At 60.8% G+C, this 115,343-nt stretch carries 103 protein-coding genes, 1 tRNA gene and 1 pseudogene (1 of these 105 running past the window's edge); 36 read left to right on the forward strand and 69 right to left on the reverse strand.

Annotated features, from left to right (window positions below; genetic code table 11):
- Positions 1 to 95: 95 nt before the first annotated feature.
- From ACQKEN_RS12365 to trmJ, 19 genes and pseudogenes are all read right to left on the reverse strand, one after another.
- Positions 96 to 177: pseudogene (locus ACQKEN_RS12365) on the reverse strand (GTPase); the annotation flags it as partial.
- A 149-nt stretch (positions 178 to 326) separates the two neighbouring features.
- Complete coding sequence (bamB, locus tag ACQKEN_RS12370; RefSeq protein ID WP_427685786.1) at positions 327 to 1,478, reverse strand: outer membrane protein assembly factor BamB; 1,152 nt, start codon at positions 1,476 to 1,478, stop codon at positions 327 to 329.
- Positions 1,471 to 2,112, reverse strand: a complete 642-nt coding sequence (locus ACQKEN_RS12375; protein WP_427685788.1) for a tetratricopeptide repeat protein — start codon at positions 2,110 to 2,112, stop codon at positions 1,471 to 1,473. Before ACQKEN_RS12375 ends, bamB begins: the two co-directional genes overlap by 8 nt.
- A gap of 38 nt (positions 2,113 to 2,150) precedes the next feature.
- On the reverse strand, positions 2,151 to 3,440 hold the full coding sequence (gene hisS / locus ACQKEN_RS12380) for a histidine--tRNA ligase (protein WP_427685790.1): 1,290 nt from the start codon (positions 3,438 to 3,440) through the stop codon (positions 2,151 to 2,153).
- Between the two features lie 21 nt (positions 3,441 to 3,461).
- Complete coding sequence (gene ispG, locus ACQKEN_RS12385) at positions 3,462 to 4,571, reverse strand: flavodoxin-dependent (E)-4-hydroxy-3-methylbut-2-enyl-diphosphate synthase (protein ID WP_133776197.1); 1,110 nt, start codon at positions 4,569 to 4,571, stop codon at positions 3,462 to 3,464.
- Between the two features lie 3 nt (positions 4,572 to 4,574).
- On the reverse strand, positions 4,575 to 5,609 hold the full coding sequence (locus tag ACQKEN_RS12390; RefSeq protein WP_427685792.1) for a RodZ domain-containing protein: 1,035 nt from the start codon (positions 5,607 to 5,609) through the stop codon (positions 4,575 to 4,577).
- Positions 5,609 to 6,367, reverse strand: a complete 759-nt coding sequence (gene pilW / locus ACQKEN_RS12395) for a type IV pilus biogenesis/stability protein PilW (RefSeq protein ID WP_427685794.1) — start codon at positions 6,365 to 6,367, stop codon at positions 5,609 to 5,611. Before pilW ends, ACQKEN_RS12390 begins: the two co-directional genes overlap by 1 nt.
- Before the next feature lie 26 nt (positions 6,368 to 6,393).
- Complete coding sequence (gene rlmN / locus ACQKEN_RS12400; protein ID WP_192170740.1) at positions 6,394 to 7,542, reverse strand: 23S rRNA (adenine(2503)-C(2))-methyltransferase RlmN; 1,149 nt, start codon at positions 7,540 to 7,542, stop codon at positions 6,394 to 6,396.
- 27 nt (positions 7,543 to 7,569) lie between these two features.
- Positions 7,570 to 7,995 (reverse strand): nucleoside-diphosphate kinase, encoded by a 426-nt coding sequence (gene ndk, locus ACQKEN_RS12405; RefSeq protein ID WP_007916882.1) that lies wholly within the window; start codon positions 7,993 to 7,995, stop codon positions 7,570 to 7,572.
- 90 nt (positions 7,996 to 8,085) lie between these two features.
- Positions 8,086 to 8,286 (reverse strand): Fe-S cluster assembly protein IscX, encoded by a 201-nt coding sequence (gene iscX, locus ACQKEN_RS12410; protein WP_427685796.1) that lies wholly within the window; start codon positions 8,284 to 8,286, stop codon positions 8,086 to 8,088.
- 13 nt (positions 8,287 to 8,299) lie between these two features.
- Entirely contained in the window at positions 8,300 to 8,641 is a 342-nt protein-coding gene (gene fdx, locus ACQKEN_RS12415; RefSeq protein WP_427685798.1) for an ISC system 2Fe-2S type ferredoxin, read from the reverse strand.
- A gap of 3 nt (positions 8,642 to 8,644) precedes the next feature.
- Positions 8,645 to 10,507: a Fe-S protein assembly chaperone HscA gene (hscA, locus tag ACQKEN_RS12420; RefSeq protein WP_427685800.1), complete on the reverse strand. Its 1,863-nt coding sequence runs from the start codon at positions 10,505 to 10,507 to the stop codon at positions 8,645 to 8,647.
- A gap of 48 nt (positions 10,508 to 10,555) precedes the next feature.
- Positions 10,556 to 11,074, reverse strand: a complete 519-nt coding sequence (gene hscB / locus ACQKEN_RS12425) for a co-chaperone HscB (RefSeq protein WP_427685802.1) — start codon at positions 11,072 to 11,074, stop codon at positions 10,556 to 10,558.
- An 8-nt stretch (positions 11,075 to 11,082) separates the two neighbouring features.
- On the reverse strand, positions 11,083 to 11,406 hold the full coding sequence (iscA, locus tag ACQKEN_RS12430) for an iron-sulfur cluster assembly protein IscA (RefSeq protein ID WP_065990022.1): 324 nt from the start codon (positions 11,404 to 11,406) through the stop codon (positions 11,083 to 11,085).
- Positions 11,407 to 11,457: 51 nt separating this feature from the next.
- Positions 11,458 to 11,844, reverse strand: coding sequence for a Fe-S cluster assembly scaffold IscU (iscU, locus tag ACQKEN_RS12435; protein ID WP_062383507.1), 387 nt, complete (start codon positions 11,842 to 11,844; stop codon positions 11,458 to 11,460).
- An 88-nt stretch (positions 11,845 to 11,932) separates the two neighbouring features.
- Positions 11,933 to 13,147, reverse strand: a complete 1,215-nt coding sequence (locus ACQKEN_RS12440; RefSeq protein ID WP_133776204.1) for an IscS subfamily cysteine desulfurase — start codon at positions 13,145 to 13,147, stop codon at positions 11,933 to 11,935.
- A 44-nt stretch (positions 13,148 to 13,191) separates the two neighbouring features.
- Positions 13,192 to 13,683, reverse strand: a complete 492-nt coding sequence (gene iscR, locus ACQKEN_RS12445; protein ID WP_427685805.1) for a Fe-S cluster assembly transcription factor — start codon at positions 13,681 to 13,683, stop codon at positions 13,192 to 13,194.
- A gap of 167 nt (positions 13,684 to 13,850) precedes the next feature.
- The gene (cysE, locus tag ACQKEN_RS12450; protein ID WP_427685807.1) at positions 13,851 to 14,633 is read right to left on the reverse strand and encodes a serine O-acetyltransferase; all 783 of its coding nucleotides are present in this window, start codon (positions 14,631 to 14,633) and stop codon (positions 13,851 to 13,853) included.
- On the reverse strand, positions 14,633 to 15,406 hold the full coding sequence (gene trmJ, locus ACQKEN_RS12455; RefSeq protein ID WP_074886355.1) for a tRNA (cytosine(32)/uridine(32)-2'-O)-methyltransferase TrmJ: 774 nt from the start codon (positions 15,404 to 15,406) through the stop codon (positions 14,633 to 14,635). The genes cysE and trmJ overlap by 1 nt, the downstream gene beginning before the upstream one ends.
- A 235-nt stretch (positions 15,407 to 15,641) precedes the next feature.
- On the opposite strand from trmJ, the gene suhB reads away from it, so the two are divergent.
- Positions 15,642 to 16,457 (forward strand): inositol-phosphate phosphatase, encoded by an 816-nt coding sequence (gene suhB / locus ACQKEN_RS12460; protein WP_074886357.1) that lies wholly within the window; start codon positions 15,642 to 15,644, stop codon positions 16,455 to 16,457.
- Between the two features lie 115 nt (positions 16,458 to 16,572).
- Here the strand turns inward: suhB and ACQKEN_RS12465 are convergent, their stop codons facing one another.
- The 6 genes from ACQKEN_RS12465 to queA all read right to left on the reverse strand — a co-directional run bounded on the left by ACQKEN_RS12465 (position 16,573) and on the right by queA (position 22,690).
- Complete coding sequence (locus ACQKEN_RS12465) at positions 16,573 to 17,118, reverse strand: glycine zipper 2TM domain-containing protein (protein WP_427685810.1); 546 nt, start codon at positions 17,116 to 17,118, stop codon at positions 16,573 to 16,575.
- Positions 17,119 to 17,236: 118 nt separating this feature from the next.
- Positions 17,237 to 18,148, reverse strand: a complete 912-nt coding sequence (gene secF / locus ACQKEN_RS12470) for a protein translocase subunit SecF (RefSeq protein WP_265387020.1) — start codon at positions 18,146 to 18,148, stop codon at positions 17,237 to 17,239.
- Between the two features lie 9 nt (positions 18,149 to 18,157).
- Positions 18,158 to 20,026: a protein translocase subunit SecD gene (gene secD, locus ACQKEN_RS12475; protein ID WP_065990037.1), complete on the reverse strand. Its 1,869-nt coding sequence runs from the start codon at positions 20,024 to 20,026 to the stop codon at positions 18,158 to 18,160.
- Between the two features lie 62 nt (positions 20,027 to 20,088).
- Complete coding sequence (yajC, locus tag ACQKEN_RS12480) at positions 20,089 to 20,427, reverse strand: preprotein translocase subunit YajC (RefSeq protein WP_037012510.1); 339 nt, start codon at positions 20,425 to 20,427, stop codon at positions 20,089 to 20,091.
- Positions 20,428 to 20,480: 53 nt separating this feature from the next.
- Complete coding sequence (gene tgt, locus ACQKEN_RS12485; RefSeq protein WP_192171046.1) at positions 20,481 to 21,596, reverse strand: tRNA guanosine(34) transglycosylase Tgt; 1,116 nt, start codon at positions 21,594 to 21,596, stop codon at positions 20,481 to 20,483.
- 14 nt (positions 21,597 to 21,610) lie between these two features.
- Complete coding sequence (queA, locus tag ACQKEN_RS12490; protein WP_427685813.1) at positions 21,611 to 22,690, reverse strand: tRNA preQ1(34) S-adenosylmethionine ribosyltransferase-isomerase QueA; 1,080 nt, start codon at positions 22,688 to 22,690, stop codon at positions 21,611 to 21,613.
- 108 nt (positions 22,691 to 22,798) lie between these two features.
- Between queA and ACQKEN_RS12495 the strand changes: the two genes are divergently transcribed.
- Positions 22,799 to 22,883, forward strand: a tRNA-Leu gene (locus ACQKEN_RS12495).
- A gap of 400 nt (positions 22,884 to 23,283) precedes the next feature.
- On the opposite strand, the gene ACQKEN_RS12500 is transcribed toward ACQKEN_RS12495, so the two are convergent.
- Positions 23,284 to 24,027, reverse strand: coding sequence for an SDR family oxidoreductase (locus tag ACQKEN_RS12500; RefSeq protein WP_427685815.1), 744 nt, complete (start codon positions 24,025 to 24,027; stop codon positions 23,284 to 23,286).
- Positions 24,028 to 24,155: 128 nt separating this feature from the next.
- Here ACQKEN_RS12500 and ACQKEN_RS12505 point away from each other — a divergent pair, with 128 nt between their 5' ends.
- From ACQKEN_RS12505 to ACQKEN_RS12520, 4 genes are all read left to right on the forward strand, one after another.
- Positions 24,156 to 25,049, forward strand: a complete 894-nt coding sequence (locus tag ACQKEN_RS12505) for a LysR family transcriptional regulator (protein WP_427685817.1) — start codon at positions 24,156 to 24,158, stop codon at positions 25,047 to 25,049.
- A gap of 143 nt (positions 25,050 to 25,192) precedes the next feature.
- Complete coding sequence (locus ACQKEN_RS12510; RefSeq protein ID WP_427685819.1) at positions 25,193 to 25,816, forward strand: DedA family protein; 624 nt, start codon at positions 25,193 to 25,195, stop codon at positions 25,814 to 25,816.
- A gap of 67 nt (positions 25,817 to 25,883) precedes the next feature.
- Positions 25,884 to 26,669: a transporter substrate-binding domain-containing protein gene (locus ACQKEN_RS12515; RefSeq protein WP_427685821.1), complete on the forward strand. Its 786-nt coding sequence runs from the start codon at positions 25,884 to 25,886 to the stop codon at positions 26,667 to 26,669.
- Between the two features lie 49 nt (positions 26,670 to 26,718).
- The gene (locus tag ACQKEN_RS12520) at positions 26,719 to 27,696 is read left to right on the forward strand and encodes an ATPase (protein WP_427685823.1); all 978 of its coding nucleotides are present in this window, start codon (positions 26,719 to 26,721) and stop codon (positions 27,694 to 27,696) included.
- Positions 27,697 to 27,782: 86 nt separating this feature from the next.
- Here the strand turns inward: ACQKEN_RS12520 and cyoE are convergent, their stop codons facing one another.
- From cyoE to hmpA, 7 genes are all read right to left on the reverse strand, one after another.
- Positions 27,783 to 28,673: a heme o synthase gene (gene cyoE / locus ACQKEN_RS12525; RefSeq protein WP_427685824.1), complete on the reverse strand. Its 891-nt coding sequence runs from the start codon at positions 28,671 to 28,673 to the stop codon at positions 27,783 to 27,785.
- 10 nt (positions 28,674 to 28,683) lie between these two features.
- Positions 28,684 to 29,031, reverse strand: coding sequence for a cytochrome o ubiquinol oxidase subunit IV (gene cyoD / locus ACQKEN_RS12530; RefSeq protein ID WP_427685826.1), 348 nt, complete (start codon positions 29,029 to 29,031; stop codon positions 28,684 to 28,686).
- Positions 29,032 to 29,670, reverse strand: coding sequence for a cytochrome o ubiquinol oxidase subunit III (locus ACQKEN_RS12535; RefSeq protein ID WP_427685828.1), 639 nt, complete (start codon positions 29,668 to 29,670; stop codon positions 29,032 to 29,034).
- Between the two features lie 3 nt (positions 29,671 to 29,673).
- Complete coding sequence (gene cyoB, locus ACQKEN_RS12540) at positions 29,674 to 31,692, reverse strand: cytochrome o ubiquinol oxidase subunit I (RefSeq protein WP_065990059.1); 2,019 nt, start codon at positions 31,690 to 31,692, stop codon at positions 29,674 to 29,676.
- Between the two features lie 3 nt (positions 31,693 to 31,695).
- A complete protein-coding gene (gene cyoA, locus ACQKEN_RS12545; protein WP_427685831.1) occupies positions 31,696 to 32,631 on the reverse strand; it encodes a ubiquinol oxidase subunit II in 936 nt (311 codons plus the stop codon).
- Between the two features lie 470 nt (positions 32,632 to 33,101).
- The gene (locus ACQKEN_RS12550; protein WP_427685833.1) at positions 33,102 to 33,611 is read right to left on the reverse strand and encodes a disulfide bond formation protein B; all 510 of its coding nucleotides are present in this window, start codon (positions 33,609 to 33,611) and stop codon (positions 33,102 to 33,104) included.
- Between the two features lie 336 nt (positions 33,612 to 33,947).
- Complete coding sequence (gene hmpA, locus ACQKEN_RS12555) at positions 33,948 to 35,129, reverse strand: NO-inducible flavohemoprotein (RefSeq protein ID WP_427685835.1); 1,182 nt, start codon at positions 35,127 to 35,129, stop codon at positions 33,948 to 33,950.
- A gap of 287 nt (positions 35,130 to 35,416) precedes the next feature.
- Between hmpA and ACQKEN_RS12560 the strand changes: the two genes are divergently transcribed.
- From ACQKEN_RS12560 to ACQKEN_RS12575, 4 genes are all read left to right on the forward strand, one after another.
- Positions 35,417 to 36,313, forward strand: a complete 897-nt coding sequence (locus ACQKEN_RS12560) for a chemotaxis protein CheV (protein WP_265387033.1) — start codon at positions 35,417 to 35,419, stop codon at positions 36,311 to 36,313.
- Between the two features lie 41 nt (positions 36,314 to 36,354).
- Positions 36,355 to 36,816 (forward strand): GNAT family N-acetyltransferase, encoded by a 462-nt coding sequence (locus tag ACQKEN_RS12565; RefSeq protein WP_427685838.1) that lies wholly within the window; start codon positions 36,355 to 36,357, stop codon positions 36,814 to 36,816.
- 48 nt (positions 36,817 to 36,864) lie between these two features.
- On the forward strand, positions 36,865 to 37,191 hold the full coding sequence (locus ACQKEN_RS12570) for a hypothetical protein (RefSeq protein ID WP_427685840.1): 327 nt from the start codon (positions 36,865 to 36,867) through the stop codon (positions 37,189 to 37,191).
- Positions 37,192 to 37,297: 106 nt separating this feature from the next.
- Positions 37,298 to 38,260 (forward strand): GlxA family transcriptional regulator, encoded by a 963-nt coding sequence (locus ACQKEN_RS12575; RefSeq protein WP_427685842.1) that lies wholly within the window; start codon positions 37,298 to 37,300, stop codon positions 38,258 to 38,260.
- 49 nt (positions 38,261 to 38,309) lie between these two features.
- On the opposite strand, the gene ACQKEN_RS12580 is transcribed toward ACQKEN_RS12575, so the two are convergent.
- The 7 genes from ACQKEN_RS12580 to ACQKEN_RS12610 all read right to left on the reverse strand — a co-directional run bounded on the left by ACQKEN_RS12580 (position 38,310) and on the right by ACQKEN_RS12610 (position 45,324).
- Positions 38,310 to 38,552 carry a hypothetical protein gene (locus ACQKEN_RS12580; RefSeq protein WP_427685844.1) on the reverse strand — a complete coding sequence of 81 codons (243 nt, stop codon included), beginning with the start codon at positions 38,550 to 38,552 and terminating at the stop codon, positions 38,310 to 38,312.
- Positions 38,553 to 38,661: 109 nt separating this feature from the next.
- The gene (locus ACQKEN_RS12585) at positions 38,662 to 39,654 is read right to left on the reverse strand and encodes a fimbrial protein (protein ID WP_427685846.1); all 993 of its coding nucleotides are present in this window, start codon (positions 39,652 to 39,654) and stop codon (positions 38,662 to 38,664) included.
- Between the two features lies 1 nt (position 39,655).
- Positions 39,656 to 40,429, reverse strand: a complete 774-nt coding sequence (locus tag ACQKEN_RS12590) for a fimbrial biogenesis chaperone (protein WP_427685848.1) — start codon at positions 40,427 to 40,429, stop codon at positions 39,656 to 39,658.
- Complete coding sequence (locus ACQKEN_RS12595) at positions 40,426 to 42,930, reverse strand: fimbria/pilus outer membrane usher protein (protein ID WP_427685849.1); 2,505 nt, start codon at positions 42,928 to 42,930, stop codon at positions 40,426 to 40,428. Before ACQKEN_RS12595 ends, ACQKEN_RS12590 begins: the two co-directional genes overlap by 4 nt.
- A 208-nt stretch (positions 42,931 to 43,138) precedes the next feature.
- Positions 43,139 to 43,882 (reverse strand): fimbrial biogenesis chaperone, encoded by a 744-nt coding sequence (locus tag ACQKEN_RS12600; RefSeq protein WP_427685851.1) that lies wholly within the window; start codon positions 43,880 to 43,882, stop codon positions 43,139 to 43,141.
- 73 nt (positions 43,883 to 43,955) lie between these two features.
- A complete protein-coding gene (locus ACQKEN_RS12605; RefSeq protein WP_427685853.1) occupies positions 43,956 to 44,540 on the reverse strand; it encodes a fimbrial protein in 585 nt (194 codons plus the stop codon).
- 337 nt (positions 44,541 to 44,877) lie between these two features.
- Positions 44,878 to 45,324 (reverse strand): hypothetical protein, encoded by a 447-nt coding sequence (locus ACQKEN_RS12610; protein ID WP_427685855.1) that lies wholly within the window; start codon positions 45,322 to 45,324, stop codon positions 44,878 to 44,880.
- 180 nt (positions 45,325 to 45,504) lie between these two features.
- Here ACQKEN_RS12610 and ACQKEN_RS12615 point away from each other — a divergent pair, with 180 nt between their 5' ends.
- The 4 genes from ACQKEN_RS12615 to ACQKEN_RS12630 are packed head-to-tail and all read left to right on the forward strand — an operon-like array spanning position 45,505 to position 51,885.
- A complete protein-coding gene (locus ACQKEN_RS12615; protein WP_427685857.1) occupies positions 45,505 to 46,665 on the forward strand; it encodes an efflux RND transporter periplasmic adaptor subunit in 1,161 nt (386 codons plus the stop codon).
- Positions 46,662 to 49,829, forward strand: coding sequence for a multidrug efflux RND transporter permease subunit (locus ACQKEN_RS12620; protein WP_427685859.1), 3,168 nt, complete (start codon positions 46,662 to 46,664; stop codon positions 49,827 to 49,829). The genes ACQKEN_RS12615 and ACQKEN_RS12620 overlap by 4 nt, the downstream gene beginning before the upstream one ends.
- Before the next feature lie 24 nt (positions 49,830 to 49,853).
- Positions 49,854 to 50,531: a heavy metal response regulator transcription factor gene (locus ACQKEN_RS12625; protein ID WP_122534987.1), complete on the forward strand. Its 678-nt coding sequence runs from the start codon at positions 49,854 to 49,856 to the stop codon at positions 50,529 to 50,531.
- Entirely contained in the window at positions 50,521 to 51,885 is a 1,365-nt protein-coding gene (locus ACQKEN_RS12630; protein WP_427685862.1) for a heavy metal sensor histidine kinase, read from the forward strand. Before ACQKEN_RS12625 ends, ACQKEN_RS12630 begins: the two co-directional genes overlap by 11 nt.
- A gap of 225 nt (positions 51,886 to 52,110) precedes the next feature.
- Here the strand turns inward: ACQKEN_RS12630 and ACQKEN_RS12635 are convergent, their stop codons facing one another.
- From ACQKEN_RS12635 to ACQKEN_RS12645, 3 genes are all read right to left on the reverse strand, one after another.
- Positions 52,111 to 52,284: a hypothetical protein gene (locus ACQKEN_RS12635; protein ID WP_427685863.1), complete on the reverse strand. Its 174-nt coding sequence runs from the start codon at positions 52,282 to 52,284 to the stop codon at positions 52,111 to 52,113.
- A complete protein-coding gene (locus ACQKEN_RS12640; protein WP_427685865.1) occupies positions 52,281 to 52,706 on the reverse strand; it encodes a hypothetical protein in 426 nt (141 codons plus the stop codon). Before ACQKEN_RS12640 ends, ACQKEN_RS12635 begins: the two co-directional genes overlap by 4 nt.
- Before the next feature lie 266 nt (positions 52,707 to 52,972).
- Positions 52,973 to 53,314: a zinc ribbon domain-containing protein YjdM gene (locus ACQKEN_RS12645; RefSeq protein WP_065990097.1), complete on the reverse strand. Its 342-nt coding sequence runs from the start codon at positions 53,312 to 53,314 to the stop codon at positions 52,973 to 52,975.
- A gap of 152 nt (positions 53,315 to 53,466) precedes the next feature.
- Here ACQKEN_RS12645 and ACQKEN_RS12650 point away from each other — a divergent pair, with 152 nt between their 5' ends.
- On the forward strand, positions 53,467 to 53,889 hold the full coding sequence (locus ACQKEN_RS12650) for a DUF1810 domain-containing protein (RefSeq protein ID WP_427685868.1): 423 nt from the start codon (positions 53,467 to 53,469) through the stop codon (positions 53,887 to 53,889).
- 224 nt (positions 53,890 to 54,113) lie between these two features.
- Here ACQKEN_RS12650 and ACQKEN_RS12655 read toward each other — a convergent pair whose 3' ends face one another.
- The 5 genes from ACQKEN_RS12655 to pmbA form a co-directional block, all read right to left on the reverse strand.
- Entirely contained in the window at positions 54,114 to 55,001 is an 888-nt protein-coding gene (locus tag ACQKEN_RS12655; protein WP_427685870.1) for a ZIP family metal transporter, read from the reverse strand.
- A gap of 29 nt (positions 55,002 to 55,030) precedes the next feature.
- Positions 55,031 to 55,642, reverse strand: coding sequence for a superoxide dismutase (locus ACQKEN_RS12660; RefSeq protein WP_427685872.1), 612 nt, complete (start codon positions 55,640 to 55,642; stop codon positions 55,031 to 55,033).
- A 1-nt stretch (position 55,643) separates the two neighbouring features.
- Complete coding sequence (locus ACQKEN_RS12665; RefSeq protein ID WP_427685874.1) at positions 55,644 to 56,105, reverse strand: hypothetical protein; 462 nt, start codon at positions 56,103 to 56,105, stop codon at positions 55,644 to 55,646.
- A gap of 11 nt (positions 56,106 to 56,116) precedes the next feature.
- Positions 56,117 to 56,548: a FagA protein gene (locus ACQKEN_RS12670; RefSeq protein ID WP_427685876.1), complete on the reverse strand. Its 432-nt coding sequence runs from the start codon at positions 56,546 to 56,548 to the stop codon at positions 56,117 to 56,119.
- Positions 56,549 to 56,845: 297 nt separating this feature from the next.
- Positions 56,846 to 58,192, reverse strand: coding sequence for a metalloprotease PmbA (gene pmbA / locus ACQKEN_RS12675; RefSeq protein WP_427685878.1), 1,347 nt, complete (start codon positions 58,190 to 58,192; stop codon positions 56,846 to 56,848).
- A gap of 93 nt (positions 58,193 to 58,285) precedes the next feature.
- On the opposite strand from pmbA, the gene yjgA reads away from it, so the two are divergent.
- On the forward strand, positions 58,286 to 58,807 hold the full coding sequence (gene yjgA, locus ACQKEN_RS12680; RefSeq protein ID WP_133776245.1) for a ribosome biogenesis factor YjgA: 522 nt from the start codon (positions 58,286 to 58,288) through the stop codon (positions 58,805 to 58,807).
- A gap of 48 nt (positions 58,808 to 58,855) precedes the next feature.
- On the opposite strand, the gene tldD is transcribed toward yjgA, so the two are convergent.
- The 8 genes from tldD to mreB all read right to left on the reverse strand — a co-directional run bounded on the left by tldD (position 58,856) and on the right by mreB (position 70,830).
- The gene (gene tldD / locus ACQKEN_RS12685) at positions 58,856 to 60,298 is read right to left on the reverse strand and encodes a metalloprotease TldD (protein WP_237251253.1); all 1,443 of its coding nucleotides are present in this window, start codon (positions 60,296 to 60,298) and stop codon (positions 58,856 to 58,858) included.
- A gap of 2 nt (positions 60,299 to 60,300) precedes the next feature.
- Positions 60,301 to 61,152, reverse strand: a complete 852-nt coding sequence (locus tag ACQKEN_RS12690; RefSeq protein WP_427685881.1) for a carbon-nitrogen hydrolase family protein — start codon at positions 61,150 to 61,152, stop codon at positions 60,301 to 60,303.
- Positions 61,153 to 61,605: 453 nt separating this feature from the next.
- Positions 61,606 to 65,421 (reverse strand): YhdP family protein, encoded by a 3,816-nt coding sequence (locus ACQKEN_RS12695; protein ID WP_427685883.1) that lies wholly within the window; start codon positions 65,419 to 65,421, stop codon positions 61,606 to 61,608.
- Positions 65,422 to 65,611: 190 nt separating this feature from the next.
- Positions 65,612 to 67,069, reverse strand: a complete 1,458-nt coding sequence (gene rng / locus ACQKEN_RS12700; RefSeq protein WP_037012596.1) for a ribonuclease G — start codon at positions 67,067 to 67,069, stop codon at positions 65,612 to 65,614.
- Positions 67,066 to 67,677 (reverse strand): Maf family protein, encoded by a 612-nt coding sequence (locus ACQKEN_RS12705; RefSeq protein ID WP_427685886.1) that lies wholly within the window; start codon positions 67,675 to 67,677, stop codon positions 67,066 to 67,068. Before ACQKEN_RS12705 ends, rng begins: the two co-directional genes overlap by 4 nt.
- A 260-nt stretch (positions 67,678 to 67,937) precedes the next feature.
- Positions 67,938 to 68,429, reverse strand: coding sequence for a rod shape-determining protein MreD (mreD, locus tag ACQKEN_RS12710; RefSeq protein ID WP_065990112.1), 492 nt, complete (start codon positions 68,427 to 68,429; stop codon positions 67,938 to 67,940).
- The gene (mreC, locus tag ACQKEN_RS12715) at positions 68,429 to 69,571 is read right to left on the reverse strand and encodes a rod shape-determining protein MreC (RefSeq protein ID WP_427685980.1); all 1,143 of its coding nucleotides are present in this window, start codon (positions 69,569 to 69,571) and stop codon (positions 68,429 to 68,431) included. The genes mreD and mreC overlap by 1 nt, the downstream gene beginning before the upstream one ends.
- A gap of 221 nt (positions 69,572 to 69,792) precedes the next feature.
- Positions 69,793 to 70,830 (reverse strand): rod shape-determining protein MreB, encoded by a 1,038-nt coding sequence (gene mreB / locus ACQKEN_RS12720; protein WP_020292894.1) that lies wholly within the window; start codon positions 70,828 to 70,830, stop codon positions 69,793 to 69,795.
- 207 nt (positions 70,831 to 71,037) lie between these two features.
- On the opposite strand from mreB, the gene gatC reads away from it, so the two are divergent.
- From gatC to ACQKEN_RS12745, 5 genes are all read left to right on the forward strand, one after another.
- Positions 71,038 to 71,325 (forward strand): Asp-tRNA(Asn)/Glu-tRNA(Gln) amidotransferase subunit GatC, encoded by a 288-nt coding sequence (gene gatC, locus ACQKEN_RS12725; RefSeq protein ID WP_065990114.1) that lies wholly within the window; start codon positions 71,038 to 71,040, stop codon positions 71,323 to 71,325.
- A 15-nt stretch (positions 71,326 to 71,340) separates the two neighbouring features.
- On the forward strand, positions 71,341 to 72,792 hold the full coding sequence (gene gatA, locus ACQKEN_RS12730) for an Asp-tRNA(Asn)/Glu-tRNA(Gln) amidotransferase subunit GatA (protein WP_427685889.1): 1,452 nt from the start codon (positions 71,341 to 71,343) through the stop codon (positions 72,790 to 72,792).
- A gap of 11 nt (positions 72,793 to 72,803) precedes the next feature.
- Positions 72,804 to 74,249, forward strand: a complete 1,446-nt coding sequence (gatB, locus tag ACQKEN_RS12735) for an Asp-tRNA(Asn)/Glu-tRNA(Gln) amidotransferase subunit GatB (protein ID WP_065990118.1) — start codon at positions 72,804 to 72,806, stop codon at positions 74,247 to 74,249.
- Between the two features lie 178 nt (positions 74,250 to 74,427).
- Positions 74,428 to 74,802: a septal ring lytic transglycosylase RlpA family protein gene (locus tag ACQKEN_RS12740; protein ID WP_074886484.1), complete on the forward strand. Its 375-nt coding sequence runs from the start codon at positions 74,428 to 74,430 to the stop codon at positions 74,800 to 74,802.
- Between the two features lie 45 nt (positions 74,803 to 74,847).
- Positions 74,848 to 75,900: a calcium/sodium antiporter gene (locus ACQKEN_RS12745; RefSeq protein ID WP_427685982.1), complete on the forward strand. Its 1,053-nt coding sequence runs from the start codon at positions 74,848 to 74,850 to the stop codon at positions 75,898 to 75,900.
- Positions 75,901 to 76,069: 169 nt separating this feature from the next.
- Here the strand turns inward: ACQKEN_RS12745 and ACQKEN_RS12750 are convergent, their stop codons facing one another.
- The 5 genes from ACQKEN_RS12750 to ptsP form a co-directional block, all read right to left on the reverse strand.
- Positions 76,070 to 77,011, reverse strand: coding sequence for an AEC family transporter (locus tag ACQKEN_RS12750; RefSeq protein ID WP_122623279.1), 942 nt, complete (start codon positions 77,009 to 77,011; stop codon positions 76,070 to 76,072).
- 262 nt (positions 77,012 to 77,273) lie between these two features.
- On the reverse strand, positions 77,274 to 78,836 hold the full coding sequence (locus tag ACQKEN_RS12755) for an alkaline phosphatase D family protein (RefSeq protein WP_427685892.1): 1,563 nt from the start codon (positions 78,834 to 78,836) through the stop codon (positions 77,274 to 77,276).
- Between the two features lie 412 nt (positions 78,837 to 79,248).
- Positions 79,249 to 80,979, reverse strand: a complete 1,731-nt coding sequence (locus tag ACQKEN_RS12760) for a PTS fructose-like transporter subunit IIB (RefSeq protein ID WP_427685894.1) — start codon at positions 80,977 to 80,979, stop codon at positions 79,249 to 79,251.
- Between the two features lie 16 nt (positions 80,980 to 80,995).
- Entirely contained in the window at positions 80,996 to 81,934 is a 939-nt protein-coding gene (gene pfkB, locus ACQKEN_RS12765; RefSeq protein ID WP_427685896.1) for a 1-phosphofructokinase, read from the reverse strand.
- The gene (ptsP, locus tag ACQKEN_RS12770; RefSeq protein ID WP_427685898.1) at positions 81,934 to 84,795 is read right to left on the reverse strand and encodes a phosphoenolpyruvate--protein phosphotransferase; all 2,862 of its coding nucleotides are present in this window, start codon (positions 84,793 to 84,795) and stop codon (positions 81,934 to 81,936) included. The genes pfkB and ptsP overlap by 1 nt, the downstream gene beginning before the upstream one ends.
- A gap of 352 nt (positions 84,796 to 85,147) precedes the next feature.
- Here ptsP and cra point away from each other — a divergent pair, with 352 nt between their 5' ends.
- The 3 genes from cra to ACQKEN_RS12785 all read left to right on the forward strand — a co-directional run bounded on the left by cra (position 85,148) and on the right by ACQKEN_RS12785 (position 87,450).
- A complete protein-coding gene (gene cra / locus ACQKEN_RS12775) occupies positions 85,148 to 86,143 on the forward strand; it encodes a catabolite repressor/activator (RefSeq protein ID WP_427685900.1) in 996 nt (331 codons plus the stop codon).
- A 5-nt stretch (positions 86,144 to 86,148) separates the two neighbouring features.
- A complete protein-coding gene (locus tag ACQKEN_RS12780; protein WP_427685902.1) occupies positions 86,149 to 86,928 on the forward strand; it encodes a TatD family hydrolase in 780 nt (259 codons plus the stop codon).
- Between the two features lie 93 nt (positions 86,929 to 87,021).
- A complete protein-coding gene (locus tag ACQKEN_RS12785) occupies positions 87,022 to 87,450 on the forward strand; it encodes a low affinity iron permease family protein (RefSeq protein ID WP_427685904.1) in 429 nt (142 codons plus the stop codon).
- Between the two features lie 429 nt (positions 87,451 to 87,879).
- On the opposite strand, the gene garD is transcribed toward ACQKEN_RS12785, so the two are convergent.
- The 3 genes from garD to kdgD form a co-directional block, all read right to left on the reverse strand.
- Positions 87,880 to 89,433, reverse strand: a complete 1,554-nt coding sequence (gene garD, locus ACQKEN_RS12790; protein WP_237254212.1) for a galactarate dehydratase — start codon at positions 89,431 to 89,433, stop codon at positions 87,880 to 87,882.
- A 12-nt stretch (positions 89,434 to 89,445) separates the two neighbouring features.
- The gene (locus tag ACQKEN_RS12795; RefSeq protein ID WP_427685907.1) at positions 89,446 to 90,816 is read right to left on the reverse strand and encodes an MFS transporter; all 1,371 of its coding nucleotides are present in this window, start codon (positions 90,814 to 90,816) and stop codon (positions 89,446 to 89,448) included.
- Between the two features lie 174 nt (positions 90,817 to 90,990).
- On the reverse strand, positions 90,991 to 91,902 hold the full coding sequence (gene kdgD / locus ACQKEN_RS12800) for a 5-dehydro-4-deoxyglucarate dehydratase (RefSeq protein ID WP_133776263.1): 912 nt from the start codon (positions 91,900 to 91,902) through the stop codon (positions 90,991 to 90,993).
- Between the two features lie 782 nt (positions 91,903 to 92,684).
- On the opposite strand from kdgD, the gene ACQKEN_RS12805 reads away from it, so the two are divergent.
- Entirely contained in the window at positions 92,685 to 92,996 is a 312-nt protein-coding gene (locus tag ACQKEN_RS12805) for a hypothetical protein (protein ID WP_427685909.1), read from the forward strand.
- 65 nt (positions 92,997 to 93,061) lie between these two features.
- On the opposite strand, the gene ACQKEN_RS12810 is transcribed toward ACQKEN_RS12805, so the two are convergent.
- The 4 genes from ACQKEN_RS12810 to ACQKEN_RS12825 all read right to left on the reverse strand — a co-directional run bounded on the left by ACQKEN_RS12810 (position 93,062) and on the right by ACQKEN_RS12825 (position 97,570).
- Positions 93,062 to 93,811 carry a FadR/GntR family transcriptional regulator gene (locus ACQKEN_RS12810; RefSeq protein ID WP_133776307.1) on the reverse strand — a complete coding sequence of 250 codons (750 nt, stop codon included), beginning with the start codon at positions 93,809 to 93,811 and terminating at the stop codon, positions 93,062 to 93,064.
- A 107-nt stretch (positions 93,812 to 93,918) separates the two neighbouring features.
- Entirely contained in the window at positions 93,919 to 95,655 is a 1,737-nt protein-coding gene (locus ACQKEN_RS12815) for an ABC transporter ATP-binding protein/permease (protein ID WP_427685911.1), read from the reverse strand.
- Between the two features lie 101 nt (positions 95,656 to 95,756).
- Complete coding sequence (locus ACQKEN_RS12820; RefSeq protein WP_427685913.1) at positions 95,757 to 96,317, reverse strand: response regulator transcription factor; 561 nt, start codon at positions 96,315 to 96,317, stop codon at positions 95,757 to 95,759.
- On the reverse strand, positions 96,314 to 97,570 hold the full coding sequence (locus tag ACQKEN_RS12825; protein ID WP_427685915.1) for an ATP-binding protein: 1,257 nt from the start codon (positions 97,568 to 97,570) through the stop codon (positions 96,314 to 96,316). Before ACQKEN_RS12825 ends, ACQKEN_RS12820 begins: the two co-directional genes overlap by 4 nt.
- Before the next feature lie 208 nt (positions 97,571 to 97,778).
- Between ACQKEN_RS12825 and ACQKEN_RS12830 the strand changes: the two genes are divergently transcribed.
- From ACQKEN_RS12830 to ACQKEN_RS12880, 11 genes are all read left to right on the forward strand, one after another.
- Positions 97,779 to 98,495, forward strand: coding sequence for an SIMPL domain-containing protein (locus ACQKEN_RS12830; RefSeq protein WP_427685917.1), 717 nt, complete (start codon positions 97,779 to 97,781; stop codon positions 98,493 to 98,495).
- A gap of 248 nt (positions 98,496 to 98,743) precedes the next feature.
- On the forward strand, positions 98,744 to 100,912 hold the full coding sequence (locus tag ACQKEN_RS12835; protein WP_427685918.1) for an HET-C-related protein: 2,169 nt from the start codon (positions 98,744 to 98,746) through the stop codon (positions 100,910 to 100,912).
- Positions 100,913 to 101,024: 112 nt separating this feature from the next.
- Positions 101,025 to 102,623, forward strand: a complete 1,599-nt coding sequence (locus ACQKEN_RS12840; protein WP_427685984.1) for an ABC transporter substrate-binding protein — start codon at positions 101,025 to 101,027, stop codon at positions 102,621 to 102,623.
- A gap of 283 nt (positions 102,624 to 102,906) precedes the next feature.
- On the forward strand, positions 102,907 to 104,535 hold the full coding sequence (locus ACQKEN_RS12845) for an ABC transporter substrate-binding protein (RefSeq protein ID WP_427685919.1): 1,629 nt from the start codon (positions 102,907 to 102,909) through the stop codon (positions 104,533 to 104,535).
- Between the two features lie 338 nt (positions 104,536 to 104,873).
- Positions 104,874 to 106,475, forward strand: coding sequence for an ABC transporter substrate-binding protein (locus ACQKEN_RS12850; RefSeq protein WP_427685921.1), 1,602 nt, complete (start codon positions 104,874 to 104,876; stop codon positions 106,473 to 106,475).
- Between the two features lie 157 nt (positions 106,476 to 106,632).
- Entirely contained in the window at positions 106,633 to 108,012 is a 1,380-nt protein-coding gene (locus ACQKEN_RS12855) for an OprD family porin (protein ID WP_427685923.1), read from the forward strand.
- A 95-nt stretch (positions 108,013 to 108,107) separates the two neighbouring features.
- Entirely contained in the window at positions 108,108 to 109,715 is a 1,608-nt protein-coding gene (locus ACQKEN_RS12860) for an ABC transporter substrate-binding protein (protein ID WP_427685925.1), read from the forward strand.
- Between the two features lie 73 nt (positions 109,716 to 109,788).
- The gene (locus ACQKEN_RS12865; RefSeq protein WP_065990182.1) at positions 109,789 to 110,799 is read left to right on the forward strand and encodes an ABC transporter permease subunit; all 1,011 of its coding nucleotides are present in this window, start codon (positions 109,789 to 109,791) and stop codon (positions 110,797 to 110,799) included.
- Between the two features lie 11 nt (positions 110,800 to 110,810).
- Positions 110,811 to 111,722, forward strand: a complete 912-nt coding sequence (locus ACQKEN_RS12870; RefSeq protein ID WP_427685928.1) for an ABC transporter permease subunit — start codon at positions 110,811 to 110,813, stop codon at positions 111,720 to 111,722.
- 10 nt (positions 111,723 to 111,732) lie between these two features.
- Complete coding sequence (locus ACQKEN_RS12875) at positions 111,733 to 112,701, forward strand: ABC transporter ATP-binding protein (protein ID WP_427685930.1); 969 nt, start codon at positions 111,733 to 111,735, stop codon at positions 112,699 to 112,701.
- Positions 112,701 to 113,675, forward strand: coding sequence for a peptide ABC transporter ATP-binding protein (locus ACQKEN_RS12880; protein WP_108120822.1), 975 nt, complete (start codon positions 112,701 to 112,703; stop codon positions 113,673 to 113,675). The genes ACQKEN_RS12875 and ACQKEN_RS12880 overlap by 1 nt, the downstream gene beginning before the upstream one ends.
- 319 nt (positions 113,676 to 113,994) lie before the next feature.
- Here the strand turns inward: ACQKEN_RS12880 and ACQKEN_RS12885 are convergent, their stop codons facing one another.
- On the reverse strand, positions 113,995 to 115,343 hold the 3' portion of the coding sequence (locus tag ACQKEN_RS12885; protein WP_427685986.1) for a PepSY domain-containing protein. Its footprint extends 1,204 nt past the window's final position; 1,349 of the gene's 2,553 nt are visible here — the last part of the coding sequence; its start codon lies off the right edge, out of view — the gene reads right to left on this strand; the stop codon is at positions 113,995 to 113,997.

Consider the following 115,343-nt stretch of genomic DNA (forward strand, 5'->3'; position numbering starts at 1 on the left):
ACCGGCCCGGAAGACACGGCCATCCACCTGAACATCGGCACCACGCTGGTCGATAACGACGGTTCCGAGAGCCTGAGCCACCTGACCGTTTCCGGAGTCGCGAGTCCTGGTCAGGCGGTTGAACAAGGTGGACTTGCCGACGTTCGGTCGACCCACCAGGGCGATTACGGGAACCATGCGGCTCTCCACTTCGTTATTTCAGAAAATACAAAAGCCGCTGCAAGGCAGCGGCCGGAGTTCGGAGCGACGCCGAAACGTCGCAGGCCCCATAAAAGCGGGGCCGCCCGGGGAAGCCGAAACACGACCTCCCCAAGCATAGACAGCCACTACTTGATCGTCAGCGCTTCCAGCTTGCCGCTGTTGCCAAAGACGTAAATGGTGCTGCCGGAGACCAGCGGGCGAGCCCGCAGGCCATCGCTGTCAATCTTTTCACGGGCGACGAAATGGCCATCGACCTGGCTCAGCAGGTGCAGATAGCCTTCCATGTCACCGACCGCGACGTAGCTGGAGAACACTTCCGGCGCGCCGAGTTGGCGACGGGCCAGCGAGTCGTTGCTCCACAGACCGGTGGAAGAGCGCTCATCGATGCCTTCCACGGTGCCGTTGGCCAGCGAGACGTAAACGCTGCCAAACCCTTGCGCCACACCCGAGTAGCTCGAGGCATCACGCTGCCACAGCACGCGACCGCTCTGCAGTTCCAGACCGGCTACACGACCCTGGTAGGTCGCGACATACAGCGTGTTGCCGGACAGCAGCAAGCCGCCGTCGATATCGACCACCCGATCCAGCTCGGAGCGACCAGTCGGAACGGCAACGCGCTGCTCCCAGGCCGGCACGCCGTTGTTGATGTCCAGCGCCACGACCTTGCCGGTCGACAGACCTGCGATCGCCAGCGATGGGGTGGCGATCGGCGCACCGGTGCCACGCAATGTCAGAACCGCAGGGCTACTTTCGTAGATCCAGCGCTGATCGCCAGTGATGGCGTCATAACCGATAACCCGGTCGTCCTGAGTCTGGGCAACCACGACACTGCCGTTGGTGGCCGGTGCGGACAGCACTTCGCTGGTCGCCTTGGCTTTCCACTTCTGCTCGCCGGTGGCTTCATCGAGGACGATGACTTCGCCGCGCAACGTGCCGAGCATGACCAGACCGAAACCTACGCCGACGGCGCCGGAGACGGGTTGCTCAAGCTCTTTTTTCCAGACCACATCGCCGTTGCTGCGATTGATCGCCATGACCAGCCCGTTCGCATCGGCAGCGTAGATGTTCTCGCCGTCGATCGCCGGAACCAGCATGTTGTAGATGTCGCCCTGACCGTCACCGACAGAACGGCTCCACAACTTCTGAAGGGTCACTTCCTGTTTGAAGTCGACGAGCTCTGCCGGAGGCAGCTCTTTTTTGCTGTTGCTGCTGCAACCCGCGGCCAGAATGGCCAGAGCCAGCAATGCTGCATGTTTCCAACGAATCACGTCACGCATCCCCTTTCGCCAGATCGTCGAGCTTCATTTGCAGACCGCCAACAGCCGCTTCTTCGGAAAGCGCCGCCTTGGCCTTTTTGTATGCAGCATAGGCATCATCGGTGCGACCCAGCTGAACCAGCAGGTCACCGCGCAGCTCTTCACGGCTGGCCGCGAACGACTGGTCGGCCTGACCGTCGAGCAGCTTCAGCGCGTCTTCGGCCTTGTTCTGTGCAGCAAGCACGCGAGCCAGACGCTGACGGGCGATTTCACCCAGGGTCGCGTTGGCCGGCTTGTCGGTCACGGATTTCAGTTCGTTCGCAGCATCATCCAGCTTGCCCGTGTCCACGGCCACCTTGGCCACGAACAGGCTGCCGTACTGAGCATAAGCAGTGCCACCGAATTCGCTCTTCAGCTTGCCGGCGATCTCGGCCACACGGCCTGCATCGGCCTGGCCGCTGGGCGTCAGTGCGGTTTCCAGCAATTGCTGATAAAGCGCCGAAGCACCTTGCGCCTGGTTGTTCTGATAGCGCTGCCAGCCTTGCCAGCCCAACACCACGATCACCGCCAGCAGGCCGCCGGTCACCAAAGGCTTGCCGTTACGCTGCCACCAGTCCTTTACGGCAACCAGCTCATCATCATCGGTACTCGACACCCCAATACTCCTATTCGCTAAATCGGCTTTTATCTGCTTCAACCCTGCGAAATGCAGGTGGCCAGGTACTCGGACAGAGCATCCCAGGCAATATTCTGTTGCTCGCCCTGACCGCGCAGCGGCTTGACGCCCACTTCCTTGCGCGCCAGTTCTTCGTCACCAAGGATAAGCGCGTACAGCGCGCCGCTCTTGTCGGCCTTCTTGAACTGGCTCTTGAAGCTGCCAGCCCCGGCATTGACTTGCAGACGCAGGTTCGGCGCCTGATCGCGCAAGCGCTCTGACAGCGTCAGTGCTGCCAGTTCGGCGGCCTCGCCAAAAGCGCAGACGTAAACGTCGACCGTACGGGCGATCTCTTCGGGAATCTGCTCGAGGGTTTCCAGCAACAGCACCAGACGTTCGATGCCCATGGCAAAGCCCACGCCCGATGTCGGCTTGCCGCCCATCTGCTCGACCAGACCGTCGTAGCGGCCGCCCGCGCAGACAGTGCCCTGGGCGCCGAGCTGGTCAGTGACCCACTCGAATACAGTCTTGCTGTAGTAATCCAGGCCGCGAACCAGCTTCGGGTTGATCACGTACGGAATGCCCGCCGCGTCGAGACGCGCCTTCAGGCCTTCGAAGTGGACCCGGGATTCGTCGTCCAGGTAATCCGCCAGCTTGGGTGCATCGACCAGCACGGCCTGGGTTTCAGGGTGTTTGGTATCGAGCACACGCAGCGGGTTGGTTTTCAGACGGCGTTGGCTGTCTTCGTCCAGTTGCTCGTGACGCGCCGAGAGATACTCGACCAGCGCCTCACGATAACGGCCGCGGGCTTCACTGGTGCCCAGGCTGTTGAGTTCCAGTTTGACCGCATTGCGGATACCCAGCAGGCCCCACAGGCGCCAGGTCAGGACGATCAGCTCGGCGTCGATGTCCGGACCATCGAGGTTGAACACCTCGACGCCGATCTGGTGAAACTGACGGTAACGGCCTTTTTGCGGACGCTCGTGGCGGAACATCGGGCCGATGTACCAGAGTTTCTGCACCTGACCGCCGCCGGTGATGCCGTGTTCAAGGACCGCACGCACGCAGGCCGCTGTGCCTTCAGGGCGCAGGGTCAGCGAATCGCCATTGCGGTCGGCGAAGGTGTACATCTCTTTCTCGACGATGTCGGTGACTTCGCCGATGGAGCGCTTGAACAGGTCGGTGAACTCGACGATCGGCATGCGAATCTGGCGATAACCGTAGTTATCCAGCAAACGCGATACGGTGCCTTCGAAGTAGCGCCACAGCGGCGTCTGATCCGGCAGGATGTCGTTCATGCCACGAATGGCTTGCAGAGACTTACTCACAAATATTCCTTGGAAACTGGGTTAGCCGCGCGCGATCAACGCTGCGTCGGCCTCGACCTTTTCGGCCGCTCTCTGACGGATCAAGCGTTCAAGCTGATCCACCAGATTGTCATTTGTCAGCTTTTGCGCCGGCTTGCCGTCGATGTAGATCAGGTTCGGTGTGCCTCCGGTCAGACCGACGTGGGCTTCTTTCGCCTCGCCGGGACCGTTCACGACGCAACCGATCACCGCAACATCCAGCGGGACCAGCAAATCTTCAAGGCGCCCTTCCAGCTCGTTCATGGTTTTGACCACATCGAAATTCTGCCGCGAGCAGCTCGGGCAGGCGATGAAGTTGATGCCACGGGAACGCAGGCGCAGCGACTTGAGGATGTCGTAACCGACCTTCACTTCTTCAACCGGATCGGCAGCCAGCGAAATACGAATGGTATCGCCGATCCCTTCGGCCAGCAGCATACCTAGGCCGACGGCCGATTTCACTGTGCCCGAGCGCAAACCGCCTGCTTCAGTGATACCCAGGTGCAACGGCTGGATGATTTGCTTGGCAAGGAGACGATAAGCCTCAACCGCCATGAACACATCAGAGGCCTTGACGCTGACCTTGAAGTCCTGGAAATCCAGACGATCCAGATGCTCGACGTGACGCAGCGCGGACTCGACCAATGCAGCGGGCGTTGGCTCGCCGTACTTTTTCTGCAGATCTTTTTCCAGCGAACCGGCGTTGACGCCGATGCGGATCGGAATGCCGCGATCACGGGCCGCCTCGACCACCGCGCGGACGCGGTCTTCACGGCCAATATTACCCGGGTTGATGCGCAGGCAATCGACGCCCAACTCGGCCACGCGCAGGGCGATTTTATAGTCGAAGTGAATGTCAGCGACCAACGGGACCTTGACCAACTGTTTTATACGGCCAAAGGCCTCGGCAGCGTCCATGTCCGGCACCGATACGCGGACGATGTCCACGCCCGCGGCTTCCAGACGGTTGATCTGCGCCACGGTGGCCGCGACATCATTGGTGTCGCTGTTGGTCATGCTCTGCACTGCGATCGGGGCATCGCCACCGACCGGCACCGAGCCGACCCAGATTTTACGAGATTCGCGACGTTTGATCGGAGATTCGCCGTGCATGACTTATTGCCCTAGCTTCAGGCGAGCAGTTTCGCCACTGGTGAAAGGTGCCACATCAACCGGCTGACCGTTGTAGCTGACCTGCGCGCCGCGAGCGAAGCCCAGGCGCAACGTCAGCGGCGGCTTGCCATTGACGTCGAGGCTGTCGCCTTTTTTCTTGAGGCCGCTCATCAGCACCTTGCCGTTGCCATCGGTGACCTGGGTCCAGCAATCGTTCACAAACTGAACCTGCACGCGTCCGGCACCTGCCGGTACGGGTGCGGTGTCGGCCGTTGCACTTGGCGCGGTATTGACGGGTGCGGTGGTCGCAGGCGTTGGCGCAACGGTGGTGACCGGCGCGGTTGGAGTCGACGCGGTATGCGCAGGTGTCACCGGTGCGGTGGTGGATGTGCTGTGGGGTACAACAGCGCCCGCAACGGTGCCCGTGCTGCCGGGTGCACTGCTGGATGAAGCAGGAGCTTCAGGCGCGGACGCAGGCTCGGCGTTGTTCAACGGCAGCGCGGTCTGGCCTTGAGCGACAGCTTGATCTTCCGGCTCGTCGAGCGGATGGATCTGGGTGGTGCCGTCGGCGCTTTCGACTTCGACGTGCTCCATGCCCAGATTGGTCGGTTCCTTGCCGCGCAGCGTGGCTTGATCCTGCCACCACACGAAGCCGCCGCCGATCAGTGCGATGAGCAGCAAGAGGCTGACGATGCGCAGAATGTTGTGAGACAGGCGTACTGGCTCTTCGATTCGGCCCAGCGCATGAACGCTGCTGCCCTTGCCGTCGGTGCCGGTGTACTGGTCGAACGCACTGACCAATGCAGCTTGATCAAGGTCCAGCAGCTTGGCGTAGGCACGGACATAGCCGCGGGCAAAGGTATGACCGGGGAGCTTGTCAAAATCGCCGGCTTCCAGATGAGTCAAGGACGTCACAGTGAGGTTAAGCCTCAACGCCACATCTGGCAGCGACCAGTTCTTGCTCTCGCGGGCCTGTCGCAATGTTTCGCCTGGGTTCGTGCGAGTGGCTGCTACAACTTCGGGATGCGCCGCTTTCATCATTGCTCCGACAGGTATTGCTGATATTCCGGCGTACCGGGATAGAGTCTTTTTAGAAGCAGCCCGTAACTGGCTGCCTTGTTGCGATCATCAAACACCTTCGCCAGCCGCGTGCCGAGCAACAGGCTCCGCGCATTCTGCTCGCTTAACTGGCTGAAACGCTCGTAGTAATCGCGCGCCGGCACATAATGCCTATCTTCGTACGACAACTCAGCCATTTCCAGCAACGCGCGTGGCTGTTGACGATCGAGGCGCAGCGCTTTGTCAAAATGCTCACGGGCGGTGTCGCGATCGCCGAGCATCACAGCCGTCATACCGAGGTTCTCGAACACCCGGGCGCGCTCGGCGTAGAGGTTAACCTCGGCGGCCTGCTCGAAGCGCTCGTAGGCTTCCTTGTAACGCTTCTGCTGGTAGAGAAAGCTGCCGTAATTGTTGAGGATACGCGCGTCCTTGGAACGTGCCGACAACGCTTTTTCGTAATACTGGTTCGCCAGCTCGGGCTCCATCTCGGCCTGAAACACCAGGGCCAGCGCGGCATTGGCGTCCGCATCGGAGCCATTCAGCTCGAGTGCCTTTTTCAGAGGCGCCTTCGCACGCTCCATCTGGCCTTGCTGAAGATAACCCAACCCCAATTGCACGTAAGCCTGACGAGCTTCCTCACGCCCCTTGCTGGTACTCAGCGGATCGACGTTGCCGGTGGACACACAACCGACCAGCAGCGTGGCAAAACAGAGCAGCAGCGCAACGCGCAGGGACATAGAGATCCTCTCAGTCAAGTTCGCATTCAATTGCGAGCGGAAGCGACCTGCACCACGTCGGCATCGGCACTCAGCTCCCGAACAGCGATATAGCGCTCGCTGCGACGGGTGCGGTCCATTACCTGCCCGACCAGCTGGCCGCAGGCAGCATCGATGTCTTCACCGCGCGTGGTACGCACGGTGACGTTGAAGCCGGCTTGATGCAGCAGATCCTGGAAACGACGGATCGCGTTGTTGCTGGGGCGTTCATAGCCCGAATGCGGAAACGGATTGAACGGGATCAGGTTGACCTTGCACGGCGTGTCCTTGAGCAGCTCGATCATCTCGATGGCGTGCTCAGGCTTGTCGTTGATGTCCTTGAGCAGCGTGTACTCGATGGTCAACACGCGCTTCTCGCCCAACGCAGACATGTAGTTGCGGCAGGACTCAAGGAGCATCTTCAGGGGGTACTTTTTGTTGATCGGCACCAGCTGGTTGCGCAGCGCGTCGTTGGGCGCGTGCAGCGAAAGGGCCAGCGAGACGTCGATGTGTTTGGACAGCTCATCGATCATCGGCACCACGCCGGAGGTGGACAACGTCACCCGGCGCTTGGAAATGCCATACCCCAGGTCATCCATCATCAGATGCATGGCGGCAACGACATTGTCGAAGTTCAGCAATGGCTCACCCATGCCCATCATCACCACGTTGGTGATGGCACGGTCGACGGTAGCCGGGACACTGCCGAAAGATTTGTTGGCAATCCACACCTGGCCGATGACTTCGGCGGCGGTGAGGTTGCTGTTGAAGCCTTGTTTGCCGGTTGAGCAGAAACTGCAATCCAGCGCACAACCCGCCTGGGACGAGACACACAGGGTGCCGCGCTTGCCTTGCGGAATGTAAACGGTCTCGACGCAGCTGCCGGACTCGACACGGACGACCCACTTGCGGGTACCGTCGGTGGAGATGTCCTCGCTGACGACTTCAGGACCCCGAATTTCGGCACGGCTCTGCAGCTTTTCGCGCAGGGCCTTGCCGACGTTCGTCATGGCGTCGAAGTTATCGACGCCAAAGTGGTGAATCCACTTCATGACCTGACCGGCGCGGAAGCGTTTCTCCCCGATAGACTCGAAGAATTTTTCCATTTCCAGCCGGGTCAGACCCAACAGGTTGATTTTGCCAGTTGATTCAGTCATGGATTCACCCTCACTCGCAGCAATAGCTTAGCGAGTGGTTACCTCGGTAGCAGCGAAGAAGTACGAGATTTCACGAGCAGCAGCGGCTTCGGAGTCGGAGCCGTGAACAGCGTTGGCGTCGATGGAATCAGCGAAGTCAGCACGGATGGTGCCGGCAGCGGCTTCTTTAGGGTTGGTAGCACCCATCAGCTCGCGGTTCAGAGCGATAGCGTTTTCGCCTTCCAGAACCTGAACAACAACCGGGCCGGAGATCATGAATGCAACCAGATCACCGAAGAAGCCACGGGCGCTGTGCTCAGCGTAGAAACCTTCTGCTTCAGCTTTGGACAGTTGCTTCAGTTTCGAAGCGACAACGCGCAGACCGGCTTTTTCGAAACGGGTGGTGATCTCGCCGATGACGTTTTTGGCAACAGCATCAGGCTTGATGATCGAGAAAGTACGTTGAACAGCCATGGTGTAACTCCAGAAGCAGTGATTATTGCGAAAAATTAAACCCGCGAATTATACGCGGGTTTGATGTTATTGCCTAACGTGCAAATCTGATCAGTCGATTTCGTCGGCCCAGAGCGTCTGGACCGCTTCGAGCACCTTCTCACCGACGCGGCCAGAGGTGTCGTCGAAATCCGGCAGTTCCTTGATCATCTGTTGCAGCTTGGTAAACCCGACTGAATATGGGTCAACGCCGGGATGAGTCTCGGCGAGTTCTTCAGCGATGCGTTGTACGTCATTCCAACCGTAACTCATGACAGCTTCTCGATCAGTGCGGCGCTTCGGCAGCGTGGTTAAGCGAATATTTCGGAATCTCGACAGTCAGGTCTTCCGTACCGACCCTGGCCTGGCACGCCAGGCGGGACTGCGCTTCCAGACCCCACGCACGATCAAGATAGTCCTCTTCCAGCTCGTCCGCTTCTTCGAGGGAATTAAACCCCTTGCGAATGATGCAATGGCAGGTGGTGCAGGCGCAGACGCCGCCGCATGCGCTTTCTATCTCGATGTGGTGATCGTGGGCGAGTTCCAGAATCGACTTGCCGACTTCGGCCTCGACAACCATCCCGTCCGGGCAATGCTCGGCGTGTGGCAGAAATGTGACCTGCGGCATCAGTTATTCCTCAATCTCATTCAGGTTGCGCCCTGACAGCGCGGCTTTCACCGTCGAGTCCAGGCGGCGGGCGGCGAACGCATCGGTCACCTGCGACAGACGCTTGGTCTGCAGCTCGATGGCCGGACCGTCATCGCCCTTCATCAATTCACGAAGTTCTTCCATCTGCATGTCGATCACCATGCGCTCTTCGGCATCGAGCAAGCGCTCGCCATCGGCCTGCAACGCACCTTCGACCGCTTCGAGCAAACGCTGGGCGTCGACCTGCTGTTCACGCAGCGCACGAGCTACCATGTCATCGCTGGCGTACTGGAACGAATCCTTGAGCATGCGGGTGATTTCGCCGTCAGTCAGGCCATACGAAGGCTTGACCTGAATGCTCGATTCCACGCCCGACGCCAGCTCGCGGGCGGAAACGCTGAGCAGGCCATCGGCGTCGACCTGGAAGGTCACGCGAATTTTCGCAGCGCCGGCGACCATCGCGGGAATGCCGCGCAGATCGAAGCGCGCCAGTGAACGGCAGTCGCTGATCAGCTCACGCTCGCCTTGCAGCACGTGGATCATCATGGCCGACTGACCGTCTTTGTAAGTGGTGAATTCCTGGGCGCGGGCCACCGGGATCGTGGTGTTGCGCGGAATAACCTTCTCCATCAAGCCGCCCATGGTCTCCAACCCCAGGGACAACGGGATGACGTCGAGCAGCAACAGCTCGCCACCGTCGCGCTTGTTGCCTGCCAAGGTATCGGCCTGGATGGCAGCGCCGATGGCGACTACCTGATCCGGGTCGATCTCGGTCAACGGCTGGCGGCCGAATAGCTCGGCAACGGCTTCGCGAACTCGCGGAACACGGGTGGAACCGCCCACCATGACCACGGCTTCGACTTCATCCAGCTCGATGCCGCAATCACGAACGGCACGACGGCAGGCTTTAAGGCTGCGGGCGATCATGGGCTCGACAAGGGCATCGAATGCGGCGCGGGTCAGCACTCCCTGCCAGTCGCCATGGACGACGTCGACCGAATCGGCGTCAGTCAGGGATTCTTTCGCCGAGCACGCCGTCTGCATCAGGCGGCGCTGGGCAGCCGGATCAAGGTCATCGGAAAGACCGGCTTCAGCAATGATCCAGGTCGCGATGGCGTGGTCGAAATCATCGCCGCCCAGCGCGCTGTCGCCGCCGGTGGCCATCACTTCAAACACGCCACCGGTCAGGCGCAGGATCGAGATGTCGAAAGTGCCGCCGCCCAGATCGTAAATGGCGACCACGCCTTCCGCGTTCTGATCCAGCCCATACGCCACGGCAGCCGCAGTGGGCTCGTTGAGCAGGCGAAGTACGGTGAGGCCTGCCAGCTTCGCGGCGTCTTTGGTGGCCTGGCGCTGGGCATCGTCGAAATAAGCAGGAACGGTGATGACCGCGCCGACCAGTTCGCCACCCAGGGTTTCTTCAGCGCGCTGGCGCAGCACCTTGAGAATGTCGGCCGACACTTCGACCGGACTCTTCGGGCCCTGCACGGTTTCAATGAACGGCATGTGGGACTCGCCACCGGTGAAGCGGTAAGGCAACTGCCCACCCAAGTGCTTCACATCGGAGATCCCGCGGCCCATCAGGCGCTTGACGGAAATGATGGTGTTCAGCGGATCTGTCGCCGCGGCGTCCTTGGCCGGCTGGCCCACTTCGACGCGATCGGCGTGGTAGCGAACGGCAGACGGCAGGATGACCTGACCGTGTGCGTCGGGAAGCGGCTCGCTGATTCCGCTGCGCAGGGCAGCCACCAACGAATTGGTAGTGCCGAGGTCAATCCCGACAGCCAGGCGACGTTGATGAGGTTTTGGAGCTTGGCCGGGTTCGGCGATCTGCAGTAGAGCCATTGCTTTTCTGATATCACTGGCGAGCCGCCCCAGAAGGACGGCGCGGGGTTAATCGTCGAGGCGCTCTTCGAGCTGGCGCACTTCGTAGGAGAGCTTGTCGAGGAACTGCATGCGGCGCATCAGCCTTTCGGCCTGCTCACGCTGTGCAGCATCGTCCCAACAGGCCGCGAAGCTTTCGTTCAGTTCTTCCTGGGCAACCTTCAGCCGGCGCTTGAATACCGCGACACCGGCCAGATCCGCTTCGCCCTGCAGATCTTCGAGTTCTTCGCGCCACTGCATCTGCTGCATCAGAAAGTCGGGATCCTGCACAGTGACTTCCAGCGGAACTTCGCCCTTCAACGCCAACAGATAACGCGCCCTTTTGGGCGCGTTCTTCAGCGTTTGGTAGGCGTCGTTCAGCGTGGCGGAGCGCTCCAGCGCAACCCGTTGCTCAGCCTCGGGGGCGTCGGCAAAACGGTCGGGGTGCACGCTCCGGGCAAGCTCGCGGTAACGCGTCGCCAGTAGGTCAAGATCCAGACTGAAGCCCGGCTGCAGGTCGAATAAAGCAAAGTGACAAGGAGTACCCACAATAAGCCTCAGACGTTGAAGCTTTCGCCGCAGCCACACTCACCGCGCGAGTTGGGATTGTTGAACTTGAAGCCTTCGTTCAACCCTTCCTTCACGAAATCGAGCTCGGTGCCGTCGAGATAAACCAGGCTCTTGGGATCGATGATCACCTTGACGCCGTGATACTCGAACACCGTGTCTTCGCTTTCCGGCTCATCGACAAACTCGAGCACGTAAGCAAGGCCTGAACAACCGGTCGTGCGAACGCCCAGACGAATGCCGTCACCCTTGCCACGCCCATCGAGGGAGCGGCGTACATGGTTGGCGGCCGCTTCGGTCATGCTGATAGCCATCGGAACTCCTTACCTCACGCAAGTTACTTAACGCAGCGGAACAGGCGCTGCTTAGAGCAGACCTTTCTTCTGCTTGTAGTCGCGAACGGCCGCCTTGATGGCGTCTTCAGCGAGTACGGAGCAGTGGATCTTCACTGGCGGCAGGGCCAGTTCTTCAGCCAGCTGAGTGTTCTTGATGGTCTCTGCTTCATCCAGAGTCTTGCCCTTCATCCACTCGGTGGCCAGGGAGCTAGACGCGATGGCAGAACCGCAACCGTAGGTTTTGAACTTGGCGTCTTCGATGATGCCTTGCTCGTTAACCTTGATCTGCAGACGCATGACGTCGCCGCATGCCGGCGCGCCGACCATGCCGGTGCCGACATCAGGATCTTCCGCGTTCATCTTGCCGACGTTGCGGGGGTTCTCGTAGTGGTCAATGACCTTTTCGCTGTAAGCCATGGTGCAATCCTCATCAGGTACAACACGTCGCTCGTGGAGCGCTTCGAACAAATCTGTTGTCAAAGCGCCCCTGTGTGGCGACTTCGAATTAGTGCGCCGCCCACTCGATTTTGGAGATGTCGACGCCGTCTTGGAACATGTCCCACAGCGGCGACAAGGCGCGCAGCTTGGTGACTGCCTCGCAGACTTTCTGCGCGGCGTAGTCGATCTCTTCTTCAGTGGTGAAGCGACCGAAGGTGAAACGGATCGAGCTGTGTGCCAACTCGTCGTTACGGCCCAGGGCGCGCAACACGTAAGAAGGCTCAAGCGAAGCCGAGGTGCACGCGGAGCCGGACGATACCGCCAGATCCTTGAGCGCCATGATCAGCGACTCGCCTTCTACATAGTTGAAGCTCAGGTTGAGGTTGTGAGGCACACGGGCAGTCATGCTGCCGTTGACGTACAACTCTTCCAGGTGCGCAACCTGCTGATAGAAGCGATCGCTCAAGGCTTTGATGCGAACGTTCTCGGCAGCCATGTCTTCCTTGGCCACGCGGAACGCTTCGCCCATGCCGACGATCTGGTGCGTCGCCAGCGTGCCGGAACGCATACCACGCTCGTGACCGCCACCGTGCATTTCGGCTTCGATGCGGACACGTGGCTTGCGGCTGACCCACAGTGCGCCAATGCCTTTAGGACCGTAGGTCTTGTGGGCCGAGAACGACATCAAGTCAACTTTGAGGTTGGCCAGGTCAATTTCAACCTTGCCGGTGGCCTGCGCTGCGTCGACGTGGAAAAGCACACCGCGTGAACGGGTCATTTCGCCAATGGCAGCGATGTCGTTCACCGTACCGATCTCGTTGTTGACGTGCATGATCGAGACCAAAACGGTGTCGTCGCGCATGACCGCTTCGATCATGGCCGGAGTGATCAGGCCATCTTCGGTCGGTTCGAGGTAGGTGACTTCAAAGCCTTCACGCTCAAGCTGACGCATGGTGTCGAGCACGGCTTTGTGTTCGATTTTGCTGGTGATCAGGTGCTTGCCTTTGGAGGCATAGAAATGCGCAGCGCCCTTGATCGCGAGGTTGTTGGACTCGGTAGCACCGGAAGTCCAGACGATTTCGCGCGGATCGGCGTTGACCAGATCGGCGACCTGACGACGCGCGTTCTCGACCGCTTCTTCAGCCTTCCAGCCAAAGACGTGGGAGCGCGACGCCGGGTTACCGAAGTTGCCATCCACCAGCAAGCAATCGCTCATTTTTTGCGCAACACGCGGATCGACCGGGGTCGTTGCGGAATAATCGAGGTAAATTGGCAATCTCATTGAATATCTCCTATCGGGCAGGCGCGCCGCGCGTTCATCTGCGTTCACTCAACGGCGGATGTTTCAATCTTGTCCAGTGTCTGCGTCTTGCTACCGCAACGGCGCAGATCCTGACGTTGGGCGACTTCTTGCACTTCACGGCGAGTGACGAGGTCGGCCAGGCTGATACCGCTTAGAAATTCGTGAATCTGCTGGCTGAGGTCGCACCACAAGTGGTGGGTCAGACAGGTGTCGCCAGCATGACAATCACCGAGCCCTTGGCAACGCGTCGCATCAACCGATTCGTTGACGGCGTCGATTACCTGCGCTACCTGAATGCCCTGCATGTCGCGGGACAACTGATAACCACCGCCGGGACCGCGTACGCTGGAAACCAGATTCCCGCGGCGCAGCTTGGCGAACAGTTGCTCAAGGTAGGAAAGGGAAATCCCTTGCCGCTCGGAGATATCGGCCAGGGACACTGGCCCATGCTGCGCATGCAATGCCAGGTCGAGCATGGCAGTGACAGCGTATCGGCCTTTTGTAGTCAGTCGCATGGCGTTTACCGCGGAGGTTCGGAATGAGCGCGAGTATGCTATTCCCGAGTATTTAAGTCAACTATAAGACCTAGTGGAGCAGTCGGGATTACCCGCAAAAGCGCGGCCGCATCATAGCAAAACGCGCCAGCGATTGGCACTTGTGCCGCCTGCAGACGCGCGCTGTGTTATTTGCGGGCAGCATCAACCTCGGAACGTTCTTTCATGCAGTCGAACACGTCCTGGCGCAGCTCGGGCAGCTCTTTCTCGCGGTATTCGCCGCCCAGGCTTTTCAACGCCTTGCCCATGTCTTCAACGCGAACGTCCATCGCCTGCAGGTGATCGAGCAACTGCCCGATCGCGCGCGCTACCGGATCAGGCATATCCTCGCTGACGCCATAAGCATCGAAGCCGAGCTTCTCGGCGATCGCCTTGCGCTTGGCTTCGGCCTCGTCGTCCGACTTGACGATGATGCGCCCCGGAATGCCCACCACCGTTGCGCCCGCCGGCACAGGTTTGGTCACCACCGCGTTGGAGCCGACCTTTGCTCCGGCGCCCACCGTGAACGGGCCGAGCACCTTGGCGCCCGCGCCAACAACCACGCCGGACTCCAGCGTCGGATGGCGCTTGCCCTTGTTCCAACTGGTGCCGCCCAGTGTCACGCCCTGGTACAGGGTCACGTCGTCGCCAATCTCGGCTGTTTCGCCGATGACGATGCCCATTCCGTGATCGATGAAAAAGCGCCGACCTACTGTGGCGCCCGGATGAATCTCGATCCCCGTCAACCAGCGACCGAAATTGGAAACCATGCGCGCCGGCCATTTCAGATCATTGCGCCACAGCCAGCCAGAGAGCCGATGCAGCCAGATCGCGTGCATGCCGGGGTAGCAGGTCAGCACTTCAAAGGCATTTCGAGCCGCCGGGTCACGATGAAACACGCTTTGAATGTCTTCCCGCAAACGCTCGAACATTACTGATCCTTCCGCTTATAGGGTTCGCCATTTGCCGCTTTCTGGGTCTCGGTGAGAATGCCGCGCAAGATGCTCATCTCGGATCGATTCACCGCAGAGCGCCCGTACAGACGACGCAGACGCGCCATCAGATGACGCGGCTTCTCGGGATCGAGGAAGCCAATGGTGACCAGCGTGGACTGGAGGTGCTCATAGAATTTCTCCATCTCATCCATGGTCGCCAGCTCGGTACTGCGTACGGAGTTGACTTCGAACTTCTCCACCTTGCTCGCCTGCCCATCGGCCGCAAGCCAGGCCATGCGGGTTTCGTAACTCAAGACCTGCACGGCGGCGGCCAGATTCAACGAGCTGAATTCCGGGTCCGAAGGAATATGCACGTGGTAATGGCAGCGCTGCAGCTCTTCATTGGTCAGGCCGGCGTATTCACGACCGAACACCAGTGCGATCTCTTCGCCCAGCGCGGCGTGCTCGACGGTCTTGACACCCGCTTCGCGAGGGTCGAGCAGCGGCCAGGGAATGCGGCGGTCCCGGGCGCTGGTGCCCAACACCAGGTTGCAGCCTGCCAACGCATCTTCCAGCGTCGCCACCACCTGCGCGCCTTCCAGAATGTCGCCCGCGCCAGACGCCCGCGCATCGGCTTCATGGTGGGGAAACATGGCAGGATCAACCAGCACCAGACGCGAAAGGCCCATGTTTTTCATGGCACGTGCGGCGCCACCGATATTCCCGGGATGACTGGTACCGACAAGGACGACACGAATATTTTGCAGCACTGGTGAAGTCTCGCTAGCAGGTGAAAAGGGGGACGAATGTTACAGAAGCGCTTGCTTCAACGCCACGAACCTTGCGCCTCACGCACGGGATACGCCACTAAAAGCAGACACGGCGCAGGCGAAATGCTCACGCCAAGCCGACCGGACGCGCGGCAAAGTCTGCACTCGCGCTGGAAATCATCCAAGAGAACCAATAGAATGGCCGGCTCTCTTTAACGACCTAGGTGATCCATCCATGCAGCCCATGCTGAATATCGCGCTGCGCGCCGCCCGCAGCGCCAGCGAATTGATTTTCCGCTCCATCGAGCGCCTGGATACCATCAAGGTCGACGAAAAAGACGCGAAAGATTACGTAACCGAAATCGATCGCGCCGCCGAGCAGAGCATCATCACTGCACTGCGCAAGGCGTATCCCACCCACGGCATCCTTGGCGAAGAAAGCGGCCTGCATGAAGGCAGCGGCGAAGGCACCGACTACCTCTGGATCATCGATCCGCTCGACGGCACCACCAACTTCGTGCGTGGCGTTCCTCACTTCGCCGTCAGCATCGCGTGCAAATACCGCGGTCGCCTGGAACACGCTGTCGTTCTGGATCCGGTCCGTCAGGAAGAATTCACCGCCAGCCGCGGTCGTGGCGCTGCCCTGAACGGCCGTCGTCTGCGCGTTAGCCCGCGCAAGAGCCTTGAAGGCGCACTGCTCGGCACAGGTTTCCCGTTCCGCGAAAACCAGCTCGATAACCTCGACAACTACATGAACATGTTCCGTTCGCTCGTCGGTCAGACTGCCGGCATCCGTCGCGCCGGCGCCGCGAGCCTGGACCTGGCCTACGTGGCTGCGGGCCGTTTCGATGCGTTCTGGGAATCGGGTCTGTCGGAGTGGGACATGGCCGCAGGCGCCCTGCTCATTCAGGAAGCAGGCGGTCTGGTCAGCGACTTCAACGGCGGTCACGATTTCCTTGAAAAAGGCCACATTGTTGCCGGCAATACCAAGTGCTTCAAAGCTGTGCTGACCTCGATCGCCCCCTTCGTGCCGGCGTCGCTGAAGCGTTAAGCCCAGCGCGCAGTACAAAAAAACCGGCCATGTGCCGGTTTTTTGTGCCCGACTTCTTATCATTCGGGCAATAAAAAAGCACCCGAAGGTGCTTTTTTATGAGTGGATCAGCCTATCACTGACCAGCCTGGCTCAACTCCAGCTGACCTTCCTTGTTGACAGGGATCTGGCTGCCCGGATCACGGTCCATACGAACCTGCCCGACTTTGTCGTTCAGCTTGTACTTCACGTTGTAGCCGACGACTTTGTCGCTGATGTCGTTGACGGTGTTGCAGCGCGACTCTGTGGTCGTATAGGTGTCGCGGTTCTGCATGCCTTCCTGAACCTTGTTACCGGCGTAACCGCCACCGACCGCACCGGCGACCGTGGCGATCTTCTTGCCAGTACCGCCACCGACCTGGTTACCGAGCAGGCCACCCGCTACGGCACCGATGACACTCCCCACGATCTGATGCTCGTCCTTTACCGGCGCGCGGTGAGTGACGGCAACGTCTTTGCAGACTTGTCGCGGGGTTTTGATTTGTTCTTTAACAGGCTCGACGGCAAGTACGTCTGCGTACTCAGGGCCGCTTTGTTTTACGAGGCTATAGGTGGCCAAAGCACCACCGGCGGTTACACCGACAGCACCCAATACTGCACCAATAAGCAACGACTTGTTCACGTGAACCTCCTGACGATATTCAGCACGATTGCTCGCACTACTCCCAGCCTTGGAGCACAAAAAAAGGCGCGAGTTCACACTCGCGCCTTTTTAGGTGATGGCCGGTTACCACTATCGGTTACGGGCGGTCATCCACTTTGTCGACGGTGACCGGAGGCAGCAGGTCTTCGCTGCGCAGGTTCAGCCAGATCAGCACCACGTTGGCGATGTAGATCGACGAGTAAGTACCTGCCAGAACACCGATGAACAGCGCGACGGAAAACCCGTGCAGGCTGTCGCCGCCGAAGATCCAGAGCGCAACGATGGCCAGCAATGTGGAAATCGATGTCGCCATGGTCCGCAGCAACGTCTGCGTGGTGGAGATGTTGATGTTCTCGATCAGCGATGCCTTGCGCAGCAGACGGAAGTTCTCGCGAACCCGGTCGAATACCACGATGGTGTCGTTGAGCGAGTAACCAATGATCGCCAGCACCGCAGCCAGTACGGTCAGGTCGAAGGTCACCTGGAAGAACGACAGGATACCCATCGTCACCACGACGTCGTGGATCAGCGAGACAATCGCCCCGACCGCAAACTTCCACTGGAAGCGGAAGGCCAGGTAGACGAGAACACCGCCCAGCGCCAGCAGCATGCCAAGGCCGCCCTGGTCACGCAGCTCTTCACCCACCTGCGGACCGACGAACTCGACGCGCTTGACGGTTACCGGGTTATCGGCGCCAGTCTTGCGCAGCGCTTCGGCGACCTGAGTACCCAACTGCGGGTCTTCACCCGGCATGCGAACGAGCAGATCGGTGGTCGCACCGAAGCTCTGCACGACCGCTTCGGTATAACCCGAAGCAACCAGCTCTTCGCGCACTTTGTGCAGATCGGCTGGACGCTCGTAGGTCAGCTCGATCAGCGTACCGCCAGTGAAATCCAGACCGAAGTTCAGCCCCTTATAGAACCAGCTGAACAACGCCACAGCGGTGAGGAGCATGGTAATGGCGAACGCAATGTTGCGAACGCCCATGAAGTTGATCGTACGTTTCATGGCAGCCCCTTAAATCCACAACTTCTTGAAGTCACGACCGCCAAAGATCAGGTTGACCATTGCGCGGGTCACCATGATGGCTGTGAACATCGAGGTAAAGATCCCGAGGGACATGGTCACCGCAAAACCCTTCACGGGGCCGGTGCCCATCGCGAAGAGAATGCCGCCGACCAGCAGCGTCGTCAGGTTGGCGTCGAGGATCGCGGTATACGCGCGGTCGAAACCTTCGTTAATCGCACGCTGGACCGTCATGCCGTTGGCGATCTCTTCACGAATCCGCGAGAAGATCAGCACGTTGGCATCGACCGCCATACCCATCGTCAAGACGATACCGGCGATGCCTGGCAGGGTCAGCGTTGCACCCAGCAGCGACATTAGTGCCAGCAGCATGACCATGTTGAAGGCCAGCGCCACCGTCGCGATCAGACCGAAGAAACGGTAGATGGCGAGGATGAACAGCGAGACAAACAGCATGCCCCACAGGGATGCATCGATACCTTTGGTGATGTTGTCGGCACCCAGGCTCGGGCCAATGGTGCGCTCTTCAGCGAAGTACATCGGAGCAGCCAGACCACCGGCACGCAGCAACAGCGCCAGCTCGGAAGACTCACCCGCGCCGTTCAGGCCAGTGATGCGGAATTGAGCACCCAGGGGCGACTGAATGGTCGCCAGGCTGATGATCTTCTTCTCTTCCTTGAACGTCTGGACCGGCACGTCTTTCTCGACGCCGTTAACCATTTGCTTGGTGTAAGTGGTAGTCGGCTTCTGCTCGATGAAGATCACCGCCATGCTGCGACCGACGTTCGCGCGGGTGGCGCGGCTCATCAGGTCACCACCATGGCCGTCCAGCTTGATGTTCACCTGAGGACGGCCGTGCTCGTCAAAGCCGGCCTTGGCATCAGTCACCTGGTCACCGGTGATGATCAGGCCACGCTCGACCGGCGCCGCAGGACGACCGCCTTCGCGGAACTCGAACATTTCGGTGGTGGCTTTGCTGTCGTCGGGACCTGCGCCCAGACGGAACTCAAGGTTGGCGGTCTTGCCGAGAATACGCTTGGCTTCAGCGGTGTCCTGAACACCCGGCAGCTCGACCACGATGCGGTTGGCGCCTTGACGCTGAACCAGCGGCTCGGCGACGCCCAGCTCGTTGACCCGGTTACGCACGGTGGTCAGGTTTTGCTTGATCGAGTATTCGCGGATTTCAGCGATCTTGGCTGGCGTCATGGCCAGACGCAGGATCGGCATTTCGCCGCGATCACTCGTGGTGATATCGAAATCGGTGTAGTCCTTGCGGATCAGCGCACGGGCCTGTTCGCGGGTATCAGCATCGCTGAAGCCCAGCTGGATAGCACCGTTGTCTTGAGGCAGGCTGCGATAACGGACTTTTTCCTTGCGCAGCAGGCTCTTCACTTCGCCTTCGTAGACATTCAGACGCGCACTGAGCGCTTTGTCCATGTCGACTTCAAGCAGGAAGTGCACGCCGCCGGACAGGTCAAGACCCAGTTTCATCGGCGTAGCGCCAATGCTGCGCAGCCATTTCGGCGTGGTCTGAGCCAGGTTGAGCGCGACAACGTAGTCGTCGCCCAGCGCCTTGCGTGCGACATCTTTGGCGGGCAGCTGGTCTTCCTGTTTGGTCAGACGCAACAAACCGCCCTTGCCATTCTCGGCCAGAGACGCGCCCTTGACCGCGATGCCAGCATCGGTAAGCGCCTTGCTTACGCGATCCAGATCAGCCTGATTGACCTGCAGCGCAGTGCTTGCGCCAGTGACTTGAATCGCCGGGTCATCAGGGTAGAGATTGGGTGCGGAATAAATAAAACCGATCACCAGCACTGCCAGGATCAGGATGTATTTCCACAGAGGGTATTTGTTCAACATCACGCCGCCTGCTTATAACGCGGGGCGCCTTGCGCGCCCCGTCGATTGGTAAAAGACTGGAATCAGATGGCTTTCAGAGTGCCCTTGGGCAGGGTGGCAGCGATGGCGCCCTTCTGGATCTTCAGCTCTACGGTGTCGGACACTTCGATAACAACGAAGTCATCAGTCACTTTATTGATCTTGCCCGCGATGCCGCCGGTCGTGACGACTTCATCACCCTTCTGCAAGTTACCCAGCAAGTTCTTTTGCTCTTTGGCACGCTTGGCCTGTGGACGCCAGATCATCAGATAGAAGATGACCAGGAAGCCGACCAGGAAAATCCACTCGAAGCCGCCGCCCATAGGGCCCGCAGCGGCAGGGGCAGCCGCATCCGCGAAAGCGGAAGAGATGAAAAAGCTCATTTAACACTCCAGTTGCATATTTTAATAATAGGAAGCGAAAGACCGGATGTCGCTCAGTCCAGTAACGGCGTAACAAGCCCGCGTTTGGCATAGAACGTGTCGACAAAGGCGGCCAATGTACCTTGTTGAATAGCCTCGCGCAAACCAGCCATAAGCAGCTGGTAATGGCGCAAATTGTGGATCGTATTGAGCATGCTACCCAGCATTTCGCCGCACTTGTCCAGGTGGTGCAGATAGGCGCGGGAGAAGTTTTTGCAGGTGTAGCAATCGCAGGTCGGATCCAGCGGCGACTCATCGTACCGATGAAACGCGTTACGGATTTTCAGCACACCGGTGTCGATGAACAGATGACCGTTTCGCGCATTGCGCGTAGGCATCACGCAGTCGAACATGTCGACGCCGCGGCGGACACCTTCAACCAGGTCCTCGGGCTTGCCTACACCCATAAGGTAACGAGGTTTGTCAGCCGGCATGCGGCCAGGCAGGTAGTCCAGCACCTTGATCATCTCGTCCTTGGGCTCGCCGACCGACAGGCCGCCAATCGCCAGGCCGTCAAAGTCGAGTTCGTTCAGGCCTTCGAGCGAGCGCATGCGCAGGTTCTCGTGCATGCCGCCCTGAACGATGCCGAACAGCGCCGCGGTGTTCTCGCCGTGAGCGATCTTGGAGCGCTTGGCCCAGCGCAGCGACAACTCCATGGAGGTGCGCGCGACCTCTTCGTCCGCAGGATAAGGCGTGCATTCGTCAAAGATCATCACGACGTCGGAACCGAGGTCGCGCTGAACCTGCATCGATTCCTCAGGCCCCATGAACACTTTTGCGCCGTCAACCGGAGAGGCGAAGGTCACGCCCTCCTCCTTGATCTTGCGCATCGCACCCAGGCTGAACACCTGAAAACCGCCGGAGTCGGTCAGAATCGGGCCTTTCCACTGCATGAAATCATGAAGGTCGCCGTGGCCCTTGATGACTTCAGTGCCCGGACGCAGCCACAGGTGGAAGGTGTTGCCGAGAATCATCTGAGCGCCAGTGGCCTCGATGTCCCGAGGCAGCATGCCCTTGACCGTGCCGTAAGTGCCGACCGGCATGAACGCAGGCGTTTCGACAACGCCACGAGGAAAGGTCAGGCGACCGCGACGCGCTTTGCCATCGGTGGCCAGCAGCTCGAAAGACATACGACAGGTGCGACTCATGCGTGATCCTCTGGGGCCGAGTCCGTCGGGGTGGATTCCCCGGGAGCGGTCGGCGCGGGATTGCGGGTGATGAACATGGCATCCCCGTAACTGAAGAAGCGGTAACCGTGCTCCACCGCAGCCGCGTAGGCCGCCATGGTTTCGGGATAACCGGCGAATGCCGAGACCAGCATCAACAGCGTCGATTCCGGCAAATGGAAGTTGGTGACCAGCGCGTCGACCACATGGAAAGGTCGGCCCGGGTAAATAAAGATATCGGTGTCGCCGCTGAAGGGCTTGAGCACGCCATCGCGTGCGGCACTTTCCAGCGAACGCACGCTGGTTGTCCCCACGGCGATCACCCGACCCCCGCGTGCGCGGCAGGCGGCCACGGCGTCGACCACTTCCTGAGTGACTTCAAGCCACTCGTTGTGCATGTGGTGATCTTCAATGCGCTCGACGCGCACCGGCTGGAACGTACCGGCGCCGACGTGCAGCGTCACGAATGCGGTCTCGACGCCCTTCTCGGCAATCGCGGCCATCATGGTCTGATCGAAATGCAGACCTGCCGTCGGTGCTGCTACCGCACCGGCGCGCTGGGCGTACACGGTCTGATAACGCTCGCGATCGGCATCGTCGTCCGGGCGGTCTATATAAGGAGGCAACGGCATGTGCCCGACACGCTCCAGCAGTGGCAGCACCGGCTCCGCGAAGCGCAGTTCGAACAACGCATCATGGCGCGCGACCATCTCGGCCTCGCCACCGCCATCAATGAGAATCGTCGAACCCGGCTTGGGCGACTTGCTGGAGCGTACGTGGGCCAGCACACGGTGCTGATCGAGCACGCGCTCGATCAGGATTTCCAGCTTGCCGCCCGAGGCTTTTTGCCCGAACAGCCGCGCCGGAATCACCCGGGTATTGTTGAAGACCATCAGATCGCCGGGGCGCAAATGCTCCAGCAAATCAGTGAATTGGCGGTGTGCCAGCGCGCCGCTTGGCCCGTCGAGGGTCAGCAAACGGCTGCTGCGTCGCTCCGCCAAAGGATGGCGAGCGATCAATGAATCCGGGAGCTCGAAGGTAAAGTCAGCGACACGCATGATGGGGTTCGTCTAGCAGGGCCGGGAAGTTTAGCCGAATAAGTGAAAATTGACCATGAAACATGATTGACCAACGGTAGGCTCGTCTCTATACTTCGCCGCCATTGAGCCCTGATGGCGGAATTGGTAGACGCGGCGGATTCAAAATCCGTTTTCGAAAGAAGTGGGAGTTCGATTCTCCCTCGGGGCACCAAACAGCAACACCTTCAAGTGGTTACGTGACTTGAAGCACAAAAAAACCGGCCAGATTTGAGCCGGTTTTTTTGTGGGCGGGATTTGGTGGATGCCGCGAGTCGCGGGCCAATGGCCCTGCCTTTCACTCATCACTGGCGCCACAGAGAGCGGTATATGTCCGCTGCAAATCTCATGGAGCTCAAACCGACCCTTCCCGGCTGAAGCCGGTCCCACTGAGACAATGCGTGCACTTTAAAGGGACTGGCTTTAGCCGGGAACGCGTCGGGTGGCGCGCCGCAGAATTGAGGGCGTTCACAATGGCCCCTTCCCGGCTAAAGCCGGTCCTACTATGCGTGCACTCAGTCGGACTGGCTTTAGCCGGGAATGCGCCGGGGGTCACGCCGCAATGCCCGCCTCCATTAAAAGTCCTGCGAAGTCGGCCGCAGCACAATCTCGTTGATGTCCACATCACTCGGCTGTTCGATCGCGTAGGCAATGGCGCGGGCGACGGACTCTGCCGGGATCGCTTGTTTGTAGAACTCTTTGACCACATCCGCGCTCGGCTGATGGCCGCTGCCCAGTTTCAACTCGGAATCCACGGCACCGGGTTCGATGGTGGTGGTGCGGATCTTGCCGCCGACTTCGTGGCGCAGGCCGTCGGAGATCGCGCGTACGGCATACTTGGTGCCGCTGTAAACGGAGCCTCCCGGACTGAAGACTTTGATGCCGGCCACCGACGAGATGTTGATGAAGTGGCCGGAGCCTTGGGCTTCGAACTTCGGCAGTGCGGCGGCGATGCCGTAGAGGACGCCTTTGATGTTGATGTCGATCATGCGGTCCCATTCGTCGACCCGCAGTTCGGAGATCGGCGCGATGGCCATGAGCCCGGCGTTGTTGATCATGACGTCGATACGGCCGAAGTCGCGAATAGCGTTTTCGACGAGTGCCAACAGGTCGTCTCGGCGCGTGACGTCAACGGTGTAGGCCGATGCCTCGCCGCCGGTAGCCTTGATGTCGCGGACTATGACGTCCATGCGCTCCTGGCGGCGTGCGCCGAGTACGACCTTGGCGCCCCGTTTTGCCAGGTGCCGGGCGGTGGCTTCGCCGAGTCCGCTGCTTGCGCCGGTGATGACGACGACTTTGCCTTGGATGCCATTGCTCATTGCAGTTTTCCTGAAGTGTGGGGAGTTAATGGGACCAGTCTGCGATGGATATTCCTGTCAGAAAATGGAAGAGTTAGGCTTTGAGAATTCCACTTTCTGGAACGCGGGCGCCTCACATGCTTAACCGAATGGAAATGCTGCGTATCTTTTTGGTAGCCGTGGACGCGCCCACGTTTCGGGAAGCCGCAACGCGCCTCGGCACCTCGCCACAAAAGGTCACGCGTGCAGTCAAGGAACTCGAGCGAACCTTCGCCGAGCCGTTGTTTCATCGCAGCACGCGACAGGCCCAAGTCACGGCGTACGGCGCCGAAGTAGCGCGACAGGCACGCGAAACCCTGGATCAGTTCGATCGGCTGTTCGCCGCCCACACGAAAAATTCGGCGGCGGATGTGGTAGGCCGCGTGGGCGTTACGGCGCCGCACTCGATCGGCAACCTGTATCTGGCCCGGTTCCTCCAGCCATTAATGCAGCAACATCCCGGCCTGCGGATCGAGTTGAGCCTAGACGACCAACTTACCGATGCCGTCGCGTCTAGGATCGATATCGGCATTCGTATCGGCACGGTTCGGGACAGGCGCTACATCGCCCGGCCAGTCGCGCATGTGCCGTTGAAGATCGTCGCCTCGCCGGCATTGATAGCAGCAGTTGGCATGCCGGCCACCCTCGACGAACTTAAACAGCTGCCGCTGTCGACGCTCATCGATCGCAACAACGGACGACCCTGGCCGTGGTTTCTGTCGGAAGGCCAGAGCTATTTGCCGCCCTCCCCCGCCTTCAGTTGTGATGACCCGGAGACTGAGCTGGAGTTTGTGCTGGCGGGCATCACATTCGCGCAGATGCCGCATTACCTGGCCGAGGCGCACCTGCGCGACGGGCGTCTGATTGAGGTGTTGCCTAATGCCGCGCCGCCGCCAATGGATCTTTCCGTGTACCGGACGCAGTCAGGACCGGTGCCGAGCAGGGTACGACTTGTCTACGATCATCTGGTCCACTGCCTAAGTGATCCACAGACCTTTCCCTGATGTCACAGCGCCGGGAGATTGACTCAAACCGACCGAACCGATGACGACCCACTTCGGTCGAACGCCGTGCGATAGGCCCCTGAGGCGCGCACGCTGCTGGATACTTCAGCAGGCACCCATTCACCGAAAACCACCGGCACTCCATGTTCGAACACATCGACTTCAACTATCTGCTTGCAAACTACGGGTACTGGGCCGTATTCATCGGCTGTCTGCTGGAAGGGGAAACCATCCTGATCCTCGGCGGGCTGGCGGCGCACCAGCACGTCCTGCAATGGCAGCAAGTGCTCATCTACGCCACGTTGGGCGGGATGCTCGGCGATCAGATTCTGTTCTGGACCGGGCGCTACTTCGGGCCACGCCTGCTGCCACGCTTGCACCGTCAGCAGGCAACCATCGATCGCGTGTCAGACCTGATCAAGCGCTACCCCACGGCGTCCATTTTCTCTGTGCGTTTTCTCTATGGCATGCGCCTGATCGGGCCTCTGGTCATCGGCGCGAGTCGCTTGTCGCCTATCCGTTTCGCCGTCATCAACCTGATTGGCGCGGCAGTCTGGGCGAGTCTGTTTCTGGCTGCGGGTTACTGGGCGGGCGGTTTCCTGGAGAACATGCTCGGCAACCTGAAGCCTTATAAAATGCCGATCTTCCTCGGCGTGGTCGTGCTTGGCGCGGCCGTCGCACTGTATCGGCACCGTCGTGCGAAAACCCGGCCTGCCCGGCAAGCAGCCAAGCGGGCCAAAGACGTCCCACCCTCCTCCGCGGGATAACGCTTCCCATCTACGGCGACCGCCTCTATAACGGCAGACAGGCATTTGACGCAGAGGGATCGACTTGATGAAGACACGTATCACCGCCGGTTTGCTGTTGAGCATGCTCAGCATCATCCAGGCTCAGGCCTCTGAGACCCCGTCGCACCTGGACACCGTCATGCAGAAGGGCCAGCTGGCCGTTTGCACGACCGGCGATTACAAGCCGTATACGTTCCTCAAGCCCGACGGCCAGTACGAAGGCATCGACATCGAACTGGCCCAGTCGCTGGCGCAGAGCCTGGGCGTGAAGATCGAGTGGGTCCCGACCACCTGGAAAACCCTCATGCCCGATTTCACGGCCGGCAAATGCGACATCGCCGTCGGCGGCATTTCGGTCACCCTTGAGCGCCAGAAGAAGGCGGCGTTCAGCAGCACGCTGGACATCGACGGCAAGGTCCCGCTGGTGCGCTGCGAAGACGAGTCGAAGTACCAGACCCTTGAGCAGATCAATCAGCCCGGCGTTCGCTTGATCGAACCTCAGGGCGGCACCAACGAAGCGTTTGCTCACGCCTATCTGCCCAACGCCAGTCTGGCGTTCCACGACAACAAAACCATTTTCCAGCAGTTGCTCGACAAGCAAGCCGACGTGATGATCACCGACGCGTCCGAAGCGCTGTACCAGCAGAAACGCATACCCGGCCTGTGTACGGTCAATCCGTCGAATTACATGCAGTACGGCGAAAAGGCTTATCTGCTGCCGCGGGATGACGTGGCCTGGAAGGCCTATGTCGATCAATGGCTGCATCTCTCCAAAGCCACCGGCGCTTACAAGAAAGTGGTCGGCGAATGGCTGGCGATGCCTACAGAGTGACAGTGCGCAGAACGCCCGGAAGACCTCTGCACAGGACCCCGCTGTATCCATGAAAACCAACAGAACCATTACTCGCGCATTTTGCGTCGAGCTGCAGGAAGAGCTTTCCATCGTGGCGGCGCGGCGGGAGTACTTTTCTCAAGAGCCCCCTCGGGCGCGTTTCAGTTTTCTGTGCTCTTCCGAGCCGTGCCGCGCCCTGGGTGTCAAAATCACCGGGGTGCGCTACGACGTGAAGCCTCAGGAGCATCCGACCTTCGTAGCGGCCCATTACCGGGCCAACCCGAACTACGAACATCACGCCGATTGCGAATGGGTGGATGATGCCGTCGAAACGGCGGCTGGGCAGGAAGCCGAAAGCGAGGCAGAAAGCGAGCTGCGCAAGGTCAAGCGCAAGCTGGATGATTACATTGACGTCTTTGATCCCACCCCAAAGAAGCGCGCAGAGCGCACATCGCCAACAGACAAGCCTGACGCCGAGCTGCCTGAGAAGCCCGAAGACGTCACGGCTCCCGCAGACGCGCTCAAAGCCAGGCAGGACAAGCAGAACCGCACCGGCAATCTGGAGCGGCTGGTCGACAGCTTTCGTCAGGCCCAAGCCTCATTGACCAAGGAAGAGCTTGCGCTGCTGACCCTGCGTATTCCGGGTCAGGGCGAGGTGTCGTTGCGCGCCTATTTCCGCCACATCAAGTTCGCGCAGCTCAATGACGAGCGTCGCGTGCTCTATGGCGGCGGACTGGTCGAGCGCTACGGGACAGGCTTCAAATTCAAGTTCTTCGATCGGCTGCAAGGCAAGCTCGTGACCCTGTACGTGTCACCTGCCCAGATGCAGGCTTACCGCTCCAGCCGCTACCTCAGCGAGCTGCTGAGTCACGCTGACGAGGTGCGCTTCTTCACGGCCTTTGCCCTGGGCAAACTGGTCGCCAGCCCTTCCGGAAAAAGCGTCAGCGTAGAGATCGAAGACTTGCGTCATCTGGCCATCGTGCTCGGACCGGCAAAAGACCCCGAGGAGCCCCTGCAAAAGGGCTGACCATCTGAGCCGGCAGACTTTATTCAGCCCGAAAAAAACCCGGTTCCTCTCGCGAGCAACCGGGTTTTTTCGTTTCATTCAAGCCACTAAGGCGCTGCGTATGTGACCAACAGTTCCTTAGTTACCTGAAAATCCAGCGACATGGCCACGCTCAAGGCAGTGATCGTGAAGATGGAGAACACGAACAGCTTGCGTGCCCAAACAGTGTCGTCTTTGGCTTTGTAGCCGGTCCAGGCCATGTACAACCAGTACATGCCCATCGCCGCCGCAACGGCCAGATAATTGAGCCCGGCGTAGCCGCCGAAGGTCAGCATCAAGGTCGCCAGCAGGAAAGCCAGGATGTAGATCAGGATGTGCCGCTTGGCGACCCGGATACCACGCTTGACCGGCAGCACCGGAATCGAGGCAGCCCGATAGTCGTTGAAGCGGAAAATCGCGATGGCGTACGAGTGAGGCATCTGCCACAGGCTGAACATCACCAGCAAGGTCAACGCCGCAAGGTCGAACGTGTTGCTGACTGCGACGTAACCAATCACCGGCGGCATCGCGCCCGACAAGCTTCCAACCAACGTGCCATGAACCGACCGGCGCTTCAGGTACAGGCTGTAGAAGCCGACGTAGATCACGAACCCGATCACGGCAAATAGCGCCGCCAGTGGGTTGGCCTTGGTGTACAGCAGGCCGACGCCGACAACGCCAAGCACGGTGGCGTAGATCAGTGCCAGTTTCACCGACACCAATCCTTGCACCAGCACCCGATTCTTGGTGCGCTCCATCTTCACATCGATATCGCGATCGATGCAGTTGTTGAACACGCAGCCAGAAGCCACCACCAGTGAAGTCCCGATCACGGCTGCCAGGAACAGGCCGATGTCGACATGTCCCTTGGAAGCCAGAAAAAAGCCACCTGCCACCGAAAGCACGTTACCGAAAATGATCCCCGGTTTGGTGATTTGGATAAAGTGCTTCAGTGACATCAGGTTTTCCTCACTTCGCCATCATGGCGGTGTGGATGCTGAACATGATCCAGGTGCTCAAGCCCACCAGCAGCACGATCACAAGGCCCGCGAAGGCAAACGCGATGACGTTGTTGCGCTGCGCTGCCGAGCGGTCAAGGTGCAGGAAATACACCAGGTGAACCAGAACCTGCACGACTGCGAAGATCAGGACAACCCAAAGGGTGGCCACTTTCGAAATCGTCGGGAACATCACCAGGCCGAACGGGATTGCGGTCAGGATGATCGACAGTACGAAACCGACCATGTACGACTTGAAGCTACCGTGGCTGGCAGGTTCGTGGCTGGCAGCGTCATGGGAGTGATGTGAATTCGCCATTTAAATGGTCCCCATCAGATAGACAACGGTGAACACGCAGATCCAGACAACGTCCAGGAAGTGCCAGAACAGGCTGAGCATGCTCAGGCGAGTCTGGTTGGTTCCTGTCAGACCGTGCTTGGAGACCTGGTACATCATGATCGCCATCCAGATCAGGCCGCTGGTCACGTGCAGACCGTGGGTGCCGACCAGCGTGAAGAACGCCGAGAGGAAACCGCTGCGGTTAGGACCGTAGCCTTCGGAGATCAGCAGGTGGAACTCGTTGATCTCCATGCCGATGAAGCCCAGGCCGAACAGGAAGGTCACAAACAACCAGCCCAGAACGCCCGACTTGTTGCCCTTGTGCATCGCCAGCATGGCGAAACCGTAGGTAATCGAGCTGAGCAACAGGCAGGCGGTTTCGCCGAGCACGTAAGGCAGTTCGAAGATGTCGTGGCCCGCAGGACCACCCGCTACGTTGTTAACCAATACCGCGTAAATGGCGAAGATCGACGCAAACAGAATGCAGTCGGTCATCAGGTAGATCCAGAAACCGTAGATCTTCATCTCGCCGGCGTCATGGTGACCATGGTCGTGCTCGTGGTCGTGGTCATGACCGTGGTCGTGACCCTTCGCACCATCAAATACTAAGTTCGACATTGTTTATGCCTGCTCCAGCTTGTTGACAGGAGTGTTTGTCTGACCGTTGCGGACCCGCGCCAGGATCGCGTGCTGTTCGCCTTCGATGCGGGCCACTTCGGATGCAGGAACCATGTAGCCCTGATCGTCACGTGCAGCGTGAATCACGAAGTACACGATGGTACCGATCAAGCTGACGGCAGCCAGCCAGAAGATGTGCCAGATCATCGCGAAACCGAAGACGGTCAGCAGCAGACCCATCACCATGCCCGTCGCCGTGTTGTTCGGCATGTGGATGTCGGAGTACTTGGCCGGAACCTTGTACGCCTCGCCATCACGCTTGGCGGCATAGAACGGATCGATCTCGTTGGCTTTCGGCATTTCTGCAAAGTTGTAGAACGGAGGTGGCGACGAAGTCGACCATTCCAGGGTGTGGCCATTCCACGGGTCACCGGTCAGGTCGCGGTTCTGCTCGCGATCACGGATAGACACGTAGATCTGGATCAACTGGCAGGCAATACCGACAGCGATCAGTGCAGCGCCCACGAACGCGACGTGCAGGTACGGCGTCCAGTCCGGATTGTCTGTGGTGTTCAGACGACGGGTCATGCCCATAAAGCCCAGTGCGTAAAGCGGCATGAACGCGACGTAGAAGCCCGAGATCCAGAACCAGAACGCTGCCTTGCCCCACTTCTCGTTCAGCTTGAAGCCGAACGCTTTAGGGAACCAGAACGCGAAGCCGGCGATGTAACCGAACACAGCGCCACCGATGATCACGTTATGGAAGTGCGCGATCACGAACAGACTGTTGTGCAGAACGAAGTCAGCACCCGGGATAGCCAGCAGTACGCCGGTCATACCACCGATGGAGAAGGTCACCATGAAGCCCAGGGTCCACATGACTGGCGCGGTGAAGCGCAGACGGCCCTGGTAAATCGTGAACAGCCAGTTGAATAGCTTCACACCCGTGGGGATGGAGATCAGCATCGTCGCCAGACCGAAGAAGGCGTTGACGCTTGCACCCGAACCCATCGTGAAGAAGTGGTGCAGCCAGACCATGAAGCCCAGGATCGAGATCGCGCCGGAGGCGTAGATCATCGAGTGGTGGCCGAACAGGCGCTTGCCGGTGAACGTCGAGATGACTTCGGAGAAAACCCCGAACGCCGGCAGAATCAGGATGTAAACCTCAGGGTGACCCCATGCCCAGAACAGGTTCACGTACATCATCGGGTTACCACCCAACTCGTTCGTGAAGATGTGGAAGTCTAGGTAACGGTCGAGGGTCAGAAATGCCAGGGTGCCGGTCAGAATCGGGAACGAAGCCACGATCAGGACGTTGGCCCAGGTGCAGGTCCAGGTGAAGATCGGCATGTCCATCAGTTTCATGCCAGGCGTACGCATCTTCAGCACGGTGACCAGGAAGTTGACCCCGGTTAACGTTGTCCCGAGTCCTGACAGCTGCAGTGCCCAGATGTAGTAATCCACACCCACGCCCGGGCTATAGCCAAGTTCCGACAGCGGCGGATAGGCAACCCAGCCAGTACGTGCGAACTCACCGACGCCCAGAGACACGTTGACCAGGATCACGCCGGAAATCAGCAGATACAGGCTCAAGGAGTTCAGGAACGGGAAGGCAACGTCGCGAGCACCGATCTGCAGAGGCACGACGATGTTCATCAGGCCGGTGAAGAACGGCATCGCCATGAAGATGATCATGATCACACCGTGAGCGGTGAAGATCTGGTCATAGTGTTCAGGCGGCAGGTAGCCAGGAGAGCCTTCAGTGGCCATGGCCAACTGCGAGCGCATCAGCACGGCATCGGCAAAGCCACGCAGCAGCATGACCATTGCAATGATGATGTACATGACACCGATTTTCTTGTGGTCGACGGACGTCAGCCACTCGGTGTAGAGGTAAGTCCACTTCTTGAAGTACGTGATCAGGCCCAACAACGCCGCACCACCGATCGCGATCATGGCGACCGTGATCATGACTATCGGCTCGTGGAACGGAATCGCGTCCAGACTTAATTTACCAAACATTGTTTACTCCTCTGCCTGAGCAGCTGAATTCTTACCCATGTCCATCCCTTCCGTACCTGCTACTTCTTTCTTCTCATGGACAATCTTGCCCGGCTTCATACCTTCATACTTGTCGATGATGATCTGGAACAGGTTCGGAGTGACCGAGGAGTAGAGTTCAACGGGGTTACGTTCGCTAGGCTTGGCCAGCGCGGCGTATTCGGCCGTTGCCAGTTGTTTTGGTGAATTCTTGACGTCGGCAACCCAGGCGTCGAAATCAGCCTGTGAGGTGGCTGTCGCCTTGAATTTCATGCCGGTGAAACCTGCGCCGCTGTAGTTGGCGGAGATACCATCGAACTCGCCGTTTTCATTGGCGATCAGGTGCAGCTTGGTTTGCATGCCGGCCATCGCGTAGATCTGGCCGCCGAGTGCAGGGATGAAGAACGAGTTCATGACCGAATCGGAAGTGATGCGGAAATTGATCGGCGTGTTGGCGGGGAACACGATCTTGTTGACGGTGGCGATGCCCTGTTCCGGATAGATGAACAGCCATTTCCAGTCCAGCGCGACCACTTCAATGGTCACTGGCTTGACGTCCGACTCGAGCGGGCGGTAAGGGTCCAGCGCGTGGGTCGACTTGTAGGTCACATAGCCGAGCACGATGATGATGGCCAATGGAACCAGCCAGACCACCAGTTCAATCCGGGTCGAATGCGCCCAGTCAGGCGTGTACGTCGCGCTCTTGTTCGTAGCGCGATACTTCCAGGCGAAGATGATGGTCATGAAAATGACCGGCACCACCACCAGCAGCATCAGCAAGGTAGCAGTGATGATCAGGTCACGCTCTTGAACGCCGACATGGCCTTTTGGATCCAGCAGGGTGTAATCGCACCCGCTGAGCAGGAGCATGCTGAAAAGGGCCAAGAAGCCAAAAAACCTGGGGTACCTTTTTTTACTCATCTCACGACCTCTAAAAGCAGCTTTCGCATCGCAGTTGGGTTTCGACCGCCAACACTTCACCCTGCCAGGTGCTGGCAAATGCTTGGATTGAAAAGGGGCCTGTCAGGAAGCATGTGGGCCTCACAACAAATCCGGGTTGAGCTTCGGTTTCTTATTCGAATGGTGGCACCCGCTAATGCGGACCCTATCCCTTGGCGCAGACATTCAGAACGTGACTCAGGAGGCCATTCGAACCGCGTCTACTAGAGCGAAAAAACGCTCAATAACCTCGATTTACACCGTCCCGCAAATGAGGGGGGGCGTGAATTGGGGGCGATTGTAGATACGTAAAGTTTTATTGACTATAAGTTTCTGCGCAACAGTTAATTTCGTAATCGGTAAAAATGCGGTGTTATGTCGCACCTTGAAACGGCGCAAAGCCCCGGTTCCCTTGAAGCATCACAGGGGCTTTGTTACGCAACACTTTGTAATCAGCGTGCTTTCATCCGGTTACGAATAATGCCCACCGGAACCAGCACCGCAGTCAGCACGAACGCTACCAATGCCCACTGCGCCAGAGACAAACCGAGAACTGGCGGATATGGCGTCTCGCAGAAACCACCTACCTGAAAGCCTAGCGGAAATAGCGACGCCAGGGGCAGACCGTCGACAATCGGCTGGAGCACGTCGATGCCGCAACTCTCGGTCGGATGGGTCTGGATATACACATGACGTCCCGCGGCAACGAGCCCGCCCACTGCGCTCAACATCACCAGCCCCTCGCAGATAGTCAGGCTCAAGCGGCCGGGCATTGCTGCGCCAACGAACGCAAACACCGCGATGAACAACAGCGCATACCGCTGCAGAATGCACAGCGGGCAAGGCGCTTCGCCCAGCACCACCTGCATGTACAAGGCACCGCCGATCAACGCCAGGCAGATAATTCCCAGCACTACCAGAAACTGCTTCTCACGCCGCAAGTACAACATCTCTTCAGTCATTCACATGCCCTTTGAATTGGAGTCATCCGGATCGACGGATGTGGAGTGTTGCGGCCCGGACGCCCCGCAAAGGCGGCGATTCTATCACCCTCGTGACACCCCGTTCATGCAGTGCGATTCGGGACAGAACGCCAACGCCTCTCAGTCCACCGCCACAACCGGCGCAATGGTGAACAGACCCGCATTAGCCGAGCGTTAACATTCCAATTCAAAGGCTATCGTGACCCCTTCTGTTTCCTGCTTATATATAGAAGCGTGCGGCTTTTTGTCGCAGGGCCGGATCGCCGCATAGATCCTTTCTATATATATGTAGGATGCGTCTAATTGTCGCAGCGATTATTCCAGTGCTGAGGCAGGACCGAAGAACTCGTAGCGCGCCTGCGCATCGGGCACACCGGCCGCCTTCAATTGACGCTTGATCGCCGCCATAAAGCCTTTTGGACCCAGGAAGTAGGCATCGACATCGCGATTCTCAGGCAACCACTCCTCCAACCGCGTCTGATCCAGCAGGCCGATCGCATGGGCCGACGGGCTGACGCCGTCATCTTCCGAGTAGCAATAGAAACGTTTGAGCTGCGGATGCGTGCTGGCCAGGTCTTCGATCCAGTCGCGGAAGGCATGAACCGAGCCGTTGCGCGCACAGTGGATGAAGTAGATCGGCCGCTGGGTCGGCAACGCCGCTTCAAGCATGGTCAGGGTGGGCGTGATGCCGACGCCCCCGCTGATGAGCACCAGCGGTTTGTCGCTCTCGGTCAGGATGAACTCTCCAGCCGGCGGGTACAGATTGATGCTGTCGCCGACCTGCAGTTGATCGTGCAGATAGTTGGAGGCGACTCCGTCAGGCTCGCGCTTGACGCTGATGCGGTACTGATTGTTGCCGGCAAGCGCCGATAACGAGTAATTGCGGCGGATCTCTTCGCCGTTCACGTGCAGCTGCATGCCGATGTACTGGCCGGCGGTGAATTGCAGGATCGGCTGGCCATCTGCCGGCGCAAAGTAGAACGAGGTGATTTCCGCGCTCTCCGGCGTCTTGGCGACCACCTTGAATTCACGCTCTCCACGCCAGCCGCCCACCGCCTGGGCTTTCTCTTCGTAGATGGCTTCTTCAGCGCCCATCAGAATGTTCGCCAGTTGCCCGTAGGCGTTACCCCACGCGGTGATCACTTCTGGCGTCGCTATCTCGCGGCCAAGCACATTGCTGATGGACTCCAGCAGGCACTCGCCGACGAGCGGATAGTGCTCGGGAAGGATCTGCAGCGCCACGTGCTTGTTGATGATCTTGGCGACCAGATCGCCCAGTTGGTCCAGCTGATCGATGTGCCGCGCGTACATCAACACCCCGTTCGCCAGTGCGCGGGGCTGATCACCACTGGCTTGGTGAGCCTTGTTGAAGAGGGGTTGCACCTGCGGGTATCGGTCGAGCAGCAGTTTGTAGAAATAGGTGATCAGCGCCTCCCCGCCGCTTTCCAGCAGTGGCACTGTCGATTTAACGATGGCACGATCCGATGCAGACAACATAGAGAACTCCTGAGAAGTGATGAGCAAGCGTCACCTCGGTAGTTCAGGAATCGTGCCAGCCGTTCGAAGGCCTGAAATCAAGGGCTGACCGACGCAGAGTCAATATGACCCCGTCAAATCGCAAGTCAAAATGACCGTCGCGCAGTCAATTTGACTGCAATGCTGACAGGCCCGCCGGCCGGGGAAAATCGAAAGGGCTAAAGCCTGACTTCGTCAGGTCGATAAACCGTCATCGAAAGCTGTTGGCCGAACCCACGCGGCCAGGCAACGCATCACAGAAGGTTTATATGTCCAAGAACGTCCGCGCAGATTCACTCTCGCTTCTGCTGTTCACGTTACGCAGCGGAAAGCTGATGGCGATCAACCTGCTCAAGGTCAGTGAGATCATCCCCTGCCCTCCCCTCACGCGTTTGCCGGAATCCCACCCACACGTGAAGGGCGTCGCCACGTTGCGAGGCAACCCGCTGTCGGTCATTGACCTGAGTCGTGCCATTGGCGAGCGTCCGTTGGTGGACCCGGATGGCGGCTGCCTGATCGTCACCGATGTCAGCCGCTCCAAGCAGGGGCTGCATGTACAGGCCGTCAGCAAGATCGTTCACTGCCTGACCACCGATATTCGTCCGCCGCCCTTCGGCTCCGGCAACAAGTCGTTCATCACCGGCGTGACGCAGGTGGACGGGACGCTGGTTCAGGTGCTGGACATCGAGAAGGTCATCCACGGCATCGCCCCGCCGCGGATCGTCGCCGAACGCGCCGAGCTGAGTGCCGAAGACGCCGCAGTGCTGGCCAAGGCGCGCATTCTGGTGGTCGATGACAGCCAGGTGGCGCTGCAGCAATCGGTGATCACTTTGCGCAATCTGGGCATCGAATGCCACACCGCCCGCAGTGCGCGGGAAGCCATCGATCAGTTGCTTGACCTGCAAGGCACCGCACAGCAGATCAATGTGGTGGTGTCCGACATCGAGATGTCGGAGATGGACGGCTACGCGCTCACCCGCACGCTTCGGGAAACACCGGATTTCCAGGAGCTGTACGTGCTGCTGCACACTTCACTGGACAGTGCGATGAATGCCGAGAAAGCCAATGCTGCCGGCGCCAACGCTGTTCTGACCAAGTTCTCCTCGCCCGAGCTGACACGATGTTTGATCGAAGCCGCCCGCACTGTAGAAGCTCAGGGAATCTGAGACCCGCCGCAAGCGATGCCTCTACAACGCATTACTGGCTGATGCGCCGCGACCTCGGCCTGGCTTTTGAGGATTCGGGCTGGCCCGCCGCCGTGCGCTCCGTTGGACTGACCGTTCAGAACGCCTCGGCGGTTCATCAGTTACTGATGCTGGGACGCGAGTACGGCGGCGGCCGGGTGGCCGACTATGCCAGCTGGCTGAGCGCCTTCGAGACCGATCCCGAGTGTGATCAGGCGCTGTGTTTCGTTCTGGAAGATGCTCAGGGTGTGGTGGGTGTTGCGCAATGCTGGACCAGCGCGTTCATTCGCAATCTGGTGGTCCATCCTCGCGCGCACCGTCAAGGCGTGGGTCTGGCGTTGCTGAATCAGGCATTCGCGGCCTTCCGTCAGCGAGGCGAAGGCCACGTCGATCTCAAGGTGATGGAAAGCAATCTGGGCGCACGCCGGCTGTATGAGCGCGCCGGTATGCAATATATTCAGCGCCACGAACTCGAACCGCGCTGAATCTGCGCCGAGACGCGTTCCTCCCTCACGCCATGGAGAGCCTTACCCATGAAGATGCACACCGCACTGTTACTCATTCTGACCGCCTGCGCAGCTGGCCAGGCCAACGCCTCCAGCCCTGATGCCTGGGCCGCCTTCAACAAAACCCTGGTCGACAGCTGTGTCAGCGCCAGCTCCCTGAAAAACGCCAAACCTGCCGGCGCCGATGCGGCCTTCGATGACAGCGTCGGCTTCAACGCGCTGTTGATCAAAGGCCAGTACAAACAAGCGTTCATGAAAAACAAGACCGGCACCGAGCTGTGCCTCTACGACCGCAAGAACAAGAAAGCGCTGATTACCGAGTGGGACAACGTCACCACGTTGCCGAAGAAGTAAGGCGGCTTGCGCTCGGACCGTTTGCGACTTGAGCCGGTTTGACGGGATAAATCCCACAGCAACGGTCGCCTCAGCCCCCCCCTCTTTCCGTCTGGAGCAAGACTGCATGAAGCGCGTTGCGATCGTGCTGTTTCCCAACGTGCAGTCCCTGGACGTCGCCGGCCCGCTCGACGTTTTCGCCGAAGCCAATCGTTTCCTGCCCGAGGGTGATGGCTACGACATCATTACCCTCGGCGCGGCGCCCTACCCGATCATCGCGTCCAACGGCATGCCACTGGGTGCGCAGTATTTGCTGGCGGATGCGCCGAAGACGTTCGACATCCTGTTGATTCCGGGCGGCCCTGCGCTGCCGGACGGTGCGCAAATGCCCGCCATCACCCACTGGCTGCGGGAAGCCGTGCCCCACGCGCAACGCTACGGCTCGATCTGCACCGGTGCGTTCATCCTCGGGCACGCCGGGTTGCTGGATGGCAAGCGGGCCGCTACCCACTGGAGCCACGCTCAGGAACTCGCCGATCAGTTCCCACACGCCAGGGTCGAGCTCGACCGCATCTATGTTCGCGACGGTGCGCTGATGACATCGGCCGGGGTCACGGCGGGCATCGACATGGCGCTGGCGTTGGTGGCGGAGGATCACGGCCCGGCGATTTCCCTGGCGGTGGCCAAGCGTCTGCTGGTATTGGCCCAGCGTCAGGGCGGGCAGTCGCAATTCAGCCCGTACCTTGCGGCGTCGGCCGATGACGATTCGCCCGTGGCCAAAGTGCAGCGCTACGTGATGGAACACATCGGCGAGCCGTTTTCAGTGGAGCGACTGGCCGATGTGGTGGCGATGAGTCCGCGCACGTTCGCCCGGGTGTTTGCCCGCGACGCCAAGGTCACGCCTGCGGAGTTCGTGCAGCGCGCGCGCATCGACGCCGCCCGCCACTTGCTGGAAGGCAGCGAAATGGTGATCAAGGCTGTGGCGTATCACTGCGGATTTGGCAGCGCTGCGCGGATGCGGCTGATCTTCAGTCAGCGTCTGGGGGTGACGCCGACTCAGTACCGGGACAGTTTTCGCAAAGAGGCATGAGCACGGCGGGGGTCGGATGCCCCTGCAGTGCGCGCCAGCGAAGGTGTGATCAGCGCTTGCCCATCGACCGACGCGTGCCTGATGGCGCAACGCCCGGACGCTTGTCATGGTTCGATTTGCCGGAGCCTTTGTAGTGCTGCTGATCCTTCTTGGCCTGCAACAGCTCGCCCGGTTTGAACGGGAAGCTGAACGCCGGAATCGCAGGCTTTGTGTCCGCCGCCGCAGCATTGGCGTCGACCGAAGCGTGCGATTCACGGGCATCAGGAGCGGGCGTGTGTTCGGGGGTGGTCATGAAAGCTCCGGAATGGCAGACGGTCGAGAATACGGGCGGCGCCCGAGGGCCGCGCAGCATACCTGAATCGCCGGCGGATCGCTGCTGCCAACAGACCGGTTGCGCGTACCTATTTGTAGAACAGATCCACCATGACTTCCGCCGAAAACGGGCCGGCGGTCGGCGTGCTGGTTTGCCACAGCAATTCGGCGTTGAAGTCCGCCGTCTCGGAGTAATTGCCCTCCAGCAGATCGGTCAGGTGGAAGGGTTCTTGGAACGGCACGGGCGAACCGTCGCGTGCCTGGGTGATGCGTACGCCGATGCTGCCATTGTCGATCGGCACCAGTACGTCGCCCTTGAGTATCCCGGACACCGGCGTGATGCGTGCATTGAGGCTGAACGGCGATTCGCAGGTGCGGCTGGTCGCCAGGGCAAAGCGCTGAAAGGTAGCGACCTCTCCCACCCGCACGTTGCGGATGGCCACGTCGCCGAAATCCACGGTTTCGGGCATGACCCGCAATTCAGCGTCGCAGGCCACAAATCGCAGTCCCTCAAGGTTGTTGATGACATAACTGAGTGTGCGGTCAGGCGCCGAGCCCTGCCCGCTGCTGCCGTCGAGCTGGAACATCCGATAGTCGTGCAGACCGCTCGCGACGCCGGAGGGCGGGGTCGGCCCGTACTTCTGGATGAACACTGAAAACGGGAGGTTGAACGTGACGCTCGGACACGTCGAGCTTGCGTCGATGCAGGCCGGCGCTTGTTGCTGCGTGGGAATACGCCCGCTGGTTTGCACGAAATCAATGCCACCCAACGTGAGTCCGGCGCGAATCCCCTGTCCGATCTGCAGGTTGTCAGGGTTCAGACCAATGAATACATCCTCGGGGCCGCCCGGTTCGTCCCTCGCACATTCGACGGCAAGGTTCAGTCGCTCCGAGCGCCAGACCGCGCTGCCATCGGGCAGATTCGCCGGGATGGCGACGGTGCTGCTGAGGTCCCCGCGGACCACCGAGTCGCCGGCGCCCTGGGTCTTGCAGGTCAGCGCCAGCGCGAGGCCAGGCATCAACAGCATCAACAGCGGCGTCGCCAGCAACGTCAGCCACCCTCGGATGATGGGTCTTTTCATGTCAGCATTTCCCTATGGGTGAGTGTGAATCCGGCGTGCGCAGCGGCACATTGAACGGCTGCCGTCCCTGAAGCGGCGCGCAGTAATCACGCTGTCCGCCGTAATCGGTCATGGCGTTGAAGCTCAGGATTTCAGGACCCGGACCCTTCGTGCCGAGGACAGGCAGGGTCAGTGATGCGTCCGAAAAAGGCGTCAGCAACCGGTGGTCAGCCACCTCGACTCCGTTGATGCGCAGGTCTTGCAGCGAAACGTGATACGGCGTCGGGTTGCGCACGAAAAGCCTGGCGCCAGGCGATTGAGCGCGCTGCCAGATCAGTGTTTGCGCCGCGTCCGCCGGGTCGCCGGTCAGCGCTGCTGGCCGATAGAAGACGTTGATGCGTTGGCGGATGGCAATGCTCAACTGCTGAACCGCCGGGCTGCGCCGAGGAATTTCCAGCACGTACAGGTGCAGCATCGACTCCCGGTCCGGGGGCAGGCCAATGCCTTCATAGAGCAGGCGCAAGGTCTGCTTGCCATTGGCCGGCAGGCGCACCAGGTGCGGGGTCAACGCGAACGGCAGATCAGCCGCGCGCCCATCGATTGGTTGATCGTCCTCGCGGGGCGCGTCGAGCCAGGCCTGAATCAGGGTCTCGGCATCGCTGCGGTTGCTGACCTCGATCGTCGCCTCGTTGTAGCGACCGTCGAAGATCAACCGCGTGCCTGACAGCGACACCGCGCCTTGCGCCATGCCGCTGATCACGGTCAACAAAACCGCGGACAGATAAGCGTATTTCATTGGCACTGCACCTTCAGCCGATCGTAGCTGCGATGGGCTTCTTTGGGCGGCAGCGCGAAGCTTGCGCGGCACTCCTGATCGGTCCATTTGACGATGAGCTCGCCGCTGTCCCGCTCGCTCAGCACCAGCGCTCGCCCGCTTGGATCAACGGTTGCCAGGGACTTGCCCTGCTCGTCCTCCACCGCGGCGCCCATGGGCAAGCGGCTGCCATCGGCTCGCACCAGTTCGAATTGCACACGCCGACCGATTGCCGTACGAAAGCTGACCAAGGCCGCCGCGCCGCGCCGGGGCACGACTTGATCCACGGCATTTTCCAGTTCGATATCGGCACCCAACTGGCGGGTGTCGAGGTTGATCCAGTTGGTTCGATACGGCTGGGCATAAGGCAGGATGGCGTAACCGTTGTCGGCGGTTTCGACGTTACTGAAATTGGTCAGCCGTGCACCGCTGACGCCCTTTACCTGCACCAGCGCGAAGGTCTCGCCCAAGGGCTGACCGAAGTTCACTCCGCCCGCATGAGCGACCACCGACCCCGAAGCACCCATGCTCAGGGCCTGATAATCCCTGCCCTGCCCGTAACCCGCGTCGAAACGCCCGTAGGCCGTCGTAGTGCTGAGTTTGCCGAAACCTGACGACCCCGCCTCACTGTCATGCCCCGCCTGTACCGAGTAGAAGCTGTTGCGGTCGTCGAATATCTGGCCATTGAGACCCGTCTGCACACTGGACGCGCCGGAGCTGTCGCGAACGGCATTTCCGAACACCCGCGACGAACCGGAATCACTCCCCAGCGGCAAGCTCAAAGTCAGCGCGATGCGGTTGTCCGATTGATTGTCTCCGCTGCGCTCGAAGGTCTGGTTGCGCTCGACCGACACGCTGTAGCTGAGGCTGCGCCACGCGGAGTTCCACGACAGAAAAAGCTGGCGCGTCTTGCTGCCCCGATCCCAATACCGTTGCTCGGATCCGGTAAAGCTCAGCGACGCAGCCTGCTCTGGCAGCGACTGCGTCAAGCTGATTTCGAGGCGATCTTTCGCGCGCCCGCGGGCTGATCCGTCACGGGCTTGCAACGCGTCAACATGGTCGTCAAACGTCAGGTATTGATTCGTTGAATAGCGATAGCCGGCCACGGCGAGGGTGGTTTGGGTCAGGTCCAGCGTGTTGGCGTAGCGCACGCGCAGGCTCTGGCCACTGTAGCGTTGCTCACGCTGGCGGCTGAGGGACTGAGTCACGTCCAGCGACACCGCGCCCAGCCCGGTATTGACTCCCGCCCCAATGTTGCCGGCCTGGTAAGCCTCGGCGATTTGCACGCCGCCCGCTGCCGTCACCTGCTCGGTCAGGCCGTAGACCAGCGTGCCGGAAGTAAAGCCGGGAGAAAGACCGTCCTCGGTGTTGCTGTCGTATTGGCCGGCGGCGAGGCTGTACCGCATAGCACCTTTCGGCACCATGATCGGCAGCGACGCATAGGCCTGGACGAATACCCGCTTGCTGCCGTCGGCTTCGACGACCGTCACTTCCAGATCGCCGTTCGACCCGCTGGGGTAGATGTCGGTGATTTCGAACGGGCCCGGCGAGACGTTGCCGCTGTAGAGCATGAAACCGTTCTGACGCACTTCCACCAAGGCGTTGGTGTCGGCGATGCCACGAATGACCGGCGCGAAAATCCGCTCGCTGTCGGGCAGCATGCCCTCGTCGGACATCACCATGGCGCCGAGGAATCGAACGCTGTCGAAGACTTGCGAATCGGTGAAGGTTTCGCCCAGGGTCAGCTGGGCTTTCAATGCAGTGAGGTCGCGCTGCATGAACGTCCGGTTGCTGCGAAAGCGGTACGGCTGGTCATTGCCATAGGTCAGCGAAGACTCGTTGCGCAGTCGCCAGGCACCGAGGTTCACGCCGTTGCGCATGCTCAGGTAATACTGATCCTGCGCCTGAGATCGGCCCTGGCCGCTGCGGGTACGGCGCGCGCCGCTGAAGTTGTAATTAACGAAACCAACCGTCTCGCCCTCATCCCATAACTCCGGCGGCACGTAGCCGCGAGCGCTGCGCGACATCATGGCCTGAGGGATGCTGATGTTCAGGCGCAGGCTCGCCGGCTGGTAGTCGACGCGAGCAAATTCGACCCGCGCCGGGAGGTCGAAACATTCCGTCGGCGAAGCGTCACCGGCTTGCACAGCCTCCAGGTTCATGCCGAATTGGCGAAGCATGTCCAGCGTGAGGCAGGGCTCGACGGTGCCTTTTGCAGGGTTGGCAATGAAGCTGATATCACGCCGCCCGCTCAAGACACGGTTGACGTAGACGTCCACACGATAGCTCCCCGGGACCACGCTGTTACCCTGCAAGAACGTCGCAAGATCGGCGGGCTGATCGGTGCCCTGAATGAACGAGGTGTTGAATTTCACATCGGCGGCGTCGCGGCTCTGATCCGTCATCGCCGCTGCGGAGGAGGCCAGCGCCAACCCTGTCGATGCCAGGATGATCCTCGCCACAGGGCTGATCCGGAACGGCATGTTTGCCAGATATCTGCGGTCGATGCGGGAAGAGCATGCTGCGATCCGTGCATATCCCTTGGTGTGATCTCGGGGTTCCATTGGCTGGTTTCACTCGTGTTCTCGATTCCGACGCACTGGCAAATCATGTTTGGCAGGCGCAAGGCGCTGGAGCCGCATGACTGCGACCGAAGAAAGAGCTGGGTAAATTCGATCCGCGACTGAGTGGCTACTCGGTGCGGGTGACAACGTTGGCGGCCTTGATGGCTTGAGTCGTCTGGCCACCGGACACCTTTGCGGTGTAAGGCTCCTGCGCGCCGAAATCGTTGATGCTGATGAACCTGAGTTCCACCGCGTGACCGCCGGCCAATGGCTTGAGTGGCAATTGAACGGTCTGCCTGGGCGCCAGCATCCGGCTGTCAGCGGTGAACAGCGTCTTGCCCTGCTGCCGGGCGTCGATCTGGATCATCGAGACGTGATACGGCGTCGGATTGCTGACCTCCAACTGGCTGTCGCGCACTCGCCATTGCAGGCTCCTGGCAGCGTCGAGGGGATCGCCCTCCAGCGCGGCGGGGCGGTAAAACAGCTTGATGCGCTGGCGAATCGCGATTTGCAGCTGGTTGTCCTTCGCCGATTGCGGGATCTCCTGGACGTTGAGCCAGAACACCGACTCGCGGTCGGCGGGCAGACCTTCGCCGGCATGGATCACCCGAATCATTTGCCGGGCGCCGCCCGCCATTCGCGCCAGTGGCGGAGTGACGACGAAGGGCAGATTTTCGGTACCGCTCTGCGCTTCGAGCCATGACTGGGCGAGGATGTCAGCCGTGCCGCTGTTGTTCACAACGAAACTGACCTCCTTGTCAGTGGCCTGGTAGATGACACGCGTGGTGTTGAGCACGATACCCGCCTGCGCCGGGGCAGCCAGAAGCAGACCCAGCCAGAGGGCGGAGCCGCGAATGAAATCTGGAAACATGGTGAGACCGTCTTGGGCTGTGAGGTGGACAAGCCAGGAAGGCGAGCGAGCCATTGCCCGCTCGCCCGCTACATCACAGGTAATCCATCACGAACGGCAGGAAGCCGTCGGCATTACCCGGGTTGGTGGCCGCGCCGTTGAGGACATAAACGGCGCCGAAATTGATCTCGGCGGTCGCACCATCGGCGCCGTCCTTGACCAGTGGCGTATCGATGGTTTCGTTGCCGCTCAGGTCCATCAACTGGTTGGACGCATTGAGCAGGCCGATGCCTACGCCGTCTGCCGCGCCGGTGGTGCGCAGCAGTTTCTGATCGAGGTTATCCAGACCACTGCCCTGACGGGCGACGAAGCGCATGTTCACGGTGTTGTATTGAGCGGCGCCGCCGGTGCAATTGACCAACAGCTGGATAGGCGAAGCGGTTTCGAGTTTGTTGTCGGTGAAGCGACCGATGTCGGAAAACGAGACGTTGCCCAGGTCTACGTTGATCTCGCCCGGGTTGTTGCCAGGGGTTGCGCCACTGCCGGCGCCGATGTCACACGTGATGTTGGTCAGGGTGCCGGTGAAAACAAGTTTGCCGTTGTTCGCAGCATTCGCGGTCCCGGAAATGCCAAGCCCCATTGCGGCCACGATAGCCAGGGTAAGAGAAAGCTTTTTCATATAACGACGTTCCTTGTGTCGATTCGTGTGTGCCCAAAAGGACGAGAGGAACTATAAGCAGCGTCTGCAATGCCGGCTGTCAGGCGTTCTACTTCCTGTGGACTGAAAAGACAGTGGCGCGCGTCGGACCTTTCGGTAGGAGATGACGCTTTTATGTCACAGGCCACGGGGACCGGGGCTTGGCGCTTGAAGCCCTGACAAAAGTTGTGACGAACGTTTGCACTGCACGCCAGAACGCGTCGACTGAGATGCGGCAGCTGCAAGGTGGTAACCCAAAAAAAACCCGACTCGATTGAGTCGGGTTCGTCAGCATAGGTTTCGATAAGGGAGAAAGCGCCTACTGGTAAGTCAGCGTGACAATCCCCGCGTGAACATTCGGCTCGATTGAGGACAGCTCGGCGTAACTGGCCTGCACGGGCAAAGCGCGTTGGCCGCACGCGTTGTCACCGCGACTCAAACCCACGCTGACATGAGTGCCCGCTTGCAGGGTTTTAAAGGGGGGGATTGTCGACGGAGCGCTTAAGGCCTGCGCGTCGCACGTCGCATTGGTCACGCTGCCGTGAAACATCAGCGCGCCCTGGGCAGCCCAGGCGGCAGGCGCCGTCATGGCGCACGCACCGATGACCGCGACCGAGAAAAACAGCGAAACAGCCTTTTGGCTTTTCATCGCACTACTCCGGAGTAGGAACCGGGTGACCCAGGTCATCTCAGGCCCTGTGAAGAAGCATTCAGAACTCACGAAGTTTATGTAGGAATTTTCCCCGCCACAGTAGAACTCGTTCACCAAAACTCGTGCTCTCTATTTGGGTATCGCCCTGCGGCGTTCTTTCTTTACCCACATTCATCGTCTGCCGTTATTCACCTGACAATATTGACAGGCAGCAGTCATTTTGCTGACCGGGTCAAAGGGTTATAAAGAACGCTCGGTTACCCGCCCCTCATTCACTGGTTGGCCTGTCCCTGTATGCAGAAGAAGAACAAAATCGTGATGCTCGCGACCCTGTTGGTCGTACTTGTGGTGATAGGCGTCTGGGCAGTGACTCGCCCTGCGGCGAAAAAGGTCAGCGCCCCCGTTGCCGTGCCGGTGCGCGTGATCAACGTGATGCAGGAAGACGTGCCGCGTTATGTCACCGGGATCGGCTCGGTGCTGTCGCTGCAAAGCGTGGTGATCCGCCCTCAGGTGGATGGAATCCTGACCAAAGTGCTGGTGAAGGAAGGGCAGCAGGTCAAGGCCGGTGATTTGCTGGCAACCATCGATGATCGCTCGATCCGCGCCGCCCTCGAACAGGCCAAAGCGCTGTTAAGCCAGAGTCAGGCGCAGCTTAACGTGGCCAACGTCGACCTCAGGCGCTACAAGTTGCTGACCGTCGACAACAGCATTTCGAAACAGCAGTACGATCAGCAGCAAGCGCTGGTCGATCAACTCAAGGCCACGGCGCTGGGCAATCAGGCGTCGATCAATGCCTCTCAGGTGCAGCTTTCCTACACGCAAATACGCTCACCGGTGACGGGTCGGGTCGGCATCCGCAACGTCGATGAAGGCAACTTCCTGCGCGTCAGCGATGCCGCCGGACTGTTCTCGGTCACCCAGATTGACCCGGTGTCGGTGGAGTTTTCCCTGCCACAGCAGATGCTGCCCACGCTCCATGATCTGATTGCCTCCAGCACGCCCGCGCCGGTGGACGCCTACCTCGGCGAAGGCGCGACCGGCACGTTGCTGGGCCAGGGCAATTTGCTGTTGATCGACAATCAGGTGGCGGCCAGCACGGGCACCATTCGCGCCAAAGCGATATTCGACAATGCGGCGGAGAAGCTGTGGCCCGGGCAACTGGTGACCGTGCGGATTCAGACCGCCATCGATCGCAATGCCTTGAAAGTGCCACCGCAGGTGGTGCAGCGCGGCATCGACCAGCATTACGTGTATCGGGTCAAGGGCGACACTGCCGAGGTGGTGCCGGTCAAGGTGCTGTATCAGGACAGCGATCTGATGCTGATCAGCGGGGTGGAGGCCAATGACGTGCTGGTCAGCGACGGTCAGTCGCGTCTGAAAAACGGTGCGCACATCGAGGTGGTCAAGGGTGATCCCGTGGACACCCTGGCCGACTCCACCGGGGCAACAAAATGAACAGCCGCGGTTCTATCTCGGCATGGTGCGTCAACCACCCCATCGCCACGGTTCTGCTGACATTCGCGCTGGTGCTGCTGGGCTGCATTGCCTTCCCTCGCCTGCCGGTGGCGCCGCTGCCGGAAGCCGAATTTCCGACGATTCAGGTCGCTGCCCAGTTGCCCGGCGCCAGCCCGGAAACCATGGCGTCGTCGGTGGCGACGCCCCTTGAAGTGCAGTTCAGCGCCATTCCCGGCATGACCCAGATGACGTCGAGCAGCGCGCTGGGCTCCACCAACCTCACGCTGCAATTCACCCTCAACAAAAGCATCGACACCGCCGCGCAGGAAGTGCAGGCAGCCATCAATACGGCAGCCGGGCGCTTGCCCGCCGATTTGCCAACGCTGCCGACCTGGCGCAAGGTCAACCCGGCGGACAGCCCGGTGCTGATCCTCAGCGTCAGCTCGAACCTGATGCCCTGCACCGAACTCAGCGACGTCACCGAATCCCTGCTGGCGCGTCAGTTGAGTCAGATCGACGGTGTCGGACAGGTCAACATCACCGGCCAGCAACGTCCGGCGATCCGTGTCCAGGCAGCGCCTGAAAAACTCGCGTCGATCGGGCTGACCCTCGCCGATTTGCGGGAATCCCTGCAGCAGACCAGCCTTAACCTGGCCAAGGGCGCGCTGTACGGCAAAGACAGCATTTCCACCCTGGCCTCCAACGACCAACTGTTTCAGGCGAAGGACTACGAACAACTCATCGTTTCCTACAAAGATGGCGCCCCGGTTCATCTGCGCGACGTGGCGCGGGTCATCAACGGTTCGGAGAACGCCTACGTGCGGGCCTGGTCCGGGGATCAGCAGGGCGTGAACATCGTGGTGTTCCGTCAGCCCGGCGCGAACATCGTCGAGACGGTCGATCGCGTGCTCGGCCAGTTGCCCAAGTTGCAGGAAATGCTCCCGGCGTCGGTGGACGTCTCGGTGCTCAGCGACCGCACCAAAACCATTCGGGCGTCGCTTCATGAAGTTGAAATGACGCTGCTGATCGCCATCGCGCTGGTGATTGCGGTCATGGCGCTGTTCCTGCGCCAGCTCTCTGCGACGCTGATCGTGACCGCCGTGCTGGGCGTGTCACTGGTGGCCAGTTTCGCGCTGATGTACGTGCTCGGTTTCAGCCTGAACAACCTGACCCTGGTGGCCATCGTGGTGGCGGTGGGGTTTGTCGTCGACGATGCAATTGTCGTGGTGGAGAACATCCACCGACATCTGGAAGCCGGCGAAAGCATGCGGGATGCGGCGATCAAGGGTTCCAGCGAAATCGGCTTTACCGTGGTGTCGATCAGCTTCTCGCTGATCGCCGCGTTCATTCCGCTGCTATTCATGGGCGGCGTAGTGGGCAGGCTGTTCAAGGAATTCGCGCTGACCGCGACGTCGACCATTCTGATTTCGGTGGTGGTCTCGCTGACCCTGGCGCCGACCCTGGCGGCGCTGTTCATGCGCACGCCGAAGCACGACCCCCACGCCAAACCCGGTTTCGGTGAGCGACTGCTCGCGCGGTATGCCCGCGGGGTGCGTTTCGCCCTCGCCCACCAGCGATTGATGATGGGGATTTTCGGCCTGACCCTGGTGCTGGCGGTGGCCGGCTATGTGCTGATCCCTAAAGGTTTCTTCCCGGTGCAGGACACCGGCATGGTGCTGGGCACGAGCGAAGCGGCGGCGGATATTTCATTCCCGGACATGATCGAGAAACACAAACAGCTGGCGAAAATCATCGCAGCGGATCCGGCGGTCAAGGCGTTTTCCCATTCGGTGGGCGTCAGCGGCAGCAACCAGACGATCGCCAACGGCAGGGTGTGGATCGCCCTCAAGGACCGTGACGACCGGGATGTGACGGCCAGTCAGTTCATCGACCGGATCCGGCCGAAACTGGCGCAAATCCCCGGCATCGTCCTGTACCTGCGCGCCGGTCAGGACATCAACCTGAGCTCCGGTCCGAGCCGCGCACAGTATCAATACGTGCTCAAGAGCAACGACGGCGCGCTGCTGAATGTCTGGACCCAGAAGCTGACCGACAAGCTGAAGACCCTGCCAGCCTTCCGCGACCTGTCCAATGACTTGCAACTGGGCGGCAGCGTGACCCATCTGGACATCGACCGCAGCGCCGCCGCGCGCTTCGGCCTGACCACGGCGGACGTCGATCAGGCGCTGTACGACGCTTTTGGTCAGCGGCAGATCAACGAATACCAGACCGACATCAACCAGTACAAAGTCATTCTGGAGCTGGAGCCGCAACAGCGCGGCAAAGCCGAAAGCCTGAACTACTTTTACCTGCGCTCGCCGCTGACCAATGAAATGGTGCCGCTGTCGGCGCTGGCGAAGGTCGGTGCGCCGAAGATGGGCCCGTTGTCGATCAGCCATGACGGGATGTTCCCGGCGGCCAACCTGTCGTTCAACCTGTCGGCGGGTGTGGCGCTGGGGGATGCGGTGGTGCTTCTGGATCAGGCGAAGAACGAGATCGGCATGCCGGCCTCGATCATCGGCAATTTCCAGGGCGCGGCCCAGGCGTTCCAGAGTTCGCTGGCCAACCAGCCGTGGCTGATCCTCGCCGCGCTGGTGGCGGTGTACATCATTCTTGGCGTGCTGTATGAGAGCTTCGTCCATCCGCTGACGATCATTTCAACCCTGCCTTCCGCCGGTATCGGTGCACTGTTGCTGCTGTGGCTGATGGGTCAGGACTTTTCGATCATGGGTCTGATCGGGATCGTGTTGCTGATCGGCATCGTCAAGAAGAACGGTATTCTGCTGGTGGACTTCGCGCTGGACGCCCAGCGCAATCGCGGTATGTCGCCGCGCGACGCCATCTATGAAGCGTGTCTGACGCGCTTCCGGCCCATCATTATGACCACCCTTGCCGCATTGCTCGGCGCGCTGCCTTTGATGCTCGGTTATGGTGTCGGCGCCGAGCTGCGTCAGCCGTTGGGCATCGCCGTTGTCGGGGGATTGCTGGTGAGCCAGGCGCTGACGCTGTTCACCACGCCCGTGATCTACCTGCAGCTTGAGCGACTGTTCCATCGCCAGCGTCCGACGCCAGACTCGACAGCGCCAGGCTCGACAGCGTCCAAGCCGCCTGCAGCCGAACGGGTCGCGGAAAAGCATGCCGTTGAAACAAGCACCTATAAGTAAGCATCAACAAGTGAGCGTGGACCGATGCGTGTCCTGATTATCGAAGACGAAGAGAAAACCGCCGATTACCTGCACCGGGGCCTGACCGAGCAGGGTTACACCACCGACGTCGCGCGCGAGGGCATCGAAGGCCTGCACATGGCGCTGGAAAGCGAATACGCGGTGATCATTCTCGACGTCATGCTGCCGGGCCTCGATGGCTATGGGGTGCTGCGGGCCCTGCGTGCGCGCAAACAGACGCCGGTGATCATGCTGACCGCCCGCGAAAACGTCGACGATCGGATTCGCGGCCTGCGCGAGGGCGCTGACGATTATCTGGGCAAGCCCTTTTCGTTTCTGGAACTGGTGGCGCGTCTGCAAGCCCTGACCCGGCGCAGTGGCGGTCACGAGCCGGTGCAGATCAGCGTCGCCGATCTGTGGATCGACCTGATCAGCCGCAAGGCCACGCGAGCCGGGGTGCGCCTGGACCTGACCGCCAAGGAGTTCTCGCTGCTCAGCGTGCTGGCGCGGCGTCAGGGGGAAATCCTGTCGAAGACGTCGATTGCCGAGATGGTCTGGGACGTGAATTTCGACAGCGATGCCAATGTCGTCGAAGTCGCGATCAAGCGCCTGCGCGCCAAGCTCGACGGGCCGTTCGAGCAAAAACTGCTGCACACCATTCGCGGCATGGGTTACGTGCTGGAGAGCCGTCGTGTCGACTAACTCCATCGCCCTGCGCCTGAGCGGCATGTTCGCCCTCGTGGCGCTGCTGGTGTTTCTGTTGATCGGCTGGGCGCTCTACCTGCAAGTGGACAAGGGCCTGGGGCTGCTGCCGGAAGCCGAAGTCGACGCCCGTTACAGCGTGCTCGAATCGGCGGTCCAGCGTTACGGAACGCCCGAGCACTGGGCCAAGATCAACGCCAAACTCAAGCTGCTCAGCGAGGAAGACAGACGCCTGCGCTTCTGGGTGGTCAGCGACAACCCGACCTATGAATTCGGCAACCCGGACGCCGAGATCCGCGCCTTCGCCAAAGGGCCGCTGGGCATGCGCGACTTGAACCTGAGCGGCCACGATTATCCTTTCAAGGTGCTCGTCAGTCAGTTTCCTGCGAAAGATCAACGCCCGCCGCTGCGTTTTCTGACAGCGGTCGACACCGAAACCTTCTGGCAGACCCAACATTCCCTGCTCATCGCGCTGATCAGTCTGGCGACCGTCGGGATCCTGCTCGCTTCGGCGCTGGGTTACTGGGTGGCGCGCATCGGCCTGAAACCGCTGACGGAATTATCGCTGGAGGCGCGCAAGCTGACGCCGCCGCGATTGAGCGGCCGCCTGAAATTGTCGCATCTGCCGCCGGAACTGGATCAGTTCGTGACCTCGTTCAACTCGACGCTGGACCGGGTCGAGCAGGCCTACTCGCGGCTGGAATCGTTTAACGCAGACGTCGCCCACGAGTTGCGCTCTCCCCTGACCAACCTCATCGGTCAGACCCAGGTGGCGTTGACCCGAGGGCGATCGGCCGAGCATTACTTCGAGGTGCTGCAATCCAATCTCGAAGAACTCGAACGGCTGCGCTCGATCATCAATGACATGTTGTTTCTCGCCAGCGCCGACCAGGGCAGCAAGGCCACGCAACTGACCCAGGCGTCACTCGCCCAGGAAGTGGCGAAGACCCTGGACTATCTGGATTTCATTCTGGAAGACGCCCAGGTGCAGGTTGAGGTGCGTGGCGATGCCTGCGCGCCCATCGAAACCGCGCACTTGCGCCGGGCGCTGATCAACCTGCTGCACAACGCGGTGCAGCACACCTCGCCGGGGCAGTTGATTCATGTGGATATTCGCGATGAGGGCGATCACGTCAGCATCGGCGTGACCAACCCCGGCGCACAGATCGCCGGGGAACATCTGCCGAAATTGTTCGAGCGCTTCTACCGGGTGGACGCCTCGCGCAGCAACAGCGGCGCCAATCACGGGCTTGGGCTGGCGATCGTCAAAGCCATCGCACTCATGCACGGCGGTACGGTGTTCGTGCGTAGCGAGCACGGCGTGAATACGTTCGGGATCAATTTGCCGAGTTGAGGCGGAGGCGTGTCGCCCCACTATGATCGTTCCCACGCTCCGCGTGGTAACGCCTTCGGGGATGCTCCGCGCTCCCGACTACATGGCGGCTTGCAGTTAACGGTGGGAGTGACCGGGGTGGCGCTCCACAGACGCGGAGCATCATGAGCGGCATTCCCACGCGGAGCGTGAGGAACGATCACAGCGCACGATAGCGAGCGAGGCCGCCTGGATCAAACCTACCGACTAAGCCCTGCGCTTTTTCAACTCGCGCCTCAAGCGCGTGTTGTCCACCGCAAGCGACACAACCATTAAGGTGCTTAATAGCTCAAAACCGTTCAGACCGACGTAGTGCCAGAAAACCCATGCGGCATAGGCGACGATCAAAGCGACTGTCAGCAGCAAGATTGAGTCTTTCACACCACATGTCCCAAGAATCGATAAAGGGTTTTGCCCGGAGTGGCGGCTTGGTATATGCCTGGATACATGTGTAAGCAATGGACCAGCCAGTCAGTCCTAAGGTTATGGGATTGAGCGGTGAGAAGCACGTCGGACAAAGTCGCGCCGTTACCAAGCACCCTTCCGGTAGCAACGGCAATGCTTCCAATCACCGCACCCAAATAGAAAGCCGCCGAGCATGTTCCGACGATTGCAAGTTGCTCTAATCTGGTACCCGCGCGCACAAGCTCATTAATGGTCACTTTTTTACCGAATTTCTCGACCTGGCTGAGAAGCGTCGTCGCTGTCGCAACCGCGCTCGTCACAGAGCCAAAAAGCGATTGAGGCGCAGGCAGCCCCATGCTCTCCATGTTTTCTTTGAAGTACTGGTAGAAATCTGACATCGAAGCAATTTCCGCATAGCCAATCCAAGGCGGAATAGGCTATGGGACCTGCGGCGGGATGGATGGGCAGCAATGCCACTCTGATGGTGGGAAGTTTCCGAATCACCAAGAGGATCAGGCCTACATAATTGCGACATTCGTCCCAAGTCCGCGCCCACATTGAGGGGACGCGGAGCATCATGAGCAACATTCCCACGCGGAGCGTGAGGAACGATCAGCAGGCCAACCGTGAGAGACGATCAACCTGCCATCAGGCCGGCCGGCGATCAACCCTTCTTCACAAACTCGGACTTCAACTTCATCGCGCCAATGCCGTCGATTTTGCAGTCGATGTCGTGATCGCCGTCCACGAGGCGGATGTTTTTGACTTTGGTGCCGACCTTGACCACCAGCGACGAGCCTTTGACTTTCAGGTCCTTGATGACCGTGACGGTGTCGCCGTCCTGCAGCGTGTTGCCCACTGCGTCCTTGATGACCTTGGTGTCATCGCCCGCTTCGGCGCTGGCGCCGTCAGCCGACCACTCGTGGGCGCATTCCGGGCACACGAGCTGGCTGCCATCTTCGTAGGTGTACTCGGAACTGCATTTTGGGCACGGCGGTAAGCTCACGGCGAATCTCGCATCAGATAAATAGGCGCAGGATTATAAGGGTTTTTACCCACCTGAGGAGCGGACGCCTGAAAACGCTGGAAACATTGCCTGCTGCGGTAGTCTCAATTGCACGCACGGCGAGATGCCGTGGTCAGGGCGAGGCGTCAGCCATGAACGATCCATTTAACCTGCAGCGGTTTGTCGAGGCGCAAGCGTCGATGCACGGACGTGCACTGGCGGAACTGAAATCCGGGCGTAAACAGTCGCACTGGATGTGGTTCGTGTTCCCGCAACTGGCCGGCCTGGGCCACAGCGACATGGCCCGGCGATACGGCATCAGTGGGAGTAACGAGGCGAGTGCCTATGTGCAGCATCCGGTATTGGGCGAAAGGTTGGCGCGCTGCTGCGAGGCGTTGCTTGAATGGAAAGACCGCAGCGCCATGCAGATCATGGGCTCGCCGGACGATATGAAGCTGCGTTCGAGCATGACCCTGTTTGCATCGGTCGCGCCGGAGACGCCGGTTTTTCAGCAGGTGCTTGAGGCGTTTTTTGACGGCAAGCCGGATGCCGTGACGCTGTCGAAGCTGGGTTGAGATTTCTCACTCACAACCGTTAGCGACCGTCCAAGCACGCCCAGAAAGTCGCAGATCCGTAGGAGCCGGCTTGCTGGCGAACGCGGGGCTTCAGATACGTTGATGTCACTGACACAACGGGTTCGCCAGCAAGCCGGCTCCTACAGGGTGTGAGGCCCGCCGCAAGGTTATAAGCCAAGTCGAGAATTCCGGGATACAGCGCTGAAGCTGCACCACGCAGTCCGTTAGGCCAGCGCCGTGTCCATCACCATCATCAAGCAGAACCCGACGAGCAATCCGAAGCTGGCGATTTTGTCGTGACCGTTGCGCCGGGATTCGGGGATGATTTCGTGGGTCACCACCAGCAGCATCGCCCCGGCCGCCAACGCCAGTCCCACTGGCAACAGCAACGCCGCCACTTCCACCAGCCAGGCGCAGAGCACCGCGAATACCGGCTCGACCAATCCGGACGCCGCGCCGATCAGGAAAGCGTTGAGCCGCGACATGCCGGCCGCTGCCAGCACCAGCGCGATCACCAGGCCTTCCGGCACATCCTGCAGGGCAATGCCCATCGCCAGGCTGTCGGCGTGGGCCAGACCGCCACCCGCCGACACGCCCACCGCCATGCCCTCCGGAATGTTGTGGGCAATGATGGCGATGACAAACAGCCAGATGTTCGAGGGGATCGCCGGTTTCCCGGCCACCTCCGACAACTGCGGCCCTCTGGAAACCAAGGTGTCGACCACAAACAATCCGGCCGCTCCGAGCAGTATGCCGAAGCTGACCAACGCCCCGGCGCCCCATGGGGTAAAACCGAGATCCTGGGCCGCGCCAAGACCCGGCACGATCAACGAAAACGCCGTCGCCGCCAGCATGATGCCGGCGCCGAAACCCAGCAGTCCGTCGGACACCGCCGCCGGCATGCCGCGGATCACCAGCACCGGCACAGCGCCCAAGGCAGTGCCCAACGCGCAGATGGCGCCGCCTTCCAGCGCTCGCAACATCCTTGGCTCAAGTGCCACCCACGAAAGTCCCTGGGCCACCAGCAAACCGGTGCCGACGAGGACCAGAATCAAGCCCAATGCCAGTCGCAATAACCGCACGCTGCCGAGGGCCAGTATGTCCGAGCGCATAAATCGCCTTATCCGAGTTCTGGGAGGTTTCAGCCGAGCGCCGCTGCGTAGCGCCGGGCAACTTCATCCCAGTTGACGACGTTGTAGAACGCGGCGATGTATTCAGGACGACGGTTCTGGTAGCGCAGGTAATAAGCGTGCTCCCAGACGTCGAGCCCGAGGATCGGCGTGTTGCCGTTCATGAGGGGGCTGTCCTGATTGCCGCTGCTTTCCACGACGAGTTTTTTGTCCGGGGTGACGCTCAACCAGGCCCAGCCGCTGCCGAAACGGGTCAGCGCTGCTTTGGTGAACGCGTCCTTGAACGGGTCGAATCCGCCCACCTGTTCGTTGATCGCCGTCGCCAGCGCACCGCTTGGCATACCCCCGCCCTGGGGGCTCATGACCTCCCAGAACAGCGAATGGTTGGCATGACCGCCGCCCTGATTGATCACCGCCGGGCGCAGCTTTTCCGGAAGCCCGGCGACGCTGGCGACCAGCTTCTCGATGGGCCACTCTGCGTATTCAGTGCCCTCGACGGCTGCGTTGAGGTTGTTGATGTAGGTCTGGTGGTGCTTGCTGTAATGGATTTCCATGGTCTGCGCGTCGATGTGGGGCTCGAGCGCATCGTAGGCGTAGGGCAAGGCCGGCAAGGTAAAGGGCATGTCAGTGGACTCCGAACGAGAGAGTGCCGGCGCGGGCAGCGTGGTGCTGAAGCGCCGAGCGGGAATGTTCGCCGTTGCTGTTGAGCAGGCGACGGGTGCGTGGGTATTCGCCGTATTGGCCGACGAAACCCAAGAGTTCGCTGTAGGTTTTATTACTGTGCCGCAGCGCTGCCTGTCGCAGGGCGGGCGCCATTTGCGGGTCCTGAATCACATTCAACAGGCGCTGATGGACAGCGCAGAGGTATTCGGCGCTCTCCTCCGGCTGACCCAGGCTCAGGTGCAGATCCGCCAGGTTGTGGTGCGAAATCACGAACGCCGCCACGGCTTCGTCGGCGACGCTCCAGCGGTCAAAGAGCACCTGCGCCAGCGCAAGGGCCTGCAGGTACAGCTCGCGCGCATCGATCAGGTCGCCTCGGTTGAAGCAACTGTTACCGCTCAGGATGGTACGTTTCCATTGCTCCATGGCGCAGGTCCTCACGAGTGGCGCCGGCGATCAGAAGCCGTCGGCAGGGCGTTTTGCAGATTCGATGGCGCGGGTTCCGTCAGCGGAATCGACGGCAGCAGCGCGCAGGTCGCCAGGCGCTGGGCGAAGGCGTTAACGCGTTGGTGTTGGGCAGCGGATTCAGCGAGTGCCTGCATGTCACGCAGCGGACGCCATGCCTGGTCCAGGCACAGACAACGCCAATGCCAGGGCAGCGCGGTGTCGCTGGCGGTGTCGATCAGCAGGCGAAAGGTGCTTTCACAGATGAGGGATTTGGGGGTGGCGGTAAAGCGCGCCAGATAGCGACCTTCCGCGAGGTAATGTTCGATGAGTCGCGGCTCGTCCGGATCCAGCGCGCAGCGAATCCGCAGACTCAATGCGCGCCAGTTTTCCAGGTACGGCGACTCGTGCAGAACAGTGCCCATAACCGAGGCCCACTTAACGAATGAGATTCATTATTAAATGAGTTTAAGAATCAACACAACCCCGCTGATGGATTGAGATCATGCTCTGATCTCAAGAACACCCTCAACTGTAGGAGCGCGCTTGCCCGCGAATGGCGGTTTGTCACTCACAGAAAATGGAGCTGATCCACCGCGATTCGCGGGCAAGCGCGCTCCTACAGGACTCGGCCGTGACATAAATCGAAAAACGCCCACAAAAAAGGCCCGCACCCGGATCGGGGCAGGCCTTGGGGATGAAGCGCTATAGCAGAGCGGGACTCAGCTACCCGCCACCATCATCTTCTCGATCAGCACAGAACCGGTGCGGATGTTGCTGCGCAGCTCCAGATCACTGCCCACGGCGACGATCTGCTTGAACATGTCGCGCATGTTGCCGGCGATGGTCACTTCCTGAACCGCGAACTGGATCTCGCCGTTCTCGACCCAGAAACCCGCCGCACCGCGGGAGTAATCGCCGGTGACCATGTTCAGGCCGCTGCCCATCAACTCGGTCACCAGCAGCCCGCGTCCCATTCGGCGGATCAGCGCCGCCTGGTCTTCGGTGCCGTGGCTGACGAACAGGTTATGCACGCCCCCCGCGTTCGCGGTGCTCGGCAGGCCCAGTTTGCGGCCCGAATAGGTGCTGAGGATGTAGGACACCAGGTCGCCATTTTCGACGAACGGCTTGGCATAGGTCGCCAGGCCATCGCCGTCGAAGGCGGAGCTGCCCATGGCGCCGACCAGATGCGGCCGCTCGTCGATGGTCATCCACTCGGGGAACAGACGCTGACCCATCGCGCCTTCGAGGAACGACGACTTGCGGTACAGGTTGCCGCCGGAAATCGCGCCCATAAAACTGCCGAACAGACCGCCCGCCAGCTCCGCCGAGAACAGCACCGGCACTTCGCAGGTCGGCACCGGCCGTGCGCCCAGTCGGCTGGCCGCGCGCTCGGCGGCTTTCTGGCCGATGAGCTTGGCGTCCATCAGCAGCTCGCCACGGCGATTCACGTCATACCAGTAGTCGCGCTGCATCTGCCCTTCGCCTTCGGCGATCATCACGCAGCTCAGGCTGTGGCGGGTCGACGCATACCCGCCAATGAAACCGTGACTGTTGCCGTACACTCTGCAACCCTGATGCACGTTCAGCGTAGTGCCGTCGGCGTTCTTGATCCGGCTGTCGGCGTCGAAGGCAGCGGCTTCGCAGATCAGCGCGCGTTCGATGGCCTGCTCGGGGGTGATGTCCCACGGGTGATAAAGATCGAAGTCCGGCTGGTCTTTCGCCATCAGCGCGGCGTCAGCGAGCCCCGAGGCTTCGTCTTCCGAGGTGTGTTTGGCGATGGCCAGCGCGGCGGCAACGGTCTCGCGAATGGCATCGGGGCCGCTCGCGGAGGTGCTCGCCGAACCCTTGCGATGGCCCACGTACAACGTGATGCCAAAACCCTGATCACGGTTGAATTCGACTGTCTCGACTTCGCGCTGGCGAACCGTGGTGGACAGGCCCTGCTCCAGCGACACGGCGACTTCGCACGCGGTCGCGCCCTGACGTTTGGCTTCAGCGACAATCTGCTCGACCTGCTGCTGCAATGCCGGCAAAGCCTGCGGGCCGACGATTTCTGATGCACTCATGACGTTCTCCATCAAATTCTGATTTCAGCAGCCGGGCCGGACAATCGGGCCCTGACTGGTTATCATGGCGGCGTTTATTTGCGGACGGCCCCCATGGTTGATTCTTACGACGACTCCTTCGACGGAGAGAAAAGCAAAACCCAGGTCAAACGAGAGCTTCACGCTCTGGTGGAGCTGGGCGAACGCTTGACGACATTCAAGCCCGATGTGCTGGCCAAGCTGCCTCTGACCGACCCCCTGCGTCGGGCATTGGCCGATGCTTCCAAGCACACCGCGCACATTGCGCGCAAACGCCACATTCAATTCATCGGCAAGCTGATGCGCGATCAGGATCTGGATGAAATCCTGGTGCTGCTCGATCAGCTTGACGCCTCTACGCGCCAGTACAACGAGCGCTTCCACAATCTGGAACGCTGGCGTGATCGCCTGGTGACCGGTACCGACGACGTGCTTGAGCAATTCGTCAGTGAATACCCGGACGCCGACCGTCAGCAACTGCGCTCGCTGATCCGTCAGGCTCAGCATGAAGCCGCGCAGAACAAGGCCCCCACCGCGACCCGCAAAATCTTCAAATACATCCGCGAGCTAGACGAAAGCAAACGCGGACTGCGCTAGAACTGCTGCGCCGTTTGAGTCACTCAACCGGCGCAAGCCCCTCGACTATCAAGCCCCGCCTGTGCCGCCAACGGTGATCGCATCGATCTTCAGCGTCGGCTGTCCGACGCCTACCGGAACCGATTGACCGTCCTTGCCGCAGGTACCGACGCCGCTGTCCAGGGACAGATCGTTACCGACCATCGACACACGGCTCATGCACTCCGGACCGTTGCCAATCAGCGTCGCGCCTTTGACCGGTGCGGTGATTTTGCCGTCTTCGATCAGATACGCCTCGCTGGTGGAGAACACGAACTTGCCGCTGGTGATGTCCACCTGCCCGCCGCCGAGGTTGGCGCAGTAGATGCCGCGCTTGACCGAGGCGATGATTTCCGCCGGATCGCTCTGGCCGCCAAGCATGTAGGTGTTGGTCATGCGCGGCATCGGCAGGTGCGCGTAGGACTCGCGACGACCGTTACCCGTGCGCGCGACGCCCATCAGCCGTGCATTAAGCTTGTCTTGCATGTAACCCTTGAGTACGCCGTTTTCGATCAGCGTGGTGCACTCGGTCGGGGTGCCCTCGTCATCGACGGTCAGGGAACCGCGGCGATCGGCCAGGGTGCCGTCGTCGACGATGGTGCAGAGCTTCGACGCGACCATCTCGCCCATGCGACCGCTGTAAGCCGAGCTGCCTTTGCGATTGAAGTCGCCCTCAAGGCCATGGCCGACCGCTTCGTGCAGCAGCACGCCGGACCAGCCGGAGCCCAACACCACCGGCAAGGTGCCCGCCGGGGCCGGAATGGCTTCGAGATTGACCAGCGCCTGACGCAGTGCTTCACGGGCATAGCCCATGGCGCGGTCGTCGCTGAGGAAATAACGGTAATCGGTGCGACCACCGCCGCCGTGTCCGCCGCGCTCACGACGGCCGTTCTGCTCGACGATCACGCTGACGTTGAAGCGCACCAGCGGGCGTACGTCGGCGGCAAGACCGCCATCCGTGGACGCCACCAGAATACGTTCCCATACACCGGCCATGCTCACGGTGACTTGCTGAATACGCGGGTCCAGCGCACGGGTGGCGGCGTCGACGCGCTTGAGCAATTCGACTTTCTCGGCGCGAGTCATGACTTCCAGCGGGTTGTCCGGCGCGTACAGCTGGGCGACGTCCTGGGTGGTGAACGCCTGGACCCGACCGTTCTGGCCCGCGCGGGAAATCGAGCGCGCGGCGCGGGCCGCCTGGGTCAAGGCTTCAGGTGTGATGGCATTGCTGTAGGCGAAGCCGGTTTTCTCACCCGACTGCGCGCGTACGCCGACGCCCTGGTCCAGGTTGAAGCTGCCTTCCTTGACGATGCCGTCTTCCAGCGCCCAGGACTCGGAAATCTGCCCCTGAAAATACAGGTCGGCTGCGTCGATGCCTGGGCCGGCCAGCTCGCCGAGCACCGATTGCAGGCTGTCGATGCTCAGGCCGCCTGGTGCCAGAAGGTGTTCGCTGACAGAGGACAAGTGGCTCATATTCACTCCGGGGTATTGGCAGGTCGCACGGCGGCCTGCGAAAAAAATCGCCGGTGATTCGCTACCGGCATGCGCGCCCGTATGGACGCTTGTTCTACGCTGTCTCGTTCGCCCAGCAGCACGGCTTCACCCTGTGCCTGCTCGGCCAGCACGCGGCCCCATGGATCTATGATCGCCGCGTGCCCAAATGTTTCTCTCGGCCCCGGATGAATTCCGCCTTGCGCCGCCGCCAGCAGGTAGCACTGGGTTTCGATGGCCCGGGCGCGCAACAGAATCTCCCAGTGCGCCGCGCCGGTCACGGCGGTAAAAGCCGACGGCGCGGTGATCAATTCAGCCCCCGCCTCCCGCAGCGCGGTGTACAGCTCGGGAAACCGCAGGTCGTAACACACCGAAAGCCCCAGACGCCCGACCGGCGTGTCTGCCACCACGACGTTGGTGCCGTGGGCGTAATCGTCGGATTCGCGGTAACGCCCTCGTGCATCGGCAACATCCACGTCAAACAGGTGCAACTTGTCATAACGCGCGACTTGCTGGCCCTGATCGTCAATCAGCAACGAACACGCTGTGACTTTGCCATCAGGCTGACCTTCTGGGGGCAGCGGCAATGTCCCGGCAACTATCCATAAGGTGAGGTCGCGAGCGGCAAGTTTCAACCACGGCAGGATCGGTCCTTCGCCAAGGGCCTCGGCGCGACCGATGGCAGCGACATCACGACGGCCCATCGCAGCGAAGTTTTCCGGAAGCACCGCCAGCTTCGCACCCGACGCAGCGGCCTGTTCCAGCAACCTGCGCGCCTGGGCCAGATTGCCAGGCACGTCGCTCTGGCTGACCATCTGAATGACTGCGAAGGACATACACGCTCCCTGATCGATAGAACTGCACTCTACTCCAAGCGCCGATGATTGGGCTCGCACGACCGCTCGATTTCATCGTCACTGCGCCACCCTTCCCGGCTGAAGCCGGTCCCACTAAGGCTGCGCGTTCATCCAGTGGGACCGGCTTTAGCCGGGAATCTTTCAAGTGTCACACCGCAGAGCAATTGACGAGCCGCAGATCTGAATGTAGGAGCGCTTGCCCGCGAAAGCGTAGGTACGGACGACCCGAATGCGTCGGATGTACCGGCCTCTTCGCGGGAAGCGCGCTCCTACACCGATCAGCGGCAGACGGTGAACGCTCGTGGCACCCACTGGCCTCTTCCCGGCTGAAGCCGGTCCCACTGACACCGCGCTCCCCTAGTGGGACCGGCTTTAGCCGGGAAGGCGTCAGAAGCCACACCGCGAGGGTCGGGCGTCACGCCAAGGCAGTGATTACTGCCGTTTCTCAAACGGCTTGTCGAAGGTGATTTTCGGTTCTTTCCATGGCCCTTCGACCTTGTACTGAACACTGGCGAAGCGCGACACGCGATCACCCAACAACTTGTCGACGAGAAACAACGCGCCGCCAATCGCCGGTGCGCCGACGATCAATGCGGCAATTGGCAGGTTATTGGTCACAGGCAGCGTCACCAGCAGCTTGGCGTCGACGCGGTCGCGGACCATGTCCAGCGTGCCGTCGAGTTCCAGATTGGTGGACGGGCCGGTCATGGTGATCGGGTCGCGGGTGACGTACACGCCATCGCTCGCCACCAGCAGCCCCTTCACCTTGTCGTAGCTCAGGCCCTTGCCCAGCAGGTCGGAGAAGTCCAGGCGCAGACGCCGGCCAATGGAATTGAAGTTGAGCAGGCCGAACACCCGCAGCGCCTGCGCGCCACCCTCGACCTCAACGAACTGGCCGTTCTTCAGCGTCGCATCGAGACTGCCGGAATAACGCTTCAAACCCACCCACGCAGGCGAACCCGGCCAGCGTCCGTCAGCGTTCAGCTCGAACTCCTGACTGGTAACGGTGGGCGCGAAACCCCAAGCCTTGAGCACATCCGCGAGATTCTTGCCGCTCACCTGGCCCTTGAACCAACTGCCGGTCGTTCCCGGCGTGCCTTCCCAGCCGCCATTGCCCAGCAACGCAATGCCTTTGAGCCCCAAATTCATATCAGTCATCTGGATGCCGTTCGGCGTCGGGCGGACCTTGAGCGACCACGCGCCCATCAATTGATCGCCTTGAAACAGCTGCGTGATCTTGATGTTCAGCGCAGGGATCTTGCGCGGATCGACATCCGCCAACGGATCCGGCGCGTTTTCGACGACCGCCGCATTCGGGTCCGGCGCGGGCAAGCGCACGTAGAGCAGGCTGATGTCGATCGGCGCGGTTTTGCTGTCCGGCAAGGTCGCAGTGCCTTTCACCTTAGCGCTGTCCAGCGACAGTGCCCATGCGGTATCACTGCGGTTGAGCTGGACCCCAGCCTGCTCCAGAGTCGTGCCCATCGCGGTCAACTTGCCAATCTGCAAATCCACACTGTTGAGCAACTGCTTGGCGCTGCCGCCCGGGTCGTTGCCAGCGTAACGCTCAGCCATGGCTTGCCAGGGCGCGATGTCCAGCTCCGACAGCGAACCACGAACCCGCAGGCCTTTGCTGTCGGGCACAATCGCCCCGCCTTCACCGAGGAACAGTTCGCCACGCCCGTCGCCGAACTTGCCCGGCGGCGATGCGAAGGCCAGATTGGCGATATTGCCGTAGCCGACGTCGATGCGCCGCTCGGGGCCTTGCAGGTTCATGCGCAAATCGGTGTCGCGCGTGTCATCAGCGGTTTTGCCGAACGGTGCCGGCAGATCGACCGCCAACCCTTTCAGGTTCGAGTTGATCTGCAGCTGGCTTGCGTTGCCGCTCAACGTCAGCTGCAACTGATAGGGCAGATCCCCCGAAATCGGCAGCGGCTGCGTGACGCCCAGCCAATCGGTCAGGCGCTTGCTGCCGATCTGGCTGCTGGCGGTAATACGCGTCACCGGCGCACCCGGTTTGCCTTCAGCGAAAATCTCGGCGTTCACCGGCTTGTCGAAGGCGACGGCCTTGATGTTCTTGCCGCTCAGCCCTTTGGTGTAGTCGAAACGGAAATCGCCGCGCAGCTGGGTCAGCTCCAGCACCGGATCGGCGAGCTTGAGCCGCGCGCTGTCGGTGCTGAAATCCATCACGACCTTGGGGTCCTGCCCCTTGACCAGCGGAATATCCAGATTGAGGTGGCCCTGCAACGGCCCTTCCGCCTGCCAGCCCGCGAAGGTCTGGGCGGTGCCGATCGGCGCTTCCTGAAGAATCTTCATGCCGTCCTGGAGGCTGCCTTTCAAGTCACTGTCCACCAACAGATGGCTGGACTGACCCGCCGGGACGTGGGGAATGTCCACCGCGACATTGCTGACCTGGGTGTTCAGCAGCTGACCTTTGTTGGCCCGAATGCGCACGCCGCTGTTCTCAACGAAGACGTCACCGTCGACATTGTTCAGCTGCGGCCATCCCGGCTGAAAGGCCAGGCTCGCGTTGCGCACCTTGAAGAACAGGCTAATGACCCTTGCCACATCGGGCGCGTCTTTGTTGATCGAGCCCTGATACTGGAAGAAACCCTGATCGACGTTGCCACCCAGAATGGCGGTGCGCAGCCACTGATCAAGGGAAGGGCTGAGCACCGCGGGCAGGTACTTGGAGGTGTAGCGACCGTCGCCGTCGACCAGCCCGACCCGCAGGTCCATGTAGTCTTCCTGGCTGTGATCAAAGTGCAGGCGGATCAGGAAATCGCTGGCAATATTGCCCTCCTCCCCCTGGACCTTGATGTACGGCGCAATCAACGTGAAACCCTGATCGTCCAGCGTCCAGTTCAGCTGGGCATTGGCGTGACGGTACTTCCACTCGTTACGGAAGATCGGGTCCAGGTGCAGCATGAAATCGTCGGTGTCCAGGCGCAGTTCGCCCTGGCCAAGGTCACCGCTGATGGCACCGCTGACGTTCCCCGCTGCCGGCGCGCCGTGGTAAGCGTCGAAACCGACCTTGTCCAGATTGGCAGCGAAGCTCAGTCGCTTGGGCGGCTCGGCCTGCGGTCGGTAATCGACCAGCACATTGCGCAGCCCGCCGGTGACTTTCAGGCGGTCGACCGCCACCATGACCTTGTCGGGCAACGGCGCCAGTGAGTCCAGCAGCGGCGTAATCGGCGTCAGATCAAGCCGGTCCGCCTGGACGTGCCACAGCTCTTCGGCGTCGGCCGTCGCGGCGGTCTGCTGCAAATCAACGCGACTTTCCCAGCGCTTGCTGTTCAGGTCCATCGCCAACGAATCGATCGTGGCGCTGAAGCCTTTTTCGTCGCGCACAAACCAGGCGTTGAGGGCCAGATTGTCGATGCGCGCGGGCTTACGTTCGGCGTAAGCGCCTTTGAACTGCGGCGCGTTCAAGCGCGCAACGGCGCTTTGCAAATTGCCCTTGCCCCAGTTCAGCCAAAACTCGCCGCCGGCCTTGAGCTTCTGAATCTTCCAGTCGCGGCTCAGGCTCTTCGGCAACCATTGCGACCACTCGCTTTGCGGGAGGCTCAGGTACGCTTCGGCCGCACCATCGCGCCACTCGTGGGCGCGCACGGTGGAGCGAACGTTCAGCGACAGCGGCTGGCCGTCAGGCAGGTTCAGGCGGGCGTCGAGGCGCTGATGCACGCTGCCGGTTTTAAGGGTCAGGCTCACATAGGTCAGCGTCAGGGGCGGCTGGTCATAGGGCTGCAAAGTGATCTGGCTGTCGAACAGCGACAAGTGAGAGACCATCTGCATCTGATTGAGGAATTTTTCGGGGTCGGTGACCTGATCCGGCTGCACGGGAAGCCCTTGCAGTGCCCAGTGGCCGGTCTGGTCTTCTTTCAGGCCGATCTGCAGGCCGTCCAGCTCAAGGCGTTCGAGGCGCACTTCGCGGGTCCGCAGGCTGGCGAGCAGGTCCGGCATGGCCCGTACGTGATCGAGCCGAACGGCATTGCCGCCCTCGCCGATCATCACATCACGGGCGACGAAGATGGGGGCGAAGCCGCTCCAGCTGCCTTCCAGCCGACCAATGCTCACCGGCATGCCCAGCGCGGTCTGCGCCTTGGCCTCAACGTCGGCGCGGTATTCGGCCACCATCGGCACCAATTGACGGCCGACGCTCACGTACAGCGCAACCAGCACCACGAAAAGGGCGCACAGGCTCAGCCCCCAACGGGTCAGCACAGCCAGAAACCGGGTCAAACGCTCCATGTCGCTACGCCTCCGCAAAAACTGCCTGCATATGGCATCCGGCCCAATCGTGCAGGTGCGGGTACGTCCAGGTTGTGCTCAATCGCCACGCGTTGTTCTCTTTGGACGGCATCCGTTCCGTCTGCCTCAAGGGCACTGTTTTCTGTATTCAACTGCACCGCCACTCGGCAGCGCGGCGCATCACGCACTCTCAGAGCAGCACGACGTCATATTGTTCCTGGGAGTACATGGTCTCGACCTGGAAACGAATGGTCCTGCCAATGAACACTTCCAGCTCGGCCACATTGCCGGATTCTTCGTCGAGCAGCCGGTCGACCACTTTCTGATTGGCCAGCACGCGATAACCCACCGCCTGATAAGCGCGGGCTTCGCGCAGGATCTCGCGGAATATCTCGTAGCAGATGGTTTCCGGGGTCTTCAGCTTGCCACGGCCCTGGCAACTGCTGCACGGCTCGCACAGCACTTGCTCCAGACTTTCCCGGGTGCGCTTGCGCGTCATCTGCACCAGACCCAGTTCAGTGATGCCGATGATGTTGGTTTTGGCGTGATCGCGCTCGAGCTGTTTTTCGAGGGTTCGCAGCACCTGGCGTTGGTGCTCGGCGTCTTCCATGTCGATGAAATCGATGATGATGATGCCGCCGATATTGCGCAGCCGCAGCTGTCGGGCAATGGCAGTCGCCGCCTCAAGATTGGTCTTGAAGATGGTCTCTTCGAGGTTGCGATGACCGACGAAGGCACCGGTGTTCACGTCGATGGTGGTCATGGCTTCGGCAGGATCGATGACCAGATAGCCGCCGGACTTGAGCGGCACCTTGCGGTCCAGCGCACGCTGAATCTCATCCTCGACGCCATACAGGTCGAAGATCGGCCGTTCACCGGGGTAATGCTCGAGGCGGTCGGCGATTTCCGGCATCAGCTCGGCGACAAACTGGGTGGTCTTCTGGAAGGTCTCGCGGGAATCGATGCGAATCTTCTCGGTGCGCGGGCTGACCAGATCGCGCAACGTGCGCAGCGCCAGACCGAGGTCTTCGTAGATCACGCTGGCCGGGCTGATGGTTTTGATCTGCTCGCCAATCTGGTCCCACAGCCTGCGCAGGTAGCGGATGTCCATCATGATCTCGTCGGCGCCCGCACCTTCGGCCGCCGTGCGCAGGATAAACCCGCCCTTCTCCTTGATCCCTTCCTTGGCGACGCAATCGCTGACCACTTGCTTCAGGCGTTCGCGCTCGGCTTCGTCTTCGATTTTCAAAGAAATGCCGACATGGGCCGTGCGCGGCATGTACACGAGGTAACGCGACGGGATCGACAGCTGAGTCGTCAACCGCGCGCCTTTGCTGCCGATCGGGTCCTTGGTGACCTGCACGACAAGACTCTGTCCGTCGTGGACCAGCGAGCTGATGGTCTCCACGGCCGGGCCTTCGCGCATGGAGATTTCCGATGCATGAATGAACGCCGCGCGGTCCAGGCCGATGTCGATGAACGCCGCCTGCATGCCGGGCAGCACGCGCACGACCTTGCCTTTGTAGATATTGCCCACGATCCCGCGACGCTGGGTGCGTTCGACGTGCACCTCTTGCAACACCCCGTTCTCAACGACCGCCACGCGCGATTCCATCGGCGTGATGTTGATCAGAATCTCTTCACTCATGACTTGTCACCTTCCGGGCGTTGCCAACAGGGTATGCCGAAACGCTGGAGGATTTCTGCGGTTTCGCACAAGGGCAAGCCGACCACGGCGGAATAACTGCCACTGAGGTTTTCCACGAACACCGCGCCCAGGCCTTGAATGCCGTAGCCGCCCGCCTTGTCGCAGGGCTCGCCACTGGCCCAGTAGCGGCGGGCTTCGTCCTCCGGGATCACCCGGAAACGGACACGGCTGGTGACAGTTCGGGTTTCGCAGCGCTCTTCGTGAACCACGGCAATGGCGGTCAGGACTTCGTGTTCCCGATTCGACAGTGCGGCCAGCATCGCCAACGCCTCGGCCTCGTCTACCGGTTTGCCGAGGATGCGGCCGTCGAGCACCACGGCGGTGTCGGCGCCCAGAACGCAGGCGGTCGGGTAGGCGGGATCATTGGCGAGCTGCAGCAGCCCGGCGTCCGCCTTGCCACGGGCCAGCCGCAGGACGTAGGCGGCAGGGGTTTCGTTGGCCAGAGGGGTTTCGTCGATGTCGGCACTGAGGGTCGTGAACGGTACGCCGATCTGGGTCAGCAGCTCACGACGGCGCGGGGAGCCGGAGGCAAGAAGAAGGTGGGGCATGGGACGTCTCCGTGTCGTTGATCACAAGCTTAGCCTTGGTGCACACCGCCGAAGTGAGGGTGGTCGCGCCGGCCTCTTCCCGGCTGAAGCCGGTCCCACTGATACACCGCGTTTTCCCTGTTACACCGCGTTCAAACTGTGGGACCGGCTTTAGCCGGGAAAGCGTCAGGTGTCACGCCGCAGAATTGAGGGTGCTCACACTGGCCTCTTCCCGGCTGAAGCCGGTCCTACAAAAACTGGCAGATGCCGTTCACAATGACTTAGTTGATCTTCAAGCGCAGGCGCAATCCGCGCAGGCCGTAGCTGACCCATGGCCAGAGCAATGCGCTGACCAACGCCGGCAACACCAGCGCCAGGGTCGGCTGACGGTTGCCGGTCAGGGCACTGAGCCACAACTGCACCAGCTGCGCGAGGCCGAAGATCACCAGGATCACCAGGCACTGCTGCCACATCGGGAACATGCGCAAGCGCTGCTGCAGCGACAGCACCAGGAAGGTAATCAGCGTGAGGATCAAGGCGTTCTGCCCCAGCAACGTGCCGTACAGCACGTCCTCGGCCAGCCCCAGCATCCACGCCGTGACCATGCCGATCTTGTGCGGCAACGCCAGTGCCCAGAAGGCCAGCAGCAACGCGAGCCACAGTGGGCGAAATATTTCCATGAACTGCGGCAGCGGCGAAACGCTGAGCAGCAGGCCGATGGCGAAGGTCAGCCAGACCACCCAGCCGTTTCGTGCGGGAGCATGACGCGCCATTATTCTTCCCTCTCGCGTGGAGCGGCCGGGGTTGCAGCAGGCGTCGCCGGTCGGGTGGCGGCTGGTTTCGCCGCAGGTTTGGCGGCCGGCTTGCTGGTCGCGGGCTTGGCAGGCGTAGTCGCCGCCGGTGCGGTGGTCGCCGGAGCCGGTGCGCTGTTGACGTTGGCCGGCGTCGATGAAGCACTGTGCCCGGCAGGTTTCGGCACGGTGGCAGGAACGACCGCCTTGTTCGGCGTGGCAGCAGGGGCGGCCCCCGGCACAGTGGCCGATGGCACCGCCGCCGGATCAGCCGCCTGACGATCAAGGGATTCCTGCTGCTGTGCGGCGTCGGCAGCGCGCTCTTCAGGGGACCGGCCGTCCGAGAACACCAGCAGCAGATAACGGCTGCGATTCAGCGCAGCGGTCGGCACTGCGCGCACGATCGCAAAGGGCTGACCGGAGTCGTGAATCACTTCCTTGACCGTCGCCACCGGGTAACCCGCCGGGAAACGCTGGCCCAGGCCGGAACTCACCAGCAGGTCGCCCTCTTTGATGTCAGCGGTGTCGGCCACATGGCGCAGCTCTAGACGTTCCGGGTTGCCGGTGCCGCTGGCAATCGCGCGCAGGCCGTTGCGGTTCACCTGCACCGGAATGCTGTGGGTGGTGTCGGTCAGCAGCAGCACGCGGGACGTATAGGGCATCAACTCGACCACCTGCCCCATCAGGCCCCGCGCATCAAGCACAGGCTGACCGAGGACCACACCGTCGCGCTCACCCTTGTTGATGATGATCCGGTGGGTGAACGGATTGGGGTCCATGCCGATCAGCTCGGCGACTTCGACTTTCTCGTTGACCAGCGCCGACGAATTCAGCAACTCGCGAAGACGCACGTTCTGCTCGGTCAGGGCGGCCAGCTTTTGCAGGCGGCCCTGGAGCAGCAGGTTTTCGGTCTTGAGTTTTTCGTTTTCGGCGGCGAGTTCGGTGCGGCTGCCAAACTGGCTGGCAACGCCCTGATACAGACGCTCGGGCAGATCGGCAATCCAGTAGGACTGCATCAGCACCAGCGACATCTGACTGCGGACAGGCTTGAGCAGGGTGAAGCGCGCGTCCACGACCATGATGGCCACAGACAGCACGACCAGCACCAGTAGACGGACGCCCAGGGACGGGCCCTTGGAGAAAAGCGGTTTAATGGGCCGCTCCTTCCAGAGATGCGTGAGTGTGGCTGTGCTTATTCATGCGACATGAAACCGGCCTGATGCGGGTTGATGGAATGCAGGACGCCAGACTTGCAACATCGCTGCGCGACGTCAACAGGTCGGACACGAACAGGCAGCACGGTGAGGTGCTGCCCGTTAAGCGCAACATGCTGCGTTCCGGCGACTTATTCGCTGGAGAGCAGGTCCATGGTGTGCTTGTCCATCATTTCCAGCGCACGACCACCGCCACGCGCGACGCAGGTCAGCGGGTCTTCGGCAACGATCACCGGCAGACCGGTTTCCTGGGCCAGCAGCTTGTCGAGGTCACGCAGCAACGCGCCACCACCGGTCAGCACCAGACCGCGCTCGGCGATGTCCGAGGCCAGCTCTGGCGGGGATTGCTCCAGCGCGCTCTTCACGGCCTGAACGATGGTTGCCAGGGATTCCTGCAACGCTTCCAGCACTTCGTTGGAGTTCAGGGTGAAGGCACGTGGCACGCCTTCCGCCAGGTTGCGACCGCGTACGTCGACTTCACGCACTTCGCCGCCCGGGTAGGCCGTGCCGATTTCCTGCTTGATGCGCTCGGCGGTGGATTCGCCGATCAGGCTGCCGTAGTTGCGACGCACGTAAGTGATGATCGCTTCGTCGAAACGGTCGCCACCCACACGGACGGACTCGGCATACACCACACCGTTCAGGGAGATCAGCGCGATTTCAGTGGTACCGCCACCGATGTCGACAACCATCGAGCCGCGGGCCTCTTCGACCGGCAGGCCTGCACCGATGGCCGCAGCCATTGGCTCTTCGATCAGGAATACTTCACGTGCACCGGCGCCCAGCGCGGATTCGCGGATGGCGCGACGCTCGACCTGAGTCGATTTGCACGGAACGCAGATCAGCACACGAGGGCTTGGCTGCAGGAAGCTGTTCTCGTGAACCTTGTTGATGAAGTACTGAAGCATTTTTTCGCAGACGCTGAAGTCGGCGATGACGCCGTCCTTCATCGGGCGAATGGCGGCGATGTTGCCCGGGGTACGGCCCAGCATCCGCTTGGCTTCCATCCCGACAGCAACAACGCTCTTCTGATTTCCGTGGGTCCGAATGGCCACAACTGATGGCTCATTCAGCACAATGCCGCGCTCACGCACGTAAATAAGGGTGTTGGCAGTGCCCAGGTCGATGGAAAGATCGCTGGAAAACATGCCACGCAGTTTCTTGAACATGGGGAAAGGACCCTAGGCAACGCGTGGGTAAAAAAGTGCGGCAAACTCTAACAACGACAGGGATTTTGGGCAAGGAGCCAATATGTTAAATTGGCGGTTTTTCCGAGCACTACCCTGGAAGATCGCGGCCTTATGACCGTTTAAAGGGCGTAGTGTTCCGCAATCTGACGTACGGTTTAGCCCGTCCGCATTCCACTGGAGAACCCCATGGCGCTTGATCGCTCCGACGTGGAAAAAATCGCTCATCTGGCCCGACTGGGCCTTAATGACGCCGATATCCCGCGTACTACTGAAGCACTGAACAGCATTCTCGGGCTGATTGACCAGATGCAGGCGGTCGATACCACCGGCATCGAGCCCCTCGCGCACCCCCTTGAAGCCTCGCAACGGCTGCGTGTAGACGCCGTTACCGAGATCAATCATCGCGATACCTATCAAGCCATCGCACCAGCGGTCCAAGACGGCCTTTATCTGGTTCCGAAAGTCCTCGACTAAGGGAATGTGCCTGCAATGCATCAAATGACTCTGGCAGAGATCGCTCGCGGACTCGCCGATAAACAGTTTTCTTCCGAAGAATTGACCCGCACTCTGCTGGCGCGCATCGCCCAGCTGGATCCGCAGCTCAATAGCTTCATTACCGTCACCGAAGACCTGGCGATCACCCAGGCTCAGGCCGCCGACGCCCGTCGCGCAGCAGGTGAAACCGGCGCACTGCTGGGTGCTCCGCTGGCGCACAAGGACCTCTTCTGCACCAAGGGCATTCGCACCAGCTGCGCGTCGAAGATGCTCGACAACTTCAAGGCGCCCTATGACGCCACTGTGGTTGCCAAGCTCGCCGCCGCCGGCATGGTGACGCTGGGCAAGACCAACATGGACGAATTCGCCATGGGGTCGGCCAACGAATCCAGCCATTACGGCGCGGTGAAAAACCCGTGGAACCTGCAACACGTCCCGGGCGGTTCGTCCGGCGGTTCGGCGGCGGCGGTCGCGGCACGTCTGCTGCCCGGCGCCACCGGCACGGACACCGGCGGTTCCATTCGCCAGCCTGCCGCACTGACCAACCTGACCGGCCTGAAGCCGACTTACGGTCGCGTGTCGCGCTGGGGCATGATCGCCTACGCCTCCAGCCTCGATCAGGCCGGCCCGATGGCCCGCACCGCCGAAGACTGCGCGTTGCTGCTGCAAGGCATGGCCGGTTTCGACGTCAACGACTCCACCAGCATCGACGAGCCCGTGCCGGATTACAGCGCTGGCCTGAATGCCTCGCTGCAAGGACTGCGCATTGGCGTGCCGAAGGAATACTTCAGCGCAGGTCTAGACCCGCGCATCGCCGATCTGGTCATGGCCAGCGTCGAAGCGCTGAAAAAGCTCGGCGCCGTGGTCAAGGAAATCAGCCTGCCGAACCTGCAACACGCGATTCCGGCTTACTACGTGATCGCGCCGGCCGAGGCTTCTTCCAACCTGTCGCGTTTCGACGGCGTACGCTTCGGCTATCGCTGCGAAGACCCGAAAGACCTCACCGACCTGTACAAGCGCTCCCGTGGCGAAGGCTTCGGCCCTGAAGTGCAGCGCCGGATTCTGGTCGGCGCGTACGCGCTGTCGGCCGGTTACTACGACGCCTACTACTTGCAGGCGCAGAAGATTCGCCGCCTGATCAAGAACGACTTCATGAACGCGTTCGCCGACGTCGACGTGATCCTCGGCCCGACCACGCCGAACCCGGCCTGGAAAATCGGCGCCAAGAATGCCGACCCGATCGCCGAGTACCTGGAAGACTTCTACACCATCACCGCCAACCTCGCGGGCCTGCCGGGCCTGTCGATGCCTGCCGGTTTCGCCGACGGCCTGCCGGTGGGCGTGCAATTGCTGGCGCCGTATTTCCAGGAAGGCCGCTTGCTGAACGTTGCCCATCAATATCAGCAAGTAACCGATTGGCACACCCGCTCGCCGGCTGGCTTCTAAGGAGAAAACACATGCAATGGGAAGTCGTCATCGGGCTGGAGATTCATACCCAGCTCACCACCCAATCGAAGATTTTCTCCGGTAGCGCCACCACGTTCGGCTCCGAGCCGAACACCCAGGCCAGCCTCGTCGACCTGGGCATGCCCGGCACGTTGCCGGTGCTGAACAAGGAAGCCGTGCAGATGGCGGTCAAGTTCGGCCTGGCCATCGACGCCGAGATCGGTCAGCACAACGTGTTCGCCCGCAAGAACTACTTCTACCCCGACCTGCCGAAGGGCTATCAGATCAGCCAGATGGAATTGCCGATCGTTGGCAAAGGCCATCTGGACATCACCCTGGAAGACGGCACCATCAAGCGCATCGGCGTGACGCGTGCCCACCTTGAAGAAGACGCCGGCAAGAGCCTGCACGAAGACTACAGCGGCATGACCGGCATCGACCTGAACCGCGCCGGTACGCCGTTGCTGGAAATCGTTTCCGAGCCGGACATGCGTTCGGCCAAAGAAGCGGTCGCCTACGTCAAGGCCATGCACGCGCTGGTTCGCTACCTCGGCATCTGCGACGGCAACATGGCCGAAGGCTCGCTGCGTTGCGACTGCAACGTGTCGATTCGCCCGAAAGGCCAGGTCGAGTACGGGACGCGCTGCGAGATCAAGAACGTCAACTCGTTCCGCTTCATCGAGAAGGCGATCAACAGCGAGATCCAGCGCCAGATCGATCTGATCGAAGACGGCGGCAAGGTCATTCAGCAGACCCGCCTGTACGACCCGAACACCAACGAAACCCGCGCCATGCGCAGCAAAGAGGAAGCCAACGACTACCGTTACTTCCCCGATCCTGACCTGTTGCCGGTGATCATCGAAGACGCGTTTCTGGAGCAGACCCGCGCCACCCTGCCGGAACTGCCACCGCAGAAACGCGAGCGCTTCCAGTCGCAGTTCGGCCTGTCGCTGTATGACGCGAGCGTACTGGCGTCCAGCCGCGAACAGGCGGATTTCTTCGAGAAGGTCGTCAGCATTTCCGGTGACGCGAAGCTCGCGGCCAACTGGGTGATGGTTGAGTTGGGTTCGTTGCTGAACAAGCAAGGCGTCGAGATCGACGAGTCGCCGGTCAGCGCTGAACAGTTGGGCGGCATGTTGCTGCGCATCAAGGACAACACTATTTCGGGCAAGATCGCGAAGATGGTGTTCGAGGGCATGGCCAACGGTGAAGGCAGCGCCGACGAGATCATCGATCAGCGCGGCCTGAAGCAGGTTACCGACAGCGGCGCCATCGAGTCGATGCTGGACGACGTCCTCGCCGCCAACGCCGAACAGGTCGAACAATACCGCGCGGCCGATGAAGCCAAACGCGGCAAGATGTTCGGCTTCTTCGTCGGGCAAGCGATGAAGGCATCGAAAGGCAAGGCCAACCCGGGCCAGGTCAACGAACTGCTTAAGCGCAAGCTGGAAGGCTGAGTGCATAACCTGTAGGAGCGTGCCTGCCCGCGAAGACGGTGTTTCAGTCGCTAGACGTGTAGCGGATGTACTGGCCTCTTCGCGGGCAAGCGCGCTCCTACAGGGGACCGCGTTCACTCGATCGTCCCCTCGCCCTGCGCGGGGACTATCAGAACATCTTCTGTAGGGACCCTCCCCCATGCGGCGAATCCTCGGCGCTTGCGCCCTGCTCTCTCTGCTGGCCGGCTGCGCCAGCGACGGCATCATCGACCCGCACGGTTACAACGCCACCGGCGGCGCCTCGTATTACGGCGCGCAACATCACGGTCAGCGCACCGCCAGCGGTGAACGCTTCGACGCCAATTCCCTGACCGCCGCGCACCGGCAATTGCCGTTCGGCACGCGCGTGCAAGTCACCAACCTGGACAACGACCGCAAGGTCATCGTCCGTATCAACGACCGCGGCCCGCACACCCGGGGGCGGCTGATCGATGTGTCACGTGCAGCCGCCGCGCAATTGGGTATGCTGCGCAGCGGAACCGCCCAAGTGCGGGTACAAGCCCTCGACGACTGACTGGTGCCCTGAATTCTCGCCCTAACGAATCTGCCCTTGCCCACGCTGATCGAGCTGGTCAGCGGCCTGCTGCTGATGATCATCGGCGCGCAGCTGTCGGTGCGCGCTGCCGTGGCCCTTGCCGCCCTGCTCAAAACCCGCCCGCTGTTCCTCGGCCTGACCGTCGTCGCGCTGGGCAGCAGTGCCCCGCAACTGGCGGTCGGGCTGCAAGCGGCGTTCACTGACAGCACGGACATTGCGGTCGGCAGCGTCATCGGCAGCAATATCTTCAACGTGCTGGTCACCTTGGGGCTGTCCGCCCTGATCATCCCGCTGCGCGTGGCCCGGCAACTGGTGCGCGTTGATCTGCCGCTGATGATTGCGGCCACCGCTCTGGTCGCGGCGCTGGCGTGGAACGGCGAGCTGAGCGCGCTGGATGGCGTCGTGCTGTTGCTGGGCATGGCGGCGTATCTGTTCGTCGTGGTGCGCCAGTTCGCCCACGGCGCGCGGCATGTGGCGAGAACGGACCTTGAGCCGCGCCGTCGCGTCTGGCCGTTGCTGGGCCGGCTGGCGCTGATGGCCTGTGGTCTCGCGCTGCTTACGTTCGGCAGTCATCTGCTGGTCGGCGCTGCGGTTTCGGTGGCCTTGGACCTGGGCCTGTCGGAGCGGGTGATCGGCCTGACCGTGATCGCGGTCGCGACCTCGCTACCCGCGCTGATGACCTCGCTGGTCGCGGCATTGCGCGGCGAGCGGGATATCGCAGTGGGCAATATCATCGGCAGTAACCTGTTCAACCTGCTGGGTGTGCTCGGCATCACGGCGCTGATTTCTACCGGGCCTTTGTCGATCTCGCCCAATGCGCTGGATTTCGATTTGCCGGTGATGTTGGGTGTCGCGGCGCTGTGCGTGCCGCTGTTCTATTCGGGGTACCGAATCACCCGGCTGGAAGGGCTGCTGCTGCTCGGGCTTTACGCGGTGTACGGGCTGCACATCGTTTCGTTTACCACGGGCATGCCACTGGCCGAGCGGTTGGAGCGTTTGATGATTCACTACGCGCTGCCGGTGATTGCGCTGTGCATCGTGGTGGGTACGGTGCGAGCCTGGCGGCGTCAGCATTGAGCAACTGCAGATGAAGCACGACCCACTGTAGGAGCCGGCTTGCTGGCGAAAGCGGTAGATCAGTGACCAGGATGTCGCCTGATGCACCGGGTTCGCCAGCAAGCCGGCTCCTACGGATTGCGATCCAGGCCGTGGAATATCGCCGGTGGGAAGGGCATGGCTTTAGTGCCTAAATCCACCCACCCCATTGCAGGATGAAAATCCCGACGTTGGTGGTGACCGCCGCGGCCAGGGTGGTCATGACGATGATCGACGCCGCCAGTTCGTGGTTGCCGTTGGCCGCGCGGACCATGACGAAACTGGCCGATGCCGTCGGTGCGCCGAAGTACAGAAACAGAATCCCCAGCTCGGCGTGACGGAAGCCCAGCAACCACGCACCGAGCGTGCAGATCAGCGGCAGCCAGACCATCTTCATCAGGCTCGCGCTGATCGCCAACGTGCCGCTCTCTCGCAACGACTTCAACGACAGGGTGCCGCCGATGCACATCAGTGCCAGCGGCAGGGTCATCTGCGCCAGGTAGCTGCCGGAGGTGTCGAGCCATTTGGGGAGCGGAATCTGGAAGTAGGCGAACGGCGCCGCGATGACAATGCTGATGATCAGCGGATTGGCCATGACGCTTTTGGTGATGCTCCACGGATCGGACTTGATCACCGGGCTGTAAACCGCCAGCACAACCGTGGACAGGGTGTTGTAGAAAAGAATGACCAGCGCCGCAAGGATTGCACCAAGGGAGATACCGTAGTCGCCATACATGCTCGCCGCCAGCGCGAGGCCGATGACGCCGTTGTTGCCGCGAAACGCCCCTTGAGTGTAGGTGCCACGTTCGGCAAACGGCACGCGGTAAATGGCCCAGCCCCACGACAGCGCGAAACCCGCCAGGGTGGCGACGATGAAGTAGATCAACACGCCCGGCTGAAACGCCGCGTGAAGGTCAGCGTGGATGATCCCCAGAAACAGCAGCGCCGGCATGGTGCAGTTGAATACCAGCGACGAGGCGGTGTGGATGAAGCTGTCGTTGATCCAGCCCACGCGCTTGAGCAACACGCCAAGAAACAGCATCGCGAAGACCGGCGCCGTGATGTTCAGGGTTTCCAGAAAGATTGCCAGCATGCACGCCAAACCCTGAGCCGTCGTTAGGTGGCTAATGATAGGCCAGCGGCGAGGGAAGTGTTACCGGCAATTGCCTGGTTATCGTACGACTGATCAAGAAGCGGGACCGCATTGCCTGTAGGAGCGCGGCTTGTCCCGCGATCGGCTGCGAAGCAGTCGTGAATTCGGTAAATGCGGTACCTCAGACATCACCGTGTTTACAGGTTTTGCTGCCGCTTCGCGCCAGATCGCGGGACAAGCCACGCTCCTACGGGGTATTGCGTCAGGCCTGATTGGCCGGTTGCAGCTTCTTCTCGAATACCGAAACCCCGTCCAGGTCCCGCAGCGTCACGGTCATCTCGCCGCTTTGGCCGTCGATGTTCACCTCACCAAAAAACTGAAACCCGGCAAACGGTGAGGTGTTCTGCGCCGGCGGAGCCTTCTGGAACACCAGCTCAGGGCCGAAGGTTTTGTCCAACGTGTTGGGCCCGAAGCTGCCAGCATTCAACGGGCCGGCAACAAACTCCCAGAACGGGTCGAAATCCTGAAACACCGCTTGATCCGGATGGTAGTGGTGAGCCGCACAGTAATGCACATCGGCGGTCAGCCAGACGGTGTCGCGGACCTTCTGCTGGCGCAGGAACCCCAGCAATTCGGCGACTTCTTGTTCGCGGCCTTTCGGCGCGCCGTCGTCGCCGTTGGCGATGGCCTCCCAACGCATCACCCCCGGGCTGATTTCGCCGTCGGGCACGCCGAGGCCGATGGGCATGTCGGCGGCAATGACTTTCCACTGCGCGCCGGACGCTTGCAGTTCACGCTTGAGCCAGTCCAGTTGCTCGCGGCCTAGAAAAGCGGTGGTCGGCCCGGGCTTGTCGGCCAGATTGGCGTCGTTGCCATCTCGGTAGCTGCGCATGTCGAGTACGAACACGTCCAGCATCGGGCCGTAAGCGATCTTGCGATAGACCCGCCCGCCGTTGTCGGCGCTCTGCAGGCGCATCGGCGCATATTCCAGGAACGCCTGACGACCGCGGGCTGCCAGCAGCTGGATGTCCTTGACCTTGTAGCGGTCGTCGAGCTGCTTGCTCGGTGACCAGTTGTTGGTCACTTCGTGGTCGTCCCACTGCCAGATCTGCGGGACCTCGGCGTTGAAGCGCCGCAGGTTCTCGTCCATCAGGTTGTAGCGGTAGGCGCCGCGGTATTCGTCGAGGGTTTCGGCGACTTTGCTCTTTTCTTCGGTGGTGATGTTGCGCCAGACGCGCCCGCCTTCGGTGACCACTTCGGCAGGCACCGGGCCGTCGGCGTAAATGGTGTCGCCGCTGTGGATGAAGAAGTCCGGCAAGCGCAGGCGCATGGCTTCATAGATGCGCATGCCGCCGATCTCGGGGTTGATGCCGAAGCCCTGGCCGACGGTGTCGCCGCTCCAGACGAAACGGATGTTGCGGCGATTGACCGGCACGCTGCGCAGATGGCCGAACCAGGGTTCGCTGGCGACGCCGGTTTGCGCGTCTTCGAAGAACACGCGGTAGAAGATGGCTTGATCCGCTGGCAGACCGGTCAACTCGACGCGTGCGGTGAAGTCAGTGCGCTGATCGGCGAGCAGCGACACCGTGCGGCGCGGATTGGTGAACATGCTGCGGGTGTCCCATTCGACGACCATGCGCGCAGGCCGGTCGCTGCGACTCCAGACCATGGCGCGGTCGCCCAGCACGTCGCCGGACTGCACGCCGTCGGTCATCTTCGGGCGATCCTTGACCGAAGCAATGACCGCCGGCGCCAGCCCCGGCAACAACAATCCCGCGCCAGCGGCCTGGATGATACGGCGGCGAGTCAGTTCGAACCGGGACATGTTTATCCTCCTCAAGGGAATGCCAAAAGGAGGACGCTAGCAGTGGATTGTTTGCGGGTTATGACAGGGAACTAGATGGCGGGCTTAACGCAAAACTGTAGGAGCGCGCTTGCCCGCGAAGGCGCCGGTACATCCAACACATCTTCAGCGCCTGGGATATCGCATTCGCGGGCAAGCGCGCTCCTACAATTGATCGTGTCCGGCCGCGGAATTCCGGGGCGCACTCAGCCCCTTGTAGGAGTGAGCTTGCTCGCGAAGAGGCAGGAACATCCAACACATCTCCCCCGGCCGGACCGCGCACTTGTAGGACTGGCTTTAGCCGGGAATGCGTCGGCACTCACACCAAAAATCTGATGGCGAACACACCGGCCTCTTCCCGGCTAAAGCCGGTCCTACATGAAAACGCCAGGGGTCAGGCGCCAGCCGGCACCGCGTCAAGCTCTGCGGTTTCAGGCCGTTTCAGCAGCGCGTACAGCACGCCGGTCACGACGCTGCCTGCCACGATCGCCAGCAGGTACAGCAGCGCATGGTTGATCGCATTCGGGATGAGCAGCACGAACAATCCGCCGTGGGGGGCCATCAGCTTGCAGCCGAAGAACATCGACAGCGCACCCGTCAGGGCGCCGCCCACGATGCTTGCCGGGATCACCCGCAGCGGGTCTTTCGCCGCAAACGGAATCGCGCCTTCGGAGATGAAGCACAGTCCCAGCACGAACGCTGCCTTGCCCGCTTCACGCTCGCTCTGGGCAAACTTGCGCCGGGCAATCAACGCGGCGATACCCATACCAATCGGCGGCACCATGCCGGCCGCCATCGTTGCCGCCATCGGCGCGCCGCTGCTCGAGGCCAGCAAGCCCACCGAAAACGCATACGATGCCTTGTTGATCGGCCCACCCAGATCCACGCACATCATCGCGCCCAGCAGCACGCCGAGCAGCACCGCGTTGGCCGTGCCCATGGTGTCGAGAAAGTGGGTCAGCCCTTCGAGCATGCCGGCCACCGGCTTGCCCACCACGTAGATCATCACCAGCCCGGTGAACAGGCTCGCCAGCAGCGGAATGATCAGAATCGGCTTCAGTGCTTCGACACTGGCCGGCAGCTTCGCGTAACGATTGACCGCCCAGGCGCTGTAGCCCGCAAGAAACCCGGCGATGATCCCGCCAATGAAGCCGGCACCCAGGGTGCTCGCCAGCAGCCCGCCGATCATCCCCGGCGCAAGCCCCGGACGGTCGGCAATGGAATAAGCGATGTAACCGGCCAGCAACGGCACCATCAACTGGAACGCTGCGCCCGCGCCGATCTGCTTCAGCGCCGCCGCCAATGTCCCCGGCTCTTCCGCCGCGTGAATGCCGAACACGAACGACAGCGCAATCAGCAAACCACCCGCCACCACCATCGGCAGCATGAACGACACGCCGGTGAGCAGGTGTTTGTAGACACCCGTCTTTTCTTTCTTCGATGACACTTTGGATGCCGAAGCCGTGGATTCGACCTCCGCCTCCGCCAAGGCTTTTTTCAGCGTCGCTTCAGCTTGCTTGAGCGCGATACCGGTGCCGCAGCGATAGATGCGCTTGCCGGCGAAGCGCTCGGTGGCGACTTCGATATCACACGCCAGCAGCACCACATCGGCGTCGGCAATGGCCTGGGCGCTGAGCGGATTACGCGCACCGACCGAGCCCTGCGTCTCAACCTGCAGGTCATAGCCAAGCTTTTTCGCCGCCTGCTGAATCGCCTCGGCCGCCATAAAGGTGTGGGCAACGCCGGTCGGGCACGCCGTCACTGCCACCAGACGCGGTTGTGCGCTGGACGTAGCAGACGGGGCGGAAGTCGCGGTGTGCTCGGTCGCCAGCGCTGCCGCCGAACGCAGAAAGCCGTCGACGTCCTGCAACGCCTGCGCGGGGGTGGCCTGATACAGGCGCTTGCCGGAGAAACGCGCCAGGTCCAGCACGCCGGTGTTGACCACCAACACCCAGTCCGCCGCTTCGATGTCGCCCGGCGACAGCTGCTTCTCCGGATGGCGCGGATCGTGGATCTCGACGCTGGTGCTCCACCCTTGGCGCTGGGCCGCCGCGTCCAGCAGACGGGCACTGAGGACGCTGCTGATTTTGCCGTTCGGACAGGCCGTAACGATGGCTAACTTCATCACACTTCCTCTCTTGTTATGCCGTCAGGACGCGGACGTTGACGCCGCTTTCCAGACGTTTCAATTGCGCCGGATCATTGATGCCAAAGCCGATCTGAGTGACGGCCATGGCCGCAATGGCTGTGGCAGTCCGCAAGGTTTGCTCGGGTTTGTGCCCGCAGAGCAAGCCGTGAACCATGCCGGCCAGCAGCGAATCCCCCGCGCCGACCGTGCTGGCGACAGTGACCTTGGGTGGTAGCGCCTGAAGCGCCACGTCGGCACTGAACCAGTGAACGCCTTCAGAGCCTTGGGAAATCACCACGTGCTCGATGCCACGCTGGCGCAGGTCAGCTGCGGCCTCCGCTTGGGCGGCGATGGAAATGATCGGCGCATCGAGGGCGTCGGCCAGTTCTTCGGTGTTGGGTTTAATCATCCACGGTGACGCTTCCAGGCCGGCGCGCAAGGCTTCGCCGCTGGTGTCCAGCGCCACTTTCAGGCCCATGGCGTTGAGGCGCAGCAACAGGGTTTTCAGCCACTGCGCGCTCACGCCACGGGGCAGACTGCCGGCCACGATCACCGCATCAAAACCCGACGCGATCTGCTCGACCCGAGCGGCCAGCGCCTGTTGCGCCTGGGCGCTGACCTCCGGGCCCGGGCCGTTGAGGTCGGTGATGCGCCCGCTGCTTTCGGCCAGCTTGATGTTGCTGCGCGTCTCCCCCGGCACCCGCACGAACTCATCGACGAAGCCGCGCTTGGCGAACAGCGTTTCGAAAGGCTGCTGGTTATCGACGCCGAGGAAGCCGGCAACGGTCAGGTCATGGCCCAGGTCAGCCAGCACCTGAGCGACGTTGATGCCTTTGCCCGCCGCGTGGCTGAGCATGGCGTCGCTGCGGTTGACCTGGCCGATCTGCAACGGGCCCAACTGCACGGTCAGGTCCAGCGCGGGGTTCATGGTCAATGTCAGAATTTTCGCCATTACAGCCCCTCCACGAGGGCACGCACGTCCGCCGCGCTGCCAACGGCCAGGGCCGCCTGCGCAAGTTTCCGGGCTTCTATCAGATTCAATTCACGGACGCAGGCTTTGACTTCGCCGATGCTCCGCGCCGAGACGCTCAACTCATCCACACCCAGACCGACCAGCACCGGCACGGCCAGAGGATCAGCGGCCAATTCGCCGCAGACGCCCACCCACTTGCCATTGGCATGGGCCGCGCGCACGGTGATGTCGATCAGTTGCAACACCGCCGGGTGCAGGCCATCGGCCTGGGCGGACAGGGTCGGGTGACCGCGATCAATGGCCATCGTGTACTGGGTCAAGTCGTTGGTGCCGACGCTGAAGAAGTCCACTTCCTTCGCCAGCACCGGTGCCAGCAGCGCCGCCGACGGCACTTCGATCATGATCCCCAGTTGCAGGTCGGCAACGGGGATCTCCAGACGCAGACGCTCGGTCATGTCGCGGGCCTGACGCCATTCTTCAACGGTACCCACCATCGGGAACATGATGCGCAACGGGCGATTGTCCGCCGCACGCAACAACGCGCGCAGCTGGCTTTCCATGATGTCCGGGCGCTGCAAGGTCAGGCGAATGCCGCGTACGCCGAGAAACGGGTTTTCTTCTTTATCGATGGGCCAGTACGGCAGCGGTTTGTCGCCGCCGACGTCCAGGGTGCGAACCACCAGCGGGCGGCCGTCGAGGTCAGTGAGCACGCGACGGTATTCCGCTTCCTGGGTCGCTTCATCCGGCGCGGAACTGTGGGCCATGAACAGCAATTCGGTGCGCAGCAGGCCAATCCCTTCCGCGCCCTGCTCCACGGCTGCCGGCGTACCGGCGCTGTCACCGATGTTGGCGAAGACCTCAACGGCATGGCCGTCCTGGGTGATCGCCGGCTCCATGCGCAGGGCCGCGGCCGCCTTCAGGCGTTGCTCGCGGGTGTCGCGGTCCTGCAAGGCGCGCTGCAGGGTCGCTTCGTCCGGCGCGACGTCGAGACGCCCACGCTGGCCGTCGATCAACAACTGAGTGCCGGATTTGATCAGCAACACCGCATCGCCGGCACCGACCAGCGCCGGAATGCCCAACGCCCGGGCAACGATGGCGCTGTGGGCCGTGGCGCCGCCGCGCGCGGTCAGGATACCGGCGACACGGGCAGGGTCCAGACGCGCGACGTCGGACGGACCGACTTCATCCATCACCAGAATGTACGGTTCTTCGGGCTCAACCAGATCCTCGACACCACATATCTGCGCCAATACGCGGCGACCGACATCCCGCAGGTCAGCGGCACGTTCGGCCAGCAGCACGTCTTTGAGTTGTTCCTGCTGACGCGCAGCAGTCTCGATGACATTCATCCATGCCGCAGCGGCGCTTTCGCCCTGTTTCAGGCGCTGGGCCACTTCGTCGACCAGTTCAGGATCGGAGAGCATTTCCTGGTGGGTGACGAAAATTTCGCGAATGGCCTTCGCCTTACTGCGCTGAATCAATTGCTCGATGTCGACGCGCACCTGCGCCAGGGCGCTGTGCAGGCGTTCGTGTTCGACGCTTTGCGATTCGCCCTTCGCCGGGTAATCGAACACCGGCAGAACATGCACGTGGGCCGGGCCGACGGCGATACCGGGCGCAGCAGGAACGGCCTGAATCTGGGAGCCAGCAGCGGGGGCGCTGAGGGTTTTCTCCACAACTGCCGGTGCGGCTGCGGCTTCGGTGTGGGTCGGCAACGGCTGGATTTCTTCGCCCAAGCCTTCGAGCACCGCGGCGATCAACGCAGGCAAGGCGTCGGCAGCAATCGTCGGTTCGGCAATGAACTCAAGGGACTGACCGCGCTGCACGCCGAGGCTCAGCAGTTTGCTCAGGCTCTTGGCGGACACAGGATTTTCGGTGCCATCGACGATGCGCACACGGATGTCGCCCTCAAAACCCTTCGCCAACTGCGCGAGGATTTTCGCCGGACGCGCATGCAGGCCGTGGGCATTGGCCAGGGTCACGCGCTCGCTCGGCCAGTCTGGCGGCACGTCGCCGCCCAACGCCTGAAGCACAGCGCGACTGCTGGTCGCCTCACCCAGTACGTGGCCGCGACCTTCGATCAGCAACGCGCAAAGACGTTCGAGCAGTGCCTGGTGGGACTCGCCCAGACTGGCGAGGCAGAAAAGGCCCGTCAGCGACTGGCCCAGATGCCGCATCGGCTTGTCCGGGGTGACGAAGGCCAGGCCGGGCTTGTTGACCATCTGCTCGCTGTGCAGCCACCAGAGACCTTCGCCCAACGGCAGCGGTTCGACCTGTTGCAGCACGGCGGCGAAACCGTTGTTCACGCACTCGGCCTTGCGCAGCAGACGGGCGCCGCGCCAGACCAGTTCTTCGAAATCATCAACCATGACGCCCAGGCTGATCATCTGCGCATCGAGGGCCAACTCCTGTGGCGCACCCTGCAGCAGTTTGAGCAGCGACTCGGGGTCCTTCGCCTGACGCAACGCTTCGCCCAGGTCGTTTTCACCGAGGGCGCGAGTCAGCAGTTGGAGCAGGCGCAAATGCTCGTCGGACTTGGCGGCGATGCCGATCGCCAGATAAACCATTTGCCCGTCGCCCCAGTCCACGCCTTCGGGGAATTGCATCAGGCGCACGCCGGTGGCAAACACCTGGTCGCGGGTCTGTGGCGTGCCGTGGGGAATGGCGATGCCTTGGCCCAGAAAGGTTGAGCCTTGTTGCTCGCGGGCCTGCAGGCCTTCAAGGTAGCCGGCAGCCACCAGGCCGTCGGCGACGAGCAGGTCAGCCAGCAGTTGCAACGCGGCTGGCTTGTCCACCGCCGACTGGTCCATGGAAATTTGCTCTATGGTCAGCTCGAGCATTGCGTTCTCCTGTGCTGCGCGGGGTCGCGCCAGATTCTTGTTGTAGGACCGGTCGTAGACACCGATGACTGACGGTTTGCGAATATTGAATGCGGCATTCAGAGGTGCGATTGGGCAAAAAGTGCCATAAACAGGCCTGCTGAATCGTTTAATCTAAAGTGCCGCGCACGTTACTTGATAATCCCGGCGGTTTGAAGCTCATCCGGTCGAATCGTGTAGGAAACATCCTGAGCGGGCCACATGCTTCCTACGAGGCGACGGCCTGCTGTCATGATGGCTGTTAATCGGTGAAAATCCCTGCCACGGTAGTTCAGCTCCCACTTTTGCTTCTCATCACGAAAGGATGCCCGGCTTGAAACTCAGTGATATTGCGCGTCTGGCCGGTGTTTCTGTGACCACGGCCAGCTACGTGATCAACGGAAAGGCCGAACAGCAACGTATCAGCAGTGCAACGGTCGAGCGCGTGCGCGCGGTGGTCGACGCCCACGGCTTTCGGCCCAACCCGCAGGCGGCCGGGCTGCGCAGCCGGCATACCCGAACCTTGGGTTTTATCCTGCCCGACCTGGAAAACCCCAGTTACGCCCGTATCGCCAAACAACTGGAACAAGGCGCCCGCGCGCGCGGGTACCAATTGCTGATCGCCAGTTCAGACGACGATCCCATCAGCGAGTTGCAGTTGCTGCAGCTGTTTCGTGCGCGACGCTGCGATGCGCTGTTCGTCGCCAGTTGCCTGCCGGCCAGCGATGACAGCTACCGCGCGCTGCAGCAGCAAGGGACGCCGGTCATCGCCATCGACCGGGAGATGGACCCGGCGCACTTCTGCTCGGTGGTCAGCGACGACCACGACGCCAGCCAGCAACTGACCCGCAGCCTGCTGGAGATCAAGCCCCGGCACATCGCCCTGATCGGCGCACGGCCAGAGCTGAGCGTCAGTAAGGCCCGGGCCAGCGGCTTCGAAGACGCGCTGGAGGGGTTCGAAGGCTCGGTGATCATCGAGCACGGCGAGGCGTTCAGCCGTGACTGTGGCCAGCAACTGGCAAACGACATGTTTGACCGTCTGGGGTATTTCCCCGACGCGCTGATCACCACGTCCTACGTCCTGCTGCAAGGGGTGTTCGATCTGTTACACCAGCGCCGCCTGAATCCGGATCAACTTCATCTGGGGACATTCGGTGACACGCAGCTGCTGGACTTTTTGCCATTGCCGGTCAATGCCATGGCTCAGCAGCATCAGTTGATCGCTGAAAAAGCCCTGGCGCTGGCGTTGTCGGCCATCGAGCAGGATCAGTACGAACCGGGCGTGCATGCCATCGTGCGGACATTCAAACAGCGGATTCACGAGGCGTAAGCAACGTGCGACTGATCGACACCCACACGCACCTGGACTTCGACGATTTCGACGCCGACCGCGACGCCGTGCTCGCCAACAGCCGGCAGCTGGGTGTCGAGCGCATCGTGGTGTTGGGCGTCTATCAGCGCAATCTTCAACGGGTGTGGGATCTGGCGCTCAGTGAGCCTTCGGTGTACGCCGCGCTGGGCTTGCACCCGGTCTTCCTCGATGAGCATCAGCCCGAGCATGTGCAGCAACTGCGCGACTGGCTGACGCGGCTGGCCGGGCATCCCAAGCTGTGCGCCGTGGGTGAGATCGGTCTGGATTACTACATCGAATCCCTGGACCGCCCGCGACAACAGACCTTGCTCGACCAGCAGTTGCAAATGGCAGCGGACTTCAACCTCCCTGCCCTGCTCCACGTGCGCCGCAGCCACGCCGACACCATCGCTGCGCTCAAGCGATTCAAGCTCAGGCGCTGCGGCATCGTTCACGCCTTCGCCGGCAGCCGTGAGGAAGCCCGGGAATACATCAAGCTGGGTTACAAGCTGGGGCTGGGCGGTGCGGCGACCTGGCCGCAAGCCTTGCGCATGCATCGGGTGATCGCCGGTCTGCCGCTGGAAAGCGTTGTGCTGGAAACCGATTCCCCGGACATGGCGCCGGCAATGTTTCCGGGCATGCGCAACAGCCCCGAGCATCTTCCCGATATCTGCGCGGCCATCGCCGATCTCATGAACATACCTGCCGACAAGCTGGCAGCGGCGAGCACCCGCAACGCGCGGGATGTGTTCGGCTGGGACTGAAACCTGTCGCCGATTTCATGTTGTGAGAAGAAATTTCAAAGACGCAGCGCGGTCCCTTGGGTGTCTCTCTTGGTAAACGAAGGAAACCCGTTAATGAAATTCTCGAAGTTCGCGCAGGCTCTGTCGCAGTGGTCCGGCAGCCCACGAACCTTCCTCGTGGCGATTGCGCTGATCTGTGTGTGGGCCGTGACCGGACCATTCTTCCACTACAACGACACCTGGCAGCTGATCATCAACACGTCCACGACCATCATCACTTTTTTGATGGTTTTTCTGATTCAGAACACCCAGAACCGCGACACCGATGAGATGCATATCAAGATCGACGAACTGCTGCGCGTGACCAAAGACGCGCAGAACGCCGTGCTGAGCCTGGATAACCTCGATCAGAAGGAACTGCACGCGCTGCGCAAGAAGTACAAGGCAATGGGCGAAGGCGTAGAGTTTGATCACACCGAAGCATTTCCGGAGCCGGAACCTGATGCGCGTGAAGAGAAAGCGCAGTTGGTGACCAGCCGCTGAGGCGCCAGAAGCTCACACATTGTGAGAGCCGCCTTGCTCGCGAATGGGTTGGTCAACAATATCTGCGTTGTATGGTTTGACGCGTTCGCCAGCAAGCCGGCTCCTACGGTGGATCTGCGTCAAACCCGAAGTCTGAGTTGTATGGAGATCCGTAGGCGCCGGCTTGCTGGCGAAGGCGGTGGGTCAGCAACGGCAGTGTTGTCTGATCTGGCGCGTTCGCGGGCAAGCGCGCTCCTACAGTGGGTCGGTGTCAGACCCCAAGTCTGAGTTGTATGTAGATCCGTAGGAGCCGGCTTGCTGGCGAAGGCGGTGGGTCAGCAACGGCAGCGTTGTATGGTTTGACGCGTTCGCCAGCAAGCCGGCTCCTACAGTGAGTCGGTGTCAAACCCCAGGTCTGAGTTGTATGAAAATCCTTAGGAGCCGGCTTGCTTATGTAATCGGCGCCGGGTTGAACAGGGTGATGTCGTTGTGCAGACGGTAGTGCTCGGTCCAGGTCTTTTTCTTGCCGCTGGCCACGTCGAGATAAAAGTGGAACAGCTCCCAACCCAGGTCCTCGATGCTTGCGCGCCCGGTCGCAATGCGCCCGGCATCGATGTCGATCAGGTCCGGCCAGCGTTGGGCCAGCTCGGTGCGGGTCGACACTTTCACCACCGGTGACATCGCCAGACCATACGGCGTACCGCGTCCGGTGGTGAACACGTGCAGGTTCATCCCGGCCGCCAGTTGCAGCGTCCCGCAGACGAAGTCGCTCGCCGGCGTTGCGCAGAAGATCAGGCCTTTGCGCGTCACGCGTTCGCCAGGGCCAAGCACCCCGTTGATCGCGCTGCTGCCGGACTTGACGATTGATCCCAGCGATTTCTCGACGATGTTCGACAGCCCGCCCTTCTTGTTCCCCGGCGTGGTGTTGGCGCTGCGGTCCGCTTCGCCCTTGGCCAGATAACGGTCGTACCAGTCCATTTCACGAACCAGTCCTTCAGCGACTTCCATGTTTTCCGCGCGGGAGGTCAGCAGGTAGATGGCGTCACGCACTTCGGTCACTTCCGAAAACATCACCGTCGCGCCCGCGCGCAGCAGCAAGTCCGAGGCATAACCCAGTGCAGGGTTGGCGGTGATGCCGGAAAACGCATCGCTGCCGCCGCACTGCATGCCCAGAATCAATTCCGACGCCGGCACGGTTTCGCGACGGCGCTGGTCGAGCTTCTTCAAGCGCGTCTCAGCCAATTCCATGATCTGCTCGATCATCTCGTTGAAGCCGTGTTTGGAGTCCTGCAGGCGATACAGCCAGGGCTCGCTCAGATCAACCGAGGCATCGTCGGCGTGCATGACCTGATCGGCCTGCAACTTCTCGCACCCCAGGCTGATCACCAGCGCCTCGCCACCCAGGTTCGGGTTGCGCGCCAGATTGCGTACGGTGCGGATCGGGATGTACGCGTCCTTGGCAGTGATGGCGACGCCGCAGCCGTAGCTGTGGGTCAGCGCCACCACGTCATCGACGTTCGGGTATTTGGGCAGCAGCTCTTCGCGGATGCGCTTGACGGCGAAATCCAGAACCCCGGTGACGCACTGCACCGTCGTGGTGATACCCAGGATATTGCGCGTGCCGACGGTGCCGTCGGCGTTGCGGTAACCCTCGAAGGTGAAGCCTTCCAGCGGCTCCCCCCTGACCGGCACGGCATCGGACATAGGCAGACTGTCCAGCGCCGGCGCTGACGGCATGCGCAGCTGATCTTCCTTGACCCAACTGCCCTTTGGGATCGGCTGCAGCGCATAGCCGATGGTGTGGCCGTAACGAATGATCGGCTCCCCTTCGGCGATGTCCACGGTGTTCACCTTGTGGCTCTGCGGCACATTGTCGACGGTCACCAGACCGTTATCGAATTCAGTCCCCGCCGGAACGCCCTGGTCATTGACCACGACGACGACGTTATCAAGCGCGTGCAAGCGAATGTAACGCGGCGAGTCGGCATGCTGGATCAAGTTCATCACGGTTTTTCCTCAGAGTTTCGCTTGAGAAAGCTCGGCTTCACTGGCCGGCAAGGCACCCTTCGTTGGGGTGTCCTTGAGTTCTACACGTTTGATTTCACCGACGATGAAGATGTAGCTGATCACCGCCACCAGCGCGTTGGCGCCGACGAACACCAGGGCCCATTTGAACGAACCGGTGGTGCTGATGATGTAGCCAATGACGATCGGGGTGGTGATGGAAGCGATGTTACCGAACATGTTGAACAGACCGCCGCTCAAACCGGCGATTTGTTTCGGCGATGCGTCGGACATGACCGCCCAGCCCAGTGCGCCCACGCCCTTGCCGAAGAAGGCCAGTGCCATGAAGCCCACGACGACCCATTCGATGTCGACATAGTTGCAGGTCACGATCGAGGTCGACAGCAGCAAGCCACCGATGATCGGCGCCTTGCGGGCGAAGGTCAGCGAGTGGCCTTTGCGCAGCAGGTAATCGGAGATGATCCCGCCGAGCACGCCGCCGATGAACCCGCAGATGGCGGGCAGCGAAGCGATGAAGCCCGCCTTGAGGATGGTCATGCCGCGTTCTTGAACCAGGTACACCGGGAACCAGGTCAGGAAGAAGTAGGTGATGCCGTTGATGCAGTATTGAGCCAGGTAAATGCCGAGCATCATGCGGTTGGTCAGCAACTGACGCACGTAGTCCCATTTCGGACCGCTGGCCGAGCCTTTGCCCTTGTCCTGATCCATGTCGACCATGCCGCCGTTGTTGGCGATGTGATCGAACTCTTCCTTGTTGATCTTCGGATGGTTGCGCGGGCTGTGGATAACTTTCAGCCAGATCAGCGAGAACAGGATGCCGATGCTGCCCATCACGATGAACACGTGCTGCCAGCCGAAGGTGTAGACGATCCAGCCCATGATCGGGGCGAAAAGGACGGTGGCGAAGTATTGCGCCGAGTTGAAGATCGCCGAGGCCGTGCCGCGTTCAGACGTCGGGAACCAGGCCGCCACGATACGGGCGTTGCCGGGGAACGACGGTGCTTCGGCCAGGCCGACCATGAAGCGCAGGGCGAACAGCAGGAAGATGGCGGTGGAGAGACCGAATTCACCCACATAGCCTTGCAGCACGGTGAACAGCGACCAGGTGAAAATGCTCATTGCGTAGACTTTCTTGGAGCCGTAACGGTCCAGAAGCCAGCCGCCGGGGATCTGGCCGGCGACATACGCCCAACCAAATGCGGAGAAGATAAAACCGAGGGTGACGGCGTCGATGCCAAGGCTTTTTTGCAGGCTGGAGCCCGCGATGGCGATGGTTGCACGGTCGGCGTAGTTGATCGTGGTCACCAGAAACAGCATGAGCAAGATCAAGTAGCGGACGTGAGTCGGCTTGGTTTTCAGCATGTTCGAAACTCCCACTAATTATTTTTTTGTGCGGGTAAACGATCTTATGTGTGTGCTGCTCGCCTCTGCCCCTAAAACAGATGCGATGTGAAGCGGTACTGCCAGGTATCCGATAGCGAAGCCCCGAGGGCAAAAAACCGCTGATCACCCAGCGGTTTTGCGAGAACGGGGCTGTTACTGCTTGCCCTGCTTGTCCATCAACGCAGCCAGCATGTCCACTTCGTCCGAAGTCAGGTCAGTCAGCGGCGCGCGAACAGGACCTGCGTCATAACCGGCAAGCTTGGCGCCCGCCTTGACGATGCTCACGGCGTAGCCGTGTTTGCGGTTACGGATGTCCAGGTACGGCAGGAAGAAATCGTCGATCAACTTGCCAACGGTCTCGTGATCGTCTTTGGCGATGGCGTGGTAGAAGTCCATGGCCATTTTCGGCAGGAAGTTGAACACTGCCGACGAGTAGACCGGCACGCCCAGTGCCTTGTAGGCGGCGGCATAGACTTCAGCGGTCGGCAGGCCACCCAAGTACGAGAAGCGGTCGCCCAGACGACGGCGGATCGAAACCATCAGTTCGATATCACCCAGGCCATCTTTGTAGCCGATCAAGTTCGGGCAGCGCTCGGCCAGTTGCTCGAGCAGCGCAGGCGTGAGGCGGCAGACGTTACGGTTGTAGACGACGACGCCGATCTTGACCGATTTGCAGACCGCTTCAACGTGGAGGGCAACGCCGTCCTGGCTGGCTTCGGTCAGGTAATGAGGCAACAGCAGCAGGCCTTTGGCACCCAGACGCTCGGCTTCTTGAGCCATCTGAATCGCCTGGCGGGTCGGACCACCGACGCCAGCCAGAATTGGCACTGTGGTTTCGCAGGTGTCGACGGCAGTCTTGATGATTTCGGAATATTCGTCGCCAGTCAGGGAGAAGAACTCACCTGTGCCGCCAGCCGCGAACAGCGCAGAGGCGCCGTACGGAGCAAGCCATTCCAGACGCTTGATGTAGCCAGCGCGGTGGAAGTCGCCCTGGGCATTGAAATCGGTAACCGGGAAGGAAAGCAGACCGTGAGAGAGGATGGACTTCAGTTCTTGTGGATTCATTATTCGAACACCCTGGGGAGCTATTTTTGTGGATGAAGCACCAGTCCTGTGCTGATGTCGTAAGTCATCGTACAACTGGTAGGGAGATCACTCAATAGCGTTTTGAAATATTTATGACGGGTGAGGATGAGTGGTGAACATGAGGGATGACAGGATGGGCGACGGCCCCTGACTGTTGGACGTGGCAGCCGTTGCTTAGAGCCGTTTGTAGGAGCGCGCTTGCCCGCGAAAGCGTTTCTCCAGACGCCGCTGCGCAACATGACTCACCGCCTTCGCGGGCAAGCGCGCTCCTACACTTGATCAGCGTCTCCTGTGAGTCCGCGACCAGGCGAACCGTCGCAGGTCGTAGAAGTGAGCTTGCTCGCGAACGCATTTCTCCAGACACCGCTGCGCTGAATGACCCGCCGCATTCGCGGGCAAGCGCGCTCCTACATTTGATCAGCGTCGCCTGCGGATCCGCGACTCGTCGCAGGCTGTAGGAGTGAGCTTGCTCGCGATCTGGCGCGAAGCGGCAGCATCCTTGTGAATGCGGCATGTCGGAACGAACTGCAGCTTCAGTTTTACGACTGCTGCGCAGCCGATCGCAAGCAAGCTCACTCCTACGGCATATGGCCAAAATCAACCGCTTTCACCGCCCTCTCGGATTATTCCGTAGTCCAGTGATCCAGACGTTGTAGTCCTTCTCTGAAACTGCTCGCGCACCTGCCTGGAAAACCTTCTGCGGGGCGCGCCACGTCGCTAGAGTCGTCAAGGAGAACATCAGCGCAAATCCACTGAAAATCGTGAGCAATCAATTGTTAAAAGCACTCATCATCGTTGGAAAAGTAACGTTCACCTTGGGCCTTACAACCTTGCTTACGCGGTGGGCAATGAGCCTATGGCCGATACCGTGGATCCTTCATACCGACTGGGGAATGCGCGCCTATTTATGGCTGCAAAGACTCTTCGACATGTATGGATGCGAAGACGGCGAAGACATGCTCATTCTCTTGACGCTCAGCGTGACGCTTATTGCTTCAACGCTGACATGCGTAGCGCTCACCAAAGCCCTGCGGAATTTGAGGCGCTCACGGGTAGATCCAAACGTCGAATAACCCAGCCATAACCCTGTTCGATCAAAGGCACCGCAGCAATGCGATACCCTATCAATCAATCCACCTCAAGCCCGCTGCGATTCAGCCTCTTCATGGGCATGGCGCAGCCGCTCGCGGCTGTTGGTCAGGTGCAGGCGCATGGCGGCGCGGGCGGCGTCGGAGTCTTGGCGCGCGATGGCGTCGTAGATTTCCTCGTGCTCGCGGCTCAGGCGGCTCATGTAGTGCTGGTTGTCGTCGTGGGCAAGGCGCGCGGAGTTCAGGCGCGTGCGGGGAATGATGCTCGTGCCCAAGTGATTCATGATGTCGGTGAAGTAGCGGTTGCCGGTCGACAGGGCGATTGCCATGTGGAACTGGAAATCAGCACCCACGGCATCGCTGGCATGGGCCGCGCTTTCGTTGAGTGCGTCGAGGGCGGCGCGCATGTCGGCCAGTTGTTCGGCGGATCGGCGTTGAGCAGCAAGGCCCGCGGACTCGACTTCAAGACTGATGCGCAGCTCAAGAATCGCCAGGACGTCACGCAGGGTGACGATGGTCGCAGGGTCGATACGGAAACCGCTCGGGCTTGGCGTGTCGAGTACAAAGGTGCCGATGCCGTGCCGGGTCTCCACCAGCCCGGACGCCTGCAAGCGGGAGATGGCCTCGCGTACGACCGTTCGGCTGACGCCCTGCTCTTCCATGATGGCAGACTCGGTAGGCAGCTTATCGCCGCGTTTGAGTCCGCCAGTGCGAATGCGCTCGGACAGTTCGGTAACCAATTCCTGCGCGAGACTGCGGTGCTTTCGGCGGGCGCGAGGCGGAGCACTCTGATTTTCCATATCCAACATGCATCTCTAAATACACTGAACGCTGATGATAGCTCACCGGGTTGTGCGATCACACCGCAAACCCGGCAAGGTTCTAGAGTGTTGACGACACTTTACCCTCAAAGTGCCGTTTCGGTGAGCGGCTGCTCATGCAGCTGGCCGCCCTCGATGCGCACGTGCCGACGATGGAACCGCTTGAGACTGCTGCGGTGGCCGATGCTGAGCAAGGTCACGCCCGGCAACTCGTCCAGCAACGCCTGGTACAGCGCGGCTTCATCCTCTTCGTCCATCGCTGACGTGGCCTCATCCAGGTACAACCAGTCCGGCGCGAACAACAGGGCGCGGGCGAACGCCACGCGCTGTTGCTCACCCGGCGACAGCATGCGCTGCCAATGTTCGCTCTCGTCCAGACGCGGAATCAGGTGACCCAGGCGGCAGGTTTCCAGCACTTGCGCGAAACGCTCGGCCGGATAGACCTCGGGCGCCTGTGGATAACTTAACGCCTCACGCAGCGTGCCGATCGGCAGATACGGCTTTTGCGGCAGGAAGAACGCACGATTGGCCGGTAATTTCACCGCACCGTGGCCGTCTTTCCACAACCCGCCCATCGCCCGCAGCAGCGTACTTTTGCCACTGCCGGAGCGGCCGCTGAGCATGACCTTTTCGCCGGCTGCAATGCTGATGTTGGCGTTGTTCAGGAGCTGGCGACCGCCGGCGAGGGACAGCGCCAGACCTTGGAGCTGCAAGGCGTCGCTGTCATGACTGACCTTGATGGCCGGCACGCGCGCTTCGTTTTCGTCCATGGCCTGACGGAAGCTGAGCAGACGATCACAGGTGGCGCGCCACGACGCCAGTTGGGTGTATGCGTCGATGAACCAGCTGAAATTCTCCTGCACGTTACCGAACGCCGAGTTGATCTGCATCAGCTCGCCCAGCTCGATCTTGCCGGCAAAATAACGCGGCGCGGCCACCACAAAGGCGAAGACGATGGCGATCTGCGAGTAACCGGCGGTAAAGAACGTCAGGCGCTTCTGCACCTTCATGATCGTCCAGAAGTTACTCCAGACCATGCCGAAGCGCGCGCTCAGGCGCTGATTCTCGTTGGCCTCGCCGTCCGAAAGGGCGATGCTTTCGGCGTTTTCACGCACGCGCACCAGCGAAAAACGCATGTCGGCTTCGTAACGCTGTTGCTGGTTGCTCAGGACGATCAGGCGTTTGCCGATCAGGTGAGTCAGCAAGCTGCCGACCGCTGCATAAATAAGCGCGGCCCAGAACATGTAGCCGGGAATGGTGATGCCAAAGAGCTCGATGCTGCCGGACACACCCCACAGAATCACCGAGAACGACACCAGACTGACCACGGTGCGCAGCAGCCCGAGACTCAGGCTAAGGGTGTCGGACGTGAAGTTGTTGAGGTCTTCGGACAGACGCTGGTCAGGGTTATCGGTGTAACCGCCCTGCTCCAGCCGGTAGTAGTTCTTGTGCGCGAGCCATTTGGCGAAGTGCTGTTCGGTCAGCCAGCGACGCCAGCGGATGGTCAGCATCTGGGTCAGATAGAGACGGTACACCGCGCCAAGAATGGCGATGGCGGCAATGCCGCAGAAATACAAAATCAGGTGCGTGAAGGCCCCCAGATCCTTGTTCTGCAGCGCGTTGTAGAAGTCGCGATACCAGCTGTTGACCAGCACCGAAATAAACACGCTGAACAGCGACAGCACGATCACTGCGATCAGCAGCACCCAGGCCATGCCTTTTTCTTCGCTGCGCCAGTAAGGCGTCACCAGCTTCCAGACCCGGGAAAAGAAATTCCCGTTTACAGCGTCATTGACCCTGGATTCGTCTACATCAAAATTCATGGCAAAAAGCTCGGCAGCGGGCAGTTATAGGCGTTTGGCGCCAATGTGCCAGACGCCACAGACGATCTTCCATGAATAAATCTTTAAGAAGCAGTCCCTGCTTAACGACGGACCGGGCGCTTCTGCAACTTGCGCTGCAAGGTGCGCCGATGCATGCCCAAAGCACGCGCCGTCGCCGAAATATTACCTTCGTGCTCGGTCAGCACGCGCTGAATGTGCTCCCACTGCAAGCGGTCCACCGACATCGGGTTTTCCGGTACCAGGGTGTCAAGGTCGGCGTGTTCGGACAGCAGCGCTGCCAGCACGTCATCGGCATCGGCGGGTTTGCACAGGTAGTTGCAGGCGCCACGCTTGATCGCTTCGACCGCCGTGGCGATGCTCGAATAACCGGTCAGGATCAACACGCGCATTTCCGGGTCCAGCTCCAGCAGCTTGGGCAGCAGCACCAGCCCCGAGTCGCCTTCCATTTTCAGGTCGACGGCGGCGTAGTCCGGAATGTCCTGCTGGGCGAGGGCCAGGCCCTCGTCGGCGGAACCGGCGGTGCTCACGCGAAAGCCACGGCGCGCCATGGCTCGTGCCATCACGCGGGTGAAAGTGGCGTCATCGTCCACCAGCAGCAGGTGCGGCAGTTCTTCGCCTTCAACCTGAATGTCGTCAGTCATGCTTCATCTCCTCGTGCGTCACGGGGCAGGCGCAGCTCGGTAAGCGTACCGCCCTCCTCGTGAGGATAGAGTTTCACCGAGCCGCCCGCGCGGGTCACGCTGGCCTTACTCAAGAACAGGCCAAGGCCGAAGCCTTTGCCCTTGGTGGTAAAAAAGGGTTTGCCGATCTGCTCGGCGATGGCCAACGGGACGCCGGCGCCATGATCGCGGATGCTGATGCGGATTTCAGTAGCGGTCCAGTCCAGATTCACCTCAAGCCCTTCGGCGCAGGCGTCGGCAGCGTTGTTGAGCAGGTTCAGCAGCGCCTGGGTCAGATCCGGCGGCGGCGCCAGCATCGGCACGTCGCCCTGCCCCAGACGCTGAAAGCGGTAAGTGGCTTCCGGGCGCATCAGGTGCCAGCGGTTGAGCGCCTGATCGAGCCAGTGGGTGACGGTCTGTTCCTGGACCGAGAGCCGACGATTCGCTTCGGCGGCGCGAACCAGTTGCTGCAACGTCTCTTTGCACAGTTTGACCTGATCCTGCAGCACCGAAAGATCTTCCTGCAGCGCAGGGTCCTTGTGGTCCTGCCGCATTTCCTTGAGCAGCACGCTCATGGTCGCCAGCGGCGTACCGAGTTCATGGGCGGCGCCGGCGGCTTCGGTCGCCACCGCGAGCAATTGCTGGTCGCGGGCGCCTTCCTCGCGGCGCAAGGCACGCATGTGCTCCTGACGGCGCAGCTCTTCGGCCATGCGCGCGGCAAAAAACGTGATCACCCCGGCCGCCAGCGCGAAGCTCAGCCACATGCCGTAGATCTGCATGTTCTCGCGGGCCACGAAGGCATCCAGCGGGAAGAACTTAGCCAGCATCAGGGTGTACAGCGCCAGGGCGATGCCTGACAGGATCAGCGAATAACGCCACGGCAGTGTCACGGCGGCGATGGTCAGCGGCACCAGATAATAAGAAACGAAGGGATTGGTCGAGCCGCCGGAGAAGTAAAGCAGCGCGCTGTGGATAAACAGGTCGAACGCCAGTTGCACGGCGTATTCGAGCTCGGTCACCGGCCACGAGGTGCGCAGGCGAATGGCCGTCAGCAGGCAGACAATCGCCGAGAAACCCAGGGTGATGTCCAGCTGTAGCCAGGGCAGCGGCAGCAGATCGAACAGATAGGCGAACCCCACCGAGCCCGCCTGCGCACCCAGCACCAGAATGCGGATGAACGTCAGGCGCCAGAGGTTCTGACGGGTAGCGGAAAGCAGTTGCAAGGGGGCGAGCATGAGCTCTCCTGATGAGCGCTCCAGGCGAATCGGAGCGAGTATAACCAATGCGACAACAGTTGCCGTCAAAGTGCGTCAAAGCGCCACATCCATTTTCAGGTGTGCGCGGCCATGCAGGAACAAGCCCCCGGCTTCACAGTCAGATGGGCATCCGTCCGCCGAGGGCTTGCAAAACGCCTCGGGACGGTTCGCCAAACAAGGAGTTTTTATGTTCAGCCTTCGCCCCACTGCCACATTGTTCACCCTCGGCGCACTCGCGCTGGCCAGCACCCCTGCCCTCGCCGACGACGTTCACTACAACCAGGTTTCAGTCCGCGCCGAGGTCAGCCAGGAAGTCCAGCGCGACCTGATGACCGTCACTCTCTACACCGAATCGCAGAACACCGACCCCGCCAAACTGGCGGCCGGCGTTACTGAAACCCTGAACAAGGCCCTGGGCGAAGCGCGTCAGGTCAAGGACATCAACATTCGTCAGGGCAGCCGCAACAGCTACCCGATCTACGACGACAAAGGCCAGAAGATCACCGGCTGGCGTGAGCACGCCGAACTGCGCCTGGAAAGCGCCGACTTTGCCGCCCTCTCCAAGCTGACCGGCGACCTGCTGGGTGGCGACATGAAGATGGGCGGCATGGACTTCTCGATTTCCAATCCCGCGCGCAAGACCAGCGAGGACGCGTTGCTTAAAGACGCCGTTGCCGCGTTCCGCGCCCGCGCGAAACTGGTGACTGACGCACTGGGCGGCACCGGGTACAAGCTGGTCAACCTGAACCTGAACACCTCCGGTTTCCCGCAGCCGTACCTGCGCGCGCCGGTCATGATGATGAAGGCCGCTCGTGCCGATGCCGCGCCAACGCCTGATGTCGAAGCCGGCACCAGTCAGGTCAGCGTGGCAGCAGACGGTGTCATCGAAGTCGCTATCCCTTGATGCACACGGCGGCAGCCGCTGGCTGCCGCCTTTTCCCTCCCCCTCCCCCCCTTTTTTCCGGCGATCCCGTCGCCCCTTCCCCATCAGCGCGGCACGCTTCTCCTACGGCTCAGGGCGATTCGACCGATTTCCACGCTGGCCGGAATAAATAGAATTGTCCCCGGAAACACACACTCAACGCGCACTCAGGCCGCCTGCACTTCAAGGCACGGCCGAGCGCCGCCAATGATTCAAGGAAGAATCCAATCATGCCTTTTCAAGCTCAACCTGTTATTCCGGTCGACATGACCACACGCACGTTACGCAGTACCTTCGCGCTGGACCTGCTGACCCAAGTGGCCGAAAAACTCGCGCCAGACGCTTTTGCCCTGGAGATGAGCAACGTCTTCGGCAACGACATCCCGCCTCACCTCTACACGAAGCTGCAGGACAAGCTACTGGCGGGAGAAGTGCAAAACCCTGCCGTCCTTCTTGCCTGGGAGCTGGGCTTCGAAGCCGACTATGACAACCGCGAGCGGGTCATCCGCGTCGACTGGGCATTCTTCGTCCGCACCACTGCCCATCCACAGCACCACTGGTGGTTGCTGACCGCACTGCTCCACGAATTCGGCCACCACATCGACAATGTCCTGCGCCGGGAACTGAGCGATGAGAACGCTCCATTGGCGAACGATGCGCCATTCGAGGAAGGCCATCTGTTCACCTTGTGGATGACCGAGGCAGCTTCTCCGTCGCGAGACGACATGAACTTCGCCACGTATTCCGAGGTGGCCTCCACCGACCGTCAGTACGCGACTTCCTGGCAGCAAGCCTGCGAAGCCATTCGCGACTATCTGGCCTCGACAGACCTGCGCTTCGAGCCCTCGCACAGCCATTGCGATCGTGAAGCCTTCGAAGCCGGCACTGACTCCAAAGGCAGCACTCACCAGACGATCGAATGGGTGCTGCGGGATTTCAATTTCAGTCAGAACGAAATAGACGCGGTTTACTTCGGCAACTGGCTGCGGGATTACTCACAGGTCGTCGATCCCAAGATTACCCGCGCAGCGGACATGCCAAAAGAATTTCCGGCGACCCTGTCCCGCGAGAGCTGGACCGACCTCGTCGATGTGCTGGCCGCTAAAAAATTCTTCGATCTCCGGATGCGCTACCCGAACGAAATGAAGGTCACGGCCAAAAAGCTCGGCGTCTATCGCCCGCAGGAACACATAGACAATCCGTTGACCATCGATCCTCCTTTTCCGGACCCGAAAGTGCGCGATCCGGACTTCGAAGCCTGGGTGCTTCCCGGCGATCCATCCCTGGGTGCGGACCGAGACACGTCGATGAAGCGCTACATCGGCAACGCGGTGGGCTACATGGAACAGGAGCTGCGTCTGGCCATGAAACAAGGCCGTTCCCTCGACGGACTGCGCAGCTTCGGTGCCGCGCTGCATGTGCTCGAAGACCTGTTCGCCCATTCAAACTTCGCAGAGCTGAGCCTGATCAAGGCAGGGCATGTCCGGGTTCTGCCCTGGACAACGCCTGCAAACGTCAAATGGAATCTGCCCCTGGTCACGGGCACGTTCGGGGCCACTGACGTGATCGCCAGTCTGGCGGGACCGCTGGGCAAAATCCTCTTTTCCACCCGGGAACTGGAGTTCGAGCTCACACAGTCAGGTTATCGCTCGGACCGGGATAAAGTGATGCTGGTGCTGCTGAGCGAACATCCTGATCAGGATTACTTCACTGCCTTCAACGCGCTGCTGACGGCCAGGGACGGTCTGGTGACGCTTGCCGAGAAAATGGGCGTAGACACCCTCAAGTTCTATCGCTGGCTGATCAACACCCCGGCGGGCATTCTGCTGAACGCCTACAACAGTGCGGCGCAAGGTGTTTTGACCTGGATCGGCAACAGCGTCGACGATGCGCAAACCCTGCTGGGCAGTGACCCGAATGTCGATCCGACCCTTGAACCGAGCCATTCGCAACTTTCCAAAGATCACGCCGAACACCCGCTTCACGATCTGGCGGCGCTGCTCGCTACCGAAGCCGTGCGCAACGTTGCCCAGTCCATGGTCGATTACTGGGCTGGCAAACCTGGGGCCGATCCGGTCGCCGTCGCCTCGGCATTCTTCTGCCATCCCGCCGACAGCGAATGGCAGTACCCGATCGTCACGGCATGGGCGGGCAGCAATCCGGCGGAAGTGGCACGCAGTGAATCGAAGAGCGAGCTGGACAAGACCCAGCAAGAGGCGATCGATGAACTCCGCGCCATCCAGAACACCCTCATCAAAGACAGTCAGAGTTATCTGGACTACGTGTTCAACAGCAAAACCTCTCAGACCTCTGGCGTGCAGGGTTTTCTGGAGCAGGGGTTCATGAAAGTGGTTTCCAGCACACCCTGGTGGAAAGAGCTGCAAAAGTTCATCAAGTAATAAGCTTATGAATTTCCGTGGCTTGTTGCCCAAGTGAGCTGTGCGGCATTCTTGGCGGTCTATCATCCCGTCGATGAATTCAGGCATGAGTGCCGCACTTTATGAGGTTCACATGGACACAACCTTCAAACCCCTGCTCCTGGCAGCGGCCATGGCGCTTTGCGTTCCGTCAGTCCAGGCGGCCAGCACCCTTGTCTATTGCTCGGAAGCCAGCCCTGCCGGCTTCGATCCCAGCCAGTACACCAGCGGCACCGAGTTCGATGCATCCGCAGAAACCGTTTTCAACCGCCTGACCCAGTTCAAGCGCGGCGGCACGGACGTTGAGCCCGGCCTGGCAACCAAATGGGATGTGTCCGACGACGGTTTGACCTACACCTTTCACTTGCGGCCCGGCGTGAAATTCCACACCACGGACTATTTCAAACCCACGCGCGACTTCAACGCCGATGACGTGCTTTTCACCTTCAACCGCCTGCTGAACCCGGACGACCCGTTCCGCAAGGCGTACCCGTCGGAGTCGCCGTACTTCACCGACATGGGCATGAACACCACCATCAAGCAGGTCGAAAAGGTCGATGATCAGACGGTCCGCTTCCAGCTGAACAACATCGATGCCGCGTTCATCCAGAACCTGGCGATGAGCTTCGCCTCGATTCAGTCGGCTGAATACGCCGCGCAACTGATCAAGCAAGGCAAGGCCGGCGACATCAACCTGAAGCCGATCGGCACAGGGCCCTTTGTGTTCAAGCGCTATCAGAAAGACGCGCAGATCCGTTACGTCGGCAACAAGGAATACTGGAAGCCGGAGGACGTGAAGCTCGACAACCTGATCTTCTCGATCAACACCGACGCCGCTACCCGCCTGCAGAAGCTGAAGACCGGCGAATGCCAGATCAGCGGCTATCCGCGTCCACAGGACATCGAAGAAGCGCAGAAGGACCCGAATCTCAAGGTGCTGAGTCAGGCCGGATTCAACCTGGGCTTTCTCGCCTATAACGTGACCCATCCGCCGCTCGATCAGTTGAAAGTGCGTCAGGCGCTGGACATGGCCATCGACAAGCCAGCCATCATCAAAGCGGTGTATCAGGGCGCGGGGCAACTGGCACAGAACGCTCTGCCACCGGCGCAGTGGAGCTTTGATCCGAACATCAAGGACGCGCCCCACGATCCGGCCAAAGCGAAGCAACTGCTCAAGGAAGCAGGCGTTGCACCGGGCACGCAGATCAATCTGTGGGCGATGACCGTGCAGCGCGCGTCCAACCCGAACGCACGCATGTCGGCGCAGATGATTCAGTCAGACTGGGCGAAGATCGGCATCAAGGCCAACATCGTCAGCTACGAGTGGGGCGAATACATCAAGCGCGCCAAGGCGGGTGAGCACGACGTGATGATCTACGGCTGGACCGGTGACAATGGCGACCCCGACAACTGGCTGGGCGTGCTGTACAGCTGCGCGGCGGTGAACGGCAGCAACTACGCCAAGTGGTGCAATCCCGGCTACGACAAGCTGGTCACCCAGGCCAAACTGACCAGCAACCGCGATGAGCGGATCAAGCTGTACCAACAAGCGCAGAACATCCTTAAAAACGACGTCCCGATCACCCCGATCGCCAACTCCAAGGTGTTCCAGCCGATGCGCAAAGAGGTTCAGGATTTCAAACTCAGCCCATTCGGCCTGACGCCCTTCTACGGCGTGAGCCTGTCCAAGTAATCAGCTGAAACCAACAGCGAAGTAACACTTGATGACCGAAGCGGGTGCAATCGCCACGTTGCGATGCACCTTTTTGGTGCTGCAAAGATATCGATATGCGACACGCAAACGTTCAACAGCGTCAGAAATTACACTTATGCGACATTCGTGTACGTTCGTGCCACTGTTTGTCACCTTGCTGGCGCCAACATCTTGCTTTGGGTATGGCGCCTGCATAAGTATCCGCGGGACCGGCTCAAAAGGCCGTACCCTCAATCAAAAAATGACAACAACTGAGGCCACCATGCTCAAAAAAGCGGTCATTCCGTTTCTTCTCGGCGCAGGTTTGATCGCCAGCGCTCCCTTCGCCCATGCAGCATCGAACCTGGTGTTCTGCTCCGAAGGCAGCCCTGCTGGTTTCGATCCAGGTCAATACACCACCGGTACCGACTTCGATGCTTCGGCCGAGACCGTTTTCAACCGTTTGAGCCAGTTCGAACGTGGCGGCACCGCTGTCATTCCAGGCCTGGCCACCAGCTGGGACGTTGCCCCGGATGGCCTGACCTACACCTTCCACCTGCGTGAAGGTGTGAAATTCCACACCACCCCGTACTTCAAACCGACGCGTACCTTCAATGCCGATGACGTGCTGTTCACGTTCAACCGCATGATCAACAAGGACGACCCGTTCCGTAAGGCGTACCCGACCGAATTCCCGTACTTCACCGACATGGCGATGGACACCAACATCACCAAGATCGAGAAGGTCGACGATCACACCGTCAAGATGACCCTCGGCACCGTCGATGCTGCGTTCATCCAGAACCTGGCAATGAGCTTCGCGTCCATTCAGTCCGCTGAATACGCTGCGCAGTTGCTCAAAGAAGGCAAGCCGGAAGACATCAACCAGAAGCCGATCGGCACTGGCCCGTTCGTGTTCAAGAGCTACCAGAAAGACTCCAACATCCGCTTCACCGGGAACAAGGACTACTGGAAGCCTGAAGACGTCAAAGTCGACAACCTGATTTTCGCCATCACCACTGACGCCTCGGTTCGAGTGCAGAAGCTGAAGAAGGGCGAATGCCAGATCACTGCTTATCCGCGTCCGGCTGACCTCGCTACGCTGAAAGCCGACCCTGCGTTGAAGATGCCTGATCAGGCCGGCTTCAACCTGGGCTACATCGCCTACAACGTGATGCCGAAGATCAAGGGCGAAGACAAGCCGAACCCACTGGCTGACCTGAAAGTACGTCAGGCGCTGGACATGGCTGTCGACAAGAAAGCCATCATCGACGCCGTGTACCAAGGCGCAGGCCAACTGGCAGTCAATGCCATGCCACCGACCCAATGGTCTTACGACACCACGATCAAAGATGCACCGTTCGACGTCACCAAGGCCAAGGAGCTGCTCAAGCAGGCAGGCGTGAAGGAAGGCACCGAGATCACCCTATGGGCGATGCCGGTTCAGCGTCCTTACAACCCGAACGCCAAGCTGATGGCCGAGATGCTCCAGAATGACTGGAAGAAGATCGGCATCAACGCCAAGATCGTTTCCTACGAGTGGGGCGAATACATCAAGCGCGCCAAGGCCGGCGAAAACGGTGCCATGCTGATTGGCTGGAGCGGCGACAACGGTGACCCGGACAACTGGCTGGGAACCCTGTTTGGCTGTGACGCCCTTAACGGCAACAACTTCGCCAAATGGTGTGACAAGCCGTTCGATACCTTGATCCACCAGGCCAAGGAAACCACCGATCAGGCCAAACGCACCGAGCTGTACAAGCAGGCTCAACATCTGCTCAAAGATGCCGTGCCTATGACTCCAATTGCCCACTCGACTGTTTATCAGCCGATGCGCAAAGAAGTTCAGGACTTCAAGATCAGCCCATTCGGTCTGAACTCGTTCTACGGCGTCAGCGTCAGCGGCAAGTAATACTTCCAGATGACCACCCGGTCGCGTTGCCCAAGGGCGACGCGACCGCGTTGTCATGTGCTCGATCGGTAAATGAAATTGACTATCGTTAGATGAGTAGCGACTTGCTTACAGTCCTTGCCTACTAACGATATGCACTTTTCCTACAGACTTTGAAGCACGCGTAACTATGGACTGTGTGGCGCCAGAGACATACCTTCTGACGAGCCGCAAATGCAGTCCGTTATTTATCTTGAACAGTGAGATGTATCCGGGCGATGACTCTCCATTTGCGCAAACGATTGCCATGGATCGCGCAGGTATTCGCAATTAATGCGCCTCTCACGATAAGGAATATCATGCGTTCGAATATCGTTATGCCATCACTTATTGCCGCCGGCCTTCTGGCTATGACGCCCGTGGTTCAGGCCGCCAGCAAAAGCCTGGTCTTCTGCTCGGAAGGCAGCCCGGCCGGGTTTGATATCGGTCAGTACACCTCCGGCACTGACAATGACGCCGCCGAGCCGATCTACAACCGTCTCGCCGAGTTCGCACGCGGCGAAACCACCGTCGTACCTGCTCTCGCAACGAGCTGGGACATCTCCCCTGACAACCTGACCTACACGTTCCATCTGCGCGAAGGCGTCAAATTCCACAGCAACACGTTCTTCACCCCCACGCGCGATTTCAATGCCGACGACGTGCTGTTCACGTTCAATCGCATGCTGCACAAGGACCACCCTTTCCGCGTGGCTTATCCGACCGAGTTCCCGTTCTTCACCAGCATGGGCCTGGACAAGAACATCAAGTCGGTGGAAAAGACCGACCCGATGACCGTCGTATTCACACTCAACAAAGTTGACGCGGCGTTCATCCAGAACGTTTCCATGAACTTCGCGTCAATTCTGTCCGCTGAATACGCTGAAAAACTCATGGCCTCGGGTGATGTGCGCGATATTAACCAGGCACCCATTGGCACCGGCCCGTTTGTATTTCAGCGCTATCAAAAAGATTCTCAGATTCGCTACGTGAAAAACAAACAGTTCTGGGATCCGAGTCGCGTCAAGATTGATCAGTTGATCTTTGCAATCAATACAGATGCTTCGGTCCGCATTCAAAAACTCAAAAAAGACGAGTGTCAGGTGACGCTGAATCCGCGCCCTGCGGACGTTGAGTCGATCGAGGCGGACAAAGACCTGCAGGTGATCAAGAAGCCCGGCTTCAACTTGGGTTACATCTCCTACAACGTGCGCCACGCCCCGCTGGATAACCTGCAGGTCCGCCAGGCGCTGGACATGGCGGTGGATAAAAAAGCGATCATCGCCGCGGTGTATCAAGGTGCCGGGCAACTGGCCCAGAACTCCATGCCACCGACACAGTGGTCCTACGACGACACGGTCAAGGATGCGCCCTACAACCCGGAAAAAGCGCGCGAGTTGCTGCGCGCCGCCGGCGTCAAGGAAGGCACCGAGCTGACCCTCTGGGCCATGCCGGTCCAGCGCCCCTACAATCCCAACGCCAAGCTCATGGCTCAGATGCTTCAGGCCGACTGGGCCAAGGTGGGCATCAAGGCGACCATCGTCAGTTACGAGTGGGGCGAATACCTCAAGCGCAGCAAGAACGGCGAACATGACATTTCGCTGATCGGCTGGACCGGCGACAACGGTGACCCGGACAACTGGATGGGCACGCTGTACAGCTGCGCATCCATCGGCGGCAACAACTACTCGATGTGGTGCGACGAAAAATACGACGCACTGGTCAAGGCCGCCGTCTCGACCACGGACAAGGACCAGCGCATCGCGCTGTACAAACAGGCTCAGCATTACCTGAAAGAACAGGTACCCATCACGCCGATTGCCCACTCGACGGTGATCCAGCCGCTGCGTAAGGAAGTGCAAGGTTTCCTGGTGAGTCCGTTCAACCGCAACAACTTCTCGGGCGTCAGCCTCGCCGAATAATTAAAAACCATGCCTGAGGGCGCAACCACGCCCTTTGGCATTGCTTTATCCGCGTTTCGCCGGATAGGCAGGAAAATGGCCATGAGGCCGCACCACCGAGCGGGCTACACCATAAAAAGCCCGCCTCTAAAAAAGCAGCAATCGGGAGCTTCAAAACGTGAAAAAAGCCAGCACCGCTGTATTCGCCTTATCCGTCCTCGCCATCAGCGTCGCGGCCCAGGCAGAGCCGACCAGTCAGGAATTCGTTCCGACCACACTGGCCACCAGCAACCTCCAGGGCGAAGCCAAGGGTTTTCTGGAAGACTCGAAACTGACCGGTTCGACCAAGAACTGGTACGCCAACGAACTGTTGCGTCGTGGCGGCGAGTTCCGCCGCAGCGAGAACGGCGTTGTGGTCGACAGCGATCCGCGCCGGATCAACTGGGTTCAGGGCACGATCGTTGACTACAGCTCGGGCTTCACCCAGGGCACCGTCGGCTTCGCCACGCAAATGGCCGTGTACAACGCCGTTGCGCTGGACCGTGACAAAGACGACCTGATGGGCGGCGCCAACCGTACGCTGACCGAAAACAACGGCGACCCGGTTGGACAGTGGAGCAAGTTGGGCCTGGGCAACATCAAGGCGCGCGTTTCCAACACGACCCTGACCGCCGGCCGCCAGTCGATGAACACCCCGGTGCTGGCTTACATCGGCAACCGTGCGCTGCCTTCGAGCTTCGAAGGTGTGAGCATTCTGAGCGAAGAGTTCAACAACATCTCGATCCAGGCCGGCAGCTTCGACCGCGTGTCGCCACGTACCGAGCAGAGCCTGACCAAGTTCCGCTCCGAGTACACCAACAACACCGCCACCGCCGATCGCGTTGACATGGCCGGCGTTGATTACAAACCGTTCAAGAGCCTGACCACCAGCTTCTACGCCTCCAACGTCGAAGACTTCTGGCATCAGTACTACTTCGCGTTCACCCACGAACTGGGTGACCCCGATGTACTGGGCCTGAGCACCAACCTGAACTACTACAAGACCAAGGATTCCGGTCAGAAGAAGATGGGCGAGATCGACAACGACACCTACAGCCTGTCGTTGACCGCCACCCACAAGGCCCACAGCTTCAGCGTCGCGTACCAGGAAGTCGAAGGCGACACCTACTTCGACTATGTCCACGACACCAACGCCATCTTCCTGGCCAACTCCCTGCTTTCGGACTTCAACGGCCCGAACGAGAAGTCGGTTCAGCTGAGCTACCTGCTGAACATGGCTGACTACGGCGTGCCTGGCCTGAAGTTCAACATCTACCAGGCGCGCGGCTTCGACATCGACGGTACCCATTACAAAGGCACCGCTTACGACGTCTCGCGAATGGACGGCGAAACTCACTACGAATACGGTGTTGGCTCGTCGTACACCCTGCAGTCCGGCCCGCTGAAGGCCTCGACCATGCGTGCGACCTACACCACTCACCGCGCGAGCGCCAACCAGGCTGACGGCAACATCAACGAGTTCCGTCTGGTGACCACGATTCCATTCAACATTATGTAATCAGCACGATCGATCGGGCCACCAGGGGCGGTTTACCGAACTTCGTGGCCCGATACCCACTCACTTATGGCTTCATCACTTGCGGAGTGCGTTACTTGAAATCGACATTCAAACTCGCAACATTGCGCAGCGCGATCGCACTGGCGGTATTCAGCGTTGCGATCGGCGTATCGGCCAAGCCTCTGGTGGTCTGCACCGAAGCCAGCCCGGAAGGTTTCGACCCGGCGCTCTACACCACCGCCGTGACCGCCGATGCGTCGGCGGAAACCATCTACAACCGTCTGGTGGATTTCAAGCCAGGCACCACGGAGATCGTTCCGGCATTGGCCGACACGTGGGAGATCAGCGATGACGGCCTGACCTACACGTTCCACCTGCGCAAGGGCGTCAAGTTCCACACCACCGAATACTTCAAACCGACCCGCGACATGAACGCCGATGACGTGGTCTGGAGCTTCCAGCGTCAACTGGACCCCAACCACCCGTGGCACAAACAGTCGCAGGTCGGCTACCCGTACTTCGAGAGCATGGGTTTCAAAGAGCTGCTGAAGAGCGTCGAGAAAGTTGACGACAGCACCGTCAAGTTCACCCTGACCCGCCGCGAATCGCCGTTCCTGGCGGACGTCGCCATGGCCTTTGCCTCGGTGTACTCGGCGGAATACGCCGATCAGTTGCTCAAGGCCAACAAGACCGACAACCTCAACAGCCAGCCCATCGGCACCGGTCCGTTCGTCTTCCAGCGCTACGCCAAGGACGCTCAGGTTCGCTTCAAGGCCAACCCGGATTATTTCCGTGGCAAGCCGCCGGCTGACACTCTGATCTTCGCAATCGCCACCGACAACAACGTGCGCCTGCAAAAACTCAAGGCCAACGAGTGTCAGGTTGCGTTGTACCCGAAGCCGGACGACATCCCGAGCATCAAGAAAGACCCGAACCTCAAGGTTGATGAGCTGAACGCGATGACCACTGCGTACATCGCCATGAACACCACGCACAAGTACATGAGCGACGTGCGGGTGCGTAAGGCGATCGAGATCGCGTTTGATAAAGAAGCCTACGTCAACGCCCTATTTGGCAAAGGCAACGCCACCGTCGCAGTCAATCCATACCCGGACACCCTGCTGGGTTACAACAAAGACCTGAAAAACCCTGCCCACGATCTGGACAAGGCCCGCGCCTTGCTCAAGGAAGCCGGCGTTCCTGAAGGCACCGTGCTGACCCTGTTCACCCGTAACGGCGGCGGTCCAACCAACCCGAACCCAATGCTCGGCGCGCAAATGATGCAGGCCGACCTGGCCAAAGTCGGCATTAAGTTAGATATTCGCGTCATGGAATGGGGTGAAATGCTCAAACGTGCCAAAAACGGCGAACACGACATGGTGTCGGCCGGCTGGGCAGGTGACAATGGCGACCCTGATAACTTCCTGACCCCGAACCTCAGTTGCGAGGCCGCCAAAAACGGCGAAAACTACGCGCGCTGGTGTAATCAGAAGTTCCAGACGTTGATCGATCAGGCACGGGAAAAAACCGACCCGGCCGAACGTGCCTCGCTCTACGAGCAGGCTCAAGTGATCTTCAATCAGGACCTGCCATGGATCAGCATGGCCCACACCAAAATGTTCACTGCAATGCGCAACAACGTAGAGGGCTACCACGTCAGCCCTCTCACCACTAACAACTTCGCTACCACCCAAGTGAAGTAGAAGAATAATCCGGCGGACTCTACCCAGAGACCCGCCGGAATATGCCTAACCGGCTGATGAGGTACACGAGAAGATGTTTAGTTTTATCGCTCGCCGAGTGGGGTTGCTCATACCCACCTTCTTCGGCATCACCTTGCTGACCTTCGCCCTGATTCGCCTGATTCCCGGCGACCCTGTCGAAGTGATGATGGGTGAACGCCGGGTCGATCCGGAAATGCACGCCCAAGCCATGGAACGTCTTGGCCTGAACAAACCCCTTTATGCGCAATACATCGATTACGTCGGCAAGCTCGCCCATGGCGACCTGGGCGAATCGCTGCGTACGCGCACGAGCGTGTGGTCCGAATTCACTTCGCTGTTCCCGGCAACACTGGAACTGTCGATTGCGGCGCTGATCTTCGCAGGCATTCTCGGGCTGCTGGCCGGTGTCATTGCGGCATTGAAGCGAGGGTCCCTGTTCGACCATGGGGTCATGGGTATCTCCCTGGCGGGGTACTCGATGCCGATCTTCTGGTGGGGCCTGATCCTGATCATGTTCTTCTCGGTATCGCTGGGCTGGACCCCGGTATCGGGACGTATCGACCTGCTCTACGACATTCCCCCCAAAACCGGCTTCATGCTGATCGACACCCTGCTCAGCGATGAAGAAGGTTCGTTCATGGACGCCCTGCGTCACCTGATTCTGCCGGCCATCGTACTGGGCACCATTCCGCTGGCGGTCATCGCCCGGATGACCCGCTCCTCGATGCTCGAAGTCCTGCGTGAAGACTACGTGCGCACTGCTCGCGCCAAAGGCCTTTCGCCGGCTCGCGTGGTATTCGTGCACGGCCTGCGCAACGCGCTGATCCCGGTACTGACGGTGTTCGGTCTGCAAGTGGGCACGCTGCTGGCCGGTGCGGTTCTGACCGAGACGATCTTCTCCTGGCCGGGTATCGGCAAGTGGCTGATCGAGGCCATCGGCGCCCGTGACTACCCTGTCGTGCAAAACGGCATCCTGCTAATCGCCTGCCTGGTGATTCTGGTCAACTTCGTGGTGGACATCCTCTACGGCTTTGCCAACCCACGCATTCGTCATCAGCGCTGAGATCCCTTTTTATGAGCACACCTACTCCCGTAGCAGCAGTCGATCAAAGCCTGCTCTACCCGTCCGTCTACAAAGAGTTCTGGCAGCACTTTTCCAAGAACAAAGGCGCCGTCGCGGGCCTCTTGTTCATGTTGGTGATCGTGTTCTGCGCCCTGTTCGCGCCGTGGGTTGCCCCCCATGACCCGAGCGAGCAATACCGCGATTTCCTGCTGACCCCACCGGTCTGGCTTGAAGGCGGTCAATGGCAGTTCCTGCTCGGCACCGATGAACTGGGCCGCGACCTGCTGTCGCGCCTGATCCAGGGTTCGCGCCTGTCGCTGCTGATCGGTTTGTCGTCCGTAGTGATGTCGCTGATTCCGGGGATCCTCATGGGTCTGCTGGCCGGTTTCTTCCCGAAAATCCTCGGCCCGACCATCATGCGTTTGATGGACATCATGCTGGCGCTGCCGTCGCTGCTGCTGGCTGTGGCCATCGTCGCGATCCTCGGCCCTGGCCTGATCAACACCGTCATCGCCATCGCCATCGTTTCGCTGCCGTCCTACGTGCGTCTGACCCGTGCTGCGGTGATGGGCGAACTGAACCGTGACTACGTGACCGCCGCGCGTCTGGCCGGCGCAACGCTGCCGCGCCTGATGTTCATCACCGTGCTGCCCAACTGCATGGCGCCGCTGATCGTTCAGGCCACTTTGAGTTTCTCCTCGGCGATCCTCGACGCTGCGGCGCTGGGCTTCCTGGGTCTGGGTGTACAACCGCCGACGCCTGAGTGGGGCACCATGCTCGCTTCGGCCCGCGACTACATCGAACGCGCCTGGTGGGTGGTGAGCCTCCCGGGTCTGACCATTTTGCTCAGCGTGCTGGCAATCAACCTGATGGGCGACGGTCTGCGCGATGCGCTGGACCCGAAACTCAAGAACGCCGCCTGAGGACGTCCGAATGTCTCTTTTAAACATCAAGAACCTCAACGTGCGCTTTGGCGACGCCACGGCCACCCCGGTCGTCGACGGCCTGGATCTGGCCGTCGACAAGGGCGAAGTACTGGCAATCGTGGGCGAGTCGGGCTCGGGTAAATCCGTGACCATGATGGCGCTCATGGGCCTGATCGAGCACCCCGGCATCGTCTCCGCCGACGCCCTGGTCTTCGACGGCAAGGACATGCTCACGCTCAATGCGCGCCAGCGTCGCAAAATCGTCGGCAAAGACATGTCGATGGTCTTTCAGGACCCGATGACAGCCCTGAACCCGAGCTACACCGTGGGTTTCCAGATCAAGGAAGTGCTCAAGCAGCACCTGGGTCTGTCGGGTCGTGCGGCCCATCAGCGCGCATTGGAATTGCTGCAGAAGGTTGAAATCCCGGGCGCCGCACAGCGTCTGGACGCCTACCCGCACCAACTCTCGGGCGGCATGAGCCAGCGTGTTGCGATCGCCATGGCCATCGCCGGCGAGCCGAAGCTGCTGATCGCTGACGAACCGACTACCGCGCTGGACGTAACCATTCAAGCGCAGATCATGGACCTGCTGCTGGCCCTGCAAAAAGAGCAGGACATGGCGCTGGTGCTCATTACTCACGACCTTGCGGTGGTGGCTGAAACCGCCCAGCGGGTCTGCGTGATGTACGCCGGCCAAGCCGTGGAAGTGGGTCAAGTGCCGGGGCTGTTCGACGTCCCGGCGCACCCGTACAGCGAAGCACTGCTGGCGGCGATTCCCGAGCACAGCATGGGCGCCGCGCGCCTGTCGACGCTGCCGGGTATCGTCCCGGGTCGCTACGACCGTCCAAGTGGCTGCCTGCTGTCGCCGCGCTGCCCGTACGTCCAGGACAAATGCCGCCAGCAACGCCCGGGCCTCGACCCGAAAGCCCATAGCCTGGCGCGTTGCTTCTTTCCGCTGAATCAGGAGGTGGCGTGATGAGCGAAATCGTACTGACCGCTCGTGACCTTACTCGTCACTACGATGTGTCCCGTGGGCTGTTCAAGCCCCATGCAACCGTGCGCGCCCTCAACGGCGTGTCGTTCGAACTCGAAGCCGGCAAGACCCTGGCGGTGGTCGGTGAGTCCGGCTGCGGCAAGTCGACGCTGGCCCGCGCGCTGACGCTGATCGAAGAGCCTTCTTCAGGTTCGCTGAAAATCGCCGGTCAGGAAGTCACCGGCGCGACCAAGGCGCAACGCAAGCAGCTGCGCAAAGACGTGCAGATGGTGTTTCAGAGCCCGTATGCGTCGCTCAATCCGCGGCAGAAAGTCGGCGATCAACTGGGCGAGCCCCTGCTGATCAACACCAGCCTTTCCGCCGCCGAACGTCGCGAGAAAGTGCAGGCGATGATGGCTCAGGTCGGTCTGCGTCCCGAGCACTATCAGCGCTACCCGCACATGTTCTCCGGCGGTCAGCGTCAACGTATCGCGCTGGCGCGGGCGATGATGCTGCAGCCTAAAGTGCTGGTGGCGGACGAACCGACTTCCGCGCTCGACGTGTCGATTCAGGCCCAGGTGCTGAACCTGTTCATGGACCTGCAGCAGGAGTTCAACACCGGTTACGTGTTCATCTCCCACAACCTGGCGGTGGTGCGTCACGTCGCCGACACGGTGTTGGTGATGTACCTCGGTCGCCCGGCCGAAATGGGTCCCAAGGACGAGATCTACAACCGTCCGCTGCACCCGTACACCCAGGCGCTGCTGTCGGCGACTCCGACGATCCACCCGGACCCGTCGAAGCCGAAGATCAAAATCGTCGGCGAGCTGCCCAACCCGCTGAACCCGCCGTCGGGCTGCGCGTTTCACAAGCGCTGCCCGTACGCGACCGAACGCTGCGCCGTCGAAGTGCCGGAACTGCGTTGGGTCGACAACCGTCAGGTTGCCTGCCATTACGCGGAACAGTTTGTGGCGTGATGGTTGAGTAAGCAAAAGGCCGTTGCGTGTGAGCGCAACGGCCTTTTTTTGTGCCTTGATTTTGTGGCGTCTGAACCACGGCTTCGCGATAACGGATGACTTTAGGCACCGGCGTGTTTCCCGGCTGAACCCGGCCCTACTGAATGCACGCGATTTAACTGTAGGAGCCGGCTTGCTGGCGAACACGGTGGGTCAGATATGAAGATATAGACTGACACACCGCATTCGCCAGCAAGCCGGCTCCTACAGGGGATCGCGTGCATTCAGCGGGACCGCCTTTAGCCGGGAATGAACCGGTTCCATCGCAGGAAGAACCACCTCAATAAACATCCCGCCGATACCGACCCTGCTCGATCAACTCCCGAACCGCGTCCTCACCCAGCAATGCGTTCAACGTTTCATCGACCCCGGCTGCCATGCCTTCCAGACTCCCGCAGATGTAAATCACAGCGCCCTCGGCCAGCCAGTGACGCAGCTCATCAGCCGCTTCCCGCAGCCGATCCTGCACGTAGATCTTCTCAGCCTGATCCCGGGAAAACGCCAGGTCCAGACGCGCGAGATCGCCACTCGCCAGCCAGCCATTAAGCTCATCCGCGCAGTGGAAATCGTGCGCACTGTTTCGCTCGCCAAACAGCAACCAGTTGCGCAGCTCACCTGCTGCGACGCGCGCCTTGAGCAAGCTGCGCAGGCCCGCCAATCCGGTGCCGTTGCCAATCAGAATCATCGGCGCCGACTCGGCCGGAAGGTGGAAACCACTGTTGCGACGCACCCGCAGACTGACAGTGCCGCCCACCGCGACATGCTCGGTCAGCCAGCCCGAACCCAGCCCAAGACTGCCATCGGGGTGCAGCTCCTGGCGCACGATCAGTTGCAGCACACCGTCCTCGGGAATAGACGCGATCGAATACTCACGCATGGCCAACGGCACCAGCGCATCGATCAACGCCTGCGCGTGCAAGCCCACCAGATGACTGCGATTGACCGGTAACTGACGCGTGCACAAGGCCTGGCCGAGGGTCTCGCTCAGACCGTCGACGCTGACCTGGGTGTCAGCAGCAATGCCCAACCCGGACAGGAACTGCTCGACCGCAGACGCCGGGTTGCGCGGCAATACCTCCACCAGATCGCCGGCCTCCCAACGGGTCGCCGACTCGCACGTCAGCCCAAGCAAGAACACTTTAGAACCCACGCTTCCGGGGTTCAGCCATTCCCGGGCCACCAGCGTCCAGTTCTGATACGCCGGCACTTGCCAGACGGTCGTCGGCGTCGAGCCTGTCAGCTGGCCCAGTTGCTGTTGCCAGTGTTGCAGCGCCGCGCCGTCACCGCCGTCCACTTCCACTGGTGCGAACAGCGTGTGTCCGCCCCGCTCGGCCAACCAGCCGTGAAGCCGCTGAGCGAAACCGCAGAACTGCTGATACTGGCGATCGCCCAGCCCAAGTACTGCGTAGTTGAGATTGTCCAGCGCCAGCGGCCGACCCAATACTTTGCGCTCGAAGCCTCGGGCGCTGTCAGGTGCCTCGCCGTCGCCAAAGGTGCTGACGACGAACAGCGCGTTGCGGCTCTGATGCAGGTCCTGCTCGGTGATGTCGCCCAGACGCTGCACCTTGACCGGCACACCGGCGGTTTGCAGCTGGCTCGCCGTCTGCCAGGCCAGTTGCTCGGCGAATC

The sequence above is a fragment of the Pseudomonas sp. NPDC078416 genome (genome assembly GCF_050268485.1).
Lineage (GTDB): Bacteria > Pseudomonadota > Gammaproteobacteria > Pseudomonadales > Pseudomonadaceae > Aquipseudomonas.

Excerpts from the sequence above, each read along its gene's own strand:
- ACQKEN_RS12690 (WP_427685881.1), bottom strand. The coding sequence starts at position 61,152 with ATGTCCTTCGCAGTCATTCAGATGGTCAGCCAGAGCGACGTGCCTGGC.
- ACQKEN_RS12830 (WP_427685917.1), top strand. The coding sequence starts at position 97,779 with ATGTTCAGCCTTCGCCCCACTGCCACATTGTTCACCCTCGGCGCACTC.
- ACQKEN_RS12560 (WP_265387033.1), top strand. The coding sequence starts at position 35,417 with ATGTCCAAGAACGTCCGCGCAGATTCACTCTCGCTTCTGCTGTTCACG.
- ACQKEN_RS12785 (WP_427685904.1), top strand. The coding sequence starts at position 87,022 with ATGAAATTCTCGAAGTTCGCGCAGGCTCTGTCGCAGTGGTCCGGCAGC.
- ACQKEN_RS12535 (WP_427685828.1), bottom strand. The coding sequence starts at position 29,670 with ATGTCGAACTTAGTATTTGATGGTGCGAAGGGTCACGACCACGGTCAT.
- ispG (WP_133776197.1), bottom strand. The coding sequence starts at position 4,571 with ATGCACGGCGAATCTCCGATCAAACGTCGCGAATCTCGTAAAATCTGG.
- ACQKEN_RS12750 (WP_122623279.1), bottom strand. The coding sequence starts at position 77,011 with ATGCTGGCAATCTTTCTGGAAACCCTGAACATCACGGCGCCGGTCTTC.
- ACQKEN_RS12795 (WP_427685907.1), bottom strand. The coding sequence starts at position 90,816 with ATGCTGAAAACCAAGCCGACTCACGTCCGCTACTTGATCTTGCTCATG.
- ACQKEN_RS12865 (WP_065990182.1), top strand. The coding sequence starts at position 109,789 with ATGTTTAGTTTTATCGCTCGCCGAGTGGGGTTGCTCATACCCACCTTC.
- ACQKEN_RS12650 (WP_427685868.1), top strand. The coding sequence starts at position 53,467 with ATGAACGATCCATTTAACCTGCAGCGGTTTGTCGAGGCGCAAGCGTCG.
- ACQKEN_RS12515 (WP_427685821.1), top strand. The coding sequence starts at position 25,884 with ATGAAGACACGTATCACCGCCGGTTTGCTGTTGAGCATGCTCAGCATC.
- ACQKEN_RS12500 (WP_427685815.1), bottom strand. The coding sequence starts at position 24,027 with ATGAGCAATGGCATCCAAGGCAAAGTCGTCGTCATCACCGGCGCAAGC.
- rlmN (WP_192170740.1), bottom strand. The coding sequence starts at position 7,542 with ATGACTGAATCAACTGGCAAAATCAACCTGTTGGGTCTGACCCGGCTG.
- cyoA (WP_427685831.1), bottom strand. The coding sequence starts at position 32,631 with ATGAGTAAAAAAAGGTACCCCAGGTTTTTTGGCTTCTTGGCCCTTTTC.
- gatA (WP_427685889.1), top strand. The coding sequence starts at position 71,341 with ATGCATCAAATGACTCTGGCAGAGATCGCTCGCGGACTCGCCGATAAA.
- ptsP (WP_427685898.1), bottom strand. The coding sequence starts at position 84,795 with ATGCTCGAGCTGACCATAGAGCAAATTTCCATGGACCAGTCGGCGGTG.
- kdgD (WP_133776263.1), bottom strand. The coding sequence starts at position 91,902 with ATGAATCCACAAGAACTGAAGTCCATCCTCTCTCACGGTCTGCTTTCC.
- pilW (WP_427685794.1), bottom strand. The coding sequence starts at position 6,367 with ATGTCCCTGCGCGTTGCGCTGCTGCTCTGTTTTGCCACGCTGCTGGTC.
- ACQKEN_RS12820 (WP_427685913.1), bottom strand. The coding sequence starts at position 96,317 with ATGACTGACGACATTCAGGTTGAAGGCGAAGAACTGCCGCACCTGCTG.
- mreB (WP_020292894.1), bottom strand. The coding sequence starts at position 70,830 with ATGTTCAAGAAACTGCGTGGCATGTTTTCCAGCGATCTTTCCATCGAC.
- ACQKEN_RS12670 (WP_427685876.1), bottom strand. The coding sequence starts at position 56,548 with ATGGGCACTGTTCTGCACGAGTCGCCGTACCTGGAAAACTGGCGCGCA.
- ACQKEN_RS12835 (WP_427685918.1), top strand. The coding sequence starts at position 98,744 with ATGCCTTTTCAAGCTCAACCTGTTATTCCGGTCGACATGACCACACGC.
- ACQKEN_RS12580 (WP_427685844.1), bottom strand. The coding sequence starts at position 38,552 with ATGACCACCCCCGAACACACGCCCGCTCCTGATGCCCGTGAATCGCAC.
- ACQKEN_RS12870 (WP_427685928.1), top strand. The coding sequence starts at position 110,811 with ATGAGCACACCTACTCCCGTAGCAGCAGTCGATCAAAGCCTGCTCTAC.
- ACQKEN_RS12845 (WP_427685919.1), top strand. The coding sequence starts at position 102,907 with ATGCTCAAAAAAGCGGTCATTCCGTTTCTTCTCGGCGCAGGTTTGATC.
- ACQKEN_RS12390 (WP_427685792.1), bottom strand. The coding sequence starts at position 5,609 with ATGAAAGCGGCGCATCCCGAAGTTGTAGCAGCCACTCGCACGAACCCA.
- ACQKEN_RS12575 (WP_427685842.1), top strand. The coding sequence starts at position 37,298 with ATGAAGCGCGTTGCGATCGTGCTGTTTCCCAACGTGCAGTCCCTGGAC.
- fdx (WP_427685798.1), bottom strand. The coding sequence starts at position 8,641 with ATGCCGCAGGTCACATTTCTGCCACACGCCGAGCATTGCCCGGACGGG.
- secD (WP_065990037.1), bottom strand. The coding sequence starts at position 20,026 with ATGTTGAACAAATACCCTCTGTGGAAATACATCCTGATCCTGGCAGTG.
- garD (WP_237254212.1), bottom strand. The coding sequence starts at position 89,433 with ATGAACTTGATCCAGCATGCCGACTCGCCGCGTTACATTCGCTTGCAC.
- gatB (WP_065990118.1), top strand. The coding sequence starts at position 72,804 with ATGCAATGGGAAGTCGTCATCGGGCTGGAGATTCATACCCAGCTCACC.
- ndk (WP_007916882.1), bottom strand. The coding sequence starts at position 7,995 with ATGGCTGTTCAACGTACTTTCTCGATCATCAAGCCTGATGCTGTTGCC.
- ACQKEN_RS12705 (WP_427685886.1), bottom strand. The coding sequence starts at position 67,677 with ATGCCCCACCTTCTTCTTGCCTCCGGCTCCCCGCGCCGTCGTGAGCTG.
- ACQKEN_RS12840 (WP_427685984.1), top strand. The coding sequence starts at position 101,025 with ATGGACACAACCTTCAAACCCCTGCTCCTGGCAGCGGCCATGGCGCTT.
- iscU (WP_062383507.1), bottom strand. The coding sequence starts at position 11,844 with ATGGCTTACAGCGAAAAGGTCATTGACCACTACGAGAACCCCCGCAAC.
- cysE (WP_427685807.1), bottom strand. The coding sequence starts at position 14,633 with ATGTTCGAGCGTTTGCGGGAAGACATTCAAAGCGTGTTTCATCGTGAC.
- ACQKEN_RS12695 (WP_427685883.1), bottom strand. The coding sequence starts at position 65,421 with ATGGAGCGTTTGACCCGGTTTCTGGCTGTGCTGACCCGTTGGGGGCTG.
- ACQKEN_RS12615 (WP_427685857.1), top strand. The coding sequence starts at position 45,505 with ATGCAGAAGAAGAACAAAATCGTGATGCTCGCGACCCTGTTGGTCGTA.
- ACQKEN_RS12760 (WP_427685894.1), bottom strand. The coding sequence starts at position 80,979 with ATGAAGTTAGCCATCGTTACGGCCTGTCCGAACGGCAAAATCAGCAGC.
- ACQKEN_RS12620 (WP_427685859.1), top strand. The coding sequence starts at position 46,662 with ATGAACAGCCGCGGTTCTATCTCGGCATGGTGCGTCAACCACCCCATC.
- ACQKEN_RS12850 (WP_427685921.1), top strand. The coding sequence starts at position 104,874 with ATGCGTTCGAATATCGTTATGCCATCACTTATTGCCGCCGGCCTTCTG.
- iscA (WP_065990022.1), bottom strand. The coding sequence starts at position 11,406 with ATGGCTATCAGCATGACCGAAGCGGCCGCCAACCATGTACGCCGCTCC.
- ACQKEN_RS12595 (WP_427685849.1), bottom strand. The coding sequence starts at position 42,930 with ATGCCGTTCCGGATCAGCCCTGTGGCGAGGATCATCCTGGCATCGACA.
- ACQKEN_RS12590 (WP_427685848.1), bottom strand. The coding sequence starts at position 40,429 with ATGAAATACGCTTATCTGTCCGCGGTTTTGTTGACCGTGATCAGCGGC.
- tgt (WP_192171046.1), bottom strand. The coding sequence starts at position 21,596 with ATGTCTTTCGAGCTGCTGGCCACCGATGGCAAAGCGCGTCGCGGTCGC.
- ACQKEN_RS12755 (WP_427685892.1), bottom strand. The coding sequence starts at position 78,836 with ATGTCCCGGTTCGAACTGACTCGCCGCCGTATCATCCAGGCCGCTGGC.
- ACQKEN_RS12605 (WP_427685853.1), bottom strand. The coding sequence starts at position 44,540 with ATGAAAAAGCTTTCTCTTACCCTGGCTATCGTGGCCGCAATGGGGCTT.
- suhB (WP_074886357.1), top strand. The coding sequence starts at position 15,642 with ATGCAGCCCATGCTGAATATCGCGCTGCGCGCCGCCCGCAGCGCCAGC.
- gatC (WP_065990114.1), top strand. The coding sequence starts at position 71,038 with ATGGCGCTTGATCGCTCCGACGTGGAAAAAATCGCTCATCTGGCCCGA.
- ACQKEN_RS12640 (WP_427685865.1), bottom strand. The coding sequence starts at position 52,706 with ATGTCAGATTTCTACCAGTACTTCAAAGAAAACATGGAGAGCATGGGG.
- ACQKEN_RS12810 (WP_133776307.1), bottom strand. The coding sequence starts at position 93,811 with ATGGAAAATCAGAGTGCTCCGCCTCGCGCCCGCCGAAAGCACCGCAGT.
- ACQKEN_RS12875 (WP_427685930.1), top strand. The coding sequence starts at position 111,733 with ATGTCTCTTTTAAACATCAAGAACCTCAACGTGCGCTTTGGCGACGCC.
- cyoE (WP_427685824.1), bottom strand. The coding sequence starts at position 28,673 with ATGTCACTGAAGCACTTTATCCAAATCACCAAACCGGGGATCATTTTC.
- tldD (WP_237251253.1), bottom strand. The coding sequence starts at position 60,298 with ATGAGCCACTTGTCCTCTGTCAGCGAACACCTTCTGGCACCAGGCGGC.
- queA (WP_427685813.1), bottom strand. The coding sequence starts at position 22,690 with ATGCGTGTCGCTGACTTTACCTTCGAGCTCCCGGATTCATTGATCGCT.
- ACQKEN_RS12550 (WP_427685833.1), bottom strand. The coding sequence starts at position 33,611 with ATGACTGAAGAGATGTTGTACTTGCGGCGTGAGAAGCAGTTTCTGGTA.
- ACQKEN_RS12880 (WP_108120822.1), top strand. The coding sequence starts at position 112,701 with ATGAGCGAAATCGTACTGACCGCTCGTGACCTTACTCGTCACTACGAT.
- ACQKEN_RS12665 (WP_427685874.1), bottom strand. The coding sequence starts at position 56,105 with ATGGAGCAATGGAAACGTACCATCCTGAGCGGTAACAGTTGCTTCAAC.
- ACQKEN_RS12510 (WP_427685819.1), top strand. The coding sequence starts at position 25,193 with ATGTTCGAACACATCGACTTCAACTATCTGCTTGCAAACTACGGGTAC.
- cyoB (WP_065990059.1), bottom strand. The coding sequence starts at position 31,692 with ATGTTTGGTAAATTAAGTCTGGACGCGATTCCGTTCCACGAGCCGATA.
- yajC (WP_037012510.1), bottom strand. The coding sequence starts at position 20,427 with ATGAGCTTTTTCATCTCTTCCGCTTTCGCGGATGCGGCTGCCCCTGCC.
- ACQKEN_RS12440 (WP_133776204.1), bottom strand. The coding sequence starts at position 13,147 with ATGAGATTGCCAATTTACCTCGATTATTCCGCAACGACCCCGGTCGAT.
- ACQKEN_RS12655 (WP_427685870.1), bottom strand. The coding sequence starts at position 55,001 with ATGCGCTCGGACATACTGGCCCTCGGCAGCGTGCGGTTATTGCGACTG.
- ACQKEN_RS12825 (WP_427685915.1), bottom strand. The coding sequence starts at position 97,570 with ATGCTCGCCCCCTTGCAACTGCTTTCCGCTACCCGTCAGAACCTCTGG.
- cyoD (WP_427685826.1), bottom strand. The coding sequence starts at position 29,031 with ATGGCGAATTCACATCACTCCCATGACGCTGCCAGCCACGAACCTGCC.
- ACQKEN_RS12740 (WP_074886484.1), top strand. The coding sequence starts at position 74,428 with ATGCGGCGAATCCTCGGCGCTTGCGCCCTGCTCTCTCTGCTGGCCGGC.
- ACQKEN_RS12565 (WP_427685838.1), top strand. The coding sequence starts at position 36,355 with ATGCGCCGCGACCTCGGCCTGGCTTTTGAGGATTCGGGCTGGCCCGCC.
- ACQKEN_RS12585 (WP_427685846.1), bottom strand. The coding sequence starts at position 39,654 with ATGAAAAGACCCATCATCCGAGGGTGGCTGACGTTGCTGGCGACGCCG.
- rng (WP_037012596.1), bottom strand. The coding sequence starts at position 67,069 with ATGAGTGAAGAGATTCTGATCAACATCACGCCGATGGAATCGCGCGTG.
- ACQKEN_RS12570 (WP_427685840.1), top strand. The coding sequence starts at position 36,865 with ATGAAGATGCACACCGCACTGTTACTCATTCTGACCGCCTGCGCAGCT.
- bamB (WP_427685786.1), bottom strand. The coding sequence starts at position 1,478 with ATGCGTGACGTGATTCGTTGGAAACATGCAGCATTGCTGGCTCTGGCC.
- hmpA (WP_427685835.1), bottom strand. The coding sequence starts at position 35,129 with ATGTTGTCTGCATCGGATCGTGCCATCGTTAAATCGACAGTGCCACTG.
- hscA (WP_427685800.1), bottom strand. The coding sequence starts at position 10,507 with ATGGCTCTACTGCAGATCGCCGAACCCGGCCAAGCTCCAAAACCTCAT.
- mreD (WP_065990112.1), bottom strand. The coding sequence starts at position 68,429 with ATGGCGCGTCATGCTCCCGCACGAAACGGCTGGGTGGTCTGGCTGACC.
- ACQKEN_RS12625 (WP_122534987.1), top strand. The coding sequence starts at position 49,854 with ATGCGTGTCCTGATTATCGAAGACGAAGAGAAAACCGCCGATTACCTG.
- iscR (WP_427685805.1), bottom strand. The coding sequence starts at position 13,683 with ATGCGACTGACTACAAAAGGCCGATACGCTGTCACTGCCATGCTCGAC.
- pmbA (WP_427685878.1), bottom strand. The coding sequence starts at position 58,192 with ATGAGTGCATCAGAAATCGTCGGCCCGCAGGCTTTGCCGGCATTGCAG.
- pfkB (WP_427685896.1), bottom strand. The coding sequence starts at position 81,934 with ATGGCGAAAATTCTGACATTGACCATGAACCCCGCGCTGGACCTGACC.
- ACQKEN_RS12660 (WP_427685872.1), bottom strand. The coding sequence starts at position 55,642 with ATGCCCTTTACCTTGCCGGCCTTGCCCTACGCCTACGATGCGCTCGAG.
- secF (WP_265387020.1), bottom strand. The coding sequence starts at position 18,148 with ATGAAACGTACGATCAACTTCATGGGCGTTCGCAACATTGCGTTCGCC.
- ACQKEN_RS12520 (WP_427685823.1), top strand. The coding sequence starts at position 26,719 with ATGAAAACCAACAGAACCATTACTCGCGCATTTTGCGTCGAGCTGCAG.
- ACQKEN_RS12815 (WP_427685911.1), bottom strand. The coding sequence starts at position 95,655 with ATGAATTTTGATGTAGACGAATCCAGGGTCAATGACGCTGTAAACGGG.
- ACQKEN_RS12600 (WP_427685851.1), bottom strand. The coding sequence starts at position 43,882 with ATGTTTCCAGATTTCATTCGCGGCTCCGCCCTCTGGCTGGGTCTGCTT.
- ACQKEN_RS12505 (WP_427685817.1), top strand. The coding sequence starts at position 24,156 with ATGGAAATGCTGCGTATCTTTTTGGTAGCCGTGGACGCGCCCACGTTT.
- iscX (WP_427685796.1), bottom strand. The coding sequence starts at position 8,286 with ATGAGTTACGGTTGGAATGACGTACAACGCATCGCTGAAGAACTCGCC.
- yjgA (WP_133776245.1), top strand. The coding sequence starts at position 58,286 with ATGGTTGATTCTTACGACGACTCCTTCGACGGAGAGAAAAGCAAAACC.